We start from the raw sequence: 115,343 nt of genomic DNA on the forward strand, positions 1-115,343 counted from the left end.
ATTCGCTGTTTCAGATAGCCCGGCTTTGATATTTCCATTCCCGGGTGTGCGGTTTTCATATAATTGCGTAATTCCAGACTCAACGTAATCCCCCTCCGGTTTATCATAGTAAACATAAGATCCGTTAACGGCATCTTCCGGTTTCTTGTAAAGGATGCCTGATTTCCGTTTCTGCAGAAATCATGGAATTCATCCTGATGGATCAAACTGATATCACAACAGGTATGTTTTTGAGAATTCTTCATAAAATCACCTGCCTTATGGGAAAATACATCAGTTATCTACTTTCATTATACAATAAAAATACAGAAAAAAGGAACCTTTTACAATATCAAATGTAAAAGATTCCTTAAGTTAATGACATTGTGACTGAACAGCAGTTTTTGGAAATGCTGTCGGCATAGGAGGGCATTATGGGAAAAAATGTTGACTGGATCATACACTATATCCTTGACGATCCCGGCCCCTATCCTTACCTTTGCAATGCCCATACACACGGAATGGAGAAATGCCGGCACCCGGATTTCCAGATGGTGCTGAACCTTCCCCAGAAACATATCTGTTATCTTCTGAACTCAATGGGTATGCGGGTACAAGGCGGGGAGACCTTCCATGACGGCGATATGGTTTCCGGTATCTATGAGGACTGCAGCATACGGCTGAAGAAGGTCCATGAAACCGGGCGGGACGTTCTGCGGCTCATCATTCCGGATAAGCATAACCGCTTTCCGGAAGACGAAAACTGCATGGAACCCTACCGGCATCAGGAACTGGAAATGTTTGAAAACTGAGAAATACGCTGTCTGAAAAAAGCTGTCTGAAAAACGGCAGCTTTTTTCAAGTATCCGGGCAGCTACAGGGTACTTATTCTATATACGGGTTCTGTTCGCAATCCGTAAAACAATTCAAATCGCAACTGACAAAACGGCAGAATCATGCTATAATTTAAGAAAGAGAGGTATGCTATTTATGGCAAACAAAACGAACACGATTCAGGAACTGAACCTTGCAGACAATTTTTTATTTGAAAAAGTAATGAGCGACACGGAAATATGCCGCATGGTACTGGAAAAATATTAAATGTCCCCATTAAAAAGGCAGAGTTCCCTGTTACCAAAAAAATCACTGACATAGCACCTGACAGCGGGGACATCCGCTTAGATGCCTGCATCAATGATGGGCAGGAAACCATTTACTCTGTTGAGATGCTGTGCTGCAAAGATGTGGAGCTTCTCAAAAAAGCAAGGTATTTACAGTGCAATATCGACTCGGACATAATCCTCCCCGGAAAAAGATGCACAAAGCTGAAGAAATCGTACATCATCTTTATCTGCACCTTTGATCCATTTTCCGACGGGCGGCACATCTACACCTTTGAGAACCGGTGTCTGGAAGATCTGTCGCTGGCGCTCGGTGATGAAACCACTGAGATATTTTTGAGCACCAGGGGTAAAAAGGATGATGTGGATGATGAGATAAAGGATTTTCTGGCTTATGTCGAAAACAGCACTGACGCCTGTGCGCAGCAGACCTCCAGCCCGATGGTCAGAGCAATCCATAAAAGAGTAACTGAAATAAAGCAGGACAAGGATATGGAACTCCAGTATATGACTTTATTACAGAGGTAAGGGGGAATATAATGTCAGAAGGAATCGTTTATCAGAATAAGGATATTTTATTTAAGATCCTCGGCCAGACTTATAAAGAAAAAAGTTTTGCGGCATATGGCATTGACCTGCCGCCGATCAGGGCACTGCTTCCCACAGACCTGCCGAAGATTGCTGCAAATGAGAAAAGCATTGACAACCTGTTTCTGCTGGAAGACGGCACTTATGCGATTGTAGATTATGAATCGGTATACAAAAAGGCGAATAAGATAAAATACCTGAATTATATCGCACGGATAATGGAAAAATACTTTAAGGAAGATGAAACCTTCAACCTGCGCCTGATCGTTATCTACACCAGCGATGTACAAAGCGCGGAGCCAACGCTTGAAACGAACTGTTTTACCCTGCGTACTGAGCAGGCTTTCCTGTCCCATATAGACGGCGAGGCAGCCTTTGATGAAATTCAGGGCAAACTCCAGTCCGGCATCCCTCTGGCAGATGATGACCTGATGCGGCTGGTGATCCTGCCGCTTACGGTTCCCGGATCTGAAGGGAAGCAGGAAATGTTGGAGAAGGTTGTGGATCTGGCAGAACAGATAACGGATGAGGAACAACGTATTTTTACCCTCTCCGGCGTGATCGTAGCAAGTGATAAATTCATCAATAGGGAATATCTGGATCAGATAAGGAGGAGAATCAGTATGACACAGTTAGGACAGCTTTATGAGAAGGAAAAGATTGAGTATGCTAATCAAAAAGTAAGGGAAAATGATTTAAAAAGGGCGAAATCTTTATTGAACGAAGGTATTGATATAGTAAAAATCATGAAGACATATGGATTCACCGAAGAGGAACTCCTTCATCTTCAGGATGAAAATGTAACTGTATAAGAGGTACACACAATGACTTTATTGCAAAGAGACCGGGAAAATATCGAATTAGGGCGAGAAGAAGGCAGCAACCAGATGGCTTCCTTAATCAAGATACTTCTTTCTGAAAACCGTACTGACGAATTGAATCGTGCTTTAGAAGAACCGGATTTCAGGAACAGGCTTTTTGAGGAATATGATATTTTATAGCAGCAGATATAATAGCAGGGGAGGTATGTATTTCCCCTGCTTTTGCATATTGGAGATGAAACATATGACTTTATTGCAGAGAGACAAGGAAAATATCGAATTACCCTGCGTCCAAAGCAGGTTTTCTTATCTCGTATGGACAGCAGGGCAGTATTCAACGCCATACGGCAGAAAATCCATTCTGGCTCAGTACTTACAGACGACGATTTGATGGCGCTTGTCATTCTGCCCCTGACAGTTCCCGATTCTGAAGGGAAACAGAAAATGTTAGAAAAGGTTGTTGACCTGGCTGAACAGATACCGGACGAAGGGCAGCGGATTTTTACCCTGTCCGGCGTGATAGTTGCAAGTGACAAATTTATAAACAGGGATTACATGGATCAAATAAGGAGGCGCATCAACATGACACAGTTAGGACAGCTTTATGAGAAGGAAAAAATTGAATATGCGAACCAGAAGGTAAGGGAAAAAGCCATAGAAATTGCAAAGGCTTTGCTGGAAGACGGCACGGAAATTGTAAAAATTATGAAAGTTACCGGACTGACTGAGGAGGAACTTCTCAATCTTCAAAATGAATTATTAACAATATAAAAATGGATGCAATGATTTAGGACCGGTTCTCGCCGGTCCTTTTCTATTATGAGCCATCCTTTGTTAAGAGCGTTTGCGGAAGGATTTGAACCTTCGGTGCGTTGGCGCACACCACCTTAGCAGGTCGCAGGATGTCCGGGGGACATCCGCTTTGCCACGACCGGAGTGGAACGTAGAGGCACCATAAACCACTCGGACACGCAAACGGAAAGTGGATGGGGCAGGAATCGAACCTGCGGTGTTTCTCTGTGACGGATTTACAGTCCGCTGCCCTCGCCGCTAGGCATACCCATCCATAATGTGACCAGGGGGAATCGGTCTACGCTCCGCTTCGGTCGGCGCAGAACAGATGTCCCCCGGACATCTTGCGCCCCCGTAAGCAGATCCACAGTCTGCCGGACTGCCACTGTCCTATAGCCACAATAGCTCCTGCGGGACTTGAACCCGGCATTTCCGGCTTGAGAGGCCGGCGTCCTGACCTTTAGACTAAGGAGCCTTAATGATCCCCATGGGACTTGAACCCAATATCTCCGGCTTGAAAGGCCGGTGTCCTAACCTTTAGACTAGGGGACCGTATGGCAGGCATTTCCAACCTGCTCTTTTGCTGCTATCTCTATTTTCTATCTTCCATTCATGCGCTGATCTGTATCCGCGCTCCCGGATCTGTTATAACCAGAATATCATCCATGCGCACCTGCAGAACCGCTGCCAGCACCACCAGATTATCCAGTGTCGGAAGGGCAGCTCCCTGCTGCCACTTGTAAATAGCCTGCGGCGTTGCAAAACCAAAAATATCCTGCAGGTCCCTTACCGATAATCCCACCTGCTTCCGCAGCCTGCCTATGTTCTGCCCTGTCTTTACCATATCTATAACTGGCAAATTTGCCATGATCCTCACCTCCTGCTATTTGAAATAAATATCCAGGCGGTATATGCCCCATATGGGACTTGAACCCATGACGCCTCGATTAAAAGTCGAGTGCTCTTCCAACTGAGCTAATGGAGCATAAAAAATACCGCCTACCTCAATTAAGATAAGCGGTACATGAAAGCTATGATCTATTCCCGGCAGCCTCCTTAAAGACTTGCCCTAACATCACACAGTTTTTCGCCTTTTTCTTACCTTGCATGAGCGCATCTTAACCAGACTCTGTTCTTTTTCTTTACTGAACAGTGTCTCATAATGTTCGCTATGCAGATAATAAACAACCAGAGTTGTTGCGAAACCATTCGCAGCGAAATTAACTGTTGCCATGATCGTTTCCTTTCCGGACTTATCCGTCCTCTTTTTATTTACTGTAACCACTATATCACCGTTCAGTCCGTTTGTCATTATACCGGTAATATAAAGTTGTTCCTTTTATCATTTTTTATCTTTATTCATTGCCATGCTCAAAAACCTTGATTCTATCGGACTTATTTAATGTCAATCCCTCTATTTCATTTTATCTTTGTTTATCATGATTCAATGTCTACCCCACGGAAAAGGGGTGGAAATTGGGGTATTATTGGGGTAACGAAAAGGGCGGTCACAATGCCGCCCCTGCTGCTATACCACAATTTTCAGATTGTCCATTTCCTTTTGTTTGGTATTGGGCAAAACGTGGCTGTATAAGTCCATGGTCATTGCAAGGCTGCTGTGTCCCAGGATGGTCTTCAATGTCTGGGGACTCCCTCCCTGTTCTATGTACCGTGTCGCAAAGGTATCCCTTAAAGCGTGTGCTGTGAAATGCTCCATTGGTCTGCTCTGCTCTTCCAGTCTGGCCAGTGCGTCACTGATTGCCCGGTTTATTGCGTGGTTATGTACTATGCCGCCATATACGGATGCAAAAATCCTGTTGTCATTCATCGGCAGAACATTCCCAATCTTTTTCCGCTGGTCTGACAGAACCCCCTTGATTGTATCATTTAACGGAATATCCCTCTTCCCCGCTTCGCTTTTGGGGCTCCCTATTGCCATGGTGCCATTCTCATTGAAAGTGACGGTCTTCGTTACATGAATAACATTCTGCCTGTAGTCGATATCGCTCCATGCCAGAGCGGCAGCTTCACCAATCCTCATGCCCGTGCATAAAAGAAGCGAAACAAACTCGTAATAATAATCTTTCGCCATCTCCTGCATGAAGTCCTTTTGCTCCTGTTCTGACAGCGCCCTGTGGTATGTTTCCGTAGCCTTGTCCGTCTCCTTTAAAGCCTTGATTCCATCCGCAGGGCTTTTGAGAATAATATCATCATGTACAGCATCATTCAGGACTACTTTTAATGTCCTCATTACCCCATTGCAGGTAGTTGCTGCCAACCTCTCGGAAATATCCCTCTGCATGTTCAAAATTTCCCTGCGTTCAAGTTGCTGTACCTTTCTGCCGCCGATCTGCGGAGATATATGCTTGTAATAATAGCTTCTATATGTTTTCAGGGTGTTACCCTTTGTTCCGTTCCTCTTCCCGGTCAGCCATTCAGCAAAATACTGGTCAAGCGTCAGATTCCGGTTATCCGTGTATATCCCGGCTTCAATCTTTTTCCTTATCTCCTGTTCTTTCTGTGAAATCTCCTTTGCATTCTTCCCGTAAATGCTGTACCTCTTGCCATCTATGGTAAACCGCTTTTCCAGTGTGCCGTCTGCACGTTTCCTTGTCCCGGCTCCCAGTCTTGCCATAATAAGCACCGCCTTTCTATAATGCGGGACAGGGCAGCAGTCATAAAAGCCGCCGCCCGTTCCCTTATTCCCTTTACCTGAAAATCAATACTGCTGCCTGGATGATATTCCCGGCCAGTGAGATAATAAGGAAGTGTCTACAAATAACTGCTGCAAGTTTATGACAATTTTTATTGTATTTCCGGGCTATTGCCTGAAGCAATTGCAGCAGTTATTTTCCGACAATTCCTAAGCGCAACCCTGTATCTGGCAAGCTGCCTTTTCATGTCGCCTAAAATCTCCGTTGCAAGGTTCATCCGCTCTTTGCCCTTTGCCATTATGCAGCACCTCCTTTCATGATTTCTCTAAATTCCCAGTCCTCTATATAGATTCTCTCGTCCACATTTTCCATCAATGGGTCATTGTTGGGTGGCGTGTACTCTTCCCGGAGATAATTCTTGCAGATAACCGTTTTCAGCCCGATAAAGATAAGCAAGGAATTATATCCCCTCGAAGCTGCTCTATCATACAAAAGCGTTATTCCACGTTTTGTTATGGGTGTTCTTTCTGCATACTGCTGCATTATCTTCCTGATAACCTCATGCCGCTGCATCATGGCTTTTTCCTCTTTACCCTGATAACCATTCTAAGCGGCTCCGGCCCATTCCCGGCGCATTCCTCGACTGCCGTTACAATAACCGTTCTAACGCCCCTCTCCGTGCGCACAACCGCCCTGTCCCCGGCAGATACCCGGTCAATGAGAATCCCCGGAAGTTCCCAGGAATACAGCTTGCCGCCGGGCTTGTGGGATGCCCTCACAATCTGCCGTCTGCCGTACCGGACCGGAACACACTGGATGCCGTGCGCCCTGGCCACCAAATAGCTTGTGTAACCGTCTACCAGATTGCCCTGGCTGTCAAGGATAATCTGTGACTGCAGGAGTCCGGTTTCCTCGAAATACCGCTCTTTCCTCTGCATCTTCTCCGGCTCATGCGCCGCAAAGCAAGGATAAATCTTTACTTCATCAGTGGGGATGTCCACCACTCCCCCGGCCCTCACGCCCTGCTGCCATGCCCTATTTGCATCTTCCGTATAAATATCAAAGAACATCATATCCTCCTCGAACTCGCATTTTGTGTTGTACGTCCGCTCATACCATTCCTTTACCATATCAGACGTGAAGCGGATGCCGCTGTTTTTCTTTTTCTTGCCCTCTTCATAGAAATTGTTGACTGCATTTATATAGGCTGTGATAAACTCCCTGCCCATATCATCTTCAAAAATCGGATACTGGAACTGCTCTAGCATGATGGAACATCCATTCCTCCGTTGCTGCAATGTATTTGCCGAACTGTAGGCCCATTTCTGCATAGCTGCTTTTAATGGCTTCAGTTGCTTGCGGGATGGATTCAAGGCATTCCTCATAAATCTTCTGAAATGTTTCCTCGTTAGGAAATATTGTCTTTACTGTCTGCATTTCTTTCAAATCCTCTCTTTACTCCGGGCAGGGGAAATGTTATAATCTCCCCATGCCCGATTTGCTTAGGTTTCCGGGCTACTCGCTCCTATCGGTATTCGCTGTACTGGTAGGAGCATTTTTCTTGTAACGGCTCTGCATATCGTCAGCCATTGCCATAATCTCATTGTGCCGCCTGGTAAATTCCGGGCTGTTCACCCCCAGGCTCTTTCCCTCTGCGGCTGTCAGCGCCGCCATGTCTTCCAGTGATAACATATCCCACCGCCTTATATCGCTATGTTAATCAGTGCGCCCAGACTCTCTTTCCATCCATAACCGCCGATAATCTGCATCAGAGTAGCCGTTACCTGAATACCCATATCAAGCACTTTGGAAAGCTCCCTTGCCAGTCCTTTAGGCACATACCCTATAACTGTTCTCCGGCGAATCGGCTTGATATGTACAACTATCTGAATAGCGTTAATATCAAACTTGTTTTCCTTTTCTCTTTCCAGTGTAACGGTCAAATCCTCCGGCTTGAACTGTTGCAGGAATGCCAGCCGCTCTTGTCTGTTCTCAAAGCTAACCCCAGCGGCTCTCACTGTCATTGACAGCTTTACCCTCTGCCATGCTTTTTAAAGGCTTCTTTGAGAGAGTACCCGGCTTTCCGTAATTGGTTAGCCATTGCGCAAACTGTTTTTCTTACTTTGGTAATCTGTTTCATGTGGTGTTGCTCCTTTCATCTCTTGATGATATTAGTATAGCACATGGGCACATACATTTCCATTGACAGAATACCTAAAATTACATGTTCCCATGTGTTTAATATTTGTGCATTATGCACATGGACACATGTATTGACTTATGATATAATATCATTGTACAGTGGAGAAGGTGCATCTATAATTTGCCGCCCCACTGGAACGTATAAAAGAAAGAGGGTGCATCTTATGTCAGATGAAAAAAAAAGTACATACACTGGTTACACGGAAGCCCGGAAAAAAGCCAATGAAAAATATCTGAAAGAATCCGTTGAGGATATCCGAATCAGAGTCCCCAAAGGCGATAAGGCAAAAGTTCAGGAACACGCCGCCACTATGGGGGAAAGCATGAACTCTTTCGTTGTCCGGGCTATTGATGAAACTATGGAACGTGACAATCAAAAGCAGGCATGACCGCCGCCATTCAGAAGCACTCTAGCAAGGCTCTATTTGCCCCATACAGGGCTTGTACTGCCTTGAATGATAGGAAACCGCCCCACGCCGTTACAATCCAAAATAGGGGCTTGTGGCGTGTTGCTGTTGGTATTCTGAAAAGCGGAAAAGCCGCCCTTGTCATTTTGCCGATTTCAAATCGGGGAATTACCGCCGGGGGCTATCCCATAATTTCAGGGTGGGGTCTAATCAGATCCCCCTTTGCTCATCCCAAAAGAGGAAAGCCGCATATATTCCCCCGGAAAATCGGGGTTATGTCTGTCCGGTTTCAAATCTGCTCCAGGAAAATTCCGGGTACTGGCCGGGCGGTTCTGTGTTTTGGTAACGTCTGATAAAAAGCAAAACGGCAGCAGGACAGCACACTTTTACGCTTTCCCCATTTGTAGGGATGCCTTTGTGTCCTGCTGCCAGTCTGCATACTTTCCCGGTATCTGCATATAATATCTACGTAAAATACGTATATTTTTTGTGTTTTTCTCTTGACAATACGTAAAATACGTGTTATTATATAATTGTAAGGAGGAAACATACATGAGATTCAGAGAAGCCGACCGGATGCTAAAGGATGATGGATGGTACGTGTCAGATATAAGCGGCTCACATTACCAATACAAACACCCAACAAAGCCCGGAAAAGTAAGCGTTCCGAATCATCCCGGCGACATCCCGAAAAGTATTGTTAAATCCATACTCAAGCAGGCGGGGCTGTAGCAAGCCCCTGCCCCTTGCAAATTATATAGATTACACGGAAAGGAGCAATGATTTATGAATTATGTGTACCCGGCTGTTTTCTATGAGGAAGAGGGCAAAATATCAGTCATTTTCCCCGATTTGGGAAACCTCGCAACTTTTGGGGATAATGTGGCGGACGCTATGCGCATGGCTCAAGATGCCTGCGGCCTGCATCTGTTTACTGCTCTGCGTGACGGCGATCCCCTACCGGCTCCCAGTTCATTAGGCGAAATCAATCCTGCTGCCATCCTGAAAGATTTTGAAATGGAATCCGCTGTGGAAAGTGCTTTCGTCAATATGGTACTGGTGGATATGACCGAATACGCAAGGCAGCACAGCGACAAGGCAGTAAAAAAGACTTTAAGCATCCCCATGTGGCTGAATACTCTTTGTGAGGAAAAAAGCATCAACTTTTCAAAAGTGTTGCAGGATGCCCTACTGACAAAAGTACAATCACTATAAATGGCAGCAGTCCCAAACAGAATATGCTTTACCTGACAAGAACACCGCCCCGACACTCGCCAAAGTACAAAGGGCGGTTTTCTCTGTCTATTCACGTTTTAAAAGCCTATTTTGCCCTTTTATCCTCTTACCCTTATATTTCTACCCTTGCGCCATTTCAAGCCGAATTTGCCCCTTTTCAAGCCCTACTACAAAGCATTTAAAACTATTTCCGCTTGAACCTCTCCGCTATCTCTCTCCGCTGTTCCTCTGAAAGCTGTTTTGTAGGGTTTATCTTTATCCATGCGACCGGGATATGTGCGCACAAGCTGCCGTCCTGATTCTCCGCTACTATCTCGCATTCCTCCGGGCGTTCTGCTGCCAGTTTCTTAATGCGGCTCTTATACCGCCCCTGGCAGAAAGTGACTGCTGCCCTCTCGCTGTCCTTTACGAACTCAATCACATTCTCCACATTTCCAGTGATTTCCGGCAGCAGGATTTCCCCCACCGTCAGGCCGACTGCATCCGCTATCCGTTCCGCTGCGTCCTCGGATGCAAAGCCATCTTTTACAATCCACTGGAAAGACTTCTGATAAAGCCCCATCCTGCTGCATACCGTTTCTTCTGTCAGGCTCTTTTCCTCCATGACTTCCACAATTCTTTTACCGTTCAATCTCATACTGCGTCTATCCTTTCCCGGCATAGTGCCGTTACAATAACCGTTCTCTTTTTTGTGTACTGTTTTGTACGATTTACACCGCAAAACTCTATATGGCAGCAGGCGCATAATTCCCGGAAATACTAAGTTTTGCAGAGAGCGGCAGGACTATAAAGCTATTCTTTAGGGATATTTAGGGTTAAAGGTTCAGGTTCTTTCAGGTTCTATGTACCGGGAAATAACAGGTTTTCACAAGTTCCACACCCCCGGAAATATTAGGTTTTGTTAGGTTCTGCCGGCTGCTCTCTGCTCCCTTTTAGGGTGTAAGAAATGTGAGGATACAAGCCCCTTTTATGGTATCGGAAATGTCGGGTTACTTTTTTATGACTGCCGGAACTGCCGATTGCGCGCCGCCCTTTTAAGGTCTTGGGAATCTCGGCATACTCTTTTTATGGACTCCGATAACCCCGAATACTCTTTTAGGGGATGCGGAATCTGCAATATCTTTTTAAGGACTAAGAAAATAAAAGATACTGCTGCAGCTTGCCCCGGTGTCCTGCCAATCTGCTCCGGCACTCACCCTATATGGTGAATATTAGTATTTTTTAGTAATCTGCTTTTTAGGGTGTCCGATATGTCTTGATGCACATTCTTTTTTAGTGTAACTTTTTGTAACTTTTCTCCTGCGCGCGTATCGTGTCCACTAATTCAGTTTTGCCCGGAAAATCAAGGCTTTTCCCTTGCACCTATACCGTGTCATTAAACTTCTTTTTTTGGTGTGCATTTCTGTGCATTTTTGCACTTTTCCTCTCGCACGTGTATCGTGTAAAGAAACTCTTTTTTTGCTCGAATTTTCTCGAACTTTCCTCCTGCGCATTATCGTATTACAAAACTCTTTTTTATTCCACTTTTCGCAACATTCAGCGAATAAAACTCTTTTTTGTGCGCACTTTTGCGCATTTTATGTATTTTCCCCTCTGCTGCCTTTTGCTGAAAAATCAGGGAAAAACCGTTACAAAAACCTATACTCCCCAATCGCTTTTCAGGCGGTTCAGCATCTTCATTTCCTCGCTTGTGTCTTTATCCGGGTTGCTGTCCGGGTGAAATGCCTTTGATAATGTGCGGTAAAACTTTTTCAGCATGGCCTTGTCAGCTTCATTGTAGTTACTGGCAGCAGTACCGCAATAACTACCGCCACTATATCCTCCGTAGTTACTACGGAAATTCTCATAATAACTACGGTACTGCTCCCGGCTCCTGCGCTCATATTCTTTTCTTGCCTTAAAATCTGCCTTAATCTTTTTCAGGTATTCAGGATTGCGCAATTTGCCGAACACATCATAGCAGCGGCTATAATATTCGCCATCCACGCCGTATTTTTCCCGGAACGCATCCACACGCTGATTATGCTCGTTAAGTATGCGCCGATTTTCCTCTTTTCTCTTGTGTTCCTCTGTCTGCTGAAACTCTGCAAGTACCCGGTCAACAATAGGCTGCCATTTCCCATAAATTAATTCATAAAGCGCATCTTCTGTAAGCCCCAGTATATCCGCTTTCGCTTTCAGCCCCCCAGTGATAAAATCTCCAATCCAACCGCCCCAGTCCACAATATCATAATACCCGACTGTACAAATTACGGTCTGTTTCTTCTTGACTTTCCCATTCTCCCGGTAACTCTCATGTACGCTTATGCGGTATGATTTCCTGATAGGGCGTTCAAACCGTTCACTGGCATAATGATAGCTGTATTTGGTATATCCTTCCCCATCCCATGTAATCTTTGTTTCATCCACTACAAAGCCCTTTGGCTCTCCTGCCGGAACTGTCTTTACTTCCACTTCCTGAATAACACAAAACATAATATTTCCTTTCCGTAGTTACTGCGCCACGTTACACAATAACCGCATATCCCCTGCCGATAATTCCGCCGCACCCCTGCCGCTGAATAGCAGCACCCTCTTTTCATGTATGGCTGCTGACACTGGCTATTTTTCTTAATTCCTTATCCAGATTGGCGAAAAACCGCCGCCGATATGAATAAAAATCAGTTCTGCAAAATGGCGGTCTTTCTATCCGGCCAAGTTCCCACTGCACCGCCAGAGCGTCAAAAGACGCGCCCTGTCTGACAGATAGCAGAACCCATTTCGAAGCAATTTCTATCCCTGTGCAAGCTGCTTTCAGGACTTCAGGGGAATATAACCCGGTTCTGCATCCATTCTGTAATTCTTCAAGACGCTGGTGCCCTATACCGTATTCCGCATAACTACGGCGTTGCATTGTGTTTATATCATTCACACGCTTTCTCCTTGACATCGGCAAACCACTCCTTTTATAATTTAATCAGGTTCGGGGGGGGCTTGTCTGAATGGCAAGTTCCTTTTTTGTTGGCATTTTGCGGCATTCTCCTGGCGTAACTCTGCTGCCACTGGCCCTATTCTGGCAGCAGGGCAGCAGTCATGAACCCAGTGACCTCGCTTTGTCGCACCAATTCCTGAATCTGCTGTAATATTTATGTATCCTCTTATGGCATGTCGGGCATAGAGAAATCAGGTCTTCCATAGGCTCATGCCCCAGATTCTTATAATGGATGTGGTGGACTTGCAGTATGGGAGTGGTCCTGTCTTTCTGTAGCCCATTAGGCCGGCCGCACATCACACACTTGTTATCATCCAGTTCCAGCCTTTCAGACCGTTTCTTCTCCCAGGCTTCACTTTTCATGTATCTTTCGTATTCCGCACTATGTTTTACCATGGCACCACCTCACAACATTTCCACTTTAGCAGCTGGTAAACCTCCGACAGCTTATCCCGGTTCTGCGGCTCCTGCCTTACCTCTGTTTCAAAATCTCGCTGCATATCCGGCAAAATACCGCTTCGCTCCTGCTCGGTCTTAATGCCAGTGATCCGCTCCCGGTATCGGTCATAAAATGCTGTGACGGCAGCAGGACACTCCGGCACATCCGCTAAACTGATAGTTTTATTATTGTTCATCCAGCTTTCCTCCATCCTGCCATATCTCGCCGCCCTCTAACTCATATCCGACCACATCATAGACAGCTTCAACTAAAGAACAAACTCCAAGCCAATTATCAAAGCACAACGGGTAAATCTCCCCATCATCACATAAAGCGCACATAAGTACCTTGCTTTTGTATTTTTTGCCACCGTCACAGTTATAAACTGCATACATAGCATCGTTGCATGGAATAATCTGCAAGACTTTAGGTACTTTCATCGGTTTGGGCTGCTGTACTTCAATTTCTCTTTCCTGATACTTCGCATTATCTTCCCCCAGAAAGTCAACGAGCAAAGAAAACTGTTTATCATCAAAGCTGTGTCCTCTCAATGTTTTACATCCTCTGGTGCTTGCATCATACACCTTTACAACACAATCCCCCGGCGCTTTATCCAAAATTTCAAACAGCTTCTCTTCATTCTCTGAATAGCTCTCTCGGCTATCAAACTTTACCCAAACCTCTTTCATACATTTTTTCATTGCCATTTCCTTTCTGTCCTCCTGATAAAGAGGGCTTTCAATCTCATTTCAAGGGGCTGTCCCCTTGTCCCCCACTGTCCCCAGAATTTTTCTATACCTTATTATTTTTAATACCTATATCTCCCTTTCCCCCTCTTACCCTTTCTTTTCTTTTTTCCTTTACTATTTATGGGGACAGGGGACAAATAGGGAGAAGTGCTGATTTTATGCGGTTTTCCGCTGTCCCCCAACATGTCCCCTGATACTGTCCCCGGACACTAATCAAAGGGTAGTTCACCTTTCATGTCTGCCATATCCAACTGCGCGAAATCTTCGGGGACTTCACTTTCGGGGACACGCTGCCGGAAACCATGTTCATCAACCCTGTCCCATGCCCTCTGTTTTCCATACACTTCAAACCTCACTTTGCTATCGCTTGTCGGATGCCTCCTCCATCCGGTAACCGATTTATTCATGATGCCATTGATTTCCCGCAATTCCCACTCCTTCGGCTCCTGAAACTCTTTCCCCAGCGCTTCTTTGTAAAGCATCCTCGAACATACAGAATCATATTGGCAATTATCAAGCCATTCCTGAATAATCCCGGCTTTCGGGTCTTCTGGCGTAAACTCCTGCTGCACTTCTGATAATAGCCCCTGCAACTCTTTAGGAAATGTCAGTTTATAATCTCCACTGCGATAAATCTCCATAGCTTCTGCCCATGCCTGGTCTATATAAGCCCTCGTTTCCGCTTCATCTTCCAATGGGTGAACCTCCGCTAGTTCACTATTGACACGCACCGGAATAAAACGCCGATTCCCAGTCTTGTCATTTGGGAGAAAGTCAAGATTGTTTGTCGTTCCAATGAATATGCATTGCCGGGGAAAATCATGGGGATATTTGTCATAGGGGACTTTGTATGTATCTTTCTGCCTACTCAAAAATGCTTTTATCGCTTCAACTGTCTTTGTGTTGGCAGTGGCAAGCATTTCTGAAAACTCAACAATCCAATGCCCCTGTAGCTTGCGGTAAATGTTTTCATCATCCAGGTTCTTCACATCATCCGTAAACCATTCATCCCTTGTCGCTATGAACCTTGCCATTGTGGACTTGCCGCCACCCTGCCTATCCTCCACCAAGCACAGCATGCTTTCAAACTTTGCGCCGGGATTGTGTACCCTCTCAATAGCCCCAAGCATAGTAATCTTTGTTGCTTCTGTCGTGTAATCTGATTTCTCCGCTCCAAGGTACTTCGGCAGCAGGTTTTCAATGTGCTTTCCCCCGCTCCATTTCAGACTTGCGAGATATTCCTTTATCGGGTGGTACGACCGCTGGTGCGCGATAATATCAATTGCCCGTGGGATATTCTTTTCATGCGTCAATCCATAGGTAGTTTCCAAATACAACCGGATATTATTCACATCATTATCAGATAGATTTACAGAGGATTGCCGCCACCAAGCCCCGGACACTTCCACCTTATCCGTCATTTCATTGTAACGGAACATTTCTTTCAGGCATTCATCATGGTGAATCGCCTTTACACAATTACCGATTGACTGTATTATTTTCCCTTTTTCATTGTAAGAAAGTTCTCTATCTGTAACAGTTTCATTATCTCCTGCACTCTCTGTAACGGCTCCGTCCTGCTGCAAAAGACTCTCAAGCTCTTTCTTGCTGTGTCCGGCTGCAAAATAATCTGATATATCGGCTTTGGGAATGTCCGGCACTGGAACAATTACCTTTGCACTTTTCGCTATGCCCTGCAGGTCGCTCTGAATAATATTCGCCACTCGCCGCCCCGGTTCGTCATTGTCGGCCAGTACATAGACAACCGCCCCTTTGCAAAGCTGCGCCATATCTGCCGACCAATCATTTACGCCCCCATAGGAAAACGCCGTATAGCCTTGTTTTGACAGTGTATCAGCGTCTTTTTCGCCCTCCGGGATAAATATAGGCTTGCCCTCTGAAACTGCCTTATTTATGGCTTGTACGCCGTCAGGCGCATAGACAGCGCATAACTCTTTCCGTGTGCGCCCTCCCAATCCGTAAGTGAACCGCTCATTTGCCAACGTGCCATATATCATTTTCTTTCCTTGCATCCGCACTTTGGTAAAAAGATAGCCGCCGTTACTGGAAACGTAGTTATAAACCGCTTCAATCCGCTTTTTCTCCCGGCTCTCAATATAGGCTTGCCAATTGCTGCCAGTCCGCTTTTCCTGATAGAATAAATCTGACTTTTTCAATCCTGCTGCCGATAGCACATTATCAATGTCGCATCCTGCATGACAGTGTATAAGGACGGAATCACGCCCATTTGTGACAGTAAGGGAAGCCTGCCTATCATCATGCGCCGGACACTGGCACTGCGCCTTGTCCTGCTGCCGCTTTTTCACTTGAAAATGATTCAGTATTTCATCATAGGTCACTGTTTCGCCCCCGTTCTGTCATTATTGTTTTGAAGCAATATTCATTCATCATCTGAACCATCTGACTGCTCCAGATATTTTCTCGCTGATTCTAATGCCAGCAATGTGTTCTTTCCACGGTTCTCCAAAGTTCTGATAAATTCCTTTACCTCACCGACATTCCCAGGCAGATAATAGCCACCGCCATTTTGGCAGGTAGAAAGAATCACCCTACCAGATGCCCGCTCTTCTGCTATAATCTCCTGCAACTCTCGAACGCTTCCGCATCCTATCAAATCAGCCAGTGTCTGTGAAGCAGTGGCGTTCTGTTTACCTTCAATTAAAAATTTCTCAACCATGGCCTGTCTCCTTTATTCACTCACCTGATAAACCGAAAGGATATAATTGTAAAATCTATTCCAATCTACCCTTGCTATCTTTCCGATTTTTACCAGTGCGCCGGATTCTTTCGCCAGCTTCATGACTGTGTTAATTCCCATATTGCTTTTTTCTGCCGCCTGCTGATATGTAAGCAGTTCCCCGTTAAAGTTCCTGTTTTTCAACTCATTCATAGCGATTCACCTTTCTTTATGTTTTAACGTTGCGCTCCGTCTATATCCATGATATAATAGTTAAAAGTAAAAATCTATTCACTGTTTTATATCACATTTTTGCGTGAAAGGAGATTTTAGTAAAATATGGTTTACCACAATGTAGAGGACATTGATGTTGAAAAAATCAACGCAAGAATCAAAGATGCTATCAAAGAATGGGGATCACAAGATGACTTCTTTGAGGGCATTCCCTACTCAAAACAGGCATTTCATAAATGTGTACGGGAGAAATCATTGGTATCATTATCAGTCTTGCTTGAAATTGCAAAGAAATTAGATTGTGATATGGGTTATCTGCTCTGCGAATATGATGAAAAGCGGCGTATTGTAGCAGACGTAAAAGAAGCTACCGGGTTAGAACCAGATGTAATTGATATTATACTCAACATGAAAGATTCTTTCCTGAAGCTGTCAATCCTTAATGACTTGCTGAAAGATAATTATTTCCTGGCAATGATAAATCTGCTTTATATGGTGGACTATCACTATGAAAAAGGAATGGAACTGGACAGGATAGAGAAAAAAGTTGAATCCGATTATAAAAATGCTGAAACCCTAGAAGAAAAAGAAAAACTTGAAAAACGATACAATGAATATAGGGCCGAACACAAATTGCATGATTCAAACGCTTTGGCAAATCGCTATCGGCTTACAGTTGCCTTTTCCAGACTGTTAGACAAAAGATATAAGGCGTTGCCGGATATTGACATTAATGATTCAGAATCCAACTGGAAACAGACCAACCCAAAATTCAAGCATCCGGCTTTATTTTAACAGGACATGAAAAGCCCCAATACCAATCAAGGCATTGAGCGCCACCACGAAAGCCCCTCATGGCAGCAGTCATAAGGGGCTTTAAATATACAAAATGGGGTATTTATTGGGGTAAAGAATCTTTCAGAATGTCCGAAAGCCGCATAAACAAAGGCTTTGCACCCTATCAGTCATTATACCGGTAATATAATCTCACAGATAATATCGGCTTCTTTCTACTCCGCCTTTACCTCCAGTCCATCCAGCTCAAGCCCCGGCATCCCCACCAGATACCACTTCCTGTCATCACCCATCTCCACACGGGCGGGAACCCAGACACCATTCAGCCTGAAATCAAAGACCTCCCCGCAATGGATACCGCCGTAATCACGCCTGTCCCCATCCCCGTCAGTATAAAAGAAATTGTATCTGCCGCTTTCCCTGTCATAAAATAATGTACCCTGCTTCATAAAACAGTCCTCCTCTAAATTTATTCTCATATAATAAGGAGTGTTTTTTCCCCTGTTTCCTTGAAAAATAATAAATTTTTTTATATTTTTCTGGCTTTTTCATAAAACGGAATGCTCCTCCTTATATTTCCTTGCCAGCCGGTAAAAGCTGTCCTTCTTGAGTCCCATCAGCATCATGGCCTCCTTTGCCAAGATCACGCCACTTTTCCATCTCTCATAGCAGTCCTCCCAGTTCTCCGGGTACTCCACACGCGGCCTTCCCAGATGCTTTCCATCCGCCTTCGCCACCTCGATGCCCTGGCGCTGCAGTTCATGCCGTTCCGTCCAGTCCTCGTCCGCCACATAAGCGAATACCGCCAGCACAACATCCGTAATGAGCTGCCCTACCAGCTCCTTTGACTGCGTGGTATCCAATATCGGCATGGAAGTCACTTTGATGTCGGCGCCGATCTCCTTTGTGATATGAAACCATTCCTTGTAAATTTCACCATAGTTCCTCCCAAAACGCTTCAGCTCCGTTACCACCAGCAGGTCACCTTCCCGCAGGATGTTATCCACCAGAGAGCGGTACACTGGGCGTTCAAACTGTCTCCCGGACTCCTTCTCCACATAGATGTCACGCTCATCAATGCCCTCCTCATCCCGCAGGATATGTATCTGCCTCTCCGGATTCTGCTCCCGTGTGGATACCCGCACATACCCAAATTTCTTTACAGCCATGACAGACGGATTGACAAAAACGACAAAATGTGCGGCCCTTGCAATTGGAGACAGAAACATCAATCCAATTCCAAGGAGGCACATTATTATGTCACATGAAAACATCAAAGCTGCCTTTGCTGACGCCGTCAGCCATGTCGTATCCAACATCTCACAATATGCAGCCAGTCCCCACCCGTTCCGGAAAAATGGGGGCTGACAGGCTCATCTCCTTCCTGGTTTCCTGCGGCTCTTCCAGCACCAGGATAGAACTGCTTGATTTCTTCGGCCTGCAGGCAGACTCCCTGTCCGCCTCTGCCTTTAACCAGCAGCGCGCCAAGCTCTGGCCTGAAGCATTGGAAGCCGTCTTCCACCTTTTCAACGCAGCCCTCCAGGCCGATACAGGGGCAGACTTCCGTTTCCTTGCCGCCGATGGCTCAACCTTCACCTTTTTCAGCAGGCCTTCCTTTGCTTCCCCTGGTTACTTCGTATCAGAAGGGCATTCCGCAAAAGGCTTCTACAGCATGCACCTGAATGCACTCTATGACCTGCACGAGCACACCTATCCTGCCGCGCTTATCCAGCCTGTCCACCGCAAGGATGAATTCCAGGCCTTCTGCGATATGGTTGACCGACTCGATACACCGCCGGATACCAGGGATGTCTTCATCGGCGACCGCGGCTACTGCTCCTATAATAACATGGCCCATGTCATGGAGAAGGGGCAATACTTTCTCTTCCGCACAAAGGACATCCATTCCAAAGGCCTTGTCGGGAATTTTGACTTTCCGGATTCTAAGTGAAATAAAGCGGCTATTATTGCCGAGGAGGTTCAGCATGAAAAATGATATTGTTTTGGTAAGACCAACTTTAGAGCTAAAAGAAAAAGCACTTGATTACCGAAAGGAACATTTTCAACATGAAGAAGAAATTATCTACGGAAGCGAGCTTTTTGACAAGACAGAAAACTACGAGGAATGGCTATCCTCTGTAACGCTAAACACGAATCCCAAAACGGTAAATGAAAATCGGGTAGTTACGGATACTTTTTTTGCTTTAAGAAATAGTGATGACAAGATAATTGGAATTATAGATTTAAGACATACGCTGAATGAATTTTTGAAAGATTTAGGGAATTGCGGGTATAGTGTCCGCTCATCCGAAAGAAAAAAGGGATATGCAACAGAAATGCTATATCAACTTCTCCAAGTGGTTAAAGAAGCGGAAATGAAAGAACTTCATATATCTGTTGAAAAAGAAAATACAGCATCAATAAAAGTTATACAAAAAAATGGCATGTGTATGAACGGAGCTTTTCTTTTGAAAATGAAGTAGCAGATATTTATAAAATTAAATTATAAATTTTAAAAAACCAAAACCGTCTCATTGCATGTTCTAAAAGATGGCACTATAATATTGGCAGGAGGTGCTTTCACATGGGGCATCCGAACCGAACCTTTTACCCTATGAAACGATTGTCCGGGCGACCAGCGGAGAGCCGGAACAGCCCAAGTCTTCCTTGAAGACTTTAAGAAAGCCAGGAAGAAAATGCATCTGACCCAGGCGCAATGCGCAGAATTATTGGACAATTCCCTATCTTTCCAGAAAGATCTGGAGCGCTGCCGCTGTTCTCCCAGTATCGAAAATTTCTACCATATCTGCAGAACACTGGATATCTCTGCGGATGATTGTATTTTCCAGAATCACCATGACAACCGGCTCTACATACCAGGAACTGTTAAGGCTGCTCCCCCTCTGTGGTGAAAGGAGCCTGTCCGTCCTGGTAGCCACTTCCTCTGCCCTCACGGAAAACGCTCCTCTTCCAGAAGCGGAAACCAAACAGACATAATATGCCGAAAAGAGAAAGCCAGCAGTTCAGACTGGCATCTGTGCTGCTGGTTTTTCGTGTCATGCCCTATGAAAATTCTGTATCCATACCTCTTGGTTGTCATGTCATAAGTTTAGTGAAATAGTACCAAGAAAAATAATTATTCTGCTCTTTCATAGAGACTGCATAACTGGTAAATTTTATCAGCAAGCCTTTCGTCCATCTGCTCACTTGCCATGCGCCACACCCAATTATTTCCCAGAGTGGAGGGTGTGTTGATTCTGGCTTCCGAACCAAGCCCTAAATAGTCCTGCATGGGAATAACCGCTGTATCTGAAACACTTGCCAACGCGGCGCGTATAAATTCCCATCCCACATCACTGTTTTTCTTAACGTTCAGGTATTTTCGCAAAAAGGTACGTTCCCCACGTTTTATTTGTCCGTAAAATCCCCTGAATGTATCATTATCATGGGTTCCTGTGTATACCACAGAATTGGCAGTATAACTATGCGGAAAATAATTTCCTTCTTCCCTGGAGTCAAATGCAAACTGCAATATTTTCATACCTGGATACCCAGTTTTTTTAAGCAGGTCAATCACTGATGGTGTTAAAAAACCCAAATCCTCTGCAATCACCTCTTTATCTCCCAATCGATCCTTCACGGCCTTAAATAAATCATACCCCGGTCCTTTTTCCCACCTGCCATTGGCCGCCGTAGTATCCTTGCATGGAATGCTGTAATATTCATCAAAACCCCTGAAATGGTCGATCCTCACTATGTCATACAATTCATAGCAATATGCAAGTCTTTTTATCCACCACTCATATCCGGTTTCTTTATGATATTCCCAACGATAAAGCGGATTTCCCCAAAGCTGTCCCGTTTCACAGAACGCATCCGGCGGACATCCCGCCACATTTATCGGCTGTCCATTCCCATCCAGTTGAAACAGTTCCTGGTTCGCCCATGTATCCGCACTGTCGTATGCCACATAAATGGGAATATCCCCTATAATACAGACTCCTTTGTCATTGGCATATTTCTTTAATTTCTTCCACTGGACATGAAATAAATATTGCTGGAATTTGTGGAAAAGTATATCTTCTTTCAGCTTTTGTCTATACCCTTCCAATGTCTCACATTTTCTGCACTTTAAGCCTTCCGGCCAGTCAGACCATTTTTCTCCGCCCCTCGAATCCTTTACCGCCATATAAAGGGCATAATCTTCCAGCCAGTCCCTGTTTTTCCGGACAAACTTCCAAAATGCATCCTGTTCTTCTATCTGGCTTTTTTCAAAAGCCGCCCTAAGCACTTTAAATCTGGACGAATATATCTTTTCATAATCTACAGCGGTTCTATCCATGCCGAAATCATATTGGCAGCATTCTTCCCTCGTAAGATATCCCTCTAAGACCAACTGTTCCAGATCAATAAAATACGGATTCCCGGCGAATGCCGAAAAAGACTGGTATGGGGAATTCCCATAGCCTGTTGCGCCCAGAGGCAGCACCTGCCAGTAACTCTGCCCTGCCGCTTTCAGGAAATCCACAAACTTGTACGCCTCCCTGGAAAATGTCCCAATCCCATATTCCGAAGGAAGGCTGAAAACCGGCAATAAAATTCCACATGCTCTTTTCATAGGCTCATTCTCCGTTTTCTTTTATGATGACAGGGCACATATTCAAATCAATTTTTCCGTCTTCTATCCGAATCTCCTTTCCATCCGCCATATTTGTGTAAGTTCCGTCCTGTATCTCTGCCTCTATCTGTCCGCTTTTCCCTTCAAAGCTGAATATTCCCAAAAGCCTGCCCTTTCCCTGTATCTCCTTATGCTCGCCGATGGCTGCGCCCAAACCTTCATCAGCCGATAAACGGTAACTGCTCTTCGCAACAACCGGAAGCTTTTTTATCTGATAGAGCTGCCTCAACATATCTGAAATGTCACGGCTTCCATCCAAATTTATAACATCCTTGTTGAACAGATCCGGCCTGGTTTCATTTTGGTTCTCCCGCCCGGCGTAAAGAAGCGTAGCCCCTTTCTGAAAATAAAGAAACGCCGTCCAGTTGCGGAGCGCCGATTCCTTCGGGATGATTTCTCTGGCCCTGTCCTGATCATGATTTTCCAGGTATCTCATCTTTACATAATTGGCAGGGTAAATGTATTCCTGCATATTGACTGCTTCCACATATCTGCCAAGGGTACCTTCCCCATTCAGGTACTGCCTGAAATATTTAAAAATATCGTAATCATAACACATATCGAAAGCCTGAAAAATTTCAGAATCGGACAGGTTCGTCATTCCCTTTGCCCGCAGGTCCACAATAAATTCCGGTTCTACAGATTCGCTGAGCCAGATACATTCCGGATTGACCCTTGCCACTTCTTCCCGGGCCTTCAGCCAGAACGCAAGGGGAACAAGCGGTGCCACATCACAGCGGAAGCCGTCTACGATTCCGGCCCACATTTTCAGCGTTTCAATCTGGTAGTCCCATAATTCCTTATTTCCATAATCCAGGTCAACAATATCTCCCCAGTCTCCCACCCGGTTTCCCATCTCTCCTCCCGGTGTCTTGTAAAAGTATTCGGGATGGTTTTTGACAAGCCACGAATCCGGTGATGTGTGATTGTACACAATATCCAGCATCACCCTCATTCCCCTTGTATGGATTTCCTCCACCAGATGCTTAAAGTCATCCATTGTACCCAGTTCCGGATTCACTTTCCTGTAATCGGCAATGGCATAGGGTGAGCCAAGGATGCCTTTCCGCTGTAGTCCGTCTCTGAGACCTGCGACGGCTCTTTCCAGTCAATAGTGAGCAAGACGGTTATGGCTGCATTGTAGCCAATATGCTCTGGACGAACGCGGCCATCTGCTATCTGCGGTATCTGATGGGGGACAGAGCGCACTAGTGTCCGGCTCAACACCATCCCAGCCAACGTGGCAACATCCACCAAACGACAGTCCTACGTCGCCCCGGTCTGGAGAGGACTGGAACACAACATCCCCATCGCCACCGGCAAGCCGATGATGATGGGGATGAAAAGCACTGTCTTCATCACACCGTAGATGGCAGCCGCCTGATCAACGTCCCCCGCACATCCAGACTGTTCCCTTCGCATCTTCTGGCAAAAAGGATTTCCCCCTGGCCCTGTATCTCAATCGGCTCGCTGCCACAGTTCAGCAACACTTCTATCCATTTTCCATCCAGATTCAGCTTTCTGTATTCCACACATCGCTTCTGGGAATACTTATGCGGAAAGTCAAAGTACAGGCTTCTGCAGGCATCTTCCTGTATACGCATACGGATTAGCGATTTCATTAATTCGATTTTTTTCTGATTTTCGGCAGAATCAATCTCGTCCCAGGGCATGCATCTGCGGCAGTCCGGATCATGGGCGCCCTCTAAGGCAATTTCCGTCCCATAATAAATACAAGGACTGCCCGGCATGGTGAACAAAATTGCAAGTTGTTGGTAAAAGATATCCAAATCCTGGCATCGGTTCATAAGCCTTTCCGTATCGTGGGAATCCAACAAGTTGAAAATCACATTATTATTCTGCTGCATGTACATGGTATAGCAGCGGTTCACCATATACTCAAATTCATCCTTCTCTGCTGCCTGATCCAGGAAGAAATCCTGGATCCCGCTGGTCAGCGGATAGTTCATCACCGAATCGTATTCATCTCCCCCCAGCCACTGACTGGCATCATGCCAGATTTCGCCCAGCAGATAGAGATCCGGCTTCACGCTCTTCAATTGTCTCCTGAGCTCCTTCAGGAAACGGTGGGACACCTCATTTCCCACGTCGAACCGGATGCCGTCGATGTCAAATTCCCTGATCCATCTCTTACAGACCTGGCAGAAATATCGGATTACTTCCGGATTGTTGGTATTCAGCTTCGGCATCCTGTCCGTAAAGGCAAAGGAATAGAATCTCCCGTCCCTGGTATCCCCATGCCTCTCAAAGGCATCCCAGTCCTGTATCATGAACCAGTCGGCATAGGGGGATCCGCTCTTTTTCTCCACCACGTCCGCCCATGGGCCAAAGCTCCTGCCGCAGTGGTTGAAGACGGCATCCACCATGATGCGGATTCCATGGGCATGGGCTTCCTTTACCAGCCGGGCGAACTCCTCATTGGTGCCAAACTGCGGGTCGATCTTCGTGTAATCCCTTGTATCGTATTTGTGGGTGGACTCCGCTTCCATAATAGGGTTCAGGTAAATACCCGATATCCCCAGGTCATGTAAATAGGGAAGCTTCTTTCGGATCCCTTCCAGGTTTCCGCCGAACCTCTCTGCGTTGGAGACAGGCCCCGTGCGCCATTTTTCGATATCCGCGCCGTTTTTCTCAGGTGTCCCGTTGCAGAACCGGTCCGGGAAGACCTGGTACCATACCGTATCGTTTACCCAGTCAGGCGTACTGTTCACATCGGCAGGGTTCATCCAGGGCATGACGAAGCATTGCAGCATCCTGCCCTCCATTCCAATCTGCTCTTCGCTAAGGAATCCGTTCTCGAAATAATACCATGTCTCCTCCTCCGTATGAAGCTCAAAATAATACTTGCACCGCTTGAACCTGGGTGTCAATGTGGTAGTCCACCACAGATGATGCCTCAGATGCTTCTTGAAACAAATCTCTTCTTTTTTTCCTGCCCACTGCTCTTTTCCGCCCAGGATTCCCGCTTCAAAGGGATCGCCATAATAGATAAAGACACGTTTCACATCATATCCTGTTTTTAGATTCACAATCAGTTCATCCTCATTTAAGGGATAACACATCTGTTCCGATGCTTTATGATATACGCCTGTAAAATCCATTCTTTTATTAAAACACCTCCTGTTTTTCTCTACTCTTTGACAGATCCCACCACAATGCCTGACACGAAATATTTCTGCATAAAGGGATAAATCATCAGAAGCGGAATGGTAGATACCACAATCTTTGCCGAGTTCAGCGTCCTACTGGAAATCCGCGCAAGCTGCTCCAGTTTGTCAGGATCGGTCACCTCCGTAATATCCACGTTCAGCTGCTGAATATATGTCTGCAAGGGATAGTTCGCCGTATCGGTAATGTAGACCAAAGCCGAGAAATAGTCGTTCCAGTGCCCCACTATGGTAAAGAGCGTGACTGCTGCCAGGGTGGGCTTCACCACCGGCAGGAACACCTTCAGCAGGATCACCCACTGGGATCCCCCGTCGATCATAGCGGCCTCCTCCAATGACTTTGGCACTCCCCGGAAAGCGTTCATCAGCAGGATCACATTCCCCAGCGGCACGGCTCCCGGCAGTATCAGCGCCCAGATCGTATTGGTCAGCTTCAGTGAATTCACCACCATGAAGGTGGGGATCAGGCCGCCGGAAAACAGCATGGCGAACAGGACCAAAGACATGTATACCTTCTGTCTGGCAAAGAACTTGGGGCTCTTGGACAGCGGATAGGCTGTCAGCACAAGCAGCGTTATATTGACAGACAATCCCAGGACCACCCTTAAGACGGAGATGCCAAAGGAACGCCAGAACTGCTTATCTCCCATGATTTCCTGATAGGAACTTATATTGAAGCCAATCGGGAATATATTCACCAGGTTGGCTGACACTGCGGCATTGTCGCTCAGGGATATGGCGACTATGTTCATCAGGGGCATCAGGCAGGACAGTGCCAGCGCTCCCACTATGATCCATATGATGATATCGGCGACAATGCCACCAAAGGCTCTCTTTTCAATCATTCCGCCCCTCCTAAAAGATCCTGTAATCTGTCACTTTTTGCGCGATTTTGTTGGCTGACAGCATCAAAATGATTCCCACGATCGAGCGCAACAGCCCCACTGCGGTACCAAGGCTGTACTGCCTTTCCACCAGGCCTACCCGGTACACCCAGGTATCGATGATGTCCGCCGTCTCCATGACCAGAGGGTTGTACAGGTTGAATATCTGGTCAAAGCCGGCGTTCAGCACATTGGGAAGGTTCATGATGGTCACCAGCATTATCGTAGGCAGGATTCCGGGCAAAGTGATATGCCATACCCGCTTGAACCGGTTGGCGCCATCGATGGCTGCCGCTTCATACAATCCCGGGTCGATTCCCGATAAGGCCGCCAGGTAAATGATGGCCCCATATCCGAAGCCCTTCCAGACATCCGTCACGATCAGGACAGAGCGGAACCATTTATTGCTGGCCATGAACAGAATTGGTTCGATCCCCAGCATTTCAAGAACTGCATTAATCGGCCCCTCGTAGGAAAAGATATTGACCACAACCGTCGCCAGAATGACCCAGGAAAGGAAGTTGGGCAGATACACGATGGTCTGGATGCTTCTCTTCATGAATTTGTTCTTGATTTCATTCAGCAGCAGCGCGAAAACAATCGTCACGAAGGTGCTCAGGATGATCTTTCCCACCGCAATCGTGATGGTATTGATGAAGATCTGCTTGCTGTCCGGCATCTGGAACATGAATATAAAGTTGTCCATGCCTACCCAGGGGGATTTCGCGATCCCCCTGGCAGGCATGTAGTTCTGGAATGCCATGATGATTCCAAACATTGGTGTAAACGAGAATATTGCCAGTAAGATCATACCCGGGAGCATCATAAGATGCAAAGCCATTTGGTCTTTTTTGCGCTTCATGCCTGATCGCTCCTTCTTATTGTTTGATAGCCTGGTTCACTTCCTCAGTAATCTGTTCACCGCCTGTCTTGTTCCACTCTGTCACGAATTCGTCAAAGTAGTCCACGGGCTTCTCGCCTGTTATTATCTTTAACAGCATTTCCTGCTCCATCTTGTCCAGGGTGGGCCACTTCAATGGCATGGACTTGGTGCTCCCAAAGAACACAGGGGTCACTTTATTGACTTCCGTCTCGGCCACAAGGCTCGCGGCTGTCATGGAATTGTAGGAAGCCCATTCAGGTGATGTAGACTCTTCGCCATTGGCAAGGCTGTCCAGGTATTTTTTGCTGTTCACGTATGTACCCATATCATGACGGTTCAACGGGCTGGTATCTCCGCTCTCCAGCGCATCCACCACCTTCTTGCTGCTCCTGGGGAATGCGTCATAATAGTCAATGTTCATGGCAAGTATGGTTCCGCCCGCGTTCAGCTCGCTGTAATCTGCCAGCTCCTTATAGGCCTCGTCATCCTTTTCCTCATAACGGGAATAATCGAACTGCATGTTTGCCAGCTTCACAATCAGCTCCGGATGTTCGAAGCCCTTTCTCACCACCACATAACCGCTGTTGGGATTGCCCGTGAACATGGTCACTTTCCCATCAGCACCCACAGGGCAGATGTAAGGCTCCCATCTTGCCTCTTTATCTAACGACATGCTGTCAGCCACTTCCCATGCGCCCCACCAGTTACCGAAAAAGGCGCCGCTCTTCCCGCTGTTGAGAAGACCCTTTCTGTCATCGCCGGTCCTGGTGACGAATTGTTTGTCAATCAATCCCTTCTGATACATGTTGGCCAGCTGTTCGAGGGCATCCTTCATCTCAGGCTGCACGGAGCCGTAGATGGCGTTGCCGTTTCCGTCATCAATCCACTGTTTCGGGAATGCCCCATACAGGGTGAAGATATTGTTGGGCATATAGCTTCCGCCGGAACTGCCCGCTATTTGGGGATCGATCACAAGGCCCACTGTCTTGCCCTCCCCGTTTCCGCCGGGATCCTGTACCAAAAACTGCTCCAGGATATTGAGGATGTCTTCCATTGTCTTGGGCTCTTCCAGGCCGCATTTGTCCATCCAGTCTTTTCTCAGCCACAGGATCCCGGGCCCGTGGGAGATTTCCGTGGTAGGCAGTCCCATCAGCTTTCCGTCGAACATGGCTGTCTTCAGGCACACGCCGTCATAGGAATCATAAATCTCCTTGATTTTGTCGCTGGCGCAGTTTTCATAGACCTCTGTCAGGTCCGCAATCAGGTCGTTCTCATACAACTGCTTTAATGTATCGTAATCCCCCACCCCCATGATATCCGGTATCTCGCCGCTGACGATGGCCATGGACACCTTCTGCTCATAGTCATCCCCGTCATTCGCCTCGAACAGGTTCGTGTTCTGTACGTTCAGCTTCTCCTTCAGATATCTGGTCCATGCATTGTTTACATCGTCATCGCCCTCATATTTCGTCCCATCCAGCACGTCAAAATTCGTTACCGTCTTCCCCAGGGTGTAGTTCACTGTTTCCGGATATTTCCCATAGGGCGTGGTCATGGCTTCCTTCCATGCAGGATCCTCCTGATTCACGCTGACTGTGCTTTCGCCCTCGTCCTTGCCGCACCCTGCGAAGGACCCCAGCACCATTGCGCTTATCAGGCACATTGCCAGTACTTTTTTGATTTTCATAAATTTTTCTCCTCCATCAAACATAATAAAACTGTTTATCGACTGTCGATCGAATTTATTTTATCAACAGCATATCCTTAAGTAAACACTAATAAATTACGTTTCACGCGAAATTTTTATCGTCCTGCCCCAGATTTATTTGGGCATAAAAAGTAAAGAGCCCTGCCTAAAACGGCCTGGCTCCTGAGGTCTGCTCCTCTCCTTTCCTGTCATTATTTCCGTATCGGGCCGGGATCCTTACGGTCACCACGGTCCCCTGCTCCAGGACGCTTTCAATGGACATCCCGTATTCCTCTCCGAAAAAAAGCTTGATTCTCTGGTTGACATTTTTTAATCCGTACCCGCCCCCCTGGGACTCTGTCTCCAGGATATTCTCCAGGGACGGGGCGGGGATCCCGGCTCCATTATCCTTTATGACGATATGGATGTCGTCATTCTTCCGCACGGCCGTGATGGTCAGCCTACCCGGCGCATCGCTTTTTTCAAGGCCATGGACGATGGCGTTCTCCACCAGGGGCTGGAGCGTCAGGTTGGGGATAAGGCAGTTCCCTATCATATCTTCAATCTGGTATTCCACCCGGAAGCTGTCGTTATGCATGATCTGCTGAATCTGAAGATAGGATTTTATGTTCAGCATCTCCTGCCGCACGATCGTCATGCTATTGCCCCTGTTCAATGTGGTCCTGTAGAAATCGGACAGAAGCCTCGCCAGTTCACTGATCTCCGGCGCGTCAATCCTCAGGGCCCTCCAGTTAATCAGCGACAGGGAATTGTAGAGGAAATGGGGGTTGATCTGGGCCTGGAGGGCTTTCAGCTCATAGTCTTTTTTCTCCACGGTGGCTTTGTAGTTCTTTTCGATCAGCTCGTTTATTTTTACGATCATGGCCGAGAAGCCCCGTATCAGCTCCCCGATTTCGTCTTTGGAGCTGCTCTTCACATTGACTACAAAGGAGCCATCTTCCACCTCCGCCATATTTCTTTTCAGTTCATCGATCCGGACCAGCATCTTTTTCGAAAACCGGATGCTGACCACAAATACCACGAAAAAGCAGGATAATATAATGATAATCACAATGGAGGAGTAGAGATAGGTGGACATGAGGATATCATAATAGGACGCGCTCATGACCACCATCCATTCGGTTCCTTTCACATAGTCTTTTACGGAAACGAACTTATTGTTGTCAATGTATAGCTCATTCAGTGACGGTATCTGGTCTATCATTTCATTCGCGTTCTGGGGATTGCCGTTATTGCATATGATATCGCTTCGTTGGCTCCGGATGACCACGGAAATGTTCTGGGCATCTACAATCCTTAATATTTCCTCCAGGGTCTCCACCTTAATCTGCATGACGATATAACTCCTGTTCCGATCCGACGTGCCGGAATCCAGCATCGGGTGCACGCAGTAGATACGGTTCCCATCATAAAGCCAGCTGGTGGCCGTGTCAGATATGAAGTCATACCATTTCGAGCTCCTGATCTCCTCCATGGAGCGAACCGTATTCCCGTGAACCCCCATATTGGAATTCGTAAATAATGTAATGTATTCTACCTCCGGCACCAGGTTTTGGGTCGTGACGAACAGATCATCGATAAAATTCAGGCTCTCATATCTGTCATAATCGCTGGTATAGTTCGTCTGATTCAGATTGATGAGCTGCCTGTTGAAGCACAGGGATCGAATCGCATTATCATAAATGCCAATCGTGCTGTCCAGGATCTGAGATGTCTGGGCAAAGGTAGCTTCAAGATACATGGTCTCTTTATTAATAAGCATGGATCGGATTGTTTTATAGCTGAATATGCCAAGCACGCTGAGTGGTATCAGTGCAATGAAGATAAAGGCCATGAGGATCTTGCTTTTGAAGCTCATGTCATTGAAAAAGCTGCCGATCCTTTCCACTAAATCTCCTCCTTGTTTTTTCCAGCGCCCCTGTCTTCCTTCACATTGTGTTGCCGATATTTTTCAGGTGTCTTTCCGAAATGCTCTTTATAGCTTTGGCAAAAATAGGATAAATTGTGATAGCCAACTTGTTCGCATATATCGATGATCTTCATGTTCGTATCCACCACAAGCTGTTCCGCTCTTTCCATGCGAACATTTTTGATATATTTATTGATGCCGAATCCAGTGATCCTCTTAAAGCGCGCACATAGATAGCTGGGGGACAAGTATACCTTCTCCGCAAGGCTGTACAGGTTCAGCTCCTCCTGATAGTGCTTCTCGATATACTTTTTCACCAGGTCGATGTCATGCCCGGCATCGCCGCTGCTTTCCTCTCTTTTCTCAAATTCCTGCAACGTGTTCTGCAGGATGCTTTTCAGGTCGAGAAGGTCCGAGCAGCGGTAGAGTTTGTCTATGTACAAGCTAATCTCATCCTCGGAGCATTCCCCAAATTCCGTGATGATGGCATGGTACAATGTGGAGAACACGAATTTCACATATAGCTGAGAATAGTTGGTCTTATTTTGGTACTTTTGGAAGAGTAGATCCACATACATATATATTTTGTTAAAATCCTTGGCGCTGACTTCCTTTCTTATTTTATCCAATAGCAGGGCATCGCCCGGCGATGGGGTATTGATTTCTTCTAACAGCTTCTCCTCCTCAAAAATCCTGGTATAGGATACGAAAAAGCGGTATTCCATCAACCTTTCTAGCTGGGCAAATTTCTCTGATAGATTCCGGTTCCTGTTCCCCTCGCTGCTCAGCGCGATATAACATGTGTATCCTAGGTCGCCTTCGATTTTATCGTATAGATCCATCGCTATCTCATAGAAGGATTTCCGCATGTCCCGTTCACCCCCTTTGAACAGGAGCAGGCATTGGCTCACATTCAGATTGAGATAATCAAATGGATATGGTATGGCTTCGGCAATCCAATCTTCAAAGCGGAAAGAGATGATGTCAAAAAAGCTTTGGTCGAACTCCAGCAGGAAAAGCTTTGTGTAGCATATGTCGAAATTTTCCAGCAATTTCGTGTCGGCTTCCGAGAGGCTGTCGGAATGGTTCAGCGCTTTATACAGAAGATGGTTCTGGGCGTATCTCGCCGTCTGGGAATATAATTCATGCTCAAGCTCCGTGCGCTTCACCCTCTCCATCACGCGTTTGAGCGATTTTTCGAATTCTTCTACCTTGATGGGCTTTAAGATGTATTCCGACACCTCCAGGTTGATCGCGGACTGGGCATATGCGAAATCCGCGTAGCCGCTGTAGATGATTATCTTCAGATTCGGATTTTCATTTTTGGCCAGTTTTATCAGCTCGAGGCCGTCCATCCTAGGCATGCGGATATCGGTGAACAGTATGTCGACTTTATGATTTTGCAGGTATTCCAGAGCCTGATTGCCGTTATCTGCAAAGACCTTGTATAGTTTAAATCCCAGTTTATCTATTAAAAACGATATTCCTTCCAGTTCCTCTTTTTCATCGTCTACAATGAGTATCGTAAGCATTTTATCCTCTATTTTTTGTATTGAGCGGTCTTGGGTCTATATTTCCCTTCCTTTTCTATTTCTCTTTTTTATCATTTCCTCCAAACTCCAGAACCGGCGGCCAGGGGCTTTTGCTGTCCCTGGCCACTGTGCTTTCCCGTCGTCTCTGGCTGCCGGGCGAAAGTTTTTACTTCATCACCATATCCGCATCCTGTGGCAAGGGCTTTAGCGGTTCATGAGGCAGCGTCTGATACCAAAACGCCACGGATGTATAGTCGTCATACCTGGGGCCGGTCCAGCCTAGATTGTCCAAAGTCATCCGGAATCCAGTCTCGAAGTGGATAGGATCCGGCACATGGAAACGGTACAGCAGGAATCGCTGCTGGCCGTTGTAAAAGGCAGAATTGTCCCCCAGAATGGCGAACATTCCGGCGTAGAGGCCGCTGTAAGTGTGGTATCTCTTCAGATAGATGTCGTTGCCGAAGCCGTAGGCGCCCCCAAAGTAGTCCTCCGTGCCGGTATAGTGGATGGACGGGTATCTGTCGCCGTCGATGTACATCCGGGCCTCCCCCTCTACCCAGCAGGTATTGTTGCCATTCATGCCCGCTGCCAGGGTCAGGCCCATGAACTGACCCTTTCCTTTGATATTGTCTATGACTGCGTAGGAGCGGCCCTTTTGCACGGGGTGCTCCTGACGGTAGGACGCGTGGAAATAGCCGATATTTTCGGTCAAGTCCATGTAGCATCCCGTTATCATATAGAAGAGGGTCTTGTCCTCCTTGCTACGGTTTTCCATGGTAATCCGGCAGTGCTTTCGGAAAGGCATCTTCCAGTAGCAGTTCAGGCCTCTCCCGGGGGCCACCAGAATCTTGGCGGAATTCAAGATGGGGTATCTGCCCTCCCGGTCTTCAAAGTTCTCATCGTAGGCGCAGCCAAAGAAAGCCGATATGGGCGCTTCCACAGACGGGGTTTCATCCCCCTCCCAGTAGATTCGCAGGATGAAGCTGTGGCCTACATATCCTGTAAACCAGATATTCTGAATCATTCCCGGCCCATCGGTGTCCACCAGGGTGACGGTCTCGCCTGGGTGGATATCGATGCAGGGGCGGAGCTTGGTACAGTCCCCGCCCCGGGAGCCGCCTCCTCTTGTCCCTGTGGGATTTTCGGCGGAAAATGCAAAGGTTTTGATGTCCTGGATTAGATGAATGCTTTCCATGTCTGTCCTCCTCCACTCATTTTTTCTTATAGCGCCTGTTCCGGTTGCTTCCGACTATCTCTATTCCTGACATAAAAGGAGTCTTTTATTTTACCCTTTTACACCTAAATCATGTGTATTAGATTATTTTAGATCAGTATGAGTTTTTGAATAAAATCAATGGTATAATCCACGCCTTTATCTCCCAGCTCGCCCTTCCAATTGTCAGAGTGCGGTTCAATGCTTAAGCCTTCCTGATAGCCCTTCGCATATAAAATAGACAAAAATGCACCCCAATTTGTCATATCCATTCCTGCCGGCGGATCATCAAAACGCTTTCCGTTAATTGTAAGAGCACCTTTGATATGAACATGAATAAAACGATCCCCCCAGTCCTTTACCTCCTGCAGATAGTCACCCCCTGCATAAATGCAATGAGAAGTATCATACTTAATGTACAAATCCTTTAAATATCCATGAATTACCTTATACGCCATAGAATCACAGACAAAGTTATTCCATCTGCAATTATAAACAGCAATCCGAACCCCTTTTTGTTTCCCATAGTCAATCAGCTTTTTAAAATATGCAATTGCCAAACCGCAGTTCTCATAGTAGGAGAGCGCATCCACATAATTACAACCCGTAATATAAATGGTACAGCCCAGCTTCTCCGCAGCATCAATGAGCCTGTATTCCAGCAAAATCTCCTCCTCACAAATACCTTCTTTGCATATTCTGTCACTTCCCCAACGGCCGATTGCGCGAACAGGCAGACAATACTTTTCGCTGTACCCCTTGACCTCATCCACATGGGACAGAAATTCCTCCGCACGGTCATTTACATCCAGTTCCACAAAAGAAAGTCCTTTTTCTTTTGCTTTAATAAAATCCTCTTCCTTAATCCATGAAATAATTCCAAGTGTCATTATAATCCTCCTTTCAACAGAGCCGAACAATCTGATACTAATCAAAATAGATTGTTTTTCCTGTCTTTGCCGATTCATAAATTGCTTCCAAAATCTGTGTCACAACCATGGCCTGCTCTGGCAATACGATTAACTGTTTTCCATCCACAATTGCCGCATAAAATACTTTTTGCTCCTCGTCCTCAGGCCTTCCGGTATTTCCATCATAAAACGCAACACCTGCCGCAGCCAGAGCCGGCCTCTCCACGCATTGCCTGCCATACTGTACGCGGTTGATGCGCAGTCCGTCCTTCATATCAGCCCCTGCCTTCGTTCCACACAGAGTAGTCTTCGCCTCGTCTACGTCCAGACTGTTAAGCGCCCATGCCGCTTCCAGATGTATGGTTGCACCGTTTTTCATCTTGATAAAACCAAACGCGGAATCCTCCACCGTAAAAACTTCCGGATTCCAGTCGCCCCACGCGTTTCCGGTATCCTTCTGGTCTGCCAACTTGCGAAATACGGAACCGGTTACGGATGCCGGTTCATAGTTGTCCATCATCCACAATGTCAGATCAAGCGCATGAGTACCGATATCAATAAGCGGACCACCTCCCTGCTTTTCCGCATCTAAAAATACCCCCCATGTAGGAACCGCTCTTCTGCGGATTGCATGCGCCTTGGCATAGTAGACCTCGCCCAGATCACCATTTACACATGCTTTTTTCAAATACTGGGAATCCCCTCTGTAACGGTTCTGGTATCCTATGGTCAGAATCCTACCTGTCTCTTTTGCTGTCTCAACCATTTCCTGAGCTTCCGCAAAAGTTTTTGCCATGGGCTTTTCACACATAACATGCTTGCCTGCCTTCATAGCTGCGATTGCGATGGGCGCATGGGAACTGTTCGGCGTCAGCACATAAACGGCGTCCAAATCTTCTTTAACCAATTCCTGATAGTCCATATAGATACGGGCATCTGATGTTCCGAAATCTTCCTTTGCCTTCACAGCGCGTTCTTCTATCAGATCGCAGAAGGCCACAATGTTAAAATTTCCAACTCTTTTCATTGCAGGCAGATGTTTATTGTTCGCAATACCGCCGCAGCCTACAACACCGACATTTAGTACTCTCATAATTTTTCTCCTTTCAACTTCTGGTTCTTTTCACTTTACTTTTACACATTTTCATGCCCAGTACATACTCCCCCTCTCTTCAAAGATTAATGTATTTTTAAAATATTAGACCGATATCGGTCTAACATTTTTATTAACCATTAAGACTTTATCATTTTTAACAAAAACACTTCTATAATGTATTGTCCAAAAACAAAAGAATACCATTTACAAGACACTAAATGGCAGTGATTGAACTGCTGTAACATTGCTACCTGATAAAACCTTTCGTTTTCCACCTACCTGACTGCCAGCGCAGAAACATAAAAACCGCACGGACACATTCGTCTCCGGCAAGCCCTATATAAGCGCCTGCCGCAAGCATATTCATCCGGATACCAAAAAGCCATGTACCTCCCACCATGCACAGATACATAAAAATAACTGCGATAACCGTGGTGTACAGTGCGTCCCCGCTTGTCTTTAACGCCTGTCCAAAGACAAGATTCGTCACACGTCCCACCTCCAAAATAATATCAATCTCCAGCAGTTTCCCTACCAAGGCAATCATCTCCGCATCTTCCGTAAAAATCCGGACTAGATAATCCGAACTGAACGCAAATACCGCCTCAAGCCCTGACGCAACACATATCCCAATACAGGCTGCTTTCTTGGTCTCCCTATCACAGGCTTCATAATCGCCCCCGCCAATCCGCCACCCTGCCAGAATGGCATTAGCCTGTGCAAGCGCCACACCCACACAATATGAAAAATTGGCTATCTGTGCCGCATATGCCCTTGCCGTCACATTCAGCCCCGCATCGTCCATCTGATTCAGGAAGCGGATGGTAAGTGTCATCGCAACATTGTAGAATGCTGTCTCCATAGCAGAAGGCAGTCCGACTTTTATGATTTGGACAAAGACCTCTTTGTTACCCAGATGGTCCGTTTCCTTATCCGGTTTCACCAGACGCCCGGAAGATATAATAACAATCGCAAGATTTAGGAAACGCGATATAACGGTTGCAGCCGCAACACCAGCAACGCCGCTGTGAAAGACAAACAAAAAAACTGCGTTAAGGCATAAATTCAACACATTCGACAAGACAGTGGCAATCAATGGCTGTTTCGTATAACCAAATGCCCTCAGATAACTTGAAAATATGGGAATCAGCGCATTCACAAAGCAGAAGCTGCCCACAATCTTCAGATACGTCTTTGCATAGTCCATCAAAAGCGGCGCCACACCCACAATCTCCAGAACATCCTCTGAAAAAACAAACAAAAACACAGAAAGCACTACTCCGAGTGCCAGATTCAAAACAGCGCCCAGCTGTCTTGCCTGATACGCCACTCCTGTTCTTTCTGCACCAATATACTGTGTCATCACGGCAATCATTCCAGATGATACAATACCAAACATGATTATGAATACATTGATGTAAGTATTTGCCGTCCCTACTGCCCCAACCGCATTGTCCCCAACGGTAGACAGCATCATGGTATCGACCATTCCAGCCAGTATATAGCACAATGTCTCCAACGCAATCGGTATGAATAACTTTGTTAATGATTTCATTTCCCAGCCAGCACCCCGTTTTTCTATCTTTCATCTATTCTACAAGCACAACTGCCTCATCTGCCCACAAAAGCCCTTCCATTCACAAAATCCTTCATGCCCTTTAATGCCTATAGTTACACATTGCCTTTTTGTAGACATAAAAATCAATCATACGCTGTTTCTGCAGTTTCCTTTCCATATAAATAAGTCCCCTGTTATCATTCACATACTGTCTGGAAATCCTACCCCCTGTTAATGACAGATACGCATGACGAATTTGATTCAGCGTCTGATAATATCGGAACAACTCTTTATTCTGTCTGGCCTCATCCCATAGCATATCGCGTCTGCAGTCCGAATCTGCACCGCCGTCTATTCCTACTTCATCACCATAATACCATTCTTCTGCGGAAACTTCTTTGTCCGTGGCAAAGCTGGAGAAAAACACCTGGTAAACCACCTTGTTATTTGCCCATTCAGACAGTTCACGCAGTACCGTTTATCCGTAAAATGTCTGACTGCCATATATTCCATAGTGATTCCTCCTCCCCATTTTTCGCTGCAGCCTGTATAATTTCATAACAGCCTGCAGCGAGTACCATACATATTGATAAAATGGAATAGCGTGTAAAATTATTATGAATATATGTGGATACTTGTATTTTACTCTTAAATACTTTATAATTCTTGTAGTATATCCTTACTATTTTGACACAATCCTATTTTTATAAAAACCAGCAAATACCTTTGCATATCTGAATGGCATTGGGAATTACACATATGAGCAAATGATTCGGAGGAGAATAATGGATTATGCACCTTTACAGGAAACCAAAATACATGGAACCGCCGCCTTTCCATACTCAGTCTATCATGGGCGCATTCCGGAATGGCTCCGCTCGTTCCCCCTGCACTGGCACGATGACTTTGAAATCATCTATTGTATGAAGGGCCAGATACAGATCACACTATGGGGACAGGCCCATGTCCTTCATGACAAGGATCTAATCGTTATCCTTCCCCATGCGGTTCATTCCATCGAGCAAAACAGCTCCAAAGGTGGAGAATATTTCAATATCATGTTTCACGCTTCCCTCTTCAAGGGTACTGAAGAAGATCCCTGCTACGCTAAGTATGTCCTCCCCTTTTTGAAAGGTGAAAAGACAATGGACTGCTTTTATCCGGCTGGATCCCCCTTCAACCAGACAGTGGCACCAGGCATTTTATCCATGTATGCACATCGCGAGGAAAGCTATTCCACATATGAGTTGTGCATCAAATCCAATCTGTTTCTGCTGCTTCACCACATGAACCAGAACAGTACCACCACGAGTGACAACTGTTCCCTACAGTTATCTTACAGCCGCCTAAAAAAAGCCCTATACTACATCCAAGAGTCTTACGACCATGATATTTCCATCTGCGAAATCGCCAGTCAGTGCGGTTTTTCAGAAAGTCATTTTATGAAATTATTTAAGGAACTGACTGGAATGAGCTTTAAAGCTTATCTTGTGTCCTACCGGCTTGAACTGGCTGCAAAACAGCTGTCAGAAACGAACCTCAAAGTGATTGATATTGCAGGGAACTGTGGCTTCCACAATCAATCCTACTTCACAAGGGCATTTTCAAAAAAATACAGCCAAACGCCTCTCATGTATAGAAAAACCGCGGAGATGGAAAGGCTCCAGAAGGTGTAACGCGGCGAAATAAAGTCCCCATCTACTGTAGCTTTCCTACAGATTAAATTCGCAGACTAAAAATAGCAACTACACAAATGTGCAGCTTAAAACGGATATGTAAGAAGAAAGCCAGGGGATTTTGAGCAGCGTTTGCAGTAGCTCTTCTACCATGCAGCCATCTTGCCTTCCATGAAATGCGGCCTCATACCAAAGAAGCATCTCACCGTCTCCCGCGACAGCACCACCGAATATACCGCCTGCTCCGAACTTCGCAGACAGCAAAGCCTCTCTGAGAGAAATCATGTCCATCGCTTTCATCCAATTCGTTCAGGATTTCCTCTATCTCTTCACTTTCCTGGGGTGTCAGGCTTTCGGCTTCGGAACCATTATCTTCACTGCCGGGGAACATATCGGAATAGGTACACTGGTCAACAAAGTCATACGGCTCGTCATGTTCCAGAATGTACGCATACTGCCAATCCCACAATTTCTGAAAGGCGGCGTTGACGGCTTCCCGGTTATTCCCCGTATCCGGCATGAAAGCAAGGAAACTTCCATAGGTATGATAGGCAAGGTTCTCCTGGCTTGTCTTTGCGGTTTCCCATGACTTTCCATTGGCAGATTTCAGCGGCGCAAAGCAACAATAGGTGAGTTCGTAAATCAGCCTGTCAAAATCGGAAAGTTCTTCAAAGGGTATCTTCCCATCCCTCTCCGGGATTGTTGCGTCATAGACAAGCTGGGTCACGCCCTTGATGTTCATGATGTTGCTCCATGTAGGGTCAGTGGCGATAAAGGAAACGCTGTCAAGGAGTTCCTGGTAAACTTCCTGCGCTTCTGCGTTCCCGGCTTCGCCGCCCGTGCCGCCGTTCAGAATGACGCTCCCGCTGTCTCCGCCGTCCTGCGCTTCCGTTGCATTAGCCGCTGTCGGAAAGAGCATGGCGGCGACAAGGGCAAGCACAACAATGGGTTTTCTAATATTTCTTCTTTTCATAATTTTTTCCTTTCCCGTCCTCACCGTGAGTACGAATCAAGTGGATTATATCATATTATATGCTATATATGTAACGTGTAATATAACATTTATTATTTTTTAAGTTGTCGTAAAAAGCAGACTTTTTTCATATGCTATAGATGGAGGTGAGATAGCATATGAACCGAGCGCACAGTGAAGAATACAGGAAACTGGGACTGAACATCGCATACTACCGAAAAGAGCGGGGACTTTCCCAAATCCAGTTGGCAGACCGTATTGATATCAGCCGTACCCATATGTCGCGGATTGAAAATAATGACTGCGCTGTTTCCCTTGACGTGATTTTCAGCATTGCAAAGACCCTGGAAGTCCCGATAGACAAGCTGTTTGAGTTCCGCTAGGTCTTATTCTGCCCATTCTTCCCCGCACTCGAAGCATAGATAACAGTGACCAAGCAATCCCATTTCCTCGTCAATCCCCACCAGGCCGTCCTGATAATCGCTAAGGTCTTCTTCGTTAAGGGGTTCTCCGTCCCCAAAATAAGTCTCTGTCAGCTCCTGCTTCAATGTTTCCGGATTCTTGAAAAGGTTCCCCCTTTGGAAACTGACGATAGCGTCTATGAATCCAATCAGGTGAAACCATCTCTCGTTTGCCGTCATGTAAAAGTCCCCGGATTGTTCATACTGTTTCAGGCGATATTTGCGTTCCATATGATTCGCAAAGTTTTTGTCGGATTTGAGCAGTATATATAATCCCGCATGGGCATACTCAAAGGAACTGTAGGCGTATTTTTTAAGGTCATTGTATAATTCCGGTTTCATAGGCGTTTCCTTTCTTTTTATCACCTTTTTCATCTAATCTGCTTTCTGAAGTCTGGGCAAAATACATAGCCTGTTGTATCGCAATTATGAACTTTTGATTTTCCTTGTTCAGTTTTTTAAATTTCAGAATAAAGTCATTCATATCTTCTTTGTCCATATGTATCCTTTCTTTTGCATATGCTTTCTATGTGAGTAGAATATCATAACTATATAAGTATGTCAAGATTTAGTTCTATTATATACACTTGCATTGTAAGTAAAAATATGATACTGTAAGTTACATAGGAAAGGGGAGAAATCCAGTGTCAATAAATCATAGAATAAAACAGGTACGCCAAGTGTTAAACCTGTCCCAAGCTAAATTTGCGAAAGAAATATCAATTTCTAATGGATATATTGCCGGAATCGAACTGGAAAAACGCAACGTAAATGACCGTTTAATACGTCTTGTTTGCATTACTTTCCATGTCAGGGAAAATTGGCTAAGAACAGGAGACGGCTCCATGTTCGAAGAAGAATCAGACCCATTCGTTGAATTGGCTTTTGCCACATTTAAAAGGCTGAAGCCGGAATACCAAAAATATATTCTTAATCAAATTGAGCAACTTCTGGAAATTCAGAATAAAGAAGAATGAATAATAAAACAGAGGGATTAATTCCATCTATCTGTACAATACCGATTGCATAATTCCATGCCTGTATTTGTACATACATCAGGAAATCCCTCTTACAAGATTACCAGTATAGTAAACATTTGTTCATTCTGCAAGGGCATGTTCTAACCAACCGCACATTTCCGTATCCGTTATCTTCACCCCGTCCTTAAAGATAGCCACCTGCCGGAAACTTACAGTGTTATCATATACATAAACCTCGTCACATAACTGTATGGCTGTTTTCAGATTTTGCAATGAACTCTCATACCTTTTTCGTATATCCTTTTCCTCAATTCCATGACCGCCGACCCTTACCCTGTCAGCGACCCTTGCCACAGCCAAATCCGCGCTTTCCAGTCCCACATAGTACATTCTTATGGTAAATCCCAGGTTCTTCGCTTTTCGGATATTATTGATAATACTGCTTCCTGTCAATGTGGTTTCCTGATTGAAAGAAATGCCCTCCTGCAAATATGTTTTTATCCTTTTTACCGCTTCTTTCATGGCATTAGACTGGTCACGCAAATTCTTCCAGTCCCCCTTGCTCTCTCTTAGGATTTCATCAGAATTGATTCTTTTCTGGTCTCGGGGCAATATGGTTCCCAGATTGTAAAATGTAGATTTTCCCGCTCCATTTACTCCCGCAATCAGGGTATAGACTTTTTTCATCAGTATATCCCCTTTGCAATCAGTTCTTTCTGCCTTTTCTGGAAAAAGAACTCATGCGCCATTTTATAAAACTCATACTCCTCTTTGTCCTCAATCTCCAAACCGGCCTCTATGATTCCCACCGTGGGGGAAAATACCTCTTTGCAGATTTCATATGCTCTGTGGACTTCATCTATTTTTTTCCTTTCTTCCATTTTGCTTTCCCTTTCCTGTTTGTTTATAATGGCTTCCTTTTAAAACTTGTGTACACGCTGTATAAGGCACTTTTACGGCTCTGTATGGGCAATATGGTAATCTTCTACTCCTGTCATTGGTAAAAACGTGTACACGCTGAATACGCACTGTTTTAATAACCCGATTTTAAGTAAATTTTTCTGCTTCACTTTCTAACAGATGACGCACTGTTTTTCTTAATTCATCAATCATATGAAGCGCAGTATTTATATTCCCTTTTTCCACGTTATTCTCTATCAACTCCAATTTGTCAAAAATAATCCACCCAAGTTCCCTTAAAAGCCGTTTTATCTCTATTCTCATTTCCTGCTCATTAAGTATACTTCGTTTCACCTCCATCCCACTATAAGGAAATTCTTTATCATCACATGGAAAGGAACTTTTCCAACAATCATATTCATTATTGCTTATTTCATGATTTTCCAATTCTTTTCGTTTTTCATACCATTTTTTGAAACATTCTGCAAGAATTTCGTCTTGAGAAATAATGCCATAAAATGGGGTTTCTTTCACCTCAAATGGGGAAATTCCATAATCTTCTTCTAATTCAAACAAAATATGTATAACATCTTCATATGTTTTTATTTTTCGGTCATATAACGCAGAAACATTGATTCCAAGGCAGTCAGCAATTCCAGATAATTTTTCATCAGACGGTTGTCTTATTCCAAGTTCATAATTTCTGATAGCCGTATCATTCACACCACATGCGTTGCCCATTTCTTTCACAGAAATATTCTTCATAAGACGCATTTTTCGCATCTTCATTCCTGCGGAATGTTTGTCTTTATCCAAGTTTTTTTCTACCCTATCAAAAAATGCCATGCCTGACTCCTTATAGGTTTTCTATTATTATACCTCTTATACATGGGAAAATCAAATGAGATAAAAATATAATTTATACTTGACAACACGTTTGTGTGACATTATACTATACGAACATAAAGACACTGTTTGGAAATCCAGACAAATAAAAGAAAGAGAGGAACGCAACATGACTAAAAACACAGAAACTTCCAACTGTCTTACCCTGCGCGTAGAAGAATGTGCCGACTTACTGGGTATCTGCCGCTCTGCAGCATACAACCTTGTCCGGCAGGCAGAATCCTCAAAAGGAAAGCCCTTTCAGGTTATCCGTATCGGAAATTCCCTGCTGATTTCCAGAAAATCCTTTCAGGAATTTCTGGAAACAAACGGTTTAATGTAAGGGGGATAACATGGCTTCCATTCATACTAAAAAGCGGAAGAACTCCGTAAAATACTACATTGTCTATCGCATAACAGGCAGTGACGGAAAGAAACACCTGAAATGGTATCCCTGCAAAGATACGAATGAAGCACGGCTTCTTCTTGACGATGTGGCACAGGCAGAAAAAGAGGACAGGGAATATAAACCTCAAGAAAGTTCTGCCTACTCCAAAAAGGTAAAAGACTACAGCCAAATGTCCGTCAAAGACCTTGTACTGAAATATGCCAATGAATACGCCGAATGGGAAGCAAGAACCTACCATGCCAATATGGGACTGATTCGGAACTACATTATCCCCTTTATCGGGGACTGTCCCATTTTAGAAGTAGACACTCCGTTCCTCATGGAATATTATGCCGACCTGCAAACGAAAAAGGCCGTACCCGGAAACCACCTTTCCGAACCGGGATATATCAGCGCAAGGACTATCAGGGATATTAACAAAATATTATCTCCCGCTTTCCGCTATGCGATATTTTTGCGGTTAATCCCCTCTAATCCCGTATCCGGCCTGAAGCTTCCGAAGATAGAGAAAAATCCCCGGAAGCGTTGGTCAGAGGAAGATTTCATAAGGGCGATTACCGTTTGCCAGGACAGAGACTTAAAACTTATGATGTGTCTTATGGTGAATTGCACATTGCGGTCAGGAGAACTTTTTGGACTTACATGGGATTGTATATCCCTGAAAAAATCTCCTGATGATTCAGAGCCGTCCATTGTCCATATCAAAAAGGAACTGGCCAGACTGAATAAGTCCGCAATCGAAGCAACAAAAACAAAAATATACCTGACATTCCCCAATATGAAGTTAAATGCGGAAACGGTAGAGGTGCTGAAAAAACCAAAAACACAGCAGAGTATTCGTTCTGTTTTCCTGTCCCCCCAGGTTCGCGACCTGCTGATTGAACACAAAGCGGTTCAGACGCAATGGAAACAGGAAATCGGCAGTGCCTATCAGGACTTTGACCTTGTTCTGGCACAGGAGAACGGACGGCCTTATACCCATGGCATGGTGAGTAAGAAATTTAAGCGGTTTTGCAAAGAGAACAATTTTCCAGAAGTTGATTTCTATAGTCTGCGTCATACCGGGGCAACTGCAAAATACCGCATTTCCAAAAACATAAAGGCCGTACAGCGGGATATGGGTGATAAGAGCAGTAATGTTCTCCTGGAACACTATCTTGATGCAGTGGACGAGGACAGACAGGAAAGCACTATCACCATGGGAAACAATATTTTTTCCAAACTAGACAAAAGCGCACAGGATAATGAATCATGAATTTTTCCTGCTGTATAGGTGCATATGGTACATATAATTCCTATGCTATTCTCCTGTTTTTAGCGTTTTTTAGCGGATACTCAACCATATGCGCCTGTTTCATAAAGAATGTTAGCGGATTTTTATCTCTGCCCATGCTAAACGGAAAAACCGCCTGTTAGCGGATTTCCTGTCCGGTTATGGCAGTAAAACATTACATTCAAGGAAAAAGAAAATAGCCAAACACCTTGTAAATCAAGGGCTTGACTACTCTCTCGAACGTTTCTGAGCGGATTCGAACCGCTGGCCTTCCGCTTAGGAGGCGGACGCTCTATCCTGCTGAGCTACAGAAACTTATTACAAAATAAACCAAATACTTAACGGAAAGGCACACACCCGGCAAAACGCTTAGAAAGCGGTCGCTCTATCCATCTGAGCTACGAGGACTTGTGTGAAATCTTCCCTCCCGACGCTCACACACAGCTTTCGGGAAAATTGATGCTCCCCTGCAGCCAGATGACTCCTTTGAACCTTCTGCCAATCTGGGGCTCACCGTATATATCTATTATATTAATAGAAACGTCAAATGTCAACTCATTACAGCAAATTGTTAAAATATAAATTTTTTCTTCCGTTATCTGGTTGATGGCCGTCCGCATTCCCACGATTTCCCCCAGTACGGAATACTGGTCGCACTCCACCCCATAGGGCATGAAATACGTGTCCACCAGGCTGAACACATCCTCTTTCTGAATCCGCCTGGATATGGCAGTGTACATATCCATGTCCTCCAGAGTCAGCGTCTCGATGGCTTCCTCGTCTCCTTTTCTGGCCGCCGCCATGAGAGAGCTCCTTGTGGCAGAAGCCTGCTTTACCCGTTCCACCTGCTGCTCATCCTTTTTGATGGGCAGCATAATAGTCCCGCTGACGGACAAGGCGGACAGAGTCAGGGAGGTTCCTTTCACAGGCAGCAAATCCTCCGCCATTGCCTTGACATAAGGGATTTTGTTTTTTAGATAAAATATAAGCGACATTCCGACTTTAATGTCATCACACACGCCTGCGAATGATTCCTTGTCCGCATGCCTCTCCACCGATACATCCTCATAGGAGGTAATGCCGCTGCCATCCAGATACGGAAAATAGTATTCATAGGTGAAGCGCTCATCTTCATCAAATTCCCCGCACACCGCAATTCCCAGACCCTTGGCGAAATCCTTGCAGAATTCCCCCAGAATCTGATTTTCCTGATTTCTGGTGACAGCGCGCCTGTCGGCGTTTATGATGGTTTCTGTCAGAAGCTCTTGCAGCCTTTTGCGGCTTTCCAGTTTGCTGAAGCCAACCGCTCGCATATATTTATGCAAAAATCTCACCTTCTTCCGTCTTGTGATGGATGCTGTCTCATCCGTTGGGCAGAATCTTCTCCTTGCCGCCCATGTACGGCCGCAGCGCCACAGGGATATCGATGCTGCCGTCCTCATTTACATTGTTCTCCAAAAATGCAATCAATCCTCTGGGAGATGCCAGCACCGTATTATTTAAAGTATGCACATAGTAAGTACCATTTTCCCCTTTGGTGCGGATACCGAGCCTCCTGGCCTGGGCGTCCCCCAAAGTGGAACAGGAACCTACTTCAAAATATTTCTGCTGTCTGGGGCTCCAGGCCTCCACATCGCAGGACTTCACTTTCAAATCCGCCAAATCCCCGCTGCAGCACTCCAGTGTCCGCACAGGAATATCCAGGCTGCGGAAAAATTCCACAGTATAGGTCCACATCTTATTGTACCAATCCATGGACTCTTCAGGCTTGCAGAGCACCACCATTTCCTGCTTTTCGAACTGGTGTACGCGGTACACGCCTCTCTCCTCTATTCCATGGGAACCCACTTCTTTTCTGAAACAGGGAGAATAAGAAGTCATCGTGACCGGCAGACTGTTCTCATTGACAATCTGACCCTTGAACTTACCGATCATGGAATGCTCGGAAGTCCCAATCAGGAACAAATCCTCTCCCTCAATCTTATACATCATGGCCTCCATCTCAGCGAAGCTCATGACGCCGTTCACCACACTGCTGCGAATCATGAATGGAGGGATACAATAGGTAAAGCCTTTGTCAATCATGAAATCTCTGGCGTAACTAATCATAGCCGAATGGATTCTCGCCGCGTCTCCGCAGAGATAATAGAATCCGTTTCCGCTGGTACGCCCGGCCGCATCCTTGTCCAGACCATTGATGCGGTTCATGATATCCGCATGATAAGGCACTTCAAAATCCGGCACCACCGGCTCACCGTATTTCTGAATTTCCACATTTTCGCTGTCATCCTTACCGATGGGAACCGATGGGTCTATGATGTTGGGGATGACCATCATAATCTTCGTAATCTTTTCCTGAAGCTGAGGCTCCAGTTCTTCCAGTTCCGCCAGTCTCTTGGCACCTACTGCCACCTCCGCTTTCTTTTGCTGTGCTTCCTCTTTTTTGCCCTGAGCCATCAGCGCGCCGATTTCCTTGGAAATCTTATTCTTGGCAGCGCGGAGGTTGTCCCCCTCCTGCTTGGCCTTTCTGCTCTCCGCGTCCAGCGCAATCACTTCATCCACCAGACTCAGTTTCTCGTCCTGAAATTTCTTCCTGATGTTCTCCTTTACGATATCGGGATTCTCCCGCAGAAATTTAATGTCAATCATATCTCCTCCAACCTTTCTGTCTGGAAACCACTCTGTGGTTCCTTAGTTTGCCTTTCCTTTTGCGATAGCCAGAGCCTCTGTTTCCTCTGCGCTTAATGAGATACTATTGTCTCCATTCCTGATTTCCTTGGAATAAGAATAGCATCCCTCCGTGCTGTGGACGGAATTGATGATAAATCCATTGTCATTCTCGTCCAGCAGCGCCAGGCTGTAGCTCAGCTGCCCGCCCATCTGATTAAAAGCGTCATACCGCACCAATCCCATTTTCTGGTACATGGTCTGCATGCGCCTGAATATGGTGTCGATATCATTCCTGTCCTTTTCCTCCGATTTCCGCAGGAACTTATTGTCCTCAAACAGCTTCAGGATATCCTGCTCCAGCGACGCTCCGTCTTTTCCAAGCAGGAACTGGTCAATCCTTTTCTTCAGTTTATTTACCTTGAAAATCTGCACTATCAAAAGTATCAGCAGAATCAATATCAGAACCGCCAGGACCAGTATCCCTAGTGCCAGATACTCCGAATCAATGGAACCCAGTCCGATCTGATTTAAAAATGCACTGCATCCTATCGTATTCATATGTCTCCTTTAGTATATTATACTGCTTAAGTTAAAATTTCCGAGTAATCTGACTGCATAACGCCAGCCATATGCGTTTAACCATATAATATGGTAAATTCTGGCGTTATGTAGTATAGTGATTTCCTATCATGTCTAACAGTCTGTCCAAATCCTCATGATTATAGAATTCGATTTCTATTTTCCCAGAACCTTCCCCTTTGGAAGTCACTGTCACCTTTGTGCTCAGTCTCTGCTTCAGCCTGTCCTCAATATCCTGATAAATCACCTGCATTGTATTATCGTCCGGCTTCTTCTTAGCCTTTTCAGGCTTATGGAGATTCTTCACCATTTTCTCCACATCCCGCACGCTGAGCTTCTCATCAAATATTTTCTGGGCCAGCTCGAACTGCTCTTCCGGATTTTCTACGGAAAGCAGCGCCCTTGCGTGCCCGGTACTTATCATATCGTCGATGACCATTTGCTGCACCCTGTCGCTGAGCTTCAGCAGACGGATGGAGTTCGTAACTGCCGTGCGGCTCTTTGACACACGCTCCGCCACCTCGTCCTGCTTCAGATTGAACTCTGTAAGCAGCCTCTTATAAGCCTGAGCCTCTTCAATGGGATTCAAGTCCTCTCTCTGAATATTTTCAATCAGGGAGATTTCCATGATTTCCTGCTCGGAATAGTCCCGTATGATGACAGGCACTTCTTTCAGACCTGCCAGTTTGGCCGCCCGCCATCTCCGCTCACCGGCTATGATTTCATAGTGGTCTTTTCTGTCCTGAACCAGGATGGGTTGTATCAGTCCCACTTGTTTGATGGAATCGGACAATTCCTGCAGGGCATCCTCATCAAAAGTCTTCCGGGGCTGTTTCCGGTTCGGTTCCACTGCGGTAATCTTCACAAGGGTCTCCCGCGAGCCGTCTGCCGAAGAATTACCTGAATCCTGAACTGTCTCAGCCGTTTCTTTTTTTGCTTTTGCTTCTCCTACCGCATCCGGTATTAATAAGTCAAGGCCTTTGCCCAGTCCTCTTGTTTTTCCCGCCATACTGCTCCTTTCTCTCCACCTGTGATGCTCTCAAATCAGTCATGCATTGCTGATTACTTCATCGGCCAGCTGCATATAAGCCTCAGCGCCTGCCGACTTTGCGTCATACAGGTTGATGGGCATTCCATGACTGGGTGCCTCAGCCAGACGGATATTCCTTGGAATCAGAGTATTGTATATCTTCTGATGCAGATTCTCTTTCACATTCTCTACCACTTGATTGGACAGATTCGTCCGGGAATCATACATCGTGAATACGGTTCCTTCCATCTCAAGGTCAGGATTCAATCTCTCCTTTACCAGATTGATGGTATGAATCAACTGGCTCAATCCCTCCAGCGCATAGTACTCGCATTGGATAGGAACCAATACGCTGTCCGCTGTGGTCATGGCATTGATGGTCAGCATATTCAGAGATGGCGGGCAGTCTATGATGATGAAATCATATTCTTCCTTAATATAATCTACTTCTTTTTTTAATATGTATTCCTTTTTGTCAATGCCTATCAGTTCGATTTCGGCGGCTGCGAGGTTTACATTAGAAGGGAGTACCGAAACATTGTCCACAACCTTTTTTATGATGCAGTCACTGATGGAACATTCGCCGAGAATCAGTTCATATATTGTATTCTCCAAATTGTTCTTATCTATGCCGAAGCCGCTGGTCGTATTTCCCTGTGGGTCAGTATCGATTATCAGTACTCTCTTGCCTTTTTCTGCCAAACATGCAGAAAGATTGATGGCAGTAGTAGTCTTCCCGACACCACCCTTTTGATTTGCTATCGCAATCGTTTTTCCCATGGCTGGTCTCCTTTCCTTGGACTCGCTTATTTATTATAGCACTAATCTATACTGATAGCTATATATAAGTTGAACAATATTTTTTCAAATAGGATTGATTTCTTTTAAATGTTTCACGTGAAACATTTATTTTACTATCCGCTGTTTGCTTCTGCTTACATTTTTACACTCAGTGCCCCCAGGGCGGCACTGATTTCAATATTCGAAGTTTATACTATATAACACCAGAATTCACCATACTGCATTGATCAAACGTATATGGCTAACATTATGCAGTCAGCTTACCAGAAAATATATCTTTACCATCACTGTCAAAAATTATCAGACATTTACTTCATCTGACATTCCGTTTTTCCCGCTGCTCGGTATTCCTCGGGGCTATGGAATTCAGGGCGCAGAGTCCTCTCCCTTATAATTCTATCTTACCTCCATATTTCAAAATGTTCTGAATCTTGTTGATATGTCCATAAGAAATGAGTCTTGTATATAAAAAACCTTCCAAAAGAGTACATTTCGCGAAAAAAGAATCTTCTTCAAAAAAGAGAACTCCCTTTTCGTAAAAATGTTTTCACCTCTTGTTCTGGAAATTTCAATAAATGTTTATGCATTTAATGCTGTACGAACTCTCATTAAGGAAAATCCTAATAAATTTTGTCCTTGCCACTTATTTGTATCAAATCGTCTCTCATCTTTCATAGAAAGGCCAATTCCCCATATTCTGTCCTGAACCGCACATTCTGCTAATATATGATTCTGCGTAGCCAAAAGGTTCTCTTTTAATTCTATATTCTGCCGAAATTTTTCAAGTAATCCCTGATAGACTATAAGCTGCCGCATACCATTCCATATTAAATCTTCATAGTTCATCACGGATCTTCCCAATGCTTTGATTTTTCCCACATTTTGAGTATGCAGGATTTGCTCCGCTATCTCCCTATCCTCGAAAAGCAATGCCTTTTGATACATCATATACTGTTCCATAGAAGAATACTGAATACCACCCATATAAAAATCCGAGAGATACCAATTGCTTAAATATCCATTCATTTCATCCGGGTTATGAAAACATATGATTTTTTTCATATAATCTTCCCTCTCAATCCTGACTTTTTATTACACATTATACTACATAGCGCAAGAATTTACTATACAGCATTGGTTAAACATATACGAAAACGTTATATAGTCTGGTCACTTGGAATTCCTAACTGTTAAGCAGTATAATGAACGCATATCTTCTCTTACTGGGTACATAATTTCAAATAGAAAGCAGAAAAACAAACCCACCTATCGCCTTACAAGGGTCAGCAAATAACAAAACACTGGACCTTATCTGTATTGCCAACTTCCATAATTTTCCTCAGACGTTTACAAATGAATCATCCCGCCAATGCCAGCCCTGTTTACCTTCGAACCCTGGATGTCTGATGTTTCACACCACAATCAATGTTCCACATATTTGTTACAATATCTTGCGTCGAAATGTTTCATGTGAAACATTATCTTGTACCCTAAAAAAGTTCAGCAAAATGTTTCACGTGAAACATTTTCATCATATTGCAGAATAGACTATCTACATCACTGCAGATTACCCAACTCTTTCCTCTTTGTAAAACGCAATACCAAATCATCGTCATTACAGCAGTTTGCATACAGCTCGCAAAGGGAATCCCGGTACCACAGACTCCGGAACCATCAGAAATAAAATTTCCGCGCGGCCTGACTGCATCAGCCAGCCTCATACATTTAACCAATGCAATATGATAATTTCGGCACTATGTAGTATAATCATTGTAGTACATTGTAGTACCATATGCACAGAAAAACAACTGAAAATAAGATGAATTCTGGGTAAAAATAATAGAAAAACAATCAATATAGCAGAATCGTATGTATAAAATAGCAAAAGTAAACTATCATTTTTTCTCCGCTTTCTTTAACATAGTAATCAGGAGAGATTACCAAATCGGAACACTCATCTATTGAAAGGAGAACATAAGTATGAAAAAACGTGTTATCGCATTACAGGTCTATTCTGTCCGTGATGCCGCTGAACAGGACTTCACGGGTACCATGCGCAAGGTAAAGGAAATGGGGTACGACGGCGTGGAGCTGGCCGGAACCTATGGCATGACCGCTGTAGAAGCCAAGAAAATCCTGGACGAAACCGGTCTGGAACTGGTCTCCGCCCATGTCCCTATCGATCAGCTGGAGGACGACAAGATTCTGGACGATTATGCTGCCACAGGCATGAAGTATATCGCTATTCCCTGGCTCACCGGCCCTAAGAATCAGGAGGAACTGGACGCAGTCATCGCGCGCATCCGTAAAATAGGCGAGCGCTGCAAGGCCCGCGGGATGCAGCTGTTATATCACAATCATGACTTTGAATTTGAAAAAATCAATGACAGATATATCCTGGATGCCTACTATGCGGAAGTTCCCTCTGACCTGCTTCAGACAGAACTGGATGTGTGCTGGGTCAATGTAGGCGGCGAGAAGCCTCCTGTATACATCCGCAAGTATAGCGGCAGAGCCCCTATTGTCCATCTGAAAGATTTCACAGGCCAGAAGTCTGAAAATATGTACGGCCTGATTGGCACGGATGAGAAGAAAGAAGAGGCCTCCAGCAAATTTGAATTCCGCCCTGTAGGCTACGGACTGCAGGACATTCCCTCCGTCATCGATGCCGCTGACGATGCCGGAAGCTCATGGTTCGTAGTGGAGCAGGACAGCCCCAGCATGGGCCGCACTTCCATGGAATGTGCCGAGATGAGCATCCGTTACCTGAGATCCTTTCTGTAAAGAAAATCATCATCATATAAAAATTGAAAAGGAGAGCATGCCATGAGCGAAAACATTCTGGACCGTTTTGAAAACATCTATGACGAGGAGCCCGAAATCGATGCCAGCGTGAAAGTAAAAGTAGGCATCATCGGCACCGGCTGGATTGCGGAGGAGCATGTGAGATGCTACAAGCAAATGCCCGATGTGGAAATCGTAGCCGCCGCTGACCTGGTTCCCGGCAAGGCCGAGAAGTTCTGCAAGACCAATAAGCTGGAGGGCGTCCGCTGCTATGAAAGCGGACACGCCATGCTGGAGGCAGAGGAACTGGATGCCGTCAGTATCTGCACCTATAACTGTCAGCACGCTCCCTGCGCCATCGACGCATTGGAGCACGGTGTCCATGTCATGCTGGAGAAGCCCTTTACCGTTACCGTGGACGAAGCCGTGGAAGTCATGCGCGCCGAGAAGAAGAGCGGCAAAATCCTCACCATCGGCTTCCAGCCCAGAATGAGCGCCAACATGAAGCGCATCAAGCAAATCGTAGATTCCGGCGAGCTGGGCAAGATTTACTATATCCAGTCCGGCGGCGGCCGCAGGACCGGCATCCCTACCCCTTACGGCACCACATTCATCGACAAGGAGACCGGCGGCATCGGCGCCATGGGCGACATCGGCTGCTACTCTCTGGACATGCTGCTGAACGCCGTGGGCTATCCCAGGCCTTTGACCGTAACCGGCTATACTTCCGATTTCTTCGGCAAGGATCCCGCCACCTACCCCGGTCATCCGGAGTATGCCGATGTCTTCGGCGTGGATGATTTCGCCGCAGGTTTCGTCCGCTTAGAGGGCGGCATCATGCTGGACTTCCGCATTTCCTGGGCGATGCATATGGACACTGCAGGAGACGCGCTTATCCTGGGAACCAAAGGCGGACTGAAGATTCCCTCCACCGAGTGCTGGAACGGAGATTTCGACAAGCCTCTGAAGATTTACAAGACCATTGCCGGAAAGCCTACCTGCACCGAGATTCCCCTGGATCCCAGCGGCGACCTGTTCTACGAAAAGCTGCGCTCTTTCGTGACCGCAGTGAAGACCGGCGGCGGCGCTACCATTCCCTCCAGCCAGATTATCTACAATCAGGCCATTATCGACGGTATCGTCAAGTCCAATGCCGTCGGACATGAGATTGAGGTTGAGATTCCTGAAATCTGACTTCTTTAGACTATCAAATCAAAAACTGCCACAGGGAATTTCCCTGTGGCAGCTTCTTTTTATGCAAGCGCTTCTTCCACTTCCTGCCGCTTCGGAATGGACGCTGCCGCTCCTGCCCGGGATACGCTGATGGACGCCGCCATGGACGCCCTGCGCATGCATTCCTGCAATTCCATCCCCTGAGACAATGTAGTGAGGAAATATCCCGTAAAAGTATCTCCCGCCGCCGTGGTATCCACCGCGGACGAGGGATAAGCCTCCTGTCTGACTTTATTTTCCGGCGTATAACAGACAGCGCCCTCTTTCCCCAGCGTCACCACCATACTCAGAACAGGATATCTCTCATGGAGCAGCTGCCACGCGGCATCCGGGTCTTTCTGGCCGGAAATCTGCTCTGCCTCCACCTCGTTCACCAGCAGCCAGGAAATGGCGTCAAAATCCAGATTCAAAAGGGAAAACTCAAAGGGAGAGGGATTCAAGACTACTTTCATTCCCCTTTCTTTGGCCTCCGCCACCATCTCGGGAATACAGCTCACCTCATTCTGGAGCACCAGATAATCTCCCTGTTCGAACCGGGAGATGACCCTCTTTACCATTGCCGGCGTGATGGCACGATTGGAGCCTCCGAACAGCAATATACAGTTCTCTCCTCTCCTGTCCACCTGTATCATCGCGTTTCCCTGGATATCCTCCACAGTGACCAGACAGGAAATATCCACACCGCTTTCCGAAAGCTCCCGGGCCAGGCGCTCTCCCCCCGTCCCGATACAGCCTGCGTGATACACTTTCGCCCCTGCCTTTGCCAGGGCAACGGACTGGTTCAGGCCCTTTCCCCCGCAATTGACACATTGGGAAAGCGCACTCAATGTCTCTCCCGGCTGCACGAAATGCTCCACCTGATAGACATAGTCCAGATTCAGCGATCCAAAATTAAGTATCTTCATTCTGCTTACCTCACCGCTTTCTATCTCCATTTTCCGCTTCCTGCCTAGAATAAGGTCATTGTATCATGAGCACAGCAACGCTCATGGTATTGATGGCCATACGGCCGCTTTCTGCCGCGAATAAGGTCATTGTATCATACTTTTCAGATAAATGCGCCTGTTATTTGTAAAAATCACATTGCAAGTCCTCTGTTTTTCCAGTATACTGAACATTAATAAAAGATTTTAACAAAAAGCCCGAAAAAGAAAGGCAATCATATGGAAAAGAAAACCCAAAAGAAACAGCCCGACATCCTGCTGATCATGACGGATCAGATGCGGGGAGACTGTCTGGGAATCGCGGGACATCCCGATGTGAAGACTCCCTATCTGGACCATTTAGCGTCTAACGGTGTACGTTTCAGCAATGCCTACACCGCCTGTCCCAGCTGCATTCCCGCCCGCTGCGCTCTGCACACCGGCCTGGCTCCCGAGCACCACGGGCGGGTGGGCTATATGGACAGAGTGCCCTGGGATTATCCTGTGACCATAGCCGGAGAATTGTCAAAGGCAGGCTATTACACGCAATGCGTGGGAAAGATGCATGTCCATCCCTTAAGGAATCTGATGGGTTTCCATAATATAGATCTCCATGACGGCTATCTCCACGCCTACCGCGGCGCAAATGTACCCTACGCGGAAAACCAGAGAATCGCCGACGACTATTTCTACTGGCTGAAGTCCCAGATTGGCATCGACAGAGATGTCACGGACGAAGGGCTGGAGTGCAATTCCTTTACCGCAAGGCCCTGGATGTATGAAGAGAGGCTTCATCCCACCAACTGGGTCACGGACAGATCCATCGATTTTCTGCGCCGCCGGGACCGCTCGAAGCCTTTCTTCCTCATGGCCTCCTATCTCAGGCCTCATCCGCCCTTTGACGCGCCCCGGTACTTTTTCGACCTTTACCGGAATCAAAAGCTGACGCCGCCTGTCATCGGCGGCTGGGCGGATGAAGAACGCCTGCAGCGCCTCGGCAGGCGGACCGATGCCGACACCGGTTCCGTCGATCCTGAGCTGATGCGCCAGGCCCAGATTGGATATTACGCCTGCATCACCCATCTCGACAATCAGATCGGCCGGTTGGTGGATGCCCTGAAAGATGACAGTTCTTACGAAAATACCGTTATTTTATTTACGTCAGACCATGGAGAACTTCTGGGGGACCATCATACTTTCCGGAAGACGCGTCCTTATCAGGGAAGCATCCAAATCCCTCTGATTATCGCCAACGCGCCGGACATGGTTCCCGGCACGGTATGCGACCAGCTGGCGGAGCTGCGGGACATTCTCCCCACTTTGGTGGAACTGGGAGGAGGAGAAGCGCCTGAGGGAATCGACGGACTTTCCCTGCTCCATGACTGCGGGCGGGAATATCTCCACGGGGAGCACAGCGGCGGAGACCTGGGCAATCAATATATCGTCACAAAACAGGATAAATACTGCTGGTTCATGGAATCCGGAAAGGAACAGTATTTCCGGCTGGACACAGATCCTCAGGAAAAACATGACGCCATAACAGACCCTGACTGTCAGGAACGGATTTCCTGTTTACGTCAGATTCTTATCAGGGAATTGACAGGAAGAGAGGAAGGATATACTGACGGAAAACAGCTGATTGCCGGAAAAGAGCAGAAAAGCTGCCTGTCTTTTCTGCCGCCATACGAAAGGATATAAAGAACAAAAACACGGGCAGAACCGAAAATGGTTCTGCCCGAACCTTAAAACCTAACCTTAAACATTCCGCAAGGCTAAAATCGCCGCCTGCGTCCTGTCCGACACATTCAGCTTTCGGAATATATTGGAAAGATGGTTCTTCACTGTCCTTTCACTGATATGCAGAACAGAGGCAATCTCTTTATTGGACATCCCCTCTGTCACCCGGGCCAATATTTCCTTCTCACGGCCTGTCAATGCTTCCAATCCGTCTCCCGCCATATCCTCCGCTGCCGTCTCCAGAATCAGAATCCGAGGCACGGGAAATCTTTTTTCCAATTCTCCCTGCAGAGTCAACAGCATTTCAGCGCATTCCTTCCAGCTTCCTGCCTCTGCCAGCACATGTCCCTCTTCCCACATTACTTTTATGCCCAACCGGTTGCTCCTTATCTTACAATATCATCCTGCATTTTATCCACAATCTCTCTCAAAGATTTCGCTATGATGGCAAAATCTTGTCTGGCCTGCATGGGGCTTTTTTCGATAAATAAACTGCTTTTCTCGATTTTCCCGATTATTTCTTTCAATCTTTTCACGGAAGCATTCTGTTGTTTCTTTGCCGCATCTGCTCTGGAAGAAGAATCTTTCTTCTCATGGTTCAGGACAGTTTCCAGCTTCTCGATTCTCCCGTCTATGACAGCTTTTCTGGCACATAAACCACGATTCCGCTCCTCATGGGAGGATTTTTCTTCCTTTATCCTGTCTATTTCTTCCTTATACAGTATTTCCATTTTTCTGGGAGAAAAAACCTTTTTATCCTCCGGTTCCAGATTTTCAAAGACCCGCAGATATACTTCCGCCTCCCGGATACATCCGAGATGCTCCTGTATCTGCACCTCCATCTCCGCCGCTTCTCTGCGGAATTCATTCAGCATCTCAAATAAAGCGTTACGGTCTTCTGATTTCATAATATTTCCTGCCTTTCCAAAATTTCCCGGAAGTTCTCACAAAGGCTCCTTTGAGGGCAGACCGGCTTTCCTGGGATATTTTTCCGGCGTCTCTTTCTTCTTTTCTATGACGAACAGACTTCTGTGTATATCAGAATCCGGCAATGTAAATTCCGTCCTTTCCCTTATCCTGCCCCCCAGCAAAAAGATAGCTTTTTCCGCCTGCTCTATTTCCGAAACTGCCTTTTCCGATTTATAGGCTATGAACAACCCGCCTTTTTTTACAAAAGGAAGGCAATATTCCGATAAAGTAGAGAGATTGGCCACAGCCCTGGATACGCACAGATCGTAGGATTCCCTCCGTTTCCCGGGCTTTGCCAAATCCTCCGCCCTGCCATGTACCGTCTCCACACCCTGAAGCCCCAGTTCCTTTATGACCGCATCCAGGAATTGAATCCTCTTGTTCAGGGAATCCAGCAATGTTACCTTAAGGCCGGGAAAGGCGATTTTCAATGCAAGACCTGGAAAACCTGCACCCGTTCCCACATCTACGATACTATAATTCTGTCTTAAATCATATACTTTCGTCAGGGACAGACTGTCCACGAAATGCTTCTTTAAGACATCCTGATATTCCGTGATGGCTGTCAGGTTCACCCTGTCATTCCATTCCGCCAGCATCTCATAATACCTGAGAAACTGCTCCAATTGCCTCTCTGAAAGAACAATACCGAATGCCTCTAAATCTTTCTTAAAATCCCTTGTATCATATTGATTCATCCAACCACCCCTATCTCTGTTTTTTCATCCGTTTCCAGTCCTTCAGGAATGAAAAAGAGCGCTGCCAAAAAAGGAACCGTAATCATAAATGGTACCACATAACGAAACTGAACCGCAGGCCCCAACAACATCGTACCAAAATAAATCAATGGAAACAGACAGATAAATGCCTGTTTTTTCATATTTTTATACAACAGCCCTACCAGAATCATTAAAAATGACAGGATATACACAGCGGGCTTAAAAAGAACTGAAATAACAGGCCAATCATAAAATGCGTTATTGCTGACAATATCCTCCAGTCTTTCCTCCAGCCAGGGGAATTTTGATATATGCTGAATTCCTTCATAAGTATCCGAAGCTGATGAATTATTTGTAAAAATAGCTCCATGCCTGTTTCCTTCTATTCCCCACCCCTGCATTTCACAATAAGTCCTGTCATCCACAAACCAGAACCCCTCTGTCAGACATAAAAAAGCATCTATATATTCATTGGGATATTTTAGACCCAGCCTGAACCAATCTCTAAAGACCTGTCCCATATCCGGCTCCCATACCGCCGAAAAGCTCACTCCTGTACGGGAGGCATCCGCCAGAGCCGGCATATGCCTCTCCCAGGACTCTGCCGACACATATTTATCTACCAGCTTATAGGTCTCCGAATCCATATTATCTCCATGATAATATCCCACTCTGGCAAACTGCTGAATCAATACACTATATTTTTCTACAGAACTGCCGCGGATTTCTGTCCCCAGGCCAACCTGTATCCCCTCTTTCGCGGCTATGCCTCCCATCGTCATGACAGCACACAGTAAAAAAAGTCTTATCTTTTCCTTTCCCTTTGCAAAAATCAAACAGGACACGCCAAACGCCGCCATGGCATAGACAGCATTATATCGGAACATAGCCATCAATACCGCAGTGACCACCATAGGTATTTCCATCTGCCATTTACGGTTTGTATGATAAAAATTTCTATCCACCAGTAATACGGTAAATGTCAGAAACAATCCACTGAAAATGGCATCCTTGGTCCCTACCATCATAGATACGGAACAAAATGGAAATATTCCGTAAAACAGCACAGTTAGTATGACCGCCCACTTTCTTTTCATCATTTTATATATGACAGAACACGCATATGCCATAGACAAAGATACCAGCAGCATCTGGAACAAAGTGAACAGCCCCATACCTATCTCATTAGAACCGAAAATCCCTCCAATCTGTAAAAACAGCCATATCAGCCAGGTATGAATCAATGGCTGGTATGAATTGAACCATATCCAACCACTATAAGCCTCATTTACCTGCCTGTGAAAATCATAGGACATGACGATAGGATAATATGCCATCCACACCGGAATCCACATCAGAAAAATAACAGCAAAAGATATCCAGAAGACATCTCCCTGTTTCCATACATCTCCTTTCCGCTCCATAGATGAGGGAATTTTTTCTATGACATGAAACAGCATATCGCCAAAAGGAAATACCACTATTGCCAGACAGGCAGAACGGAATAAAATCAATACCTTTCCGCTTATTCCATAATCCGTCATTCCATGACTGTCCAATTGATAACCAAGTATCAGAGTCAATGAAAAGATGAAACTAATCACAAATGCGCAGATATAATGCTTTTTTGATTGTTCAGGACGGACTCTGTTCAGCAAAATATATACGGCTATCGCGAGAAACATTGACATGATACTATAATCAGAGTATATGGTTCCTGCCAGTTCCAGCAGATAACATACCCCGTAAGTTCCTGCCAAAGCCAGTGCTGTCAGAACAATCTGTCGTCTTTCCTTTATAATTTTCCTCATCTCATTTCCTCCTGAATTCACTGTCCTAATCAGTATATCATACTTTCGTCATTTAATATAATATTTCGTATATATTTAACAGAGATTATTAAATTGAGTGGACAGATTGACAATAATCTATTATAATCAACATATAAAATATTTCTTGTCAGGAGGTAGAAATGAAAAATCTAAAAATAAGGACAAAGCTATTGGTGACATTCATGATTGTCATCATATTGTTCTGTGGGACGGTGGCCATAGCCATTGCAGGCTTACAAGCCAATGCAAGCAAATATTCCGAATTCTATAATGTGGAATATAAAGTGACCAACAATGTCATGAGCATGCGCCGCGGCTTACAGATCATTGTCAAGAACCTCTCATTCATCACAATTGAAAAAGACGAAGCGAAAAAGGAAAGCTATCGGACCGAGCTGCAGAAAGAACTGACATTCCTGGAGGAAAATGCCACCTGGCTGTCCCAGAACTTCAGCGGCGATTCCGAATTGCTGGATTCCTTTTCCACCCATATCCAGGAAGCCATGACGCTGCAGGAGGATATCATCAAGACAGCCGAAACAGACCTGGACGCGGCGCAGACGATGCTTCTCGAAGAGTATCAGCCTCTGGTGGAACAGGCCGTAAATGATTTGATTCAGATCAGCGCCATAGAGGAGAAGACAGCGGAGGATAATTTCCTCAGTACTGTGGATATGCAGGAGCTTCTGGTAGCCGCGCAGATCGGCATGGCCGGGTTCGCCCTTTTATTCACGATTTTCCTTTCTACATACCTGACCAGATCCATCACCAGGCCTCTTCGCCAGCTGGAGGATGCGGCGAAGAAAATCGTAAACGGTGATTTCAACATCTCCGTGACCTATGAATCAAAGGATGAACTGGGGAGCCTTACCAAATCCTTTAAGAATATGACTTTCATTCTGGAGACTGTCATTTCCGACGCGTCCAGGCTCTTAAGCGAGATGGCGGACGGCAATTTTGATGTCCGCACCAAAGCAGAGGAAAGATATGTGGGCAATCTGCAAAGCCTGCTCCTCTCCATCCGCAAGCTGAACAAAGACCTGAGCACCACCCTGGGACAGATCAACCAGAGCGCGGATCAGGTGGCATCCGGATCCGGACAGGTGTCCAATGGCGCGCAGGCCCTGGCACAGGGCGCTACGGAGCAGGCCGCTTCCGTGGAAGAGCTCGCCTCCACCATTGCCAATATCTCCCAGCAGGTCAATAACACCGCTGAAAATGCCATGGAAGCCAGAAGCCGTTCCAACACTGCCGGCGATGAAGCGGAAGTCTGCAACAACCAGATGCATGACATGATGACCGCTATGGAAGAAATCGCACGTTCTTCCAATGAAATCAGCAAGATTATCAAGACCATAGAGGACATTGCTTTCCAGACCAATATTCTGGCTCTGAATGCCGCCGTAGAGGCCGCAAGGGCAGGAGAGGCCGGAAAGGGATTCGCTGTTGTGGCAGAGGAGGTCAGAAGCCTTGCCAGCAAGAGCTCCGTGGCATCCAAGAATACTGCGGAATTGATTGAAAGCTCTGTCAATGCCGTCACAAGGGGCACAAAGCTCGCCAACTCCACAGCGGAATCTCTGGTGCAGGTAGTAAACCATGTCCGCTCCGCCTCAACCAAGGTAGACGAAATCGCAAACGCAGCAGAGGAACAGGCAGGCGCCATCGAGCAGGTCACATTGGGCGTGGATCAGATTTCCAGCGTGGTGCAGACCAATTCCGCTACCGCGGAGCAAAGCGCAGCCGCCAGTCAGGAACTCTCGGAGCAGGCTTCCATGCTGAAGAGCCTTGTAGCCAAGTTCAGGCTGAGGGAAGAATACGCCAGGGCGTCCTCCAATTTTGAATACAGCTCAGGCTATGGCAGCTCCTCTTCCGACAATGTAATCAATCTGGATTAAAAAAAGTTTCAAGAATTCAAAAATTCAAAAGGGCCTGGTTCCCGGCAGGGGAATCAGGCCCTAATTCAATCAATCCGCAGCTGCTTCTTCCGCTCCCCCGTTCAACTTCCGAAAGAGTCTGATCAGCACTGCCGCCGCTATGATGGAAAACAAAGGAAATGCCCCCTGTTTTCTTTTATTCAATTGCAACGATTTCCTCATATATCTGCTGCATCTCCACATCGGCGTTGAAGATATCCTCAGCAATATTTGTAAGCCTTCTTCTGGTGGAATCCGATACGGCCGCCGTTGCCTTATAGCGGAGCTGATGCTCCAGGCTGGCCCAGAAATCCATGGCAATGGTCCTCATCTGGATTTCCACAGGAATAATCTGCTTCTCCGAGGAGAGAAATATAGGGATTGCCACGATTAAGTGATAACTTCTGTATCCGTTCGGCTTAGGGTTCGCGATATAATCCTTTTCCCTGACCACCAATAGGTCGTCCTGCTGCTTCAGCATTCTGGAAATCTCGTAGATATCGTTTATGTAAGAACAGATGACCCGGATGCCGCCTATATCCGTAATCTCATCCCGCATGATTTCGTATTCCAGAGGGAGCTTCCGCTGCAGCATCTTTTTTCGGATGCTCTCTGTCTTTTTGAGTCTGTGGTTGATATGCTGTATGGGATTCCTGGCCTCTTTCAGCTCGAATTCCTGACTTAGATTTTCCAGTTTCGTGCAGATTTCCCGCATGGCGCAGGAATAGAGCATGGTCATTTCTTTTATTTGCTCAAACGAATCAGGGAAGCCAAGCGGCATCCCGGTGATATCCATATTTTCTGTTTCATCCATGGGTTAAGACCTCCTTTAGAACTTTACTTTCCTATTGTACCATATTTTCCTGACCCATGAATAAATCCTAAAAAGAATTTACACACTTTTAATGATTTCTTATGAATTTTATGACAATTATTTTCCATATCTCTCCAGATAGACCAACAGCACGGATACATCCGCAGGGGAAACGCCGGATATCCTGGATGCCTGTCCTATGGAGGCGGGACGGAACAGCTTCAGGTGCTGTCTTGCCTCCAGGCGCAGGGACGGCACTTCATCGTAGTCGATGTCCTGAGGTATCAGTTTCTTTTCCATCTTCCTAAACTGCTCTATCTGGCGCTTCTGCCTGAGGATATAGCCTTCATATTTTATCTCGATTTCCACCTGTTCCGGCACGCCGACAGGAAGAGGAACCCTGTCTTTGTCAATCTCCGCCAGGACTGCATAGGAAAGTTCAGGGCGGCACAGCAGCTCGGCCAGGCTGGCCGCTGTCTTAAGGGCGGAGCTGCCATGGGATTCCAGAAAATTCTGAATCTCCTTACCCGCTCCCACAAAAGTATCTTTCAGGCGGCTTATCTCCTCTTCTATCAGCCTCTCCTTCTCCAGAAGGGCCTGATATTCATTCTCAGAGATGAGACCAACCGCATACCCTTTCTTCCGAAGACGCAAATCCGCGTTGTCCTGGCGCAGGAGCAGTCTGTACTCCGCTCTGGAAGTCATCATCCGGTAAGGCTCCCTGTTGTCCTTGGTCACCAAATCGTCTATCAGCACGCCTATGTAGCCCTCAGACCTGTCTATGGTCAGCGGCTCCTTACCCAGGATGGACATGGCAGCGTTCACCCCGGCCACCAGGCCCTGGCAGGCGGCCTCCTCATAACCGCTGCTCCCGTTGAACTGGCCGGCGCTGAACAGCCCTTCCACAGCGCGGAATTCCAGCGTGGCGTCCAACTGCCCCGCGTTGATGCAGTCATATTCTATGGCGTAGGCATTGCGGACGATCTTGCAGTGCTCCAGGCCGGGAACCGTCCTGTACATGGCAAGCTGCACGTCCTCCGGCAGAGAGGATGACATTCCCCCCACATACATCTCGCTGGTATGGAGGCCCTCCGGCTCTATGAAGACCTGATGGCGCTCCTTATCCGCGAATTTTACCACCTTGTCTTCAATAGACGGACAATATCTTGGCCCTGTGCCCTCTATGATGCCTGCGTAGATAGGGGATCTGTCCAGATTCCCGCGGATGATTTCATGGGTCTTTTCATTGGTGTAGGTCAGGAAACAGGAGACCTGCTCTTTCTGTATACTGTCCGGGTCTGTGGAAAAGGAAAATGGCACTATCCTCTCATCGCCGAACTGCTCTTCCATTTTGGAAAAGTCTATGCTGCGCCTGTCCATCCTGGCAGGTGTCCCCGTCTTGAAACGGCGGAGTTCTATGCCCATATCTTTCAGAGACTGGGTCAGATAGTTCGCCGCCTGGAGCCCGTTCGGGCCTGTGTAAGTGATGGACTCTCCGCAGAGGCATCTGGCTCCCAGATAGGTTCCTGTGCATAGGACTACTGCTTTACATTCGTAGACCATGCCTGTAAAGGTCTTTACGCCTGTGACCTTTTTCTGGTATCTTTTTCTCTCTTTCTTATCTTCTGTATTTTCCAAAGACCGGCCGGACATTTCGCCTGCCCGTCTGTCCTTTTCTATGTCTTCCCATAAAAGCCCGCAGACCTCCGCCTGCTTTATGGTGAGATTCTCCTGGTTCTCCAGCACTTTCCTCATAGCTCTGGAATATTCCGCCTTGTCCGCCTGTGCCCGCAGGGAATGGACTGCGGGGCCTTTGGACAGATTCAGCATTTTGGACTGGATGAAAGTCTTGTCTGTATTTTTGCCCATCTCGCCGCCCAGGGCATCCAGTTCCCTCACCAGATGTCCCTTGGATGAGCCGCCCACGTTTGGATTGCAGGGCATCAGTGCAATGCTGTCCACTGACACCGTGAAAATCACAGTCTCCAGCCCAAGCCTGGCACAGGCCAATGCGGCTTCGCAGCCCGCATGTCCGGCGCCTATCACACATACATCTACTTTTTCACGAAATTCAGTCATATATTTACTTCCCCATACTCACTTCCATATATGTCCGATACAAATTATTTCCCCATACAGAACTTCGAGAAAATCTCCTCCACCAAATCATCATCCACTTCCTCCCCTATAATTCGGCCCAGAGAAGCGTAGGCATTCATCAGATCGATGGAATAGAAATCCTCCGGCATGCCGTCCTCTATGCTCTTCTCTACCATCTTAAGAGAACTGCAAGCCTCTTCCAGCGCCTCCTTATGCCGGAGGTTCGTTATGACTATTTCACTGCTGCTTTTGATTTCTCCATGGAAGAACATCCCTTTCACTGCCTGTTCAAATTCCTCCATGCCCTCTCCCTCCAGAGCAGAGGTGCGCACGATGCGGATACAGCCGCCCTTTGATGAATCTTCCGGATATCCCTCTGAAACATCCTCATAGGCGGCTTCCCGGAACAGTTCCATGATATTCTCTTCCGTCGTCACATTCTCCAAATCACTTTTATTCAACAGCACTATCGTATTTTTATCCTGAATAAAAGAGACAATCTCCCTGTCATTCTCATCCAGCTCCATCGAAGCGTCCGCAACATATACAATTAAATCTGCCTCCTTTGCATATTCATAAGCTTTCTCCACACCTATCTTCTCCACGATATCTTCCGTATCCCGGATTCCCGCCGTATCCACGATATTTAATGAAAGCTCTCCCAATCTCAGAGACTCCTCCAGCACATCCCTGGTAGTCCCAGCCACATCAGTCACGATTGCCCTCTCCTCCCCGAGAAGACAATTCAAAAGCGAAGATTTGCCTACATTCGGCTTCCCCACGATGACTGTCCGAACGCCTTCTTTCAACATCCTTCCATTGTCAGCCGTATCTATCAGTCTCCGCAAATCACCGATTACACAGACCAACTTGTCAGATAACTTTTCCCCATATCTCTCCAAATCAAAATGCTCCGGATCATCGATGGCGGATTCAATGAAAGCCACCTCATAAAGAATCTCAGCCCGAAGCCTCTTCACTTCCTCCGAAAGCTTTCCCTTAAGCTGGCTTATCGAAGATGCCAGCGCATATTCATTCTGAGCCCCAATCACGTCCATTACGGCCTCAGCCCGGGACAGATCCATCCTCCCGTTCAGAAAAGCCCTTTTCGTGAATTCCCCCGGCTCCGCCAGCCTGGCCCCGCACTTCAGGGCCGCCTCCAGAATCTTCCGCATCACAAGCACGCCGCCATGGCACTGAATCTCCACCGTATCCTCCCCGGTAAAGCTTCTGGGCGCTCTCATCACCACGGCCATTACCTCATCGATTACGAAATTCTTCTCTGGCTCCGTTAGGAATCCATAATAAAATCTATGGCTCTCTGACTTACATAGAATTCTCTTACCGGAAGGGGACCGGAATAACCTATCCCCCACTGCCGCTGCCTCTCTCCCGCTGATTCTCACTATTCCGATTCCGGAATCTGTCATCCCCGTGGCAATCGCTGCAATCGTATCCCCTTTCTCCATAATCCCTCCCGCACAATCCGCTGCATCTGCCCGAAAAGCCCATACCCGCTCAAACTGCAAAAAACCGGATATTTCGCAGATATCCGGTTTTTCAAAAAACTATTGTCTCTTATAAGTAACCACAACTTTACGGAACGGCTCATCCCCCTCACTGTGGGTAGAGATATACTTATCATTCTGCAGCGCCGAATGAATGATTCTCCTCTCATAAGGATTCATAGGCTCCAGGGACACCGGCCTTCTGGTCTTCTTTACCTTATAGGCTATATTTTTGGCCAGATTCTCCAGAGTCTCTTTCCGCCTCTGTCTGTAATCCTCCGTATCCACCTTGACCCTGACATACTCGTCTGATTCCTTATTCACCACCAGGGACACCAGATACTGCAGGGAATCAAGCGTCTGCCCTCTCTTGCCTATCAGCACGCCCATCTCGTCTCCGGCAAGGTCGATATCCATCTTCCTGCCTTCCTCGTCATACTTCACGTCCACTGCCACTTCCATATTCATGGCTTCAAACACATCCCGCAGGAAATTCTTCGCCACCTCTTCCACGGAAATCTCTTCTACTTTCACCGCGGCCTTGATGACAGCAGGCTTGGATCCGATTCCAAGGAATCCGGCGGACCCCTCTTCCACAATCTGGTAATCAAGCTTATCGCTCGTCACGCCGAATTTCCGACAGGCTTCCGTAATCGCCTCGCTTACAGTCTTAGCACTTACTTCGATATATTCCTGGTTCTCCATACTTATTCCTTACCCCTCCAAAACTGTATTAGTTCCTGTTGTTCCTCTCGTTATAGTCCTTGACCATGTTGGCCTTTTCCAACATGCTTCCGGGCTTTGCAGTTCCGGTCTTCACGCTTCCGGCCCCTGAGCTCACGGAAGCCTTGTCCGCCATGCTCTTTCCGCCTGAGTTCGCACTTGTATTTGTGTTCGCGTTGGTATTCGGCCTGCCCTGCTGTCCGTTCCCCTTGCCGCCCTGAATGTTTCTCGTATTCATGTTTGCGTATGCATTCATACGTTCCTGCGTCTGTTTCATCTTTTCAAGCTTCTTGGCGCTCTTGGCGGAGTTCTTCCTGATGACCTCGTCAAAGTCCATCTTGTCGATATGCTTGTTGATGACTACCTGCTGTATGCTCCTCACTACGCTGCCGGCCACCCAGTAAAGGCCCATCCCGGCAGGAAGCGTAAAGCAGAACCAGGCGGACATCAGAGGCATGAACATATTCATGGTCTTCATGGAAGCCGCCATGGAATTTGCCTTTTCATTGTCGCTCTTAGGCTGCTGGGGCATCAGTTTCACATTGATCCACTGCGTCACCGCGGACAGGACCGGAATCAGCACAGCGCCTATCACAATGCCCCAGGCGCCTGCCGCCATTCCCGCCTTTATCAAGTCGCTGGGGGAATCGCCCATATGCAGTCCGAGGAAATTGTTGTATACATCAATCAGGCCTCTGGTAGTTCCATTGCTGAGAATCAGCTTTCCCTGATAGGTCAGCTGCGTCAGATCATAATGCTCCGCAACCGTGGCCAGATCCGCCGAAGACAATCTATTCAGCACATCGATTACGCCGTTGGTCAAATCGCCGTCCGTCATGGACTTCCCGTACATGCTCACCATCCTGGTAATCGTCTCCACGCCGGAATCCTGCAGAAACCCTCCGCCGTCCAGGTCGATGATTTTGTCCGCCAGCACCTTGAACGTGCCGCCTATTTTCGTCACATAGGCCGGCATACGCTGAATGACCTGGTACAGGGCGAACAGAATAGGCATCTGAATCAGCAGCTGTACACAGCTTCCGGTGGCGGACACGCCGTATTTGGCATAGACCATCTGGATTTCCTGATTTTTTGCCATGGCGGAATTCTGATCTGTCTTGCCCTTGTACTTGGCCTCGATGGCCTGCAGCTCGGGACTCATCTTTGCCTGGAGCTTGGAGAACTTCTGCTGCTTAATGTTCAGAGGCGTCATCAACAGGTTCACCACGATAGTGAACAGTATGATGGCGAGACCGATGTTCGGAAGCCCGATGAAATCAATCACATAGAAAATTCCGTTCATGATCATACCGAGCACCCACGCCACCTGCCCTATGACAGGGGTAGTGCTTTGAGTCAATAAAATTAAATTCATTTATTCGTATCCTCTCAGTCAGGTTCGCCGGTTACGGGACAGGATCATATCCTCCATGTGAAAAAGGATTGCAGCGCAATACCCTCCACAGCGCAAGAAAGCTCCCCTTAATCGCACCGTGCTTTTCAATGGCCTCCAATCCGTACTGAGAACAGGTAGGGATATAGGGGCATCTCGTCCTTTTCATAGGAGACAGGTATTTTTGGTAAAACCGAATACCGGCAATCAAAATTTTTTTCATAATATATATTACACCTTAATGATACGATGAAGCTTCCCAAGGTGCAGCAGCGCTTCCTCTATCTCAAAATACCTCACCGAGGCTGCCGTCTTCCTTGCCACGACTACAATGTCCAAACCACTATTGAACACCGCTTCCTGCAGTCTGTAACTTTCCCGCACCAGTCTCGTGACCCGGTGTCTCACGACGCTGTTGCCTACTTTTTTGCTCACACTGACTCCAATTCTGTTCCTGTCGGTGCCATTTTCCTTAACATACATGACCAGATATTTGTCCGCATATGATTTACCGTTCCTGTAAACGAATTGGAATTGCCGATACTTTTTAAGGCTTTCAGAAAAAATCATTGGAACGCCATCCTCCAAAGAAAAAGGTCACATTTCTGTGACCTAAGCGGACAATCTTTTTCTTCCTTTTGCACGTCTGGCCGCTAATACTTTTCTTCCGGCGCGAGTGCTCATCCTCGCTCTGAAGCCGTGAACCTTTTTGCGTGAACGCTTTTTGGGCTGATATGTCATTTTCATGGAAAGCCACCTCCTTTTCCTCATGAACCTTTATCGTTGAAAGGCAACTGATTATTTTTTCACTTATTTTTTAGGAAAATAGCATATTGATTGTATAAAAAAATCGGGGCAATGTCAAGGAAAATTCAGTAAAAATCATTATTTTCCCTGCAAAATTTTTTTCGGATCAGTTTTCCACAGAGATATCCACAGAAAAACAGTGGAAAAGGGTTATGCACATCCTGTTGATTACTTGTGGAAAATTATGGACAGACGGGAGATATCCTGTGTACTTTCCGAATCAAATCCTCCTGGAAGCCAACAAATATCAGGCTTTTTGAATTCTTCACAGTTATCCACTTATTCACATTCCTATCCACATCCCCCTATGTACAAACTCTTTATGAACATAGTTATTCACAGCATGTGGATAACTTTATCCTTAAGTATGTTCATAACTAATATTTGAAATCTTTCCGAATCTATATTACAATGATAAAATGCCGGATTTGACAGGAATTCTCAGAAAGGATAATCAAGATGGATGATATCAAGGGCAGTTGGACTGCCATAAAGGAAAGTATTAAAAAAGAGTATGAGCTCACTGACATCTCCTATAAGACCTGGGTGGAGCCGCTGGAATACCTGAATGTGGTAAATGACGTTGTAAGCATTGTCATTCCAGCCGAACAGTCCCATATGATCAACTATATCTCCTCCAGGTACACCAGCTTCTTTCAGGTGACCATCACGGAGCTGTTCAATCATGACTATTCCGTAAAGTTCATTCTCAAGACAGAGGCGGAAAAGGAGCTCCAGGACAGCAGCGCGTCGCATGACCACGCTCACCTGAATCCCAAGTACCAGTTCGACACTTTCGTAGTGGGAAGCAGCAACCGCTTCGCCCATTCCGCCTCCCTGGCAGTGGCGGAATCCCCCGGGGAAATCTACAATCCTTTGTATCTCTACGGAAATCCCGGACTTGGAAAGACCCACCTCATGCATTCCATCGGACATTTCATCCTGAAACAGAATCCGGGGAATAAAGTCCTCTATGTGACCAGTGAGGAATTCACCAATGAAGTCATCGAGTCCATCCGAAGCGGAAACGCCGCCTCCATGACGAAGCTGCGGGACAAATACAGGACGGTGGACGCGCTGATGGTAGACGATGTACAGTTCATCATCGGCAAGGAAAGTACCCAGGAAGAATTCTTCCATACTTTCAATGTGCTCCACTCCGCCGGAAAACAGATCATCCTTTCCTCGGACAAGCCTCCCAAGGATATCGATAATCTGGACGACCGCCTCCGCTCCCGTTTCGAGTGCGGACTGATTGCCGACATCCAGCCCCCGGACTATGAGACCAGGATGGCTATCCTGCGGAGGAAATCGGAGACCTGCAGCCGCAAGATCAACGAGGAAATCATCAAGTACATCGCTACCAATGTCAAGTCCAATATCCGTGAGCTGGAGGGGGCTTTCAACAAAATCGTGGCCGCGGGCAAGCTGAATAAGGTGGATGTGACGCTGGATCTGGCGGAAGAGGCCTTGAAAGACATCATCTATCCGGACAAGTCCAAGGAAATCACGCCGCCTCTGATCATCAACATGGTGGCGGAACATTGCGGCGTAAAGCCCGAGGATATCACCTCCAAGAAGCGGAATTCCGAGTTCGTGCTGCCCAGACAGATTGTGATGTATCTGTGCAGGACGCTGACCGATGCCTCCTATGTGAACATCGGGAAGCTCCTCGGGAAAAAGGATCACACCACCATCATTCACGGAGTCAACAAGATTACCTCCGAGATGGAGGTAAATGAAGAACTTAAGAATAAGGTGGATATTATAATAAAGAAGATAAATCCTTCTTAACAGATAAATCCATAAACTATCCACAAGTTGAACACATAGCCCTGTGGGCGGGATGTTGATATTTCAGGCAAAGGTTCAGAGAGAATCTGAGCGGAATGGATTGCCTGTGAATAACTTAAAGCTTTTTCTTAGGTTATTCTGAAAATAATCGCAAGTTATCCATTCCCTTTTTCCCTGAAAAATAGTATAATAGATGAAGTTATTCACTTATCAACAGTCTTTATTAATATGATTATTAATTTCTATTATATATTAATATGTTTTGCAAATCCAAAAGCCGGGAAGGGAGTTGTCCATATGAAATTAGTTTGTTCCAAATCGAATCTGCTGAACGGTGTACAGATTGTATCCAGAGCCGTTCCGAACAAAACTACTATGTCCATACTAGAATGTATCCTGATAGATGCCTCTAACGGCATCATCACCCTGACTGCCAATGATATGGATATGGGAATCGAGACTGTCATAGAGGGAGATATCGTGGAAAGCGGCGTCATCGCCCTGGACGCGAAGATTTTCCTTGAAATCGTAAGAAAGCTTCCCGACAGCTATATCACCATAGATACAGACGCTTCCTACAAGACATTGATAACCTGTGAAAAGGCCAAGTTCACCATTGTAGGAAAATCAGGGGAAGATTTCTCCTATCTGCCCATGGTGGAAAAGGAGGAGAGCATCCTTATCAGCCAGTTCGCCTTAAAAGAGATGGTCCGCCAGACCATATTCTCCATCTCCGACAATGACAACAACAAGCTCATGACCGGGGAACTGTTTGAAATCAACGGCGATGAATTGAAAATCGTGTCCTCTGACGGGCACCGCATCTCCATCCGCAAGATGCAGCTGAGGGAAATGTATGAGCACAAAAAAGTCATCGTGCCCGGCAAGACCCTGAACGAGGTGAGCAAAATCCTGCCCGGAGGAGCGGACAGTGACCTGACAGTGTATTTTACCGCCAAGCATATCGTGTTTGAATTCGATAATACGGTGGTAGTGTCCCGGTTGATTGAGGGAGAATACTTCAGCATCGACAGGATGCTTTCCGGCGATTATGAGACGAAAGTGAAAGTGAACAAGAGGGAGCTCTTGAACTGTATCGACAGGGCCACTCTGCTTACCAGAGAGGGGGACAGAAAGCCCATCGTCATCAATATCACGGATAGCGGCATGGAGCTTAAGATTGATTCCGCCCTGGGCAGCATGAATGAGGATATCGATATCGAAAAGCAGGGCAGGGATCTGATGATTGGGTTCAACCCAAAGTTCCTCATAGACGCGCTGCGTGTCATAGACGATGAGGAGGTAGACCTTTACATGGTAAATCCCAAGGCCCCATGCTTCATCAAGAATGAAGAGGAAAGCTATATCTACCTGATACTTCCCGTGAGCCTTGTGGCGAATTATTCCAGATAAAAGCGTGAAAATATTTTCTAAGCCCGCAAAATATGAGGACTTAGGAAATCTATACTGCATAACGCTGAATGCTGCCTGATGTAATCATGCGAATGAACCAGTCAGCGTTATGCAGTCTGGTTTCACGGCAAGTGAAATCGTTAAGCAGTATAAATTGCACACGGAAGAACGCCAAGGGCGGGCGTTCTTCCGGATTTGCACCGATTGTTTGTGCCGACCGTGTCGGTATGTTTAGAAGTGTGCGGGGAGGGATATGCATGGAAATCATACATCTGAACGATGAGTTCATCAAGCTGGGCCAGGCCCTGAAAGTGGCGAATCTGGCAGATTCCGGCGCTGAGGCGAAGATAATGGTTCAGGACGGTCTGGTCAGGGTGAACGGCGAGACGGAAGTCCGGCGGGGGAAAAAGCTGGTGGCCGGAGATATAGTGGAATACAACGGCAAGACGGTCAAAATAGAAGCGTAGAGAACGGGCACAGAGATGATCATAAAATCGATAGAGCTGGCAGATTACAGGAATTACGGCTGTCTTTCCCTGCAGTTCGACAGGGGTACCAATATCCTGTACGGGGACAATGCCCAGGGCAAGACAAATATCCTTGAGGCTATTTTCGTAGCGGCCACCACAAAATCGCACAAGGGGGCAAAGGATAGGGAAATCGTTAATTTTGAGAAAGAAGAGGCCCATATCCGCACCTGTCTGGAAAAAGAGGGCGTGGAGACCAGGGTGGACATGCACCTGAGGAAGAATAAATCCAAGGGCATCGCCATCGATGGGCAGAAGATCAAGAAAGCGGCGGATCTGATGGGACTGTGCAATGTGGTATTCTTCTCGCCGGAGGACTTAGGGATAATCAAGAACGGCCCGGGGGAGAGAAGAAGATTCGTGGATATGGAGCTTTGCCAGCTGGACAGCTTTTACCTCTATAATCTGAATCATTACAACAAGATAGTCAATCAGAGGAACAAGCTTCTGAAAGATATGTACATGAACCCGGATTTAAGGGAGACCCTTGGCATCTGGGATATGCAGCTGGTGTCCTTTGGCAGCAAAATCATAGAGCGGAGAAAGCTCTTTGAGGAGCAGCTGAATGAAATCATCTTCGGCATCCACAAGAAACTTTCCGGTGATAAGGAAGAACTTGTGATTCATTATGAGCCGGATGTGGAGATAGAGGATTTTGAAAAAAGGCTGCGGATGAATCAGGAGAGGGACATCAAGTCGAAAATGACATCGGTAGGTCCGCACAGAGACGATTTTTCATTTGTCATCGGTGATATCGATATCAGGAGATATGGTTCCCAGGGACAGCAGCGCACCGCGGCATTGTCCCTGAAGCTTTCGGAGATAGAGCTTGTGAAGAAGATTGCCGCAGATACGCCTATATTGCTGTTGGACGATGTGCTTTCCGAGCTGGATTCCAACAGGCAGAATTACCTTTTGAACTGCATAGGAGAAATCCAGACTATCATCACCTGTACCGGTCTGGAGGAGTTCGTGAATCACAGGTTTGAGATAAATAGGGTTTATAAAGTATCAGAAGGGACAGTCACATGTATGAGTACGGAAACGCAGGAGGAGGTTCAGTGATTGTCCGGTCATGCTTGATGACATGATTGCCGCAGACAGCATGGTGGTAAATATGTGCAGCGTCTGATGGTGAAGACTAGGAAAAAGGATGGGCATATATGAGCGAAGAGACAATTAACAATACGGCGGTAGAACACGAGTATGGAGCGGATCAGATTCAGATTCTGGAAGGCCTGGAGGCTGTCAGGAAACGTCCCGGAATGTATATAGGAACTACCTCCAGCAGAGGCCTGCACCATCTGGTGTATGAAATCGTGGATAATGCAGTGGACGAGGCCCTGGCCGGGGTCTGCGATACCATAGAGGTCATCATCCATGAGGACAATTCCGTTACCGTCATCGACAATGGACGCGGTATTCCTGTGGGCATCAACCACAAGGCTGGGATACCCGCGGTGGAAGTGGTGTTCACTATCCTCCATGCCGGCGGTAAGTTCGGCGGCGGGGGATATAAAGTATCCGGCGGCCTGCACGGCGTGGGCGCTTCCGTGGTGAACGCCCTTTCCGAATGGCTTGAGGTGGAAATCTGTCAGGACGGAAAAGTGTATAAGCAGCGCTACGAGCGGGGCAATGTATGCTATCCCTTAAAGGAAATAGGCACCTGTGAAAAGGAAAAGACAGGCAGCAAGATTACTTTCCTGCCGGATAAGCTTATTTTTACAGAGACTACGGAATTTGATTTCGATACCCTGAAAATCCGTCTGCGGGAGATGGCTTTCCTGACCAAGGGCCTGCGCATCATCCTCAAGGACGAAAGGAAAGATGAGGAAGGAATCGGGAGCCACGAGAACAGCCAGATTAACGAGCTGCTGCGCCGGGCAGAGGCAGACAGAGAGGAGGGGGCGGAGGAAATCCCGCTGAATCCACAGCCTGTAGAAAAGAAGACAAAGAAGAAATACGTGGAATTTCATTACGAGGGCGGCATCAAGGAATTCGTGTCTTACCTGAATAAAAATAAAGCTCCTCTGTACGAAAATATCCTTTATTTCGAGGGGCAGAAGAATGATGTGTACGTGGAGGTGTCATTCCAGCACAATGACTCCTTTAACGAGAGCGTATTCAGTTTCGTGAACAATATCAATACCCCTGAGGGCGGCACCCATCTGCAGGGCTTCCGCAATTCCCTGACCAAGACTTTCAATGACTATGCAAGGAGCGCCAAGCTTTTAAAGGACAGCGAGCCGAATCTGTCAGGAGAGGACATCAGGGAGGGACTGACAGCCATCATCAGCGTGAAGATAGAGGATCCCCAGTTCGAGGGCCAGACCAAGCAGAAGCTGGGGAACAGTGAGGCCAGAGGGGCAGTGGACAGCATCGTCAGCGAGCAGCTTACTTATTTCCTGGAGCTGAATCCTTCAGTGGCAAAGACTATCTGCGAGAAATCCATCCTGGCACAAAGGGCCAGAGAAGCTGCCAGAAAGGCCAGGGACCTGACCAGGAGGAAGACCGCCCTGGACGGCATGGCGCTGCCGGGGAAGCTTGCGGACTGCTCCGACAAGGATCCGAAGAACTGCGAAATCTACATCGTGGAGGGAGATTCCGCAGGCGGAAGCGCCAAGACCGCCAGATCCAGGGCCACCCAGGCCATCCTGCCACTGAGGGGGAAGATTCTGAATGTGGAAAAGGCAAGGCTTGACAAAATCTACGCCAACGCGGAAATCAGGGCCATGATTACGGCATTTGGTACAGGAATTCACGAAGATTTCGATATATCCAAGCTGCGCTATGACAAAATCATCCTGATGACGGACGCGGATGTGGACGGCGCCCATATAAGTACCTTGCTTTTGACCTTTATCTACCGTTTCATGCCGGATCTGATCAGGGAGGGGCATGTGTACCTGGCCAAGCCGCCTCTGTACAAGCTGGAGAAGAACAAAAAGGTCTGGTATGCCTACAGCGACGAGGAGCTGGACAAAATCCTGCTGGAGGTGGGCAGGGACCAGAACAATAAGATTCAGCGCTACAAAGGACTGGGAGAGATGGACGCGGAACAGCTCTGGGAGACTACCATGGATCCCGCCCGCCGTATCCTGCTGCGGGTGAACTATGACGAGGAGATGGAGTCCGAGCTTGATCTTACCTTTACCACCCTGATGGGAGATAAGGTAGAGCCCAGGCGGGAATTCATTGAGGAAAACGCCAAGTATGTGCAGAATCTGGATACAATCGGCTGATGTGCCGGCTGCCGTGATATAATGAAATTTTTTTGACGCAGTGCAGAAGAGGGAAGTTTGAAAGAAGTGAGCTTTCAGACTTTTGATTGGTATGCACGCCAAAGCGTGCAGGGGGTATAAAACATGAAGGACGATATTTTTGATAATGTTCCGGAAATAGATAAAATCCATGAGGTGGATCTGAAAGAGAGGATGGAGGCTTTCTATATTGACTACGCCATGAGCGTCATCGCCTCCAGAGCGCTTCCGGATGTGAGGGACGGACTGAAACCGGTCCAGCGCCGCGTGCTCTATTCCATGATTGAACTGAACAACGGTCCCGATAAGCCCCACAGAAAGAGCGCCCGTATCGTAGGCGATACCATGGGTAAGTATCATCCCCACGGAGACAGTTCCATCTATGGCGCGCTTGTGAACATGGCCCAGGAGTGGTCCACCAGATATCCTCTTGTGGACGGGCATGGGAATTTCGGCTCCATGGACGGGGACGGGGCTGCGGCCATGCGTTATACGGAGGCCAGGCTCTCCAAGATTTCCATGGAGCTGTTGGCGGACATCAATAAGGATACCGTGGATTTCGACCCCAACTTTGACGATACGGAGAAAGAGCCCACAGTGCTGCCCAGCCGGTATCCGAACCTGCTGGTGAACGGCACCACCGGCATCGCGGTGGGCATGGCCACCAATATCCCGCCCCACAATCTGCGGGAGGTAGTGAACGCAATCGTAAAGATTATTGACAATAAGACAGAGGAGAACAGGGAGACCTCCATCGATGAGATACTTCCCATCGTAAAGGCCCCGGATTTCCCCACCGGAGGGCTGATACTGGGTACCAGGGGCTGCAATGAGGCCTACAGGACCGGAAGAGGCAAGGTGGTGGTGCGGGCTGTCACCAATATAGAGACTCTGTCCAACGGCAAGAGCCAGATTATCGCCACGGAGCTGCCCTATATGGTGAATAAGGCCAATTTGATTATCAAAATCGCGGAGCTGGTGAAGCTGAAGAAGATAGACGGTATTACGGATATCCGCGACGAGTCCAACAGAGAGGGCGTCAGGGTGGTCATAGAGCTGCGCAAGGACGCCAATGCCAATGTCATCCTGAATCAGCTGTACAAACATACCCAGCTGCAGGACACTTTCGGCGTCATCATGCTGGCCCTGGTGAACCAGCAGCCAAAGATTATGAATCTACTGGATATGCTCACCTATTACCTGCAGCATCAGGAAGAGGTAGTCACCAGAAGAACGAAATACGATTTGAACAAAGCCGAAGAGAGGGACCATATCTTACAGGGACTCTTAAAGGCCCTTGATTTCATAGATGAAGTGATATCCATCATACGCGGCAGCCAGAATGCCCAGATGGCAAAGGAAAGGCTCATGGAACGCTTTGAACTCTCCGACGTCCAGGCCCAGGCCATCGTGGACATGCGTCTGCGGGCTCTGACAGGTCTGGAGCGGGAGAAGCTGGAAAATGAGCACAATGAACTGCAGATGCGCATTCAGGAACTGAAGAGGATTCTGGCGGACGAAAAGCTCCTGCTGGGCGTCATCAAGAAAGAAATAGTGGAGATTTCCGATAAATACGGCGATGACAGGCGCAGCAAAATCGGCTATGATGAAGTCGATTTCTCCATAGAGGATCTGGTTCCCAAGGAGAATACCGTAATAGCGATTACGGATTTAGGCTATATCAAACGCATGACCGTGGACAATTTCAAGTCCCAGAACCGCGGGGGCAAGGGCATCAAGGGAATGCAGACCATTGAGGATGATTATATCGAGGATCTGCTGATGACCACAACCCATCATTACCTGAATTTCTTCACCAGCCTGGGGCGGGTCTACCGCCTTAAGGCCTATGAGATACCGGAGGCCGGCAGAACTGCCAGAGGGACGGCTATCGTAAATCTCCTGCAGCTGGCGCCGGAGGAGAAGATTACAGCCATGATTCCTATCGAGGAATATGAGGGTGACAAGAATCTCTTCATGGTGACAAAGAAGGGTATCGTGAAGAAGACTTCCATGATGGAGTTTTCCAATATCAGGAAAAAGGGCCTGACGGCTATCATCCTGAAAGACGACGATGAGCTGATAGAGGTAAAGAGCACGGACAAGGACAGCGAAATCTTCCTTGTGACCAAGCTTGGCATGTGCATCCGCTTTAAGGAGACGGACCTGCGGGCCACCGGCAGAAGCTCCATGGGCGTCATCGGCATGAATCTGTCGGATGGAGATGAAATTATAGGGATGCAGCTTCAGAGCCAGGGAGATTCCCTGTTGATCGCTTCTGAAAATGGTATGGGAAAACGTACTTTTCTGAACGAATTTACCGTACAGAACCGGGGCGGCAAGGGTGTGAAATGCTATAAGATTACCGAGAAGACAGGAAATGTGGTAGGCGTCAAGGCTGTTGGTGATGAGAATGAAATCATGATGATTACCACAGAGGGAATCATCATCCAGCTTCGGATGCAGGATGTGTCCACTTTAGGCAGGATTACTTCCGGAGTAAAGCTGATGGATTTAGTGGACGGCGTCAAGATTGCCAAGATTGCCAAGGTCAGGGAGAAGATTTCCGACGGGGAGCAGGAATTCGACAATGTGGAGGAAGCCCTGAAGGAAAATAACAGTTCTGAAACCGCAGAGGAGGCATTGGAAGACGGCATTTCGGAAGAAAATACGTCGGAAGATGAATGAAAAAATGCTCTAAACAGTGGAATTTCTTGGAAATACGTGGTAGAATCGTAATTGGAATGGGAGCTGCCCCGGACTGGCGAAAGCCTGTGCGGGGCGGCTTGCGGGAGATAAATAAGGAGGTATTTTCAGTTATGGAAGAAATCAGGAACGAAGCTGCGGAAGTTAAAGAAAAGACCGCGGCGGTAGAGGAGGTTAAGGCAGAAAAAATCGGCACCACAGAGACCATGGAAGATTACAGCAAGGAGCTGGAGGCATCTTTCCGTACCATCAAGGAGGGGGATATCATTTCCGGTTCCGTGATTGACGTAAACGAAGAGGGCGTTACGCTGGATCTGAATTACTATGCTTCCGGCGTCATCAAGGCTGCCGATATGAGCAAGGATCCCTCTTTTTCTATCATGGCTGATGTCCATGCGGGTGACGTCATTGAGGCGACTGTGGTAAAGAGAGACGACGGCGCGGGCAATATCCAGCTCTCCAGGGTAGAGGCTGCCGATGTGCTGGGATGGGACAAGGTAAAGAAATATCTGGATGAGAAGACCGTGGTCACCGTAAAGGTGGCGGAAACCGTGAATAAGGGAGTGGTGGCGTTCTTAGAGGGTATCAGGGGATTCATCCCGGCCTCCCATCTTTCCTTAAGCTATGTGGAGGATTTGAACACTTTCGTCGGCAGGGAACTTGAGGTTCATGTCATCACTGTTGAGAAGGAAAAGAAGAAACTGGTTCTTTCCGCCAGAGAGGTGTTGAAAGAGAAAGAGGCGGAGGCCCTGAATCACAGGATTGCCATGGTAGTGCCCGGCACCGTGCTGGAAGGAAAGGTGGAGAGCATCATGCCTTACGGCGCGTTCGTGGATTTGGGCGAGGGCTTAAGCGGCCTTGTGCATATCTCTCAGATCAGCCAGAAGAGAGTGAAGACTCCTTCTGAGGTGCTGAGCGTAGGGGATACCGTCAGGGTGAAGGTGCTGAATACCAACAATAACAAGATAAGCCTGAGCATCAAGGCAGTGGCGGATACCGCTCAGGATGTTGATGTGGTGGATGAAAAGGTGGCCGCCAAGTACAGCTCAAAAGAATCCATCGGTACTTCCCTTGGAGATTTGCTGAAAGGTATCAAGCTTTGATAGAAAATACGATATAAATTTGAAATAATGACAGGGCAGAGGAAATGTTCCGCTGCCCTGTTTATATATCACTGTTCGCTTTCCGGTAGGCGTCGGGGGTCATGCCCCTGAACTTCTTCATATTCCGCACAAAAGTATTCATGGAACCGAAACCCACGGATTCCCCTATCTCCTTTAAAGGAATCTTCCAATCCTTTAACAGTTCACAGGCTTTTTCAATCCGCACGGAATTCAGGTAATCCGCGAAGCCCATCCCTTGCTTTTCGCTGAAATAATGGGATATATAGGCGTAGGACAGCCCGGTCTCTTCCGCCACAGTCTTCAGATAGATATTCTCCGCGTAATGGGCTTCGACATAATTTTTGATCAGCTGAATCAGCGCATCCTCTCCGATATCGGAAAATAGTTCCGTGACCATCATACAGGCATTGCAGACAAGGCTGCGCATGGATGCCGTGCTCACCATATGCTGAATCTGCTGCGGGAGTTCGTGAAGAAAATCAACAGAGAGCGGGGCGTGACCATCCTGCTGACCACCCGCAATCTGCAGGACATTGAGGAGCTGGAGGGGCATTGTTTGCTGCAGAGGGAGGGCCTTCATGTAAGAATACAACATGACAGCCGTGTCAGTTCTTCTGACCTGATTGTGGAGCTGGTGCCCATAGCCATGATGCCGGGATGGATGCAGGGGCGCTTGCTTTTTCCAGCTATTATCCGGCCGGATTCCTGCTGGGCATGGAAAACAGGCCCATCTACTGGATTGGGCCTGTGGTGGCCGCGGCTCTGGCGGTGACGGCGGCTGCGCTGTTCTGGCGGTATGGGACGGGGAAGTACCAGAGCGCGGGGGGTTAAACAAGCCGCCAATATCCCCGCTCGTCCCTGTCCATCAGCCGCTCGGAAATCATATCCCGCCTGATGGTGCAGAAATCGTCATGGAAATCCGCGATGAGGATGTTGACCTCCCGCTCGGAATAGATTCTGCCCGGCTCGAAAGCTTTCGCGATTTCTTCCAGCACGATACGCTCCTTTTTGCGCTGGGCGGGAATGGATTTCAGCTTTCCGTACTGGAAGAAAGCGTCTATCACTTTCTGGCGGTAGGCCTGCTCCCGCCTTGCCTGCAGGTCTGCCTCATCCGACTGTTCTTTCAGAATATCCAGAATCTTCACGGCGAACGTATCCTGGCAGAGGGAATACATGGTGTAATACTGGGTCTTATAAGACCTGACGGCATCGATTTCCGAGAGCTTGCGCAGATGGAAGGAAATCGTGGCCGGAGTCAGGTTCAGCCGCTCCGCCAGCAGTTCCACATACATATCTTCCACGGCCAGGGACTTCAATATCTGCAGCCTGGACTTGTCTGCCAGGCATTTGAACATTCTGATTGCGTTTTCTTCTGTCATAATGATTCCCCCCATATCTTTTGAAAAGTATCCCGAATCTCGGCCAGGGCTTCCAGTCTGGTCTGCTCCTGCACTATCTTCAGGTCGTCGCCGTGTTCCTTTGCTTCCGTGAGATAGCTTTCCCAGGTCTCTTGAAATAAGGTGAGTTTTGTGTCTAAGAATCTGACGCGTTCGCTTTCCTCCTGTGATACCCGGACGGAGGCCTGGAAGATTGTCTTGACGATTTGGAAGATATTCGTCCGGATTTTCTCAAAGTTGGCCTCGTCTCTCCGATTGTCTGCTATCAGGCGGAGAGTATCTTCCTGTACGGAGGAGGTTCGCTGGTCAAGGTAGTTAATGAATGTCTGGATTTTTTCGCTTTCCATAGTTTTACCCCTTTCTAATTTAATGTTTTTATTTGATTATATATTAATGATATAAGTATGTCAATAATTAATTATATATATATCTAATTAAAATGAAAACGATTTATTTTACTTTTTTTGGATGCGATTGTTTGACATTTTCATCAGGCCATATTATCATGGAGACATGACTACATTTGATTCAAAACAGACTGCAACGCTGACTGGTTCGATTGCATGATTGCATTAGGCAGTATTCAGCGTTATGCAGCATAATTACATTATCGGGTAAGAAATGTATAATGGAACTTAGATAATAAAAACAGGAGGTCAGCCATTGAAGAAGATAATCCTATGGTCCATGGCAAACTATAAAGGAAGCATAAAAAAGATTCTGACATATGTAAAATATTATACGTCTTTTCGTATCGTAAAAAGGGATGGAAAATGGATGCAGAAGCCCCGCTATGAGGAGCCGTTTTATGATGCCATGACTTTCGACATCAACAATACATGCAACTTGCGCTGCAGGTTCTGCTTTAACGACTTTGAACAGAAAGCATGTTATATGTCAGAGGAGGTATATCGGAAGATACTGAGCCTTTTTCCTTTGATCAGACCTCTGAAAAGCTTGGGGGGGCGGGAATCCTTTTTTCATGCCTTTATGAGCCGTCCATAGCCCCGAATTTTCTGAAATTTTTAAAATTGCTGCCGAAATCCGGCAGAAAGAATGTTTTTTTCACTTCCAATTTCTGCAGAGCCATGACAGAAGAGGAAATCCGCACCATTTTTTCGGCAAATATCCGTCATGTGAATCTGTCGGTAGAGACGCTTAAGCCTGAGAGATACCGCGAAATCTGCTCATCCGTCCAGTTCGAAAGCTTTTATCATAATCTTGAAAAAATTGCAAAGGTAAATGCGGAACGCCGCTTAGGAACGCACTGGGCAAAACTGTACTGCATCACAATGGTATTGAAAGAAAACAGGGATGAACTTTCTGCGATCGGAAAATTCTGCGGTGAAAAGCTCAAAGCGGCGAGACATGATTTTCGCACACCTTATATCAGTGACGCAGCGAATAACGCGGACTGGAATAGGGGACAGTTCATGGATGAGACAGAATGCGGGCATGTGTCCCGGGAGCTGGCTAAACTGCATCTTCCCGTCACGCTGGACATTCATTCAAAGGAAGAACTGTTTTCCCATAGAAACGAGTCAGACGCCCGGGCAGAAGAGACAGATGCCGCAGCGGAAGATGCGGCGCAGAATCGGGAATCCATTGCGAAGAAGCTGGAAGAAATGCGGCTTTGCATGGACAAGGAATTTCTGTTTCTTCGGTTCCATCCATCCGGTCTGTGCATCCCTGGTACAGCAGGGGAGAACGCCTGTATTGCAAATACGGAGGACAGCTGCGGCTTCTTCAAAAACAGGCTGACGCGTCTGTATAGGCGAAGAGCAGAGGCTTTTCTGATGCCGGATGTGGTCTTTGCTTCTTTTAAAGCTGAGGACGCCAGGGAAATATCTGCGCGGGTGATGTTTTACGCAATGAGGTCGAATCCGGTGTACCTGCATTTAGAGGGATGGATTCAAACTCCCGAAATTTCCGGGGATTTCCTTTTGTTTGCCACAGCGAAAGGAAAGGCGGGGGGAAAGCAGATGTTCCTTGCCCTGGAGCAGCCATGTCCCAAATGGATGCATGATTCAAATGCACATTTTTACGATTTTACGCTATGTTTGGAATGGAATAAGATAGACCGTCCTTTGTGCGATTTGACATTTCTGATAGTAGCGAAAAGAGACCTTACACCCATATATCAGTACAGATATCCCTATGGGATTTTATGAGTCCTATGGATTCTCCATGAAAGAGTTCCGTGTAAGATGCGAAATGTTTGACTTTACGCGGCCCATATTGTATAATTACCACCATAATTGCAAAGGAGCGGACAAGATATGCATTGGTCAGACAGAATTGCGGAGAAAATCATTAAAAGGAATCCGGACAAGGAAGAATATGTATGCGCCGCCGGGATAAGCCCCTCCGGCTCTATCCATATCGGCAATTTCAGGGACATCGCCACCAGCCTGTTCGTGGTGAAAGCCCTGGAGCGAAAAGGCAAAAAGGCGAAGCTGCTTTTCTCCTGGGATGAATATGACAGAGTCAGGAAGATACCTGTGAACGTGGCGAAAGTCAGGAACGACATGGAGAAATATATCGGGGCGCCCTACGCGGATGTCCCCAACCCTTTCGACACAGAGGAGAAGACCTACGCGGAATATTTTGAAAAGGAATTTGAGGCTGCCATAAAAAGATTCGGCATCAAGATGGATTACAGATATCAGGCCAAGATGAACAAGAGCGGCAAGTACAAGGACTATGTCATCGAAGCGTTGAAAAAACGTGGAGAAATATTCGATATCCTGGACAGCTTCCGGACTCAGGACGCCCGGGAGGGCGAGCGGGAGGCCTATTATCCTGTGGCAATCTATTGCCCGGAGTGCGGCAGGGACACCACGAAGATTACAGAACTCTCCGATGACTGCACGAGGGCGAAATATGTCTGCACCTGCGGCCATGAGGGGGAGCACGACTTCACGAAGGACTTCAACTGCAAGCTGGCCTGGAAGATAGACTGGCCCATGCGCTGGAAATATGAGCAGGTGGACTTCGAACCCGGCGGGAAGGATCACGCCAGCCCCGGGGGCAGCTATGACACCAGCAAAGTCATCTCCAGGAAGATTTTCGATTACGAAGCGCCCCTGTTCGAGGGCTATGAGTTCATCGGCATCAAGGGGGTGGCGGGGAAGATGTCCGGCTCCACAGGCCTGAACCTGACGCCGGAAACGCTGCTGAACATCTACCAGCCGGAAGTCATCCTCTGGCTCTACGCCAAGGCGGAGCCCAACAAGGCCTTTGACTTCTGCTTTGACGACGGTATCCTGCGGCAGTATTTCGAGTTCGACAAGCAGTACAATAGCTTCCTGGACGGTACGGCGGATGATTATATACGCGATATCATGAACAACTGTCTCATGTTCGATGAGAAGATTAAGACAGTGCCCATGTCCCACCTGGTGCAGCTGGGCTCCATCGTGGACTTCAACGTGGAGATGCTGGAGACGGTGTTCGAGAAGATAGGGACGCCTTATAAATATGAAGATTTCAAGGAACGCTTAGGCCTTGCGAAGTACTGGCTGGAGAACTGCTCTCCGGAGAATGTGAACAGGCTCTGCCCGGTGCGGAACTGGCCTGTGTACGAGGGCCTGGACGAGAAGGAGAGGGATGCGGTGAAGATGCTCCACGCCTATCTGTCCGGCAACGAGTATACGCTGGATGAGCTGAACAAGGAGCTCTACGAGATTCCCAAGCGGATTTACGGCTATGAGGCGGAGAACCTGAAAGCCCTCCAGGGCACCTTCTTCAAGAATGTGTACAGGCTCCTTTTAAATAAGGAAAAGGGCCCCAGGCTCTACCTGTTCCTGTACGCCATCGAGAAGGACAAGTTCCTGTCACTGCTTGATTTCTCCACACCGAAGACGGAAGAGGAGGAGAAGGCGCTGACGGCTCCTGCGCAGGAGCCCGTGGAAGAGGAGCCTGCAGTGGAATACGGCGAGCCTGACGAAGTGGCGCCCATAGGGGAGGAAATCGACATCGAGGAATTCCGGAAGATCGACCTGCGGGTCTGCAAGGTGCTGAAATGCGCCGAAATCAGGAAGTCCCACAGCTGCTACAAGCTGACCCTGTTCGACGGGCTGAAGGAGAGGGTCATCGTGTCCAGTATCAAGCAGTACTACAAGCCGGAGCAGCTGATTGGCAAGAAAATCATCGTGGTGGCCAATCTCCAGCCTACTCGTTTCGTAGGCGTTAAGAGTGAGGGTATGCTGTTAGCCGGGACGAACAACGCCTGCGGCTGCCAGGTGGTAATCGTGGACGACATCGTGCCGGAGGGGACGAGAATCTGCTGAGAATGACTTGCATTTTTTATTTCTGGTACTGCTGAGGCAGAATAGGATCAGATTTTATCAAAAGAGGACAAAGGAGTCACAGAACACGGATTATGTGAAAGGTATCAGGGCATCTTTGTATCAGATTACGGTATAGTCTTTGCGGCTATACCGTTTTTCTTCTTTAAAATAAACAAATGACACATTAAATATATTCAGACAGTTCACTCTCTTAGCGGCATCAGCTTTGTGCCAATGCCGCTTTCAAAATCAACAAGAATAGGAATTTCTTTGATATGTCGTAAGGGACATTTCGATATATGAAGTGTTCCTTAGTGATTCCTTTTTATTATATATAATAGAAAATCAGCTCAAAAGAGATATTATATCAGTTTCAAAACCTACACTTTTTGGAGTGGGTATTGAAAGGGGAAGAAAAAAGAATAAACTTTCATATATATTAAAAAAAATTAAAAAAGATATAAGAATTCCTTGATATTTATACATTGATGATGTAAAATAGGTACAAAATTTATTAGTAAATCCTATTCCCAAAAAGTGTACTTTATGGGACTAGGAAAGCTATTTTCCCACAATGCAAAACCTCCGCCGGCCAGGCGGGTTTTGATGCTTTTCCGAAAGCATACATAAAATGGCTGAAAAGAAAGGAGAGTATTATGAAAAAGAAGAAAGTAGCGAAGATTCTCGCTATTCTGCTGGCGACTGCCATGCTGGCGACTGGCTGCGGCAACGGCGGCACAGAGAGCAGCAGCGCTTCAGAAGCCGGAGATAGCGGCAGCGAGAGCGCCGCGGTTTCCGAGGAGAGCGGAAGCGAGGAGGCGGAGGGCGGAGAGGAATCTACCCCTGCCGACGAGGGCGGCGAAGCCACGGCAGGCGAGCCCATCAAGGACTTTAAGACATGGACTTCCGTCAGCGGCGGAGACCTGAGCACCCTGATTTGCCAGCACAGCGAGGGTACCGATGTGGGCACTGTAGGCGCCAACTGCCTGTCTCCTCTGCTTGAGTTCGACAATTACGGCAGCCTTGTTCCGGCCGTGGCCACCGAGTGGGGCACAGAGGACGAAGGCTTGACATGGACATTCCATCTGCGCGATGATATCATCTACGTGGACGTGAACGGAAATGAGATTGGAAAATGTACCGCTCAGGACTGGATTACTTCCCTGGAATGGATTCTGAACTTCCATAAGAACGCCGGACTGAACACCTCCATGCCGGTATCCACTATTGCCGGCGCCCAGGAATACTATGACTATACCAAGGGTCTTTCCGAGGAAGAGGCTAAGACCATGGACAACAGCAAGTTCCTGGAGATGGTAGGCATCGAAGCTCCTGACGATTACACCCTGATTTACCATTGCCTGGACAAGGTGGCCTATTTCGATACTCTGGCTACCGGTTCCTGCCTGTATCCCATGCCCCAGGGCATGATTGACAAGGTAGGCGTGGACGGCGTAGTGGGAATCAGCAATGAGGACTACTGGTACAGCGGCCCCTACAGGCTGACTACTTTCGTGCCCAATAACGAGAGAGTATACACCAGGAACGAATCCTATTGGGATAAGGACTGCACCCTGTTCGATACCGTTACGGTAAAGATGATCGAGAGCGGCGACCGCGACGACGAGCTGTGGGAGACAGGGGAAGTGGACCACACAGAGCTGAGCACTGCCAAGCTGACCACCATCATCAACGATCCCAGTAACCAGTGGTACGGCAACCTGGCCGAGACCCGCGTGGCAAAATTCTCCTATGCGCTTTTGTTCAACTATTTCAAGCTGGACAAGGACGGGAATCCTGACGAGAACTGGAACAAGGCTGTAGCCAACGACGCTTTCCGTCTGTCCCTGTACTGGGGCCTGGATCTGTCGAACATCTGGTATCTCACCAACCAGGTGAACCCCATGAGCCTGGAGAACCTTGCATATACCAGCCAGAACCTGGGCGTGTTCTCTGACGGCAAGGATTATGTGAACCGCGTCATCGAACTTCTGGATATCCCGGAGGGAGACGGCACAAAGCCCAGACGCTACAACCAGGAGAAGGGTGAGCAGTACAAGCAGCAGGCCATGGAGGAGCTGGGCGCTGAGGGCGTGACATTCCCTATCCAGATCGACTACTTCATCAAGGCCGGCGACCAGACCTCTCTTGACTCCGCCACAATCTACAAGGAGACATTTGAGGCCCTTGGAACGGACTATGTGAACTTCAATATCAACACCTATGTATCCAGCGCCGCAGATGAGGTGCGTAAGCCTCAGCTTCAGTCCTTTGACGTCATCGGATGGGGCGCGGACTTTGGTGATGTCAGCAACTTCGTCAACCAGGGCTTCTACAATGACGATGCGGCCATCTATTCGGTGGAGCGTTTCAATCTGGACGATGTGACGGATGAGCATGTAATTGAGCAGTGGGAGGAATATACAAGGCTGGGCAGACTTGCCAACGCTGAGACAGGCGACAAGGACAAGAGGCTGGAGGCTTTCGCCCAGGCAGAGGCTTATCTGGTGAACAATGCCATGGTCATTCCCTGGAACTACAATGTGAAATGGCAGCTGACCAAGGTCAATGATTATTCCAAGATGTATGCCGCATACGGTAACAGCGATATCGTATACAAGAACTGGGAGACATCCACAGTTCCCTATACGACAGAGGATTATGAGCGCTTCAAGGCTGAATATGAGGCCGGCGGCAAGTAATCTCCGTATGTTGAAATACCGTAGATTGGAATTCTGAAACAGTAGCCGCCCGACAGGCATGCATTTTCTTTTGTGTGCCGGGAGGGCGGCTACAAAACTATACAGGGGGCAAAATTTAGGCTCGATACGAAGCGAGGAGGTTTGAGTATGGCAAAGTATACGGTTAAGAGACTGCTGCAGTCTGTTCTGACCGTGCTGATTATTGTGACTGTCGTGTTTCTTCTGCTGCGGATGCTTCCGACGGACTATTATTTCACAGAGGAAGAGTTGATAAAGCTTTCGGAGGAGGAGAAACAAGACCGTCTCATGGCGGCAGGTCTGACGGATCCGATTCTGGTACAGCTTGGCCGGTTCTATGGGGAGCTTGTCCGGCTTGACCTGGGGACTTCCAGCAGAGTCCAGGCAGGCTTGGAAGTGACGGAAATCATGACCAGCAGATTTGCGGTTTCCATGAAAATGGGGCTGATATCCATGGGTGTCTCTCTTGTGATAGGCATTGCCATGGGAATTATCCAGACCCTGCACAAAGACAAGTTCTTTGACCATCTGGGCACAGTGTACATCATTTTTGTGAACGCGGTCCCGGCCCTTGTCTCCTATTCCCTGATACTGGTATTCGGCACCAGGATATTCAAGCTGCCCTCTCTGTATTCTACCAATGATGTGGCGCGTACAAGTGTGCTGCCCATCGTATGTCTCTCCATCGGCTCCATCGCATACTATGCCCTGTGGACCAGGCGTTACATGGTAGATGAGCTGAACAAGGACTACATACGGCTGGCGCGGATTAAGGGTATGTCCTCGAAAGATATCATGGTAAAGCATGTGCTGAAGAACGCTTTCGTTCCGCTGATTGCCTATGTGCCGGCGTCCCTGCTTTTGACCATAGGCGGATCGCTTCTGGTGGAGAGGTTCTTTTCCATTCCCGGCATGGGCCCTCTGCTGACGGATGCTATCGGACGGTATGACGCCAGCGTAGTACAGGGATGTGTCATCGTCTATGCGGGCCTGGGGATTATCGGCGTGTTCCTGGGAGATATCATGATGATGATCTTCGATCCCAGAATCAAGCTTACAGGGAGGGGGGAGACGAGATGAAAGCTCATAAGAAAGAGGATGAAATGTTCCGTTTCGCGGAATATTCCGCTGAGGCAGCGGAGCGGGTGGGATATTCCAATTATTCCTATTGGAGATCTGTCTTCCGCAATTTCCTGAAGAAGAAGAGCGCGGTGGTGATGTCGGTCATATTCATCCTCATCGTGGTGTTCTCCTTTGTGGCCACTGCCATCGGAAGGTACGATTACGCCGAGCTGAAGTCCAGCATGCTGGAGGCGTTCACCTCGCCCAACGGCGAATACTGGTTCGGCACGGACAATCTGGGCAGGGACTACTGGTGCCAGGTCTGGTACGCGGCGCAGGTCTCTATCAAGCTGGCATTGCTGGTGGCCGTGGGAGAGTGCGTGGTGGGCATCATCATCGGCTGTATCTGGGGATATGTGCGGCAGGCTGACAGAATATTGACGGAAATATATAATATCATCGGCAATGTGCCCACGATTATCTATATGACCCTGATCGCGCTGATGGTGGGACAGAGTTTCCTCATCATGGCGGTATCCCTGATAGCTTTCGGATGGCTGGGCATGGCCAGGAATGTCAGGAACCTGGTGATGATGTACAGGGACCGGGAGTACAATCTGGCCTCCAGGTGCCTGGGTACTCCGATATGGCGGGTGCTGGTGAAGAACATCTTCCCGTACCTGATCAGCATGATCATACTGCGCCTGGCGCTGTCCATCCCCTCCACCATCGCTACGGAGACGACTCTGTCTTACCTGGGGCTGGGCCTGGATGTGAACACGCCGTCCCTGGGACTTCTGCTGCGGAACGCGCGCAGCTTTTTCCTGCAGTATCCGTATCTGCTGGTATGTCCTGCGGTCATCGTCTCTCTGATCACGATTACCTTCTATCTGGTGGGTAACGCGTTCTCGGATGCGGCGGATCCCAGGAATCATGTATAAGGGGGGCTTACATATGGATAGAGAATTGTTGCTGTCCGCCAAGGACATCGAGATAGAGTTCACGCTGCGGGGAAAGGTGCTGAAAGCCATCCGGAAATGTTCCCTGGATGTGTATGAGGGCGAGACCATCGCCATCGTGGGGGAATCCGGCTCCGGTAAATCCGTTTTCACCAAATCTTTCCTGGGCATGCTGGACGCCAATGGGAGCATCACCGGCGGCTCCATTACGTACGGCGGCGTGGATATTTCAAAGTACAAAACTGAGAAAGAATGGATGGGCATCCGGGGCAGGAAGATTTCCATGGTCATGCAAGATCCCATGACATCCCTGAATCCCTTAAAGAAGATCGGGAAGCAGATTCAGGAGAGTATCGAAATCAATCAGGGCATCAAGGGGGAGGAAGCCAGAAAGAAAGCCATCGAGATGATGGAGATGGTAGGCATCACTGACGCGGAACGGCGGGCCAACCAGTATCCCCATGAATTCTCCGGCGGCATGCGCCAGAGGGTGGTCATCGCCATCGCCACCGCCTGCCATCCCCAGATACTCATATGCGATGAGCCCACCACTGCTCTGGATGTGACCATACAGGCCCAGATTCTGGAGCTGATCCGCAATCTCCAGAAAGAGCTGAACATGACAGTCATCTACATCACCCACGACCTGGGGGTGGTGGCCAATGTGGCGGACAGAGTGGCCGTCATGTACGCAGGGCAGATTGTGGAGTACGGCACGGTGGAGGAAATATTCTATGACGCCTGGCATCCTTATACCTGGGCGCTGTTGTCTTCTCTCCCCCAGCTGGGCGTAAAGGGCGAGGAGCTGCCCACCATCGAGGGAACGCCGCCGAACCTGTTCAACGAGGTGAAGGGCGACGCTTTCGCCCCCCGGAACAAGAGGGCACTGGAAATCGATTTTGAGAAAGAACCGCCTTTATTCGAGATAACCGAGAGCCATAAGGTAAAATCCTGGTACCTGGACCCCAGGGCGCCGAAGATCGAGCAGCCGGAGATCATCCAGAAGCTGCGCAGGACAAAGTAAGGAGGTAGCGCACTATGTCGGAAAGAGAAAAACTGATTGAGCTTAAAGATGTGCAGATTACCTTCGGAAGCGGACGGAAGAAATTCGTGGCGGTAGATGACGTGAATTTCGACATCTATAAAGGGGAGACTTTTTCCCTGGTAGGGGAGTCCGGCTCAGGTAAGACCACCATCGGCCGGGCCATCACCAGGATCAATCCCGTGTCATCCGGCGAGATTCTGTTCAAGGGGCAGCGCATCAGCGGTAAGATTTCCAAAGAGATGGACAAGGAGGTCATCCGGAAATGCCAGATGATATTCCAGGATCCCATGGCCTCCCTGAACGAGCGGGCCAAAGTGGATTACATCGTGTCGGAGGGTCTTCTGAACTTCCATCTCTACAAGGACGAGGAGGATCGCAGGAAAAAGGTAGAGGATGCCCTGCGGGAAGTGGGGCTCCTGCCGGAATTCGCCTCCCGGTTCCCCCATGAGTTCTCCGGCGGCCAGCGGCAGAGAATCGGCATCGCAAGGGCCCTGATCATGGAGCCGGAATTCGTGGTGGCGGATGAACCCATCTCCGCCCTGGATGTGTCCATCCGCGCCCAGGTGCTGAACCTCCTGAACCGCCTGAAAAAGGAGAGAGGGCTGACTTATCTGTTCATTGCACATGATTTGTCGGTGGTACGTTTTATTTCCGACCGTATCGGGGTCATTCACCGGGGCAGGATCGTAGAGCTGGCGGAGACGGAGGAGCTGTTCGAACATCCTCTGCATCCATACACAAAGGCGCTCCAGTCCGCTGTGCCCATTCCGGATCCTCAGCGGGAGAAGAAGAAGAAGCTTCTGGTGTACGATCCGTCGATGCATGACTACAGCGTGGACAAGCCTTTCTGGAAAGAACTGCGCCCCGGACATTTCGTGTGGGCCAACGAGAGAGAAATGGAAGAGTATCTGAAGCAGGATGAAGAAAATCTGGAGACTGTATAAACCTTATATGATACGCCCTGTGCTGTACAAGGGCGTCACCAGATGCGCCGTGGCGCTGGCAGTGATACTGCTGTGGGACCGCTTCGTGGAGAGCCCCTTAAGCGCGGCCCGGGACGGCTCCGCTGCGGCGGCTGTGGTTCTGTTCCTGATGGGATGGATTTCCTATCTGAAACTGGACGGAGTGAGAATCAGCCGCCTGCCCGGGAAAGAGAAAGACAGGAAATCCAGACAGGGGAGCAGGGGCGATATCGTGGACTTTGTAGACGAGCATGTGGTCTCTTTTGACGAGCTGGAGCCGGAAGAGCAGACAGCCTGCGTTTTGGCGGCGAATCTGCTGTCCGGGCTCCTGTTCCTGGGAGCGGCTCTGATTGCCATGCTGTGAATGGGCGCGGAACCACGATGAAATACAATCTATATAGCCTTGAAGAATGATACAGGTGCATTTATGTGCCTGTATTTTTCAGGTTTCCGTTTCCGGTACGTATTGAATGAATACACAATGAAAATGCTTTAATGAAAATGATAAAATCTGTTGCCTAATGCCTGCTACATCGTTTATAATGGATTTTAGATAATAGAATCTGTACTTGATTTCATATAGGGTTTAGGTAGTATACTTGTGAAATATTGTATTACAATAATGTAGTAGAAAGGTGAGGTAGAAGAGTATGATTGTACCCAGACACTTTGAGAATCTGAAAGTGCTTCACGAGAACACTATGCCGGACAGGGCCTATTATGTCCCTGCCGCCGGGCGGCATGAGGACCTGGTGGAGCACAGAGAGCAGTCTGAGCGCTTTGCCCTGCTGAATGGGGAGTGGGACTTCTGTTACTATGACAGCGTGTATGATTTAAAGGAAGAATTCTATCGGGAAGACGGCAGCACGAACCCGGACTGGAAGACCATCCCTGTGCCTTCCGTATGGCAGATGCACGGATACGACAGACATCAGTACACAAATGTGAATTATCCTTTCCCTTTAGATCCCCCCTATGTGCCCCATGAGAATCCCTGCGGCACCTACCGCCATCATTTTACCTGGCACAGGGACGCGGCCGCGCCGAAGACTTTCCTGAATTTCGAGGGCGTGGATTCCTGCTTCTATGTGTGGGTGAACGGACAATACGCGGGCTACAGCCAGGTGTCCCATGCCACGTCAGAATTCGATGTGACGCCTTTCCTGAGAGAGGGCGAGAACCTGCTGGCCGTATTGGTTCTGAAATGGTGCGACGGCAGTTACCTGGAGGACCAGGACAAGTTCCGCATGAGCGGCATCTTCCGGGACGTGTATCTGCTGAACCGCCCGGAGCAGTGCGTGTACGATTATTTCGTAAAGACGAAGCTGGACAGAGAGGCCGGAAAAGCCCGGGTGAATATCGGCTTTTCCTATCTGGACAAAGAGATTCCCGTAAAAGTGTCCGTCCAGGACGCTGACGGAAAAACGGTGGCTCAGGAGTCCGGAACCGGCCATGTGACTCTGTCCATGGGGGATATCAGGCTGTGGAGCGCGGAGACCCCCTATCTCTATACTCTGATCATGGAGACGGAAGGGGAGGTCATCACCGAGGAGCTGGGCCTGCGGGAGGTGAACATCAAAGACGGCGTACTGTACTTCAACGGACAGAACATCAAACTCCACGGCGTGAACCGCCACGACAGCGACCCCGTCACCGGATTCACCATCAGCCTGGAGCAGATGCACAGGGATCTGACGCTGATGAAAGAGCATAATGTGAACGGCATCCGCACCAGCCACTATCCCAACGCGCCCCAGTTCTACCAGCTCTGCGACAGATACGGCTTCTATGTGATGGACGAGGCGGACAACGAAAGCCATGGGGCGGAACGGGCCTACGGACAGGCGTATCCGGACAGCAATAAATGGATTGCCGACAATCCTGACTTTATCCAGTCCACAGTGGACAGGACGCAGAAATGTGTCATGCGGGACAAGAACAGGCCCTGCGTCTTCTCCTGGTCCATGGGCAATGAGGGAGCTTTCGGCTGCACCTTTGAGGAGGCCCTGAAATGGACCAAGTCCTATGATGACACTCGTGTCACCCACTATGAGAACGCTTACCATGTACCCAAGGGCAGAGTGACGGATTATTCCAACCTGGATATCCACAGCAGGATGTATACCGCGCCGGAACTGATACGCGAGTATTTTGACAAGGCGGAGGAAAAAGACAGCGACCACTGTTATGCCGTAGCGGCGAAGAGGCCTTTCTTCCAGTGCGAATACTGCCATGCCATGGGCAACGGCCCGGGGAACCTGGAGGACTATTTCCAGGTATTCCAGCAGTATGACGGCGCCTGCGGCGGCATGGTCTGGGAGTGGTGCGATCATGCCATCTACAAGGGACGAACGGTAGAGGGCAAGGAAATGTACTACTACGGCGGAGACCACGGCGAGTATCCCCATGACGGCAATTTCTGCATGGACGGTCTGGTGTACCCTGACCGCAGGCCCCATGCGGGACTGAAAGAGCACTGGAACGTATACCGTCCCGCCAGGGTAGTGGACTTCGATGCCGCCACCGGAATTGCAAAGATACATAATTACATGGATTTCCTGAACTTAAAGGATTACTGCGGCTTGCGTTTCGAGGTGAATTGTGACGGCGAAAGGAAAGCCTGCGGCACAGTGGAGGCTTCGCTTCTGGACATCGCGCCTCACGGCGAGGGCGAGATAAAGCTGGATATTCCTGCCGTATCGGAAGCGGGCAGGAAGTACCTGAAAGTCACATGGATTTTGTGTGAGGACAACGGGGTGCTGAAAGCGGGCAGAGAGATGGGCTTTGACGAGGTGGAGCTCTCCGCGGCTGCAGGCAGCCAGGACAGCGCGGCCGATCAGTGCGCAACTGCCAGAAAGCTTCTCGACATGCCTCTGGAAAGCCAGGGCGGCGGACTTACGGTACAGGAGGATGACCATTATCTGACAGTAGTGTCAGAAAAATTCCGCTACACATACGACAAACTGAAAGGGCTCTTCTCCAGGATGGTGAAAGGCAACCAGAACCTGCTGGAGCATCCCATGGAGTACAATATCTGGCGCGCTCCTACGGACAATGACATGTACATCCGCAGTATCTGGCAGGACTGCCATTATGACCGTCCGGCCACCAGAGCCTATGGCACATCCTGTGAATGCGGTGAAAAGGGCGGCAAAGGATATGCGGACATCACCAGCGACATCTCCCTCGCCTCGGTGCACAGACAGAGAATCGTTGATATCCATGCAATCTGGCGTGTATGGGCGGACGGAAGCGTGGACGTGACGATGGACGTGAGAAAGAATCCCGAGCTTCCCAGACTGCCCAGATTCGGCGTCCGCATGATGCTGCCCCAGGATATGGGCCGGGTGGAATACTATGGCTTAGGGCCCATGGAGAGTTACAAAGACAAGCGCCGGGCCTCTTATCACGGGAAGTTTGCGGAGACCGTAGATTCCCTGTTCGAGGACTATCTGCGTCCCCAGGAGAACGGAAGCCACTTCGACGTGAGCTACGTGGAGCTGTCCGGGGAGAATGTGAAGCTTTCCGTGGCCTCAAAGAAGCCTTTCTCTTTCAACGCCTCCCGGTATACCCAGGAGGAGCTGACCGAAAAGGCCCATAACTTTGAGCTGGTTCCCAGCGGGCATACGGTTCTGTGCATCGACTACACCCAGGATGGCATCGGCTCCAACAGCTGCGGCCCGGAGCCGGAGACGCAGTACCAGTTCCTGGAGGAAGAGTTCACCTTTGCATTCGGTATCCGCATCGGGGTCTGACGCATAAAACTTGCCCCGAATACCGGCTGCAGACCGCCGGCAAGATGCCTTTGTTAATTTCCTGATTGCAAATTCCGGCGGTTCGCGGTATAAAATAGGTAGCAGCACCAAATACAGATTGCATAGATTTCAGTAAGGAGGAAGTCAGAAATGAGCAAAATCATCGGAAAAGCATTGGCCGGGATGCCCTGGCAGGAGAAACCGAAAGGATTTGACAAGCCTGTATGGCGCTATACGGAAAATCCCATCATCGGCAGACATGAGATTCCCACTTCCAACAGCATCTTCAACAGCGCGGTAGTTCCGTTTGAGGATGGCTATGCGGGCGTGTTCCGCTGCGACAGTCTGTCCGTGAGCATGGATATCTTTGCCGGCTTCAGCAAAGATGCCGTCCACTGGGACATCAACCATGAGCCCATTACATTCAAGGGAGAGGATTCGGAAGTGACGAACAGGGAGTACCGCTATGACCCGAGAGTGGTGTGGATTGAGGACCGCTATTACGTCACATGGTGCAACGGGTACCACGGCCCTACCATCGGAATCGGTTACACCTATGACTTCAAGACGTTTTATCAGCTGGAAAATGCCTTTTTACCGTACAACAGGAACGGTGTGCTGTTCCCCAGAAAAATAGGCGGCAAGTATATGATGCTGTCCAGGCCCAGCGATACGGGACATACTCCTTTCGGGGACATCTTCCTGAGCCAGAGCCCGGATATGGAGTACTGGGGACATCACAGATTCGTCATGGGTACCTGTGACGGGGATTTCTCCGCATGGCAGTCCATGAAGATCGGCCCCGGGCCCTGCCCCATTGAGACGGATGAGGGGTGGCTTCTGATTTATCACGGAGTGCTCCGGACCTGCAGCGGCTATGTGTACCGTATGGGATGCGCTTTGCTGGATCTGGAGGAGCCCTGGAAAGTGAAGCAGCGCTCCAGGTACTATGTGCTGGCGCCGGAGATGCTCTATGAGCAGACAGGCGATGTGCCGAATGTGGTCTTCCCCTGCGCGGCTCTGACCGATGCGGATACCGGGCGTATCGCGATTTATTATGGCTGCGCGGACACCGTGACAGGCCTGGCGTTCACCACCATAGATGAGCTGATGGGGTGGATGAAGAAATATCCCATGCAGTAAAGAGACAGAATAAAAAATGCGGCAGATTCCGGCAATGACCGGGAGGCCGCATTTTTTGATTCGATATATGGTTTTAATTTTCGGGTTTCCGTCCAGGTGAAGCTGCTGTGTCCGGCACAGATAATCAGTCTACGAAAAACCGTACTGATTTTTCGTATAAAACAGCTTTACATCCCGCAGGCAGTCCTTTTTCCCCTCTGCCTTGAAAGTCAGAATGAACCGTTTGGACTTCACCGCCGGAAAAGTGCAGATTGCCTTATGTCCTACCCGGTATCCCTCGTAGAAAAGCAGCCGCCTTCCCGACAGCACTGGCTGGGAATAAATCTGGAAGCTTTGGATATGCTCCCCTTCCTCCAAATGCTCGGAGAGCACCATGCAGTTAACGACGGTATCTTTCGGCAAGTCGATGATCAACTCTTCCGTACTCTCCTCCAGAACCGGATTCTCCAGCACCAGCAGCGGATGGGAAAAACGCTCCCGCAGCGCCTGTCCGAATTCCAGCGCCCGCTTCGTATCCGCTTCCGGCAGCTGCCCGGAGGCATCGGGCCCGATATTCAGCAGCAGATTGATTCCTCTTCCCACCGTATAGTCGTAGATGCCCATCAGTTCATCCAGGGTCTTGATTGTGTCCTGATCCTGCTCGCTGCTAAACCACGTATCCCGGCGCATCCGCATCCCGCATTCCGCGGGAAGGAACCTGCGGCTTTCCAGGGAATCCTTCCTGTCCGTGCGCACGGAGAAATCCAGATCCTCCACCTCATTGTAGCTGCGGATGGGCGCGATTCCCTCCTCATTCCCAATCCAGCGGGTGTCCGGATCCCACATATTGAAAATCAGGATTTCCGGCTGCAGGGTGCGGATGACCCGGATGATTCTCTCCTTGTCGTACTCGTGCCCCTCTGAGCCGCAGCCGTCGAACCAGAGATAATCGATTTTCCCATAATTGGTCAGCAGCTCCGATATCTGGTCGATGAAGTTCTGGTCATATTCCGCTGCGGTGAGTTTCTTTCCGATGATATTGGCGTCCGCCGGGGAAAAATACAGGCCCACTTTCAGCCCGTATTCTCTGCATGCCGCCACATAGTCCGCCACCACGTCCCCCCTGCCGTCTTTCCAGGGGGTCTTGGAGATGTTGTAGGAAGTGTGGGCGGAGGGCCAGTTGGCGAAGCCGTCGTGGTGCTTGCAGGTCATCACCGCGTAGGCGGCTCCGGCTTCTTTCGCGGTGCGGATCCATTGCCTGCAGTCCAGATTGGGCGGATTGAAGCCCTCCGGAGTCATCTCCGCCTCGTTGCCGTCCCAGTCCTGATGGCCGGGATAGAAGGTGCGGATGCCGAAATGGAAGAACAGCCCGAACTCCCATTCCATGAACTCCAGCTGTTTTTGTGTCGGTTTTGCTTTCATGTGGATTCCTCCTCTTTTTGCTTGTCTGGCTGGTCCGAGAGATGATTTTTCTCCTGAGATTCCAGGGCTTATTCATTATAGCAAGTAACCTGCATGGATTGCAATAGCTTTCCGCAAGAGGAGATGACTGTCCCGCAGCGGAAGAAAATGATTTTATTTCGACAAAGAGGAATTGCTGGAATGTGCGCAAATATTTATACTACATAACGCCAGAATTTGCCATATTTCAGGTTAGACGTATATGGCAAATCTGGCGTTATGTAGTCAGATTACTGGGAAATTTTAACTGTTAAGCAGTATATCTTACTGCAACACATGGACATCGGATGTGTGGGGCTGTCCTATAGGAAGTGACGTGTCGCTGGGCCACCAGGTATCGTCGGCATCGATGCTGACGGTGAGGCTCTGTCCGATGTACTGCTCCAGGCCGTCGGCTCCGGTGACGTCAATCAGACTGACCTCTCCCTCATGACTGCCCGATCCGTCCCCACTGCGCAGCGTCATGCCCTGGGGCGTATCCAGCACAATCAGCCAGTATGTCTCTCCCTGGTCGCTGCCGGGATTGGGATCTGATATTTCCTGAAGCGCAAGGACATCGCTGTAGCTGTAGGCCCCGAGCGTCCCTGTGAACACGATCCGGTCTCCGTCTGTGGGCTGTGCGGGTTCGGTGTCCTGCGCGTCCTCCGGCTCTGTAGGTGCGGGTTCCGCAGGCGCAGAGCCCGGCGTCCAACTGTCCAGGGCAGCGGTGTCGCCGATGTCGTGCCAGTCTATGTCCAGAAAGCCGATTTCATCCGCAGCCGTGTCCGTATCGTCAAAGATATTGCCCTCCCAGATAACTTCGCTCCGGAGCCTGTCACCGTCCAGGGTGGTGCGCGAGGTGGAGCCCATGCCAGTCCCGCTGCTGAACTCTGTGCTCAGAAGGCCGTTCCCATCCCCTGCGGCGGAGAGGCTGCCCCGATACCCTCCGACGCCGCCCACTCCCTCTGACAGCGTATCGGCGGCCTGGAGGACGCTGTCGCTGTCTGTGTCGTACTGGAATACCAGAATGGAGCTGATTCCGAAGGCAGTGTCCTGCTCCAGGAGGAGGGCGGGCGCGTCTGCATCCGGCGTCATGGGCACCAACGCGTACCGATAAGCGCCGGTAGGTTCATCCACGGAATCGTAGTCATACGTATCTGCCTGGCTGATGATGGCACGGTACTGTTCCAGGGCCAGTTCCACCGGACCTGCCGGATGGAGGATGTCCAGGCCGGAGACGTCCAGGATGGCCTGGGCAAGGGCGCTGTCCTGTTCCACCTCTTCCACGATGAAGGCGGGGACATCCTTCGCGGTGAAGGGCTGCACCTCAATCTGTCCGTTTTCGGTCATGGAAGCCATCTCCCCGGGGGACACCTGAGAAGCCTGGCTCCCGGCGGAACATTCCGCCTTTCCCTCCAGCAGATAGAGGTTCATATGGCTTTCGTCCGGCACCTCCACCCAGCCGCAGGTGCCGCGGATGCCCACCACCATGCTGGAGGAGCGGATATCCATGGTCTCATTCTCAGCCAGGGGTTCGGTGACATGGAAGAACAGGGAGCCGGACTTGACTTCGATTTCCAGCTGCTTGTCCTCTTTCTGGATGGCAATCTCGCTGTTCTGGTCCATTTTGGTCAGCTTCACGCTGTCCAGGTCGATCCAGGCGAAGCTCTCCCGGCGGGTGTCCACTCCGTAACCGCTGTACAGCCCCAGATTCTCCAGCAGAGCCACGTCCTCCCCGTCACCGTCGGAGACGGCTACCTGTCCGCTGGTGCGCGTCAGATGCATGGTGGTGGCTTTTGCGCTGTTGCCGCCGCAGGCGGTGAGGGCCGCCAGTTGGGACAGTATCAGAAGCAGAACGGTTCCCTGTCTGGCAAGCAGGGATTTTTTATGTTTTCGGATCATTGGGGTGTCGCTCCTTTGCGTTATGATGTGTTTATTTGTATGGCATTCGTGATAAAGTATAGCATCCGGGTCTGTGATTGTCAAATCTGCTTCTGTGTGTGGGCAGCTTTGACGCTTAAACTTTTATATCTTCTCTTAGAGCATCAGGATTTTTTGTTTTCCCCACTCTGCCCGATATGCTTCTTTATCTGTTCCCTTCCGTCCTGCCATCACCCCCTTCCAACACTCTGCCTTACTCTGGCTCCAGCCCGATCCGGATCCTTCTTGCAATCTCTTCCCTGTTTTCTTTCAGCCGCACTTTCTTGAATGATTCCAGCACCCTCTGATGCCTCTGCTCCCTGCTCTGTCTCTTTCTGGTGGATGCGGTACAGGCTCTTTCCATCCAGCTCCCCCCGCGTGCTGTACAGCTGCGTCCCGTCGATGATGACCTGCCGGTACTTCCCCCTGATGCGCATGTCCTCAAAGGCACGGCTGCGCAGCAGTCTGCGGCACAGGCTGTTTATGGCCTCCTATAGCCCACATGGGTCCATCCGCTTCAGATAGTGGTCGATGGCCTCCCAGTATGGGAGTTCGTCCACGGCCGGCTCCTCCCCACAAAGGCTCCACACATTTTCAATTACCGTGTCCGAATTGAATTCTTCACTTGTCTTCCTCATGCTGCTGATGTAGAATATAGAGGAAAGGATGCGGGTCATCAGCAGGACCGCCCCGGGGTATGTGGTATAGCTCTGGTTCCTTGGGTCTGGGAGCTTCTTCAGCAGCGGCACAAGGCCTGGGAAGAAGTGCCGGATCAGCTTTGCCAGTTCGCATGCGAGCTCCAACTGCTCCAGGTGTTCCCTTGTATCCTTTCGCATTATTTTTATTCCTGCTTCATGGTAAGACCTCCTCTCTTTTATGGGTGTGCGAAAAAATAGTTTTTTTCCCATAAAATGGGAGGTTTTTTTATGAAATATTTTTGAGCGTCAAAGCTGTTTGACTTTTCTGTTTATGGACAAATATCAGTAGAAAATGATATGATAGAAGATGGAAAACACAGGACAGATTTCATCTATCACTAAAAAATAAAGTAGAAAGGAAGGCATGAAATGAACTTAACAGCGAAAGAAAAGATTTCATACGGCATCGGGGCAGTGGGGAAGGATATGGTCTACATGCTGACAGCCAGCTATATTCTGTACTTTTATGAAGATATCCTGGGAGTCAGCGCGGTGTTCACCGGCATTCTGCTGCTGGCGGCCAGGGTGTTCGACGCAGCTAACGACCCGGTGATGGGGATATTGGTGGCCAGGACGAAGAGCAGGTTCGGCAGGTTCAGGCCGTGGCTTTTCAGCGGGACGATCGTCAATGCGCTGGTGCTTTACGCCATGTTCGCGGTGCCGGAGGAACTGGAGGGAAATCCCCTTCTGGTCTATATTTCCGCCGCCTACATCCTGTGGGGCGTGACCTACACCATGATGGATATCCCTTACTGGTCCATGATTCCGGCCTTTGCCAGGGACAGCAGGGAACGGGAGGGCCTTTCCACCCTGGGAAGGACATGTGCGGGCATAGGCAGCGCGCTGGTGACGGTAATCACCATGCAGGCGGTGTATCTCCTGGGGAAGGGGAACGAAAGGATCGGGTTCAAATGGTTCGCGCTGATTGTGGCGGTCTTCTTTGCCTTTACGGCAGTACTGATGTGCCTGTGCATCAAGGAGAAATCCACAGTGGACATGCCGGTAAATTCCATCGGGGACATGTTCCGGGCGCTGATCCGCAATGACCAGGCCATGACGGTGGTGATTTCCATTGTGCTGATCAACTGTTCCATTTACCTCACAAGCAATCTGGTGATTTATTTCTTTAAATATGATTTCGGCGGCGAGGGCTGGCAGAATGCCTATACCCTGTTCAATACCTTTGGCGGCGGGGTGCAGATTCTGTCCATGATGCTGCTGTATCCCCTGATCCGGAAATTTCTGTCCACCGTCCAGGTATTCCGCACCGGACTGGGCATGGCGGTATTGGGGTATGTGGTGCTGTTGATTCTGGCCTGTACGAACATGTCCAATGTGTTCCTGCTGTTCCTACCCGGCTTTTTCATCTTTGGGGCCAATGGGCTCCTGACCATATTGACCACCGTGTTTCTGGCGAACAGCGTGGATTACGGGGAGTGGAAGAACGGCAGCAGGGATGAGAGCGTGATTTTCTCCATGCAGACCTTTGTGGTGAAGCTGGCCTCCGGCGTGGCGGCGCTATTGGCGTCTGTCTGCCTGGCGGTGTTCCAGATCAGTGACAATACAGAAGCGGAAGCGGTGGCTGCCGTGCAGTCTGTGATGGGGCTGCGGCTGACCATGACGGTGCTGCCGGTAATCGGCCTGGCGGCCGCGGCAGTGTTCTTTGGTAAAAAATTCCGCCTGACAGATGAAAAAATGGAAGAAATCGGGGAAGCTCTGCGGAAAGGCGCGAAGTGACCTGCCCCGTCCAGTGTCCCAGAGGATTTACGGACGCATTCCTTTCGCGGCCGGAAATTCTATGCCCATGTCCGGGTACTGGCGGGACAGATGCCAAACTGAATAAGGAGACGGAAAACCGTATGGAAATTATCACAGAGACAGACTACCGGGACAGGATGGAGAAGGAAGTGGTTCCTTTTCTAAAAAAACACCGACACAGCGGCTTCTTCTGTCCTGATAATGGTCAGGATAAAATCTATTATGAAAGCTACCGGAAGGAGGATGCAAAAGGCGTCATCGCAATGGTTCATGGGTTCTCTGAATCCGCCGAGAAATACGTTGAGATGATATATTATTTCTTTCAGGCCGGATATCAGGTGTACATCATGGATCAGCGGGGGCATGGGCGCTCTGCCAGGGGACAGGAGGATCTGTCGCTGGTGCACATCGACCGCTTTGAACAGTATCTCTCCGATTTGGACTATCTGGCGACAGAGGTGGCAGACCGGGAAGACAAGGGGCTCCCCAGGTATCTGTACGCCCATTCCATGGGCGGCGGGATAGGCGCGGCATTCATGGAATGGCATCCTTCTGTCTTCGAGGGCGCAGTGTTGAGCTCGCCTATGATACGGCCGCTGACGGGAGGGATTCCCCTGGGCATAGCCCGGGGGATTGCCGAAATCCAGGTCATGTTGGGAAAGGGAGCAACCTACGTTCCGGGGCATCACGCTTATCGGGGGGACGAGACCTTCGAAACCAGCGCCGCCACCTCTGCGGAACGGTATGAATATTATGCCGGAAAAAGGCGCAGCCAGCCGAACTTCCAGACCAACGGCGCTTCCTATTCCTGGCTTCGGGAGGCCGCCAGAATGTCGAAATACATATTGAATAAGGAAAACTGCGGGAAAATCGTGGGGAAGGTGCTGGTGTTCCAGGCCGAACAGGAGGACTATGTGGACAAAGGGGCTCAGGAAATCTTCACAGGACAGGTAAAAAGCGCCCGGATGGTGCCGATGCCAGGGACGAAGCATGAGATTTATATGAGCGATGACAGCCATATGAGGGTGTATGTGGAGGAGATTCTGGATTTTCTGGAAAAATGAGAGTGAGATGTAACGATGGCAAGCTTTTAGATGCCAGGCAGGAGGGCAGATATGGAACGGTGCGGATGGTGTCTGTGCAATGAGAAAATGGTAAAGTACCATGACGAGGAGTGGGGCGTGCCGGTGCATGACGACCGAAAGCAGTTCGAGTACCTGATGATGGAGGCCATGCAGTGCGGGCTGAACTGGAATATGATGATCCAGAAGCGGGAGATATTCCGGGAGTGTTTTGACGGATTCGACTTTCAGAAGGTGGCGGCCTATGGGGAGGAGGACATCCGGCGGATTCTGGATACGGAGGGGATGATTCGGTCGAGACGCAAGGTGGAAGCAGTGATCCACAACGCCCGGTGCTTCCTGAAAGTGCGGGAGGAATTCGGCACGTTTTCCGAGTATCTGTGGGGGTTCTCTAAAGGTAAGATGATTCTGTATATGGGGCATCAGAAAGGGCAGATTCCGGCGAGGAACGGGCTGTCGGACAGAATAGCGAAGGATCTGAAGAAGAGAGGATTCAAGTATCTGGGGTCGGTGACAGTTTACGCCCATCTGCAGTCCTGCGGGATGGTGAATGACCATGTGGAGGGATGCTTCCGGTACCTGGAGGTGATGGACGGGGCGGAGACGGCGCGGAAGAGACGGGATATGGAATCATGATATATTTAAGCAGCTTTCTATTTTCGGATGAAAAGGTCATCGACCCCAATATTTACCCTTATAATGTGTTCGCAGACAAGGCGGAAAGGCTGTTGCTGTTTGCCCCGATTACCGTCCTGTACGGCGAGAATGCTTCGGGGAAGTCCACCATGCTGAACATCATGGCGAATAAACTGCGGCTGGAGGGCCTGGAGTACGCCACCAGCAACCAGTATGGGAGAGTTCCCTATTTCCTGAACTTCATAAAGGGATGCAGCTACGCTCTGGGAGAAGAGGAGAACGGAAAGGCGCTGCGCCGGATTCCCCAGGGCAGCAGATATATCAAGAGCGAGGATATTCTGTACGAAATCAAGAAGATACAACAGGAGCAGATTCTGGAGGACGGGTATGTGTACGAGCATGTGCGGAGAGGGCTGGCGAAAGAGCAGAGAGAAGAATTCCGGAACTCCTATGCCACAGAACAGAAACTGGAAATCCTGAAATATGCCCAGGAAAAATACTCCAACGGAGAGACCACCCTACAGATGCTGGACGACTATATGGAGCCGGATGCCCTGTATCTGCTGGACGAGCCGGAGGTGTCGCTGTCTCCGGAAAACCAGACGAAGCTGGCGGAGAAGCTGAACCGGATGGCAAGGTTCCTGGGCTGCCAGTTCATCATATCCACCCATTCGCCTTTCATGCTGGGGACGCTGCAGGCGAAGATTTATAATCTGGACTCCAGGGATCTGGAAGTGGTGGGGTGGACGGAGCTTAAAAATGTACGGTACTTTTTTGCGTTTTTTGAGAAGCATCGGGGGCTTTTTATGGATTCTTAGAAGGGGTTTTTGACAGGTAGGAGAATGGCGTAATGGGAGCCGGAGGACGAACCGGAAGCCCGGGAACAGCGGAGGGCAGGAAACAGAAGAGCGGATATGGAGCGATGGCGGTTAAGAGGTAAAGGGATTCGGGTGGCAGAGTGAAAATTTTTTTCAATAAATTTGTTAGGAGGATATAAGGGATGGATTATCAGGTGATACAGATTGACAGACATACCTGGCGGATTGAGGAGCCGGGGGTGCGCTTTTTCCTGTTGGAGGGTGCGGAGAGGGCTCTGCTTATCGACAGCGGCATGCAGGTCAGGAACGCCAGGGAGATTGCGGAGGGGCTGACGGCGCTTCCGGTGTCGCTGCTGGTCACCCACGGGGACAGGGACCATGTGGGGAGCAATGAGGAATTCCCGATGTTCTACATGCATCCGGCGGAGGCTTCCAATTATTATAATACCCAGGGGAAGACAGGGGAGTTCCTCCCGGTCTGGGACGGGGAGACTCTGGATTTGGGCGGCAGGTCTTTGGAGATCATCGCCTTGCCGGGGCATACGCCGGGGAGCATCGCCGTACTGGACAGGAATGCCAGGATATTGATTGGCGGGGATCTGGTCCAGGACGGTCAGATATTCATGTTCGGGGTGCAGAGGGAGATGCATGCCTATATCCACAGCCTGGCTAAGCTGGAGGGGTACAGGGGTGCTTTTGACTGGGTGTATCCCTCCCATGGGAGCTTTCCGGTGAGCCCTGATTTGATTCCGACACTGCGGGAAGCGGCGGAAAAGGTTCTCAGGGGCGAGGTGCCGGGGACGGAGAGCGAGATGCATGGGCGGAAGATCATGCGGTATGATGTGGGGGTGGCGGCTTTTTTGGGGGAGGCTTGAGAGGGGCTTTGTCCATATCTATGGGACAGTTCTTTGCCGGTTAAAAGAGAACGGAGGTCTAACAGTTAATGATACCTTTGAAAATAGAAACTTTATTAGAGGGTAAAGTAGTAGAAATAAATAGAGTTGAATACAAGGAAGGATGGAATCCCTCTGATATTACACACTCTATCTGTGCATTTGCCAATGATTATGCCAATGTGAATGGCGGATATATTGTCATAGGCGTGGAGGAGGATAGCGGAGTTCCTGTTTTGCCCCCTAAGGGTGTTCCGAAGGAGCTTTTAGATGGAATACAACAAGAAATCTTTCAATATTGCAATTTGATTGAGCCACGCTATGTTCCACAGATAGAAGTTGTAAATTATCCGGATAAGGATACGCACTTGCTTTATCTGAAATGTTCGCCGGGAGATGCTGGTCCGTACAGAGCACCTAAGGATGTATATTCCAAAAAGACAAGCGATAAGCCGGATAAGACAATGTACTATTGGATTAGGCCGGCTTCGTTGACGACAATTGCCAAACAGGGAGAAATCGCAGAATTATTTGAAAAGTTCAATGCCATTCCGTTTGACGATCGGGTGAACCGTAAAGCAAATATTGATATTATCAGAAGAGGATATCTTGAAGATTTTTTGAGGGATAGTAATAGCTCCTTATCAACTGAGATAAATAATAGAAACATGGACGAGCTATTGTTAGCGCTGGAAGTGGCTAATGAGACGGATGCGGATTTAGAATTAAGAAATATTGCTATTCTAATGTTTGCTGAAAGACCAGACAAGTTAATACCTGGGGCACAAATTAATTTTGTCAGGTTCAATACCAAAGAAGCGGAATCCGGTAATATCATGTTTGAAAAAACATTTACCGGCCCGATATGGAAACAGGTAACAGATGTATTGGATTATATTAAGACAAATGTCATTATTGAGAAGACTGTCAAGATTGAGAATCAGGAAAAATCCGTAAAATGCGTAAATTATCCATATAATGCATTGGAAGAAGCGATTGTTAATGCGGTATTTCATAAATCCTATAGAGAAGATGTGCCAGTGGAAGTGAGGGTATATCTTGACCGAATTATGATTATAAATTTTCCTGGTCCCGATGGATATATGAATATGGAGAAGTTTGCTGCGGGAAAGGTAAGGGCAAGAAAATATCGAAACAGAAGAATTGGTGAATTCTTTAAAGAGATAGACCTTTCTGAAAAGCAAGGCACTGGTATCCCTAAAATTTTGAGTGCATTGTCAAAAAATGGTTCTCCCAAACCTTTCTTTGAGACGGATGATAGAAGAACTTATTTGGAAACGACGATTTTTATCAGGGAAGGATTTGGTGAAAGCAGCAAAATGTCCGATAAAATGTCCGATAAAATGTCCGATAAAATGTCCGATAAGGAAAAGGATAGAATGAAAACCATCATAATATATCTCGAAGAGAATCATGAAATTGCAAGTGGTATTGCGGCAAGGTTGTTAGGTGTAGAGACTAAAACAGCAAGCAGACTATTGAATAAGGCTGAAAAATGCGGTATTGTCCGGGGTGAAGGAAAAAATAAGACTAAAAAATATGTATTGCCTACAGAGGATAATTTGTAAAGAAAAAGATGGCATGGTTTCAAGAGTACACACTGACAACAGAAAAGGATTCCCTACGGCCAGTTCGGCGGTAGAGAGTCCTTTTCTGTTGCAGGGAATCCCGGAACGGTTGCAGTCATCCACAGGGCAAGGGCAATCGTTGTAAAAACCCCGCTCCGGTTGCGGAAATGCCGGATACGGAAGGGCCTGTTGCAATCATGGTGATTCGGTTGCAAAAGTAAGACAATATATTGATAAAAATGCAACCGGGTGCTATGCTTTTCCTAGATTCTACAGACATGGGACGCAGAGGAGACAGGGGGATGTACACATGGATGACCAGATACAGAAAGATTTTCTGAGAAAGCGGATGATTGAGCTTCGGGAGAAGAACCACAAGACCCAGTCCCACATGGCAGAGCTGATTGGATGCAACAAATCCACCTTATCAAGAGCGGAAAAAATCGGCGGCGACGTAAGCTACAAGACCGTCCTGGGGTTTGCCCATGATTACTGCGACAAACTGGGGCTCACATCCCGGCAGAAAGACCAGTTCCTACGCGGAGACAGAGTCGTAGTAACAGACACGTCAGCGCTGCTGAAGAACAGCCAGCTGATAGACGAACTGAGCAGAGAATACAGCAGAGTCATCGTGCCGGATATCGTGGTGGAGGAGCTTGATTCCATCAAAGACCACAATAAAAAGCTGGCCAAAAAGGCCTGGCAGATTCTAAGGAGTATCGCTTCCGGCTCCAATTCCAATGTGGTCACAGGTCACTGCCCGGGCGGCCAGGGGAAAGGCAGGACCGGCAATCCTGACGGGCGGATTGTAAAAATGGCGGAAAAGGCCGCCGAAGAGTTCCACTGCCGGGTGGACATCATTACCTATGACGCGGGATTCGCGGCGCGGTTAAGCGGACATGCCACAGTCAAGGCCCTGTACCTTGAGGAATACATGGTCACGAAACAGAACCTGATGGACATCCAGAGCCTTAAAAAAATCAACGCCTACTATGCGGATTCCTATGAGGACATGGAGAGCGCGCTGGGGGTGACGATTCCGAATCGGGAGGACATCAACGCCTATCTGCCGGAGGGCAACACCCTCATCATTTCTGTGGTAAGGTGCCGGAAAAAGCCCATGAACCAGAGGAAAGAGAAAATCCGGTGGCTGATTGGGCACGGCGCGGACGTGGACAGAAGAGACTGCGGGAAATACTACTTTCCGCCTCTGTCCCATGCTGTCCAGAACCGGGATTTCGAGATGTTCAGATTTCTGCTCCATGAGTGCAGAGCGAGTCCTAACGTGGGCAGCAGGAACCCCTATGACGCCGGAAAGATACGGCAGAAGAATGACGGAAACATGCCCCTGATGATCGCGGCCTGGGACAACCGGGTGGAATTCGTCAGAGAGCTGTGCGCGGATCCGCGGATCAGCCTGAACCAGCAGGACGGGAACGGCTACACGGCGCTGATGAAGGCGTGCCACTGGGGATGGCTGGAATGCCGGGACATCATCCGGGCGGCCGGGGCGGATGAAAGGATCGTGGACAGGAACGGCTACACCGCGGAAGACCATTACCGTGAATACCTGGAGACCGGAAGGAGCAAGAACCGTACCTGGCAGAAAAACCAGAATGAGGGGAGGAGGCGCGGAAGGCCATGATTGACAGGATATGCATCTCCATCAATAACCGATGCAACCTTGCCTGCAGCTACTGTCATTTCCATGAAAAGGGGAAAATCGAGGCTGCGGAAATGGATGTATATGAAATACTGAATAACGTTAAAAAATATACGGAAAAGAAATGCCCGGAGAAGGGATTTAAGATCGGGTTCGTGGGAAACGGAGAATGCTTCCTGGACTGGCAGGCGCTGAAATCCTATATCGCCTACTTAGAGGACGCTCCGGGAGTCAGAATCTATACCATAACCAACGGCACCGTCAGGCTTCCGGAGGAAGACCTGGCGTTCCTGGAGGAGCACAGGGTCAATGTGGGGTTTTCCATTGACGGATACAAGGAGCTGCACGACAAGTATCGGTGCAATTCCTTTGACCGGGCCATGGAGAATGTGGAGCGCTATAGACAGACGACAGGGCATTATCCTACCTTCAACGCCACTGTGGGCAGGGAAAGCCTGAGAAACGCGGAAGAGGTGATTTCCTTTTTCCAGCCTTTTGGAACCAAAGTGACCTTTTCCCGGATGATTGGGAAATATGGGATTTCCCTGGGGGAATACCGGGATTTCATGGACAGGGCGGGAAAGGAGCTTCCGGTCAGGCGGGGCGGATTGGACTGTACGATGTACGGCGGCCTGTGCGGGGCTGGTACGAATAATTATTTCTTTGCAAACGGTAAAACGTATTACTGCGGGAACTGCATCGACCTGCCGCCGGTGGGGGACAGCGGGATATCCCTGGAAGAGCTGGAAAAGATTTCGTTGACATTTGACCGAAGCTGTTGTTATAAGGAGTTTCTGGGATGTTATACTGCCTAACGCTGACGGGTTCAATCCCATGATTACATTAGGCACCGTCCAGAAATAACTCTTCAAGAATTATTTCTGGCTCCGGTTAATTGCGAAGCAATTTGCAGGAATTGTCAAAAATATTTTTTTGACAATTCCTTAGGCAGCATTCAGCGTTATGCAGTATAACCCACAGGCTTGTGGTTCCGGGAGCCTGTGACAGGTTCTCGGAATCTTGGGAGCCGGAATCCGGCATCGGAGTCGTTGGAGCAGGACAAAAATAGAACAGTGGGGGAATCGGCTCAGAGGAGCTTCGGTAAGCTCCGTGATATGCGGCCTGGAGATTCCTGGAGCATATTGTGGTAGAAGGAGTGGCTATGAAAATTGGATTGTACGGAATGCCCGCATCGGGGAAGACCTATATTCTGGACAGGATTCCCTTCCTGCAGACCCTGGCCGGAAGCCGTCTGCTGCGGGAAGGGAATCCGGAATTTGACAGCCTGGACGAGAGGGGCAGGGAGAAAGCCAGGAAAGCGCTGGCTCGCGGGCTGCGGGAGCGGCATGGGGGAGAGGATTTCATCATGGACGGGCATTATGCCTTCGGCGAACAGACCGTGTTCACGGAGGAGGACGGACAGTTGTATGACGTTTTCCTGTACCTGTATCTGTCGCCTGCTGTGCTGCGGGCGCGGATGGAGGGTTCCGGGAAGAACCGGAACTATCTGCAGTACGATATAGGGGCATGGCAGGACAGGGAGATTGCCGGCCTGCGGCAGTATTGCCATGAGCATGATAAGGATTTCTATGTCCTTGACAATCCGCCGGAGGATGTTTTCGGGGACATATCGGATGTGATCGGATTCATCCGGGAGGTTGCGGAGGGCTATAGCTGCGTGTCCTTTGCGGCAAGGTGTGTGGAGGAGATTCTTGGGAGGAGCAGAACGGATACCGTTACTTTGCTGGATGGGGACAGGACGCTGGCCGTGGAGGACAGCAGCAAGGAGGTCTTTGGCTACAGAACCCATGTCTTTGACGGGGAGTTTTACACCGGATATCAGGTGTGGAAGCAGAACAGGGAATTTGAGGGGTATCCGGTTGGGGAGTTGGAGGAGATGCCTGTCCGGCTGAATGAAAGGATCGTGGATGGCATTGCGGGCGACGCTTTCCTGCTGACATCCGGGCATGAGCGGATATGGCGCTTCATCGCGGGAGAGCTGCAGATTCCGTTCTATGGCGGGAGGGAGATGGCCGCGGAGACCAAGTTCTTCATCGCGAAGATGCTGCAGAGGGCCGGGAAGAGGGTCATAGCCTACGGGGACAGCATGAATGATTACTATATGCTGCGGCAGGCGGATGTGGGGTACCTTGTGAGGAGGCCGGACGGCTCGGTGAGCGGGAGCCTCAGGGGAAAGGATATGGAGGGGTTGATTTATGTATGAATTGAAGAGGAATGAAGAGGTGGAGAGACTGATTGCCATGACGAAATCCGACTCGGGGGTCTGCGGGCCGAGGCTGGTGGAAGCCCATAGGGAGCTGGGAAGGGCGTTGGGGGCGCAGATAGGGCAGCTTGGGCAGTTTGAGCCGGAGGAGACTACGGTTGTGGCGGTGCTGCGCGGGGGGATATTTTTCGCGGAGGGGATGTATCTGGCTATGGGGTGCAGGTTCGGGCTGTATGATCCGAAGCATGAGAAGTTCATGCGGCCTGGGACGAGGCATGTGATTTTGGTGGATTCGGTGATCAATACCGGGAGGACGTTGACGGAGGTGTGGGATTCGGGGGTTTACGCGGCCTGCTGCGTGGTGAATGAGCGGGCTGTGCCGTTGTTCGGGGAGAGGCTGTTCGCCGTGCGGGTTTCGGGGAATTCGTTTGTGGGCGGGGAGGTTCCCAGGCAGGTGGGGAGCGTGGGGCCGGATACGACTTTGCGGCTGTTTCATCTGCTGTGAGGCGGATTGTCTTTTTCTGGCATTGCGGAGGGGATAATGTCCAGGTCATGATTCAGAATTAGGTATACATTGGCCATGGTCTGGGACTTGATGCGGTTGTTACATCTGCTGTGAGGTGGATTGTTTTTTTCGGGCGTCGCGGAGGGAATCACGTCCAGGTCATGATTCAGGATTAGTTATACATTGGTCAGGGTCTGGGGTTTGATGCGGTTGTTTCATCTGTTGTAAGGTGGATTGCCTTTTTCTGGCATTGCGGAGGGAATCACGTCCAGGTCATGGTTCAGGGGCAGGTATACATTGGCCAGGGTCTGGGTCTCGATGCCCTGCACCGCGTCCACCAATATGGCAATGTCGCAGGCTGCCGGGGAGCGGCTGACTTCATAGTTGAAGTCCATATGTCCCGGGGTGTCTGTCAGGTTCGGGATATACTCCTCCCCGGGCTTGTGTGGAATAGCGGCTGTAAAAAACGATTGCGGTATTTGTGGGGGCATGCTAAAATATCCACAGGAAGCACATGGAAAGAGGGAATGAAGGTTGGTGACCGCATAACATAGAGAAGGATAGGTTCTCGGAATTTCAGGAAGCAGAATCGGGCATTGGGGCAGGACGGCACCTGGAAAAGTGGGGGAACCGTTTCAAAGGAGTTCCGGAAAGCCGCGTGATATGTGGTCTGGCGCATCCGGCGGAGGCTTTCAGAAACCCTCCTGCCACAGACAGCACCACCATGGATGAAAGGCGGGGGTTTCTGTGGATGCCGCTGTCCCTATACTGCATAACGCTGAATGCTGCCTAATGTAATCATGCGATTGGATCAGTCAGCGTTATGCAGTCTGGTTTCACGGCAAGTGAAATCGTTAAGCAGTATAAATAGGGCATGGGACAGAGAAGGTGTGGAAAAGAGGGGATAGGATTGGATGTATAGGGACAGGGTTGCACTTTATAGAGAACTTGAAAAAGAGTTTCACAGCAAGATTCTCGTTTATGTGACAAGCGACAGGCCGAACATGGCCGCTCAGATCTCTCCCGATGTAATTGATTATTTTATCGATCATTTAGATAAAATAAAGCCATGCGGGAGGATTTCGCTTTTTTTATATACACGGGGCGGGGATACTTCAACCGCAAGGAATATCGTAAATCTGCTCAGGATGTATGGGGATTTTCTTCAAGTCATAATACCCCACAAGGCGCACAGCGCGGGTACGATTATCAGTTTGGGAGCGAATGAAATTGTGATGACCAAGCAGGCTACGCTGGGGCCGATCGATCCAAGCCTGTATACCGCTTTGAATCCCAGAAGGCCTGAGGGAGGGATTTTTCCGGTAAGCGTGGAGGCTGTAAAGGGCTATCTGGAGTTCGCTAAAAATGAGTTGGAAATTCAGGATGAGGCATCGTTGGCAAGCATATTCGAAAAACTGACGGATTTTGTGCATCCGCTTGTCCTGGGCGAGGTATACCGCTCAAAAGCCCAGATTCAGATGATGGCGGAAAAGCTGCTTCAGAACCAGGTCACTGAGCCGGAAAAGATCAAGAAGATCATTGACTTTTTATGCAGTGAATCGGGGAGCCATGATTATACCATCAACAGGCGGGAAGCCAAAAACGAGTTAGGGCTTCAGATTGTCAACCCCACTGCTTTTCAATATGAACTGATAAAGAGAATATATGACGACATAAATGAAGAGCTGCTGTTCGGCAAGCCGTTTTTGATTACGGAAGTAAATGGCGCTTATGCTGTCCGCAGGTGCATACTGGAGAGCGTGGTCGGGGGCGCGGATTACTTTTCCACAGAAGGGGTCGTGGTGAGAGGGAAAATGCCGGACGGCCAGACGGCGATACAGAACAGCATAAGCTATGAGGGATGGAGGCATGACCATGCCTCGGAGGGAGGCCAGGTCTCGGTGAGGAATGGAGAGGAGGAGGTAATATATGAGCGTGGTTCAGGATATCAGACTTAACACCATGTCTCCATGGCCATATGATGCATATCATTCCTACATGACATCAGCGATTCCAACGAATACAGAAAGGTATGTTTTGATTGACCCTGAGGAAACAGAGGATATGGAAGTGGAGGAGACGGGGAAGTATTCCATCTTCGATGTGGCAAACTGGTTTTTATCCAAAAGCGATATGACCCATAAAAAGCTTCAGAAACTCTGTTATTATGCCCAGGCCTGGGCATATGCATTGAAGGGGTATCGCCTGGAGGATACGGATTACCAGGCATGGGTACATGGCCCGGTTTCACCTGCGCTGTGGGAGCGGTTCAAGGCATTTGGATACGATACCATCTGCATGAAAAGTGGGAATAAGGCTCATTTTGACGATGAGGATATACGGTTATTGGAAGATGTATGGGAAACTTATGGCGACAGTACGGGAAATGCCCTGGAAGCCCTGTCACATCGGGAATTGCCCTGGATGGAGGCAAGGAGGGGATATGAACCGGCTGAAAGATGTACGGTTGTGATTTCTCCCCACACCATGGCATCCTATTATAAGTCTATCCATTGCGGCGATTGATATGGCGAAATTAACCCAAAAACAAAACCGGGAGGTACCTTTTGAATTATGTTTCAAGTACCCTTTGGAGAACGGGTATACGTTTAAGGAGCTGACCCCGGAAAATGTAAGACAA

Annotated in this window: 118 protein-coding genes, 5 tRNA genes and 1 pseudogene (1 of these 124 running past the window's edge); 53 read left to right on the plus strand and 71 right to left on the minus strand. The window is 48.3% G+C overall.

The window, feature by feature from the left end; translation table 11 throughout:
* Positions 1-413 precede the first annotated feature (413 nt).
* The 5 genes from NFS35_RS13135 to NFS35_RS13155 all read left to right on the plus strand — a co-directional run bounded on the left by NFS35_RS13135 (position 414) and on the right by NFS35_RS13155 (position 3,280).
* Positions 414-791 (plus strand): DUF4262 domain-containing protein, encoded by a 378-nt coding sequence (locus tag NFS35_RS13135; RefSeq protein WP_251207584.1) that lies wholly within the window; start codon positions 414-416, stop codon positions 789-791.
* Between the two features lie 261 nt (positions 792-1,052).
* On the plus strand, positions 1,053-1,628 hold the full coding sequence (locus NFS35_RS13140; RefSeq protein ID WP_251207585.1) for a transposase: 576 nt from the start codon (positions 1,053-1,055) through the stop codon (positions 1,626-1,628).
* An 11-nt stretch (positions 1,629-1,639) separates the two neighbouring features.
* Positions 1,640-2,500: a hypothetical protein gene (locus NFS35_RS13145; protein WP_251207586.1), complete on the plus strand. Its 861-nt coding sequence runs from the start codon at positions 1,640-1,642 to the stop codon at positions 2,498-2,500.
* A 12-nt stretch (positions 2,501-2,512) separates the two neighbouring features.
* Positions 2,513-2,689 carry a hypothetical protein gene (locus tag NFS35_RS13150; protein ID WP_251207587.1) on the plus strand — a complete coding sequence of 59 codons (177 nt, stop codon included), beginning with the start codon at positions 2,513-2,515 and terminating at the stop codon, positions 2,687-2,689.
* Positions 2,690-2,824: 135 nt separating this feature from the next.
* On the plus strand, positions 2,825-3,280 hold the full coding sequence (locus NFS35_RS13155) for a hypothetical protein (protein ID WP_251207588.1): 456 nt from the start codon (positions 2,825-2,827) through the stop codon (positions 3,278-3,280).
* Positions 3,281-3,492: 212 nt separating this feature from the next.
* Here NFS35_RS13155 and NFS35_RS13160 read toward each other — a convergent pair.
* The 12 genes from NFS35_RS13160 to NFS35_RS13215 all read right to left on the minus strand — a co-directional run bounded on the left by NFS35_RS13160 (position 3,493) and on the right by NFS35_RS13215 (position 7,979).
* Positions 3,493-3,575, minus strand: a tRNA-Tyr gene (locus NFS35_RS13160).
* Between the two features lie 128 nt (positions 3,576-3,703).
* Positions 3,704-3,776, minus strand: a tRNA-Glu gene (locus NFS35_RS13165).
* 4 nt (positions 3,777-3,780) lie between these two features.
* Positions 3,781-3,853: transfer RNA gene (locus tag NFS35_RS13170), tRNA-Glu, on the minus strand.
* Between the two features lie 58 nt (positions 3,854-3,911).
* The gene (locus NFS35_RS13175) at positions 3,912-4,169 is read right to left on the minus strand and encodes a helix-turn-helix domain-containing protein (protein ID WP_251207589.1); all 258 of its coding nucleotides are present in this window, start codon (positions 4,167-4,169) and stop codon (positions 3,912-3,914) included.
* Between the two features lie 44 nt (positions 4,170-4,213).
* A tRNA-Lys gene (locus NFS35_RS13180) sits at positions 4,214-4,286 on the minus strand.
* 543 nt (positions 4,287-4,829) lie between these two features.
* Positions 4,830-5,936 carry a tyrosine-type recombinase/integrase gene (locus NFS35_RS13185; protein ID WP_251207590.1) on the minus strand — a complete coding sequence of 369 codons (1,107 nt, stop codon included), beginning with the start codon at positions 5,934-5,936 and terminating at the stop codon, positions 4,830-4,832.
* 170 nt (positions 5,937-6,106) lie between these two features.
* Positions 6,107-6,253 (minus strand): hypothetical protein, encoded by a 147-nt coding sequence (locus tag NFS35_RS13190; protein WP_251207591.1) that lies wholly within the window; start codon positions 6,251-6,253, stop codon positions 6,107-6,109.
* On the minus strand, positions 6,253-6,531 hold the full coding sequence (locus NFS35_RS13195) for a hypothetical protein (protein WP_251207592.1): 279 nt from the start codon (positions 6,529-6,531) through the stop codon (positions 6,253-6,255). Before NFS35_RS13195 ends, NFS35_RS13190 begins: the two co-directional genes overlap by 1 nt.
* Positions 6,528-7,223, minus strand: coding sequence for a hypothetical protein (locus tag NFS35_RS13200; protein ID WP_251207593.1), 696 nt, complete (start codon positions 7,221-7,223; stop codon positions 6,528-6,530). The genes NFS35_RS13195 and NFS35_RS13200 overlap by 4 nt, the downstream gene beginning before the upstream one ends.
* Positions 7,192-7,401, minus strand: coding sequence for a hypothetical protein (locus NFS35_RS13205; RefSeq protein ID WP_251207594.1), 210 nt, complete (start codon positions 7,399-7,401; stop codon positions 7,192-7,194). The genes NFS35_RS13200 and NFS35_RS13205 overlap by 32 nt, the downstream gene beginning before the upstream one ends.
* Positions 7,402-7,470: 69 nt before the next feature.
* On the minus strand, positions 7,471-7,647 hold the full coding sequence (locus NFS35_RS13210; RefSeq protein ID WP_251207595.1) for a hypothetical protein: 177 nt from the start codon (positions 7,645-7,647) through the stop codon (positions 7,471-7,473).
* Positions 7,648-7,658: 11 nt separating this feature from the next.
* Positions 7,659-7,979, minus strand: a complete 321-nt coding sequence (locus tag NFS35_RS13215) for an HIRAN domain-containing protein (RefSeq protein ID WP_251207596.1) — start codon at positions 7,977-7,979, stop codon at positions 7,659-7,661.
* Between the two features lie 342 nt (positions 7,980-8,321).
* Here NFS35_RS13215 and NFS35_RS13220 point away from each other — a divergent pair, with 342 nt between their 5' ends.
* From NFS35_RS13220 to NFS35_RS13230, 3 genes are all read left to right on the plus strand, one after another.
* The gene (locus NFS35_RS13220) at positions 8,322-8,546 is read left to right on the plus strand and encodes a hypothetical protein (protein WP_129177153.1); all 225 of its coding nucleotides are present in this window, start codon (positions 8,322-8,324) and stop codon (positions 8,544-8,546) included.
* Positions 8,547-9,116: 570 nt separating this feature from the next.
* Positions 9,117-9,296: a type II toxin-antitoxin system HicA family toxin gene (locus NFS35_RS13225; protein WP_129174389.1), complete on the plus strand. Its 180-nt coding sequence runs from the start codon at positions 9,117-9,119 to the stop codon at positions 9,294-9,296.
* Between the two features lie 54 nt (positions 9,297-9,350).
* Complete coding sequence (locus NFS35_RS13230; RefSeq protein ID WP_129174391.1) at positions 9,351-9,779, plus strand: type II toxin-antitoxin system HicB family antitoxin; 429 nt, start codon at positions 9,351-9,353, stop codon at positions 9,777-9,779.
* Positions 9,780-9,984: 205 nt separating this feature from the next.
* On the opposite strand, the gene NFS35_RS13235 is transcribed toward NFS35_RS13230, so the two are convergent.
* The 9 genes from NFS35_RS13235 to NFS35_RS13275 all read right to left on the minus strand — a co-directional run bounded on the left by NFS35_RS13235 (position 9,985) and on the right by NFS35_RS13275 (position 16,870).
* Positions 9,985-10,437 carry a hypothetical protein gene (locus tag NFS35_RS13235; RefSeq protein WP_251207597.1) on the minus strand — a complete coding sequence of 151 codons (453 nt, stop codon included), beginning with the start codon at positions 10,435-10,437 and terminating at the stop codon, positions 9,985-9,987.
* 1,001 nt (positions 10,438-11,438) lie between these two features.
* Positions 11,439-12,275, minus strand: coding sequence for a hypothetical protein (locus NFS35_RS13240; protein ID WP_251207598.1), 837 nt, complete (start codon positions 12,273-12,275; stop codon positions 11,439-11,441).
* Between the two features lie 103 nt (positions 12,276-12,378).
* On the minus strand, positions 12,379-12,711 hold the full coding sequence (locus tag NFS35_RS13245; protein ID WP_251207599.1) for a hypothetical protein: 333 nt from the start codon (positions 12,709-12,711) through the stop codon (positions 12,379-12,381).
* 159 nt (positions 12,712-12,870) lie between these two features.
* Positions 12,871-13,167, minus strand: a complete 297-nt coding sequence (locus NFS35_RS13250) for an HNH endonuclease (protein WP_251207600.1) — start codon at positions 13,165-13,167, stop codon at positions 12,871-12,873.
* Positions 13,161-13,406 (minus strand): hypothetical protein, encoded by a 246-nt coding sequence (locus NFS35_RS13255; RefSeq protein ID WP_251207601.1) that lies wholly within the window; start codon positions 13,404-13,406, stop codon positions 13,161-13,163. The genes NFS35_RS13250 and NFS35_RS13255 overlap by 7 nt, the downstream gene beginning before the upstream one ends.
* Positions 13,396-13,917 (minus strand): hypothetical protein, encoded by a 522-nt coding sequence (locus NFS35_RS13260; RefSeq protein WP_251207602.1) that lies wholly within the window; start codon positions 13,915-13,917, stop codon positions 13,396-13,398. The genes NFS35_RS13255 and NFS35_RS13260 overlap by 11 nt, the downstream gene beginning before the upstream one ends.
* A gap of 251 nt (positions 13,918-14,168) precedes the next feature.
* A complete protein-coding gene (locus tag NFS35_RS29905) occupies positions 14,169-15,398 on the minus strand; it encodes a VapE domain-containing protein (RefSeq protein ID WP_456298436.1) in 1,230 nt (409 codons plus the stop codon).
* 962 nt (positions 15,399-16,360) lie between these two features.
* Positions 16,361-16,657, minus strand: a complete 297-nt coding sequence (locus tag NFS35_RS13270; protein WP_251207604.1) for a hypothetical protein — start codon at positions 16,655-16,657, stop codon at positions 16,361-16,363.
* 12 nt (positions 16,658-16,669) lie between these two features.
* Entirely contained in the window at positions 16,670-16,870 is a 201-nt protein-coding gene (locus tag NFS35_RS13275; protein ID WP_251207605.1) for a DUF6462 family protein, read from the minus strand.
* Between the two features lie 126 nt (positions 16,871-16,996).
* Here NFS35_RS13275 and NFS35_RS13280 point away from each other — a divergent pair, with 126 nt between their 5' ends.
* On the plus strand, positions 16,997-17,686 hold the full coding sequence (locus NFS35_RS13280; protein ID WP_251207606.1) for a helix-turn-helix domain-containing protein: 690 nt from the start codon (positions 16,997-16,999) through the stop codon (positions 17,684-17,686).
* Positions 17,687-17,901: 215 nt separating this feature from the next.
* On the opposite strand, the gene NFS35_RS13285 is transcribed toward NFS35_RS13280, so the two are convergent.
* Genes NFS35_RS13285 through NFS35_RS13290 form a run of 3 tightly spaced genes read right to left on the minus strand, consistent with a single transcriptional unit; the run spans position 17,902 to position 18,915 of the window.
* On the minus strand, positions 17,902-18,135 hold the full coding sequence (locus tag NFS35_RS13285) for a DUF5348 domain-containing protein (RefSeq protein WP_251207607.1): 234 nt from the start codon (positions 18,133-18,135) through the stop codon (positions 17,902-17,904).
* Positions 18,110-18,238: a hypothetical protein gene (locus NFS35_RS29010; protein ID WP_275564686.1), complete on the minus strand. Its 129-nt coding sequence runs from the start codon at positions 18,236-18,238 to the stop codon at positions 18,110-18,112. The genes NFS35_RS13285 and NFS35_RS29010 overlap by 26 nt, the downstream gene beginning before the upstream one ends.
* Positions 18,235-18,915, minus strand: coding sequence for a recombinase family protein (locus NFS35_RS13290; RefSeq protein ID WP_251207608.1), 681 nt, complete (start codon positions 18,913-18,915; stop codon positions 18,235-18,237). The genes NFS35_RS29010 and NFS35_RS13290 overlap by 4 nt, the downstream gene beginning before the upstream one ends.
* Before the next feature lie 35 nt (positions 18,916-18,950).
* Here NFS35_RS13290 and NFS35_RS13295 point away from each other — a divergent pair, with 35 nt between their 5' ends.
* Both NFS35_RS13295 and NFS35_RS13300 read left to right on the plus strand, forming a co-directional pair.
* Positions 18,951-19,637: a transposase gene (locus NFS35_RS13295; RefSeq protein WP_251207609.1), complete on the plus strand. Its 687-nt coding sequence runs from the start codon at positions 18,951-18,953 to the stop codon at positions 19,635-19,637.
* 34 nt (positions 19,638-19,671) lie between these two features.
* On the plus strand, positions 19,672-20,169 hold the full coding sequence (locus NFS35_RS13300; protein WP_251207610.1) for a GNAT family N-acetyltransferase: 498 nt from the start codon (positions 19,672-19,674) through the stop codon (positions 20,167-20,169).
* A gap of 258 nt (positions 20,170-20,427) precedes the next feature.
* On the opposite strand, the gene NFS35_RS13305 is transcribed toward NFS35_RS13300, so the two are convergent.
* From NFS35_RS13305 to NFS35_RS13365, 13 genes are all read right to left on the minus strand, one after another.
* Positions 20,428-20,640, minus strand: coding sequence for a hypothetical protein (locus NFS35_RS13305; RefSeq protein WP_251207611.1), 213 nt, complete (start codon positions 20,638-20,640; stop codon positions 20,428-20,430).
* A gap of 182 nt (positions 20,641-20,822) precedes the next feature.
* On the minus strand, positions 20,823-22,304 hold the full coding sequence (gene malQ, locus NFS35_RS13310; RefSeq protein ID WP_251207612.1) for a 4-alpha-glucanotransferase: 1,482 nt from the start codon (positions 22,302-22,304) through the stop codon (positions 20,823-20,825).
* 4 nt (positions 22,305-22,308) lie between these two features.
* Complete coding sequence (locus NFS35_RS13315; protein WP_275564687.1) at positions 22,309-23,472, minus strand: alpha-amylase family glycosyl hydrolase; 1,164 nt, start codon at positions 23,470-23,472, stop codon at positions 22,309-22,311.
* A 250-nt stretch (positions 23,473-23,722) separates the two neighbouring features.
* On the minus strand, positions 23,723-25,486 hold the full coding sequence (locus NFS35_RS13320; protein ID WP_251207614.1) for a glycoside hydrolase family 13 protein: 1,764 nt from the start codon (positions 25,484-25,486) through the stop codon (positions 23,723-23,725).
* Positions 25,487-25,515: 29 nt separating this feature from the next.
* Complete coding sequence (locus NFS35_RS13325) at positions 25,516-26,397, minus strand: carbohydrate ABC transporter permease (protein WP_251207615.1); 882 nt, start codon at positions 26,395-26,397, stop codon at positions 25,516-25,518.
* 10 nt (positions 26,398-26,407) lie between these two features.
* Positions 26,408-27,298 carry an ABC transporter permease gene (locus NFS35_RS13330; protein WP_021914018.1) on the minus strand — a complete coding sequence of 297 codons (891 nt, stop codon included), beginning with the start codon at positions 27,296-27,298 and terminating at the stop codon, positions 26,408-26,410.
* A gap of 16 nt (positions 27,299-27,314) precedes the next feature.
* Positions 27,315-29,006 carry an extracellular solute-binding protein gene (locus NFS35_RS13335; protein WP_251207616.1) on the minus strand — a complete coding sequence of 564 codons (1,692 nt, stop codon included), beginning with the start codon at positions 29,004-29,006 and terminating at the stop codon, positions 27,315-27,317.
* Between the two features lie 166 nt (positions 29,007-29,172).
* Positions 29,173-30,915 carry a sensor histidine kinase gene (locus tag NFS35_RS13340; RefSeq protein ID WP_251207617.1) on the minus strand — a complete coding sequence of 581 codons (1,743 nt, stop codon included), beginning with the start codon at positions 30,913-30,915 and terminating at the stop codon, positions 29,173-29,175.
* Positions 30,915-32,468: a response regulator transcription factor gene (locus NFS35_RS13345; RefSeq protein ID WP_251207618.1), complete on the minus strand. Its 1,554-nt coding sequence runs from the start codon at positions 32,466-32,468 to the stop codon at positions 30,915-30,917. The genes NFS35_RS13340 and NFS35_RS13345 overlap by 1 nt, the downstream gene beginning before the upstream one ends.
* 166 nt (positions 32,469-32,634) lie before the next feature.
* Positions 32,635-33,663: a glycoside hydrolase family 172 protein gene (locus tag NFS35_RS13350; protein WP_251207619.1), complete on the minus strand. Its 1,029-nt coding sequence runs from the start codon at positions 33,661-33,663 to the stop codon at positions 32,635-32,637.
* Between the two features lie 128 nt (positions 33,664-33,791).
* A complete protein-coding gene (locus NFS35_RS13355) occupies positions 33,792-34,571 on the minus strand; it encodes a sugar phosphate isomerase/epimerase family protein (RefSeq protein ID WP_251207620.1) in 780 nt (259 codons plus the stop codon).
* A 37-nt stretch (positions 34,572-34,608) separates the two neighbouring features.
* Complete coding sequence (locus NFS35_RS13360) at positions 34,609-35,685, minus strand: Gfo/Idh/MocA family protein (RefSeq protein WP_251207621.1); 1,077 nt, start codon at positions 35,683-35,685, stop codon at positions 34,609-34,611.
* Between the two features lie 250 nt (positions 35,686-35,935).
* The gene (locus tag NFS35_RS13365; protein WP_251207622.1) at positions 35,936-37,243 is read right to left on the minus strand and encodes an MATE family efflux transporter; all 1,308 of its coding nucleotides are present in this window, start codon (positions 37,241-37,243) and stop codon (positions 35,936-35,938) included.
* Positions 37,244-38,031: 788 nt separating this feature from the next.
* On the opposite strand from NFS35_RS13365, the gene NFS35_RS13370 reads away from it, so the two are divergent.
* Complete coding sequence (locus NFS35_RS13370) at positions 38,032-38,922, plus strand: AraC family transcriptional regulator (RefSeq protein ID WP_251207623.1); 891 nt, start codon at positions 38,032-38,034, stop codon at positions 38,920-38,922.
* 202 nt (positions 38,923-39,124) lie between these two features.
* On the opposite strand, the gene NFS35_RS13375 is transcribed toward NFS35_RS13370, so the two are convergent.
* Positions 39,125-39,895, minus strand: coding sequence for a hypothetical protein (locus NFS35_RS13375; RefSeq protein ID WP_251207624.1), 771 nt, complete (start codon positions 39,893-39,895; stop codon positions 39,125-39,127).
* A 158-nt stretch (positions 39,896-40,053) separates the two neighbouring features.
* Here NFS35_RS13375 and NFS35_RS13380 point away from each other — a divergent pair, with 158 nt between their 5' ends.
* Positions 40,054-40,278, plus strand: a complete 225-nt coding sequence (locus tag NFS35_RS13380; RefSeq protein WP_251207625.1) for a helix-turn-helix transcriptional regulator — start codon at positions 40,054-40,056, stop codon at positions 40,276-40,278.
* A gap of 3 nt (positions 40,279-40,281) precedes the next feature.
* Here the strand turns inward: NFS35_RS13380 and NFS35_RS13385 are convergent, their stop codons facing one another.
* Both NFS35_RS13385 and NFS35_RS13390 read right to left on the minus strand, forming a co-directional pair.
* Positions 40,282-40,698 (minus strand): hypothetical protein, encoded by a 417-nt coding sequence (locus NFS35_RS13385; RefSeq protein WP_251207626.1) that lies wholly within the window; start codon positions 40,696-40,698, stop codon positions 40,282-40,284.
* Positions 40,676-40,855, minus strand: coding sequence for a hypothetical protein (locus NFS35_RS13390; protein WP_251207627.1), 180 nt, complete (start codon positions 40,853-40,855; stop codon positions 40,676-40,678). The genes NFS35_RS13385 and NFS35_RS13390 overlap by 23 nt, the downstream gene beginning before the upstream one ends.
* A 145-nt stretch (positions 40,856-41,000) precedes the next feature.
* Here NFS35_RS13390 and NFS35_RS13395 point away from each other — a divergent pair, with 145 nt between their 5' ends.
* Entirely contained in the window at positions 41,001-41,333 is a 333-nt protein-coding gene (locus NFS35_RS13395) for a helix-turn-helix domain-containing protein (RefSeq protein ID WP_251207628.1), read from the plus strand.
* Between the two features lie 123 nt (positions 41,334-41,456).
* On the opposite strand, the gene NFS35_RS13400 is transcribed toward NFS35_RS13395, so the two are convergent.
* The 3 genes from NFS35_RS13400 to NFS35_RS13410 all read right to left on the minus strand — a co-directional run bounded on the left by NFS35_RS13400 (position 41,457) and on the right by NFS35_RS13410 (position 43,082).
* Entirely contained in the window at positions 41,457-42,023 is a 567-nt protein-coding gene (locus NFS35_RS13400) for an ATPase (RefSeq protein ID WP_251207629.1), read from the minus strand.
* Positions 42,023-42,217, minus strand: coding sequence for a hypothetical protein (locus NFS35_RS13405; protein ID WP_251207630.1), 195 nt, complete (start codon positions 42,215-42,217; stop codon positions 42,023-42,025). Before NFS35_RS13405 ends, NFS35_RS13400 begins: the two co-directional genes overlap by 1 nt.
* 166 nt (positions 42,218-42,383) lie before the next feature.
* Positions 42,384-43,082 carry a helix-turn-helix domain-containing protein gene (locus tag NFS35_RS13410; RefSeq protein WP_251207631.1) on the minus strand — a complete coding sequence of 233 codons (699 nt, stop codon included), beginning with the start codon at positions 43,080-43,082 and terminating at the stop codon, positions 42,384-42,386.
* Positions 43,083-43,251: 169 nt separating this feature from the next.
* Between NFS35_RS13410 and NFS35_RS13415 the strand changes: the two genes are divergently transcribed.
* The gene (locus NFS35_RS13415) at positions 43,252-43,464 is read left to right on the plus strand and encodes a helix-turn-helix domain-containing protein (RefSeq protein ID WP_251207632.1); all 213 of its coding nucleotides are present in this window, start codon (positions 43,252-43,254) and stop codon (positions 43,462-43,464) included.
* Between the two features lie 10 nt (positions 43,465-43,474).
* Positions 43,475-44,785, plus strand: a complete 1,311-nt coding sequence (locus tag NFS35_RS13420; RefSeq protein ID WP_251207633.1) for a site-specific integrase — start codon at positions 43,475-43,477, stop codon at positions 44,783-44,785.
* A gap of 259 nt (positions 44,786-45,044) precedes the next feature.
* Here NFS35_RS13420 and NFS35_RS13425 read toward each other — a convergent pair.
* From NFS35_RS13425 to NFS35_RS13455, 7 genes are all read right to left on the minus strand, one after another.
* A tRNA-Arg gene (locus NFS35_RS13425) sits at positions 45,045-45,118 on the minus strand.
* A gap of 119 nt (positions 45,119-45,237) precedes the next feature.
* Complete coding sequence (locus NFS35_RS13430) at positions 45,238-46,137, minus strand: DUF3881 family protein (RefSeq protein WP_334303558.1); 900 nt, start codon at positions 46,135-46,137, stop codon at positions 45,238-45,240.
* Between the two features lie 28 nt (positions 46,138-46,165).
* The gene (gene serS / locus NFS35_RS13435) at positions 46,166-47,452 is read right to left on the minus strand and encodes a serine--tRNA ligase (RefSeq protein ID WP_251207635.1); all 1,287 of its coding nucleotides are present in this window, start codon (positions 47,450-47,452) and stop codon (positions 46,166-46,168) included.
* A 42-nt stretch (positions 47,453-47,494) separates the two neighbouring features.
* On the minus strand, positions 47,495-48,031 hold the full coding sequence (locus tag NFS35_RS13440; protein ID WP_251207636.1) for a DUF4446 family protein: 537 nt from the start codon (positions 48,029-48,031) through the stop codon (positions 47,495-47,497).
* Positions 48,032-48,137: 106 nt separating this feature from the next.
* Positions 48,138-49,061: a ParB/RepB/Spo0J family partition protein gene (locus NFS35_RS13445; RefSeq protein WP_251207637.1), complete on the minus strand. Its 924-nt coding sequence runs from the start codon at positions 49,059-49,061 to the stop codon at positions 48,138-48,140.
* Between the two features lie 39 nt (positions 49,062-49,100).
* Positions 49,101-49,862, minus strand: coding sequence for a ParA family protein (locus NFS35_RS13450; protein WP_251207638.1), 762 nt, complete (start codon positions 49,860-49,862; stop codon positions 49,101-49,103).
* Between the two features lie 600 nt (positions 49,863-50,462).
* Entirely contained in the window at positions 50,463-50,945 is a 483-nt protein-coding gene (locus NFS35_RS13455) for an NADAR family protein (protein ID WP_251207639.1), read from the minus strand.
* 918 nt (positions 50,946-51,863) lie between these two features.
* Here NFS35_RS13455 and NFS35_RS13460 point away from each other — a divergent pair.
* Both NFS35_RS13460 and NFS35_RS13465 read left to right on the plus strand, forming a co-directional pair.
* Entirely contained in the window at positions 51,864-52,667 is an 804-nt protein-coding gene (locus NFS35_RS13460; protein WP_251207640.1) for a sugar phosphate isomerase/epimerase family protein, read from the plus strand.
* A gap of 42 nt (positions 52,668-52,709) precedes the next feature.
* Positions 52,710-53,861, plus strand: coding sequence for a Gfo/Idh/MocA family protein (locus NFS35_RS13465; RefSeq protein ID WP_251207641.1), 1,152 nt, complete (start codon positions 52,710-52,712; stop codon positions 53,859-53,861).
* 59 nt (positions 53,862-53,920) lie between these two features.
* On the opposite strand, the gene NFS35_RS13470 is transcribed toward NFS35_RS13465, so the two are convergent.
* Entirely contained in the window at positions 53,921-54,835 is a 915-nt protein-coding gene (locus tag NFS35_RS13470) for a ribokinase (RefSeq protein ID WP_251207642.1), read from the minus strand.
* A 228-nt stretch (positions 54,836-55,063) separates the two neighbouring features.
* Between NFS35_RS13470 and NFS35_RS13475 the strand changes: the two genes are divergently transcribed.
* A complete protein-coding gene (locus tag NFS35_RS13475) occupies positions 55,064-56,521 on the plus strand; it encodes an arylsulfatase (RefSeq protein ID WP_251207643.1) in 1,458 nt (485 codons plus the stop codon).
* A gap of 57 nt (positions 56,522-56,578) precedes the next feature.
* Here NFS35_RS13475 and NFS35_RS29290 read toward each other — a convergent pair whose 3' ends face one another.
* Genes NFS35_RS29290 through NFS35_RS13495 form a run of 4 tightly spaced genes read right to left on the minus strand, consistent with a single transcriptional unit; the run spans position 56,579 to position 60,059 of the window.
* Complete coding sequence (locus NFS35_RS29290) at positions 56,579-56,935, minus strand: response regulator transcription factor (protein ID WP_330640205.1); 357 nt, start codon at positions 56,933-56,935, stop codon at positions 56,579-56,581.
* Between the two features lie 11 nt (positions 56,936-56,946).
* On the minus strand, positions 56,947-57,468 hold the full coding sequence (locus NFS35_RS13485; RefSeq protein ID WP_251207644.1) for a hypothetical protein: 522 nt from the start codon (positions 57,466-57,468) through the stop codon (positions 56,947-56,949).
* A gap of 36 nt (positions 57,469-57,504) precedes the next feature.
* Positions 57,505-58,227, minus strand: coding sequence for a 16S rRNA (guanine(527)-N(7))-methyltransferase RsmG (rsmG, locus tag NFS35_RS13490; protein WP_251207645.1), 723 nt, complete (start codon positions 58,225-58,227; stop codon positions 57,505-57,507).
* Positions 58,224-60,059, minus strand: coding sequence for a DUF6020 family protein (locus tag NFS35_RS13495; protein WP_330640206.1), 1,836 nt, complete (start codon positions 60,057-60,059; stop codon positions 58,224-58,226). Before NFS35_RS13495 ends, rsmG begins: the two co-directional genes overlap by 4 nt.
* A gap of 161 nt (positions 60,060-60,220) precedes the next feature.
* On the opposite strand from NFS35_RS13495, the gene NFS35_RS13500 reads away from it, so the two are divergent.
* Positions 60,221-61,975, plus strand: coding sequence for a methyl-accepting chemotaxis protein (locus NFS35_RS13500; RefSeq protein WP_251207646.1), 1,755 nt, complete (start codon positions 60,221-60,223; stop codon positions 61,973-61,975).
* Positions 61,976-62,150: 175 nt separating this feature from the next.
* On the opposite strand, the gene NFS35_RS13505 is transcribed toward NFS35_RS13500, so the two are convergent.
* The 8 genes from NFS35_RS13505 to rpmH all read right to left on the minus strand — a co-directional run bounded on the left by NFS35_RS13505 (position 62,151) and on the right by rpmH (position 69,278).
* The gene (locus NFS35_RS13505; RefSeq protein ID WP_251207647.1) at positions 62,151-62,807 is read right to left on the minus strand and encodes a GTP pyrophosphokinase; all 657 of its coding nucleotides are present in this window, start codon (positions 62,805-62,807) and stop codon (positions 62,151-62,153) included.
* Positions 62,808-62,924: 117 nt separating this feature from the next.
* Entirely contained in the window at positions 62,925-64,886 is a 1,962-nt protein-coding gene (mnmG, locus tag NFS35_RS13510; RefSeq protein ID WP_251207648.1) for a tRNA uridine-5-carboxymethylaminomethyl(34) synthesis enzyme MnmG, read from the minus strand.
* 44 nt (positions 64,887-64,930) lie between these two features.
* Positions 64,931-66,376 (minus strand): tRNA uridine-5-carboxymethylaminomethyl(34) synthesis GTPase MnmE, encoded by a 1,446-nt coding sequence (gene mnmE, locus NFS35_RS13515; RefSeq protein ID WP_251207649.1) that lies wholly within the window; start codon positions 66,374-66,376, stop codon positions 64,931-64,933.
* A gap of 99 nt (positions 66,377-66,475) precedes the next feature.
* On the minus strand, positions 66,476-67,120 hold the full coding sequence (jag, locus tag NFS35_RS13520) for an RNA-binding cell elongation regulator Jag/EloR (protein WP_251207650.1): 645 nt from the start codon (positions 67,118-67,120) through the stop codon (positions 66,476-66,478).
* Positions 67,121-67,148: 28 nt separating this feature from the next.
* Positions 67,149-68,513 carry a YidC/Oxa1 family membrane protein insertase gene (locus NFS35_RS13525; protein ID WP_251207651.1) on the minus strand — a complete coding sequence of 455 codons (1,365 nt, stop codon included), beginning with the start codon at positions 68,511-68,513 and terminating at the stop codon, positions 67,149-67,151.
* Positions 68,514-68,544: 31 nt separating this feature from the next.
* On the minus strand, positions 68,545-68,754 hold the full coding sequence (yidD, locus tag NFS35_RS13530; RefSeq protein WP_251207652.1) for a membrane protein insertion efficiency factor YidD: 210 nt from the start codon (positions 68,752-68,754) through the stop codon (positions 68,545-68,547).
* 8 nt (positions 68,755-68,762) lie between these two features.
* The gene (gene rnpA / locus NFS35_RS13535) at positions 68,763-69,101 is read right to left on the minus strand and encodes a ribonuclease P protein component (RefSeq protein ID WP_251207653.1); all 339 of its coding nucleotides are present in this window, start codon (positions 69,099-69,101) and stop codon (positions 68,763-68,765) included.
* 42 nt (positions 69,102-69,143) lie between these two features.
* Positions 69,144-69,278, minus strand: coding sequence for a 50S ribosomal protein L34 (gene rpmH / locus NFS35_RS13540; RefSeq protein WP_251207654.1), 135 nt, complete (start codon positions 69,276-69,278; stop codon positions 69,144-69,146).
* A 519-nt stretch (positions 69,279-69,797) separates the two neighbouring features.
* Between rpmH and dnaA the strand changes: the two genes are divergently transcribed.
* The 7 genes from dnaA (at position 69,798) to NFS35_RS13575 (ending at position 80,141) form a co-directional block, all read left to right on the plus strand.
* Positions 69,798-71,132: a chromosomal replication initiator protein DnaA gene (gene dnaA / locus NFS35_RS13545; protein ID WP_251207655.1), complete on the plus strand. Its 1,335-nt coding sequence runs from the start codon at positions 69,798-69,800 to the stop codon at positions 71,130-71,132.
* 297 nt (positions 71,133-71,429) lie between these two features.
* A complete protein-coding gene (gene dnaN / locus NFS35_RS13550; protein ID WP_251207656.1) occupies positions 71,430-72,545 on the plus strand; it encodes a DNA polymerase III subunit beta in 1,116 nt (371 codons plus the stop codon).
* Between the two features lie 257 nt (positions 72,546-72,802).
* Positions 72,803-73,012, plus strand: a complete 210-nt coding sequence (locus NFS35_RS13555) for an RNA-binding S4 domain-containing protein (protein WP_251207657.1) — start codon at positions 72,803-72,805, stop codon at positions 73,010-73,012.
* A 15-nt stretch (positions 73,013-73,027) separates the two neighbouring features.
* Positions 73,028-74,137 carry a DNA replication/repair protein RecF gene (gene recF, locus NFS35_RS13560; RefSeq protein WP_251207658.1) on the plus strand — a complete coding sequence of 370 codons (1,110 nt, stop codon included), beginning with the start codon at positions 73,028-73,030 and terminating at the stop codon, positions 74,135-74,137.
* A gap of 98 nt (positions 74,138-74,235) precedes the next feature.
* Positions 74,236-76,314, plus strand: a complete 2,079-nt coding sequence (gyrB, locus tag NFS35_RS13565; protein WP_251207659.1) for a DNA topoisomerase (ATP-hydrolyzing) subunit B — start codon at positions 74,236-74,238, stop codon at positions 76,312-76,314.
* A gap of 123 nt (positions 76,315-76,437) precedes the next feature.
* Positions 76,438-79,020, plus strand: coding sequence for a DNA gyrase subunit A (gyrA, locus tag NFS35_RS13570; protein WP_251207660.1), 2,583 nt, complete (start codon positions 76,438-76,440; stop codon positions 79,018-79,020).
* A gap of 224 nt (positions 79,021-79,244) precedes the next feature.
* Entirely contained in the window at positions 79,245-80,141 is an 897-nt protein-coding gene (locus NFS35_RS13575) for a S1 RNA-binding domain-containing protein (protein ID WP_251207712.1), read from the plus strand.
* 61 nt (positions 80,142-80,202) lie between these two features.
* Here NFS35_RS13575 and NFS35_RS13580 read toward each other — a convergent pair whose 3' ends face one another.
* On the minus strand, positions 80,203-80,607 hold the full coding sequence (locus NFS35_RS13580; protein WP_251207661.1) for a helix-turn-helix domain-containing protein: 405 nt from the start codon (positions 80,605-80,607) through the stop codon (positions 80,203-80,205).
* Between NFS35_RS13580 and NFS35_RS13585 the strand changes: the two genes are divergently transcribed.
* Entirely contained in the window at positions 80,608-80,934 is a 327-nt protein-coding gene (locus NFS35_RS13585; RefSeq protein ID WP_251207662.1) for a hypothetical protein, read from the plus strand.
* Positions 80,892-80,993, plus strand: coding sequence for a hypothetical protein (locus NFS35_RS29910; protein ID WP_408629640.1), 102 nt, complete (start codon positions 80,892-80,894; stop codon positions 80,991-80,993). The genes NFS35_RS13585 and NFS35_RS29910 overlap by 43 nt, the downstream gene beginning before the upstream one ends.
* Here the strand turns inward: NFS35_RS29910 and NFS35_RS13590 are convergent.
* Both NFS35_RS13590 and NFS35_RS13595 read right to left on the minus strand, forming a co-directional pair.
* Positions 80,990-81,541: a DUF2087 domain-containing protein gene (locus NFS35_RS13590; RefSeq protein ID WP_251207663.1), complete on the minus strand. Its 552-nt coding sequence runs from the start codon at positions 81,539-81,541 to the stop codon at positions 80,990-80,992. The two genes, NFS35_RS29910 and NFS35_RS13590, sit on opposite strands and share 4 nt — an antisense overlap.
* Complete coding sequence (locus NFS35_RS13595) at positions 81,538-81,906, minus strand: hypothetical protein (protein ID WP_251207664.1); 369 nt, start codon at positions 81,904-81,906, stop codon at positions 81,538-81,540. Before NFS35_RS13595 ends, NFS35_RS13590 begins: the two co-directional genes overlap by 4 nt.
* 316 nt (positions 81,907-82,222) lie before the next feature.
* On the opposite strand from NFS35_RS13595, the gene NFS35_RS13600 reads away from it, so the two are divergent.
* The 11 genes from NFS35_RS13600 to NFS35_RS13650 all read left to right on the plus strand — a co-directional run bounded on the left by NFS35_RS13600 (position 82,223) and on the right by NFS35_RS13650 (position 97,497).
* Positions 82,223-82,564 carry a hypothetical protein gene (locus NFS35_RS13600; protein WP_251207714.1) on the plus strand — a complete coding sequence of 114 codons (342 nt, stop codon included), beginning with the start codon at positions 82,223-82,225 and terminating at the stop codon, positions 82,562-82,564.
* An 83-nt stretch (positions 82,565-82,647) separates the two neighbouring features.
* Positions 82,648-83,730: a hypothetical protein gene (locus NFS35_RS13605; RefSeq protein ID WP_408629638.1), complete on the plus strand. Its 1,083-nt coding sequence runs from the start codon at positions 82,648-82,650 to the stop codon at positions 83,728-83,730.
* 108 nt (positions 83,731-83,838) lie between these two features.
* Positions 83,839-85,851, plus strand: a complete 2,013-nt coding sequence (lysS, locus tag NFS35_RS13610; protein ID WP_251207666.1) for a lysine--tRNA ligase — start codon at positions 83,839-83,841, stop codon at positions 85,849-85,851.
* Between the two features lie 656 nt (positions 85,852-86,507).
* The gene (locus NFS35_RS13615; RefSeq protein WP_251207667.1) at positions 86,508-88,553 is read left to right on the plus strand and encodes a peptide ABC transporter substrate-binding protein; all 2,046 of its coding nucleotides are present in this window, start codon (positions 86,508-86,510) and stop codon (positions 88,551-88,553) included.
* 147 nt (positions 88,554-88,700) lie between these two features.
* Complete coding sequence (locus tag NFS35_RS13620; RefSeq protein ID WP_251207668.1) at positions 88,701-89,651, plus strand: ABC transporter permease; 951 nt, start codon at positions 88,701-88,703, stop codon at positions 89,649-89,651.
* Complete coding sequence (oppC, locus tag NFS35_RS13625; protein WP_251207669.1) at positions 89,648-90,574, plus strand: oligopeptide ABC transporter permease OppC; 927 nt, start codon at positions 89,648-89,650, stop codon at positions 90,572-90,574. The genes NFS35_RS13620 and oppC overlap by 4 nt, the downstream gene beginning before the upstream one ends.
* 13 nt (positions 90,575-90,587) lie before the next feature.
* Positions 90,588-91,616, plus strand: coding sequence for an ABC transporter ATP-binding protein (locus NFS35_RS13630; RefSeq protein WP_251207670.1), 1,029 nt, complete (start codon positions 90,588-90,590; stop codon positions 91,614-91,616).
* A gap of 14 nt (positions 91,617-91,630) precedes the next feature.
* Positions 91,631-92,581 (plus strand): ATP-binding cassette domain-containing protein, encoded by a 951-nt coding sequence (locus NFS35_RS13635; protein WP_251207671.1) that lies wholly within the window; start codon positions 91,631-91,633, stop codon positions 92,579-92,581.
* Positions 92,556-92,963, plus strand: coding sequence for a hypothetical protein (locus NFS35_RS13640; protein ID WP_251207672.1), 408 nt, complete (start codon positions 92,556-92,558; stop codon positions 92,961-92,963). Before NFS35_RS13635 ends, NFS35_RS13640 begins: the two co-directional genes overlap by 26 nt.
* 286 nt (positions 92,964-93,249) lie before the next feature.
* Positions 93,250-96,354 carry a glycoside hydrolase family 2 TIM barrel-domain containing protein gene (locus NFS35_RS13645; RefSeq protein WP_251207673.1) on the plus strand — a complete coding sequence of 1,035 codons (3,105 nt, stop codon included), beginning with the start codon at positions 93,250-93,252 and terminating at the stop codon, positions 96,352-96,354.
* 150 nt (positions 96,355-96,504) lie between these two features.
* Entirely contained in the window at positions 96,505-97,497 is a 993-nt protein-coding gene (locus NFS35_RS13650) for a glycoside hydrolase family 130 protein (RefSeq protein WP_251207674.1), read from the plus strand.
* A 129-nt stretch (positions 97,498-97,626) separates the two neighbouring features.
* Here the strand turns inward: NFS35_RS13650 and NFS35_RS13655 are convergent, their stop codons facing one another.
* From NFS35_RS13655 to NFS35_RS13670, 4 genes are all read right to left on the minus strand, one after another.
* Positions 97,627-98,898: an alpha-L-fucosidase gene (locus NFS35_RS13655; protein ID WP_251207675.1), complete on the minus strand. Its 1,272-nt coding sequence runs from the start codon at positions 98,896-98,898 to the stop codon at positions 97,627-97,629.
* A gap of 303 nt (positions 98,899-99,201) precedes the next feature.
* Positions 99,202-100,818: a FecR domain-containing protein gene (locus NFS35_RS13660; RefSeq protein ID WP_251207676.1), complete on the minus strand. Its 1,617-nt coding sequence runs from the start codon at positions 100,816-100,818 to the stop codon at positions 99,202-99,204.
* Positions 100,819-101,050: 232 nt separating this feature from the next.
* The gene (locus NFS35_RS13665; RefSeq protein WP_251207677.1) at positions 101,051-101,200 is read right to left on the minus strand and encodes a hypothetical protein; all 150 of its coding nucleotides are present in this window, start codon (positions 101,198-101,200) and stop codon (positions 101,051-101,053) included.
* Between the two features lie 127 nt (positions 101,201-101,327).
* Positions 101,328-101,672, minus strand: coding sequence for a hypothetical protein (locus NFS35_RS13670; protein ID WP_251207678.1), 345 nt, complete (start codon positions 101,670-101,672; stop codon positions 101,328-101,330).
* A 231-nt stretch (positions 101,673-101,903) separates the two neighbouring features.
* On the opposite strand from NFS35_RS13670, the gene NFS35_RS13675 reads away from it, so the two are divergent.
* The 10 genes from NFS35_RS13675 (at position 101,904) to NFS35_RS13720 (ending at position 112,702) form a co-directional block, all read left to right on the plus strand.
* Complete coding sequence (locus tag NFS35_RS13675; RefSeq protein WP_251207679.1) at positions 101,904-103,271, plus strand: glycoside-pentoside-hexuronide (GPH):cation symporter; 1,368 nt, start codon at positions 101,904-101,906, stop codon at positions 103,269-103,271.
* 122 nt (positions 103,272-103,393) lie between these two features.
* Complete coding sequence (locus NFS35_RS13680) at positions 103,394-104,356, plus strand: alpha/beta fold hydrolase (protein WP_251207680.1); 963 nt, start codon at positions 103,394-103,396, stop codon at positions 104,354-104,356.
* A 51-nt stretch (positions 104,357-104,407) separates the two neighbouring features.
* On the plus strand, positions 104,408-105,010 hold the full coding sequence (locus tag NFS35_RS13685) for a DNA-3-methyladenine glycosylase I (protein WP_251207681.1): 603 nt from the start codon (positions 104,408-104,410) through the stop codon (positions 105,008-105,010).
* Positions 105,007-105,828: an AAA family ATPase gene (locus NFS35_RS13690; RefSeq protein ID WP_251207682.1), complete on the plus strand. Its 822-nt coding sequence runs from the start codon at positions 105,007-105,009 to the stop codon at positions 105,826-105,828. Before NFS35_RS13685 ends, NFS35_RS13690 begins: the two co-directional genes overlap by 4 nt.
* 182 nt (positions 105,829-106,010) lie before the next feature.
* Positions 106,011-106,703, plus strand: a complete 693-nt coding sequence (locus NFS35_RS13695; protein ID WP_251207683.1) for an MBL fold metallo-hydrolase — start codon at positions 106,011-106,013, stop codon at positions 106,701-106,703.
* A 68-nt stretch (positions 106,704-106,771) separates the two neighbouring features.
* The gene (locus NFS35_RS13700; RefSeq protein ID WP_251207684.1) at positions 106,772-108,310 is read left to right on the plus strand and encodes an RNA-binding domain-containing protein; all 1,539 of its coding nucleotides are present in this window, start codon (positions 106,772-106,774) and stop codon (positions 108,308-108,310) included.
* A 310-nt stretch (positions 108,311-108,620) separates the two neighbouring features.
* Positions 108,621-109,955 (plus strand): ankyrin repeat domain-containing protein, encoded by a 1,335-nt coding sequence (locus NFS35_RS13705; protein WP_251207685.1) that lies wholly within the window; start codon positions 108,621-108,623, stop codon positions 109,953-109,955.
* Positions 109,952-110,788, plus strand: coding sequence for a radical SAM protein (locus tag NFS35_RS13710; protein ID WP_251207686.1), 837 nt, complete (start codon positions 109,952-109,954; stop codon positions 110,786-110,788). The genes NFS35_RS13705 and NFS35_RS13710 overlap by 4 nt, the downstream gene beginning before the upstream one ends.
* Positions 110,789-111,135: 347 nt before the next feature.
* Positions 111,136-112,197: an AAA family ATPase gene (locus NFS35_RS13715; protein ID WP_251207687.1), complete on the plus strand. Its 1,062-nt coding sequence runs from the start codon at positions 111,136-111,138 to the stop codon at positions 112,195-112,197.
* On the plus strand, positions 112,190-112,702 hold the full coding sequence (locus NFS35_RS13720; protein WP_251207688.1) for a phosphoribosyltransferase: 513 nt from the start codon (positions 112,190-112,192) through the stop codon (positions 112,700-112,702). Before NFS35_RS13715 ends, NFS35_RS13720 begins: the two co-directional genes overlap by 8 nt.
* A gap of 239 nt (positions 112,703-112,941) precedes the next feature.
* Here NFS35_RS13720 and NFS35_RS29015 read toward each other — a convergent pair.
* A pseudogene (locus tag NFS35_RS29015) lies at positions 112,942-113,145 on the minus strand (GTP-binding protein); the annotation flags it as partial.
* Positions 113,146-113,616: 471 nt separating this feature from the next.
* On the opposite strand from NFS35_RS29015, the gene NFS35_RS13730 reads away from it, so the two are divergent.
* The 3 genes in view from NFS35_RS13730 to NFS35_RS13740 are tightly spaced (at most 1 nt apart) and all read left to right on the plus strand, a layout consistent with a single transcriptional unit that may run on beyond the window.
* Positions 113,617-114,660, plus strand: a complete 1,044-nt coding sequence (locus NFS35_RS13730; protein ID WP_251207689.1) for an SDH family Clp fold serine proteinase — start codon at positions 113,617-113,619, stop codon at positions 114,658-114,660.
* On the plus strand, positions 114,632-115,228 hold the full coding sequence (locus NFS35_RS13735; RefSeq protein WP_251207690.1) for a Panacea domain-containing protein: 597 nt from the start codon (positions 114,632-114,634) through the stop codon (positions 115,226-115,228). Before NFS35_RS13730 ends, NFS35_RS13735 begins: the two co-directional genes overlap by 29 nt.
* A gap of 1 nt (position 115,229) precedes the next feature.
* Positions 115,230-115,343: the 5' end (the start) of an MAG6450 family protein gene (locus NFS35_RS13740; RefSeq protein WP_251207691.1), read on the plus strand. 210 nt of this gene lie beyond the right edge of the window; the window shows 114 of its 324 coding nt (coding positions 1-114); its start codon is at positions 115,230-115,232; the stop codon falls past the right edge of the window.

The organism is Acetatifactor aquisgranensis (assembly GCF_943193215.1).
Lineage (GTDB): Bacteria > Bacillota > Clostridia > Lachnospirales > Lachnospiraceae > Acetatifactor > Acetatifactor aquisgranensis.

Coding starts and splice junctions, on each gene's coding strand:
- NFS35_RS13135 (WP_251207584.1), top strand. CDS start 414: ATGGGAAAAAATGTTGACTGGATCATACACTATATCCTTGACGATCCC.
- NFS35_RS13140 (WP_251207585.1), top strand. CDS start 1,053: ATGCCGCATGGTACTGGAAAAATATTAAATGTCCCCATTAAAAAGGCA.
- NFS35_RS13145 (WP_251207586.1), top strand. CDS start 1,640: ATGTCAGAAGGAATCGTTTATCAGAATAAGGATATTTTATTTAAGATC.
- NFS35_RS13150 (WP_251207587.1), top strand. CDS start 2,513: ATGACTTTATTGCAAAGAGACCGGGAAAATATCGAATTAGGGCGAGAA.
- NFS35_RS13155 (WP_251207588.1), top strand. CDS start 2,825: ATGGACAGCAGGGCAGTATTCAACGCCATACGGCAGAAAATCCATTCT.
- NFS35_RS13175 (WP_251207589.1), bottom strand. CDS start 4,169: ATGGCAAATTTGCCAGTTATAGATATGGTAAAGACAGGGCAGAACATA.
- NFS35_RS13185 (WP_251207590.1), bottom strand. CDS start 5,936: ATGGCAAGACTGGGAGCCGGGACAAGGAAACGTGCAGACGGCACACTG.
- NFS35_RS13190 (WP_251207591.1), bottom strand. CDS start 6,253: ATGGCAAAGGGCAAAGAGCGGATGAACCTTGCAACGGAGATTTTAGGC.
- NFS35_RS13195 (WP_251207592.1), bottom strand. CDS start 6,531: ATGATGCAGCGGCATGAGGTTATCAGGAAGATAATGCAGCAGTATGCA.
- NFS35_RS13200 (WP_251207593.1), bottom strand. CDS start 7,223: ATGCTAGAGCAGTTCCAGTATCCGATTTTTGAAGATGATATGGGCAGG.
- NFS35_RS13210 (WP_251207595.1), bottom strand. CDS start 7,647: ATGTTATCACTGGAAGACATGGCGGCGCTGACAGCCGCAGAGGGAAAG.
- NFS35_RS13215 (WP_251207596.1), bottom strand. CDS start 7,979: ATGACAGTGAGAGCCGCTGGGGTTAGCTTTGAGAACAGACAAGAGCGG.
- NFS35_RS13220 (WP_129177153.1), top strand. CDS start 8,322: ATGTCAGATGAAAAAAAAAGTACATACACTGGTTACACGGAAGCCCGG.
- NFS35_RS13225 (WP_129174389.1), top strand. CDS start 9,117: ATGAGATTCAGAGAAGCCGACCGGATGCTAAAGGATGATGGATGGTAC.
- NFS35_RS13230 (WP_129174391.1), top strand. CDS start 9,351: ATGAATTATGTGTACCCGGCTGTTTTCTATGAGGAAGAGGGCAAAATA.
- NFS35_RS13235 (WP_251207597.1), bottom strand. CDS start 10,437: ATGAGATTGAACGGTAAAAGAATTGTGGAAGTCATGGAGGAAAAGAGC.
- NFS35_RS13240 (WP_251207598.1), bottom strand. CDS start 12,275: ATGTTTTGTGTTATTCAGGAAGTGGAAGTAAAGACAGTTCCGGCAGGA.
- NFS35_RS13250 (WP_251207600.1), bottom strand. CDS start 13,167: ATGGTAAAACATAGTGCGGAATACGAAAGATACATGAAAAGTGAAGCC.
- NFS35_RS13255 (WP_251207601.1), bottom strand. CDS start 13,406: ATGAACAATAATAAAACTATCAGTTTAGCGGATGTGCCGGAGTGTCCT.
- NFS35_RS13260 (WP_251207602.1), bottom strand. CDS start 13,917: ATGGCAATGAAAAAATGTATGAAAGAGGTTTGGGTAAAGTTTGATAGC.
- NFS35_RS29905 (WP_456298436.1), bottom strand. CDS start 15,398: ATGTTCCGTTACAATGAAATGACGGATAAGGTGGAAGTGTCCGGGGCT.
- NFS35_RS13270 (WP_251207604.1), bottom strand. CDS start 16,657: ATGGTTGAGAAATTTTTAATTGAAGGTAAACAGAACGCCACTGCTTCA.
- NFS35_RS13275 (WP_251207605.1), bottom strand. CDS start 16,870: ATGAATGAGTTGAAAAACAGGAACTTTAACGGGGAACTGCTTACATAT.
- NFS35_RS13280 (WP_251207606.1), top strand. CDS start 16,997: ATGGTTTACCACAATGTAGAGGACATTGATGTTGAAAAAATCAACGCA.
- NFS35_RS13285 (WP_251207607.1), bottom strand. CDS start 18,135: ATGAAGCAGGGTACATTATTTTATGACAGGGAAAGCGGCAGATACAAT.
- NFS35_RS29010 (WP_275564686.1), bottom strand. CDS start 18,238: ATGAAAAAGCCAGAAAAATATAAAAAAATTTATTATTTTTCAAGGAAA.
- NFS35_RS13290 (WP_251207608.1), bottom strand. CDS start 18,915: ATGTTTCTGTCTCCAATTGCAAGGGCCGCACATTTTGTCGTTTTTGTC.
- NFS35_RS13295 (WP_251207609.1), top strand. CDS start 18,951: ATGAAAACATCAAAGCTGCCTTTGCTGACGCCGTCAGCCATGTCGTAT.
- NFS35_RS13300 (WP_251207610.1), top strand. CDS start 19,672: ATGAAAAATGATATTGTTTTGGTAAGACCAACTTTAGAGCTAAAAGAA.
- malQ (WP_251207612.1), bottom strand. CDS start 22,304: ATGAAAAGAGCATGTGGAATTTTATTGCCGGTTTTCAGCCTTCCTTCG.
- NFS35_RS13320 (WP_251207614.1), bottom strand. CDS start 25,486: ATGGATTTTACAGGCGTATATCATAAAGCATCGGAACAGATGTGTTAT.
- NFS35_RS13325 (WP_251207615.1), bottom strand. CDS start 26,397: ATGATTGAAAAGAGAGCCTTTGGTGGCATTGTCGCCGATATCATCATA.
- NFS35_RS13330 (WP_021914018.1), bottom strand. CDS start 27,298: ATGAAGCGCAAAAAAGACCAAATGGCTTTGCATCTTATGATGCTCCCG.
- NFS35_RS13335 (WP_251207616.1), bottom strand. CDS start 29,006: ATGAAAATCAAAAAAGTACTGGCAATGTGCCTGATAAGCGCAATGGTG.
- NFS35_RS13345 (WP_251207618.1), bottom strand. CDS start 32,468: ATGCTTACGATACTCATTGTAGACGATGAAAAAGAGGAACTGGAAGGA.
- NFS35_RS13350 (WP_251207619.1), bottom strand. CDS start 33,663: ATGGAAAGCATTCATCTAATCCAGGACATCAAAACCTTTGCATTTTCC.
- NFS35_RS13355 (WP_251207620.1), bottom strand. CDS start 34,571: ATGACACTTGGAATTATTTCATGGATTAAGGAAGAGGATTTTATTAAA.
- NFS35_RS13360 (WP_251207621.1), bottom strand. CDS start 35,685: ATGAGAGTACTAAATGTCGGTGTTGTAGGCTGCGGCGGTATTGCGAAC.
- NFS35_RS13365 (WP_251207622.1), bottom strand. CDS start 37,243: ATGAAATCATTAACAAAGTTATTCATACCGATTGCGTTGGAGACATTG.
- NFS35_RS13370 (WP_251207623.1), top strand. CDS start 38,032: ATGGATTATGCACCTTTACAGGAAACCAAAATACATGGAACCGCCGCC.
- NFS35_RS13375 (WP_251207624.1), bottom strand. CDS start 39,895: ATGAAAAGAAGAAATATTAGAAAACCCATTGTTGTGCTTGCCCTTGTC.
- NFS35_RS13380 (WP_251207625.1), top strand. CDS start 40,054: ATGAACCGAGCGCACAGTGAAGAATACAGGAAACTGGGACTGAACATC.
- NFS35_RS13385 (WP_251207626.1), bottom strand. CDS start 40,698: ATGAAACCGGAATTATACAATGACCTTAAAAAATACGCCTACAGTTCC.
- NFS35_RS13390 (WP_251207627.1), bottom strand. CDS start 40,855: ATGGACAAAGAAGATATGAATGACTTTATTCTGAAATTTAAAAAACTG.
- NFS35_RS13400 (WP_251207629.1), bottom strand. CDS start 42,023: ATGAAAAAAGTCTATACCCTGATTGCGGGAGTAAATGGAGCGGGAAAA.
- NFS35_RS13405 (WP_251207630.1), bottom strand. CDS start 42,217: ATGGAAGAAAGGAAAAAAATAGATGAAGTCCACAGAGCATATGAAATC.
- NFS35_RS13410 (WP_251207631.1), bottom strand. CDS start 43,082: ATGGCATTTTTTGATAGGGTAGAAAAAAACTTGGATAAAGACAAACAT.
- NFS35_RS13415 (WP_251207632.1), top strand. CDS start 43,252: ATGACTAAAAACACAGAAACTTCCAACTGTCTTACCCTGCGCGTAGAA.
- NFS35_RS13420 (WP_251207633.1), top strand. CDS start 43,475: ATGGCTTCCATTCATACTAAAAAGCGGAAGAACTCCGTAAAATACTAC.
- serS (WP_251207635.1), bottom strand. CDS start 47,452: ATGATTGACATTAAATTTCTGCGGGAGAATCCCGATATCGTAAAGGAG.
- NFS35_RS13440 (WP_251207636.1), bottom strand. CDS start 48,031: ATGAATACGATAGGATGCAGTGCATTTTTAAATCAGATCGGACTGGGT.
- NFS35_RS13445 (WP_251207637.1), bottom strand. CDS start 49,061: ATGGCGGGAAAAACAAGAGGACTGGGCAAAGGCCTTGACTTATTAATA.
- NFS35_RS13450 (WP_251207638.1), bottom strand. CDS start 49,862: ATGGGAAAAACGATTGCGATAGCAAATCAAAAGGGTGGTGTCGGGAAG.
- NFS35_RS13455 (WP_251207639.1), bottom strand. CDS start 50,945: ATGAAAAAAATCATATGTTTTCATAACCCGGATGAAATGAATGGATAT.
- NFS35_RS13460 (WP_251207640.1), top strand. CDS start 51,864: ATGAAAAAACGTGTTATCGCATTACAGGTCTATTCTGTCCGTGATGCC.
- NFS35_RS13465 (WP_251207641.1), top strand. CDS start 52,710: ATGAGCGAAAACATTCTGGACCGTTTTGAAAACATCTATGACGAGGAG.
- NFS35_RS13470 (WP_251207642.1), bottom strand. CDS start 54,835: ATGGAGATAGAAAGCGGTGAGGTAAGCAGAATGAAGATACTTAATTTT.
- NFS35_RS13475 (WP_251207643.1), top strand. CDS start 55,064: ATGGAAAAGAAAACCCAAAAGAAACAGCCCGACATCCTGCTGATCATG.
- NFS35_RS13485 (WP_251207644.1), bottom strand. CDS start 57,468: ATGAAATCAGAAGACCGTAACGCTTTATTTGAGATGCTGAATGAATTC.
- rsmG (WP_251207645.1), bottom strand. CDS start 58,227: ATGAATCAATATGATACAAGGGATTTTAAGAAAGATTTAGAGGCATTC.
- NFS35_RS13495 (WP_330640206.1), bottom strand. CDS start 60,059: ATGAGGAAAATTATAAAGGAAAGACGACAGATTGTTCTGACAGCACTG.
- NFS35_RS13500 (WP_251207646.1), top strand. CDS start 60,221: ATGAAAAATCTAAAAATAAGGACAAAGCTATTGGTGACATTCATGATT.
- NFS35_RS13505 (WP_251207647.1), bottom strand. CDS start 62,807: ATGGATGAAACAGAAAATATGGATATCACCGGGATGCCGCTTGGCTTC.
- mnmG (WP_251207648.1), bottom strand. CDS start 64,886: ATGACTGAATTTCGTGAAAAAGTAGATGTATGTGTGATAGGCGCCGGA.
- mnmE (WP_251207649.1), bottom strand. CDS start 66,376: ATGGAGAAAGGGGATACGATTGCAGCGATTGCCACGGGGATGACAGAT.
- jag (WP_251207650.1), bottom strand. CDS start 67,120: ATGGAGAACCAGGAATATATCGAAGTAAGTGCTAAGACTGTAAGCGAG.
- NFS35_RS13525 (WP_251207651.1), bottom strand. CDS start 68,513: ATGAATTTAATTTTATTGACTCAAAGCACTACCCCTGTCATAGGGCAG.
- yidD (WP_251207652.1), bottom strand. CDS start 68,754: ATGAAAAAAATTTTGATTGCCGGTATTCGGTTTTACCAAAAATACCTG.
- rnpA (WP_251207653.1), bottom strand. CDS start 69,101: ATGATTTTTTCTGAAAGCCTTAAAAAGTATCGGCAATTCCAATTCGTT.
- rpmH (WP_251207654.1), bottom strand. CDS start 69,278: ATGAAAATGACATATCAGCCCAAAAAGCGTTCACGCAAAAAGGTTCAC.
- dnaA (WP_251207655.1), top strand. CDS start 69,798: ATGGATGATATCAAGGGCAGTTGGACTGCCATAAAGGAAAGTATTAAA.
- dnaN (WP_251207656.1), top strand. CDS start 71,430: ATGAAATTAGTTTGTTCCAAATCGAATCTGCTGAACGGTGTACAGATT.
- NFS35_RS13555 (WP_251207657.1), top strand. CDS start 72,803: ATGGAAATCATACATCTGAACGATGAGTTCATCAAGCTGGGCCAGGCC.
- recF (WP_251207658.1), top strand. CDS start 73,028: ATGATCATAAAATCGATAGAGCTGGCAGATTACAGGAATTACGGCTGT.
- gyrB (WP_251207659.1), top strand. CDS start 74,236: ATGAGCGAAGAGACAATTAACAATACGGCGGTAGAACACGAGTATGGA.
- gyrA (WP_251207660.1), top strand. CDS start 76,438: ATGAAGGACGATATTTTTGATAATGTTCCGGAAATAGATAAAATCCAT.
- NFS35_RS13575 (WP_251207712.1), top strand. CDS start 79,245: ATGGAAGATTACAGCAAGGAGCTGGAGGCATCTTTCCGTACCATCAAG.
- NFS35_RS13580 (WP_251207661.1), bottom strand. CDS start 80,607: ATGGTGAGCACGGCATCCATGCGCAGCCTTGTCTGCAATGCCTGTATG.
- NFS35_RS13585 (WP_251207662.1), top strand. CDS start 80,608: ATGCTGAATCTGCTGCGGGAGTTCGTGAAGAAAATCAACAGAGAGCGG.
- NFS35_RS13590 (WP_251207663.1), bottom strand. CDS start 81,541: ATGACAGAAGAAAACGCAATCAGAATGTTCAAATGCCTGGCAGACAAG.
- NFS35_RS13595 (WP_251207664.1), bottom strand. CDS start 81,906: ATGGAAAGCGAAAAAATCCAGACATTCATTAACTACCTTGACCAGCGA.
- NFS35_RS13605 (WP_408629638.1), top strand. CDS start 82,648: ATGACAGAAGAGGAAATCCGCACCATTTTTTCGGCAAATATCCGTCAT.
- lysS (WP_251207666.1), top strand. CDS start 83,839: ATGCATTGGTCAGACAGAATTGCGGAGAAAATCATTAAAAGGAATCCG.
- NFS35_RS13615 (WP_251207667.1), top strand. CDS start 86,508: ATGAAAAAGAAGAAAGTAGCGAAGATTCTCGCTATTCTGCTGGCGACT.
- NFS35_RS13620 (WP_251207668.1), top strand. CDS start 88,701: ATGGCAAAGTATACGGTTAAGAGACTGCTGCAGTCTGTTCTGACCGTG.
- oppC (WP_251207669.1), top strand. CDS start 89,648: ATGAAAGCTCATAAGAAAGAGGATGAAATGTTCCGTTTCGCGGAATAT.
- NFS35_RS13630 (WP_251207670.1), top strand. CDS start 90,588: ATGGATAGAGAATTGTTGCTGTCCGCCAAGGACATCGAGATAGAGTTC.
- NFS35_RS13635 (WP_251207671.1), top strand. CDS start 91,631: ATGTCGGAAAGAGAAAAACTGATTGAGCTTAAAGATGTGCAGATTACC.
- NFS35_RS13640 (WP_251207672.1), top strand. CDS start 92,556: ATGAAGAAAATCTGGAGACTGTATAAACCTTATATGATACGCCCTGTG.
- NFS35_RS13645 (WP_251207673.1), top strand. CDS start 93,250: ATGATTGTACCCAGACACTTTGAGAATCTGAAAGTGCTTCACGAGAAC.
- NFS35_RS13650 (WP_251207674.1), top strand. CDS start 96,505: ATGAGCAAAATCATCGGAAAAGCATTGGCCGGGATGCCCTGGCAGGAG.
- NFS35_RS13655 (WP_251207675.1), bottom strand. CDS start 98,898: ATGAAAGCAAAACCGACACAAAAACAGCTGGAGTTCATGGAATGGGAG.
- NFS35_RS13660 (WP_251207676.1), bottom strand. CDS start 100,818: ATGATCCGAAAACATAAAAAATCCCTGCTTGCCAGACAGGGAACCGTT.
- NFS35_RS13665 (WP_251207677.1), bottom strand. CDS start 101,200: ATGGAAAGAGCCTGTACCGCATCCACCAGAAAGAGACAGAGCAGGGAG.
- NFS35_RS13670 (WP_251207678.1), bottom strand. CDS start 101,672: ATGCGAAAGGATACAAGGGAACACCTGGAGCAGTTGGAGCTCGCATGC.
- NFS35_RS13675 (WP_251207679.1), top strand. CDS start 101,904: ATGAACTTAACAGCGAAAGAAAAGATTTCATACGGCATCGGGGCAGTG.
- NFS35_RS13680 (WP_251207680.1), top strand. CDS start 103,394: ATGGAAATTATCACAGAGACAGACTACCGGGACAGGATGGAGAAGGAA.
- NFS35_RS13685 (WP_251207681.1), top strand. CDS start 104,408: ATGGAACGGTGCGGATGGTGTCTGTGCAATGAGAAAATGGTAAAGTAC.
- NFS35_RS13690 (WP_251207682.1), top strand. CDS start 105,007: ATGATATATTTAAGCAGCTTTCTATTTTCGGATGAAAAGGTCATCGAC.
- NFS35_RS13695 (WP_251207683.1), top strand. CDS start 106,011: ATGGATTATCAGGTGATACAGATTGACAGACATACCTGGCGGATTGAG.
- NFS35_RS13700 (WP_251207684.1), top strand. CDS start 106,772: ATGATACCTTTGAAAATAGAAACTTTATTAGAGGGTAAAGTAGTAGAA.
- NFS35_RS13705 (WP_251207685.1), top strand. CDS start 108,621: ATGGATGACCAGATACAGAAAGATTTTCTGAGAAAGCGGATGATTGAG.
- NFS35_RS13710 (WP_251207686.1), top strand. CDS start 109,952: ATGATTGACAGGATATGCATCTCCATCAATAACCGATGCAACCTTGCC.
- NFS35_RS13715 (WP_251207687.1), top strand. CDS start 111,136: ATGAAAATTGGATTGTACGGAATGCCCGCATCGGGGAAGACCTATATT.
- NFS35_RS13720 (WP_251207688.1), top strand. CDS start 112,190: ATGTATGAATTGAAGAGGAATGAAGAGGTGGAGAGACTGATTGCCATG.
- NFS35_RS13730 (WP_251207689.1), top strand. CDS start 113,617: ATGTATAGGGACAGGGTTGCACTTTATAGAGAACTTGAAAAAGAGTTT.
- NFS35_RS13735 (WP_251207690.1), top strand. CDS start 114,632: ATGAGCGTGGTTCAGGATATCAGACTTAACACCATGTCTCCATGGCCA.